We start from the raw sequence: 113174 nt of genomic DNA, 5'->3' as shown, positions 1-113174 counted from the left end.
CGCCGTGCTCGCCGGTCCCGCCGTGCTCGCCGGTCCCGCCGTGCTCGCCGGTCCCGGAAGGCTCGGCGTTCCCGCGGGGCTCGCCGTTCCCACTGTCGCCGCCCTCCCCGCCGTGCTCGTCGCTGCCGTCGCCGTCGCCGCCGTCCTCGAGCGGAGTGCCGGGCTCCGGCAGGGCGTCGACGACCAGGACCAGGTCCCGGGCCAGCTGGCCGACCACGACGACCTCGGGGACGACCGGCACGTCCATGCCGGGGATCAGTACTCCGGGTCGCCCGGGCGGGGCGGCGAGCAGTTGTTCGCCACGTTCATCTGCTCGGCCAGCTCGTCGACCCGCTCCTCGCGCGCGCGGTCGTCGTCCTCCGCGGTCGCGGTGCGGCTGTCGGTGCGGGTGTCGCGGTCCTCGCGGTCCTCACGGCCGGGGTCCTGCACGGAAGGGCCTCCCTCGTCCTGTCGCGGCGGTCCGGGTCCGGCGTACCCGATGACACCGGCGCCACACGCCGCCCGCCGCGCCGGCACGCCCACACACCGCCCGTAGCAGGTCGTCACGCCTGCAGCTCCGGCCCGTCACTCCCGTAGCCCCGTCACTCCCGTAGCCCGGTCACTCCCGTAGCCCGGTCACTCCCGCAGCCCCGTCACTCCCGCAGCCCCGTCACTCCCGCAGCACCGCCGCGACCGGCGGGGAGTGGAACGCGGTGCCCTCGCCCTCCGTCCAGCGCCGCAGGTCGGGCGTCTGCGGCCCGGAGCCGCCGAGGAGCAGCACGGCGGTCAGCACGACCGCGCCGACGCCGGTGACCGCCACGCCGATCAGGATCGTGCGGTCGATCGCACCGGGGCCGTCGGACATGGCCAGCTTCATCACCACCGGCGCCGCGAGGAACGCCGCCTCCGAGCGCAGCAGCTGGACGAGCGCGAAGGCCGGTCCGAGCCGGGGTGCGGGCACGCTGAGCGCGCCGAGGAACAGGCCAGGTCCGACGCCGGTGCCGGCGCCCAGCCCGAGCAGGAACCCCGCCACGGCGGCGGTCGGGAGCCCGCCGCCGCTCAGCAGCACACCTCCCGCCGCACACACGGTGACCAGGCCGCCGAGCACCAGCACGGGCGGCCAGCGGGTCGGCAGCACCCGCACGATCAGCAGGATCGCCAGCACCATCCCCGCCACCTCGGTCGCCAGCGTCGCGCCGACGACGACCGGGGAGTGCCCCTCGACCTGCTGGAGCCGCAGGACGGCCAGCTCGGTGAAGGCGGTGAACCCGGCCCCGGTGATCATCGCCGCGCCGACGCCGGTGATCGGCAGCGTGTGGGCGATCAGCCGGGCCGGCATCAGCGGGTGCTCCTTGCGGTACTCGCGCACCACGAGCAGGAGGAGGGCGGCGAGCCCGACGGCCGTCGGCACCACGAAGCCGGGGGAGGTGGGCGGGCTCCCGACGAGCATGCTCACCCCCACGAACGGCAGGAAGGTCGCGGCCGCGGCGAGCGGGATCCCGGACGGGTCGAACCCCATCCGGGGCGCCTCGGCCTCGCCGCGCTCGAAGCCGAGCATCCCCACCACGAACCCGGCGATTCCGATCGCGGCGGCCCCGGCGAACACCCAACGCCACGCCCCGGGCGCGGCGGCGAACCCGCCGAGCGACGTGCCGAGCACCGATCCGCCGAAGAGCCCCAGATTGATGAGCGCGACGGTGAGCGGGACCCGCCGCGGCCCGTGTCCGGTCACGGCCGGCGGCAGCGCCACCACGAGCAGCATCCCGCTGCCCAGCCCCAGCAGCACGCGACCCGCGATCAGTGCACCGTTCGACCCGGCGAGCGCCGCCACGCCGGCCCCGGCCGCGATGAGCAGGGTGCAGCCGAGGTAGATCCGGCGGGGGTCGATGCGGCGGACGAGGTCGGCGGCGACCACCACGCTGAACGCGTAGGAGGCGTTGGCCAGCCCCTGGCCGAGCTGCAGCCCGGCGCGGTCGGTGCCGAGCTCGTGCGCCTGTACCGCGGTGAACAGGAACGGCGCGGTCGAGAGCAGCACGAAGGGGGCCAGGCCGAGCAGGGCCAGGGCGACGCCCGTGGACCAGCGGCCGGCGAGGCACGGCGATGGCAACGTCATCGGGGGCACCGCGGTTCGGTCAGGCACCGCGGTGGGGTCATCGGGAGCACCGCGCTGGGCGGCACGACGGGGCCGGGAGCAGGCACATGCTCCCCGCCTTCCCGGCGGCCGGGCGCCCCAACCGGCGGGGGATCGACCGCGACCGACTGAGCTCGGCGGGCGGCCCGACCGAGGGATCGGCCCCGATGAGCTCGGCGCGCGGCCGTGCGGCCCGACCGGGGCAGACCGCGACCGGTGCAGTTCAGCGGGCGTCTGAGACGCGACCGGGGCATCGCTTGCGATCGGCGCAGTTCAGCGGGCGTGTGCGACGCGCCCGGGGCACCAATTGCGATCCGCGCATTTCAGATCCGCGCATTTCAGCGGGCGGCCGTGCAGCCCGATCGGGGCCGACCCCGACCGGCGCATCTCGGCGAGCGCCCGAGCGGCCCGACCGGGGCGTCGATCGCGACCGGCTCAGCTCAGCGGACGACCCCGCGACTCGGCGTAGAGGGGCGTGGGCGCCGCCGGAACGGTTTCGCTCGCCGGGATCCCCAGGGCCCGCAGGATCATGTGGGCCGGCCGGTGCTCGTCGCAGACCAGGTGCAGCCCGCCGCCCCGGGGCTCGAGGTCGTCGCGCAGCCGCAGCAACTCGCGCACCCCGCCGGCGCACAGGTGCTGCAGGCCGTCGAGCACCAGGACGACCACGGTGCGGTCCACCTCGGCGAGTCGCTGCAGGTCGGTGCGGAAGCACCCGAGGCTCGCGAGATCGACCTCGCCGCTGAGGTGCGCGACGAGGTAGCCCGGCTCCGGGCGGTCCTCGAGCTCGATCTCGACCATGGCCCTGTCCTGCATCGGCGGTGCGCCTCCCCGTAGGAGGAGATCGCGCGCTGCGTGGTTGAACGCCGCGACTCCGAGAAGCACCCATGCTGGCACGCCCGTACCGGTCGGCGTAACCCCCGGACGTGGCGCGCCGCCCGGTCGGGCCGTCGTTTGCCGCACCCGCGGCCGGGTATCGCACCTCGCGACCGTCGTCCGGCGAACGGGAGGCCTGGCATGCTCACCGCACTGGCCCTGAACTGCACGCTGAACCCGTCGCCGACGGGGTCGAGCACCCAGACGATGATCGACGAGGTGCTCGCCGCCCTCAAGCAGCACGACGTCGTGGGCGACTCGATCCGCGTGATCGACCACGACGTGCGCCCCGGCGTGCAGCCCGACATGGGCGACGGCGACGAGTGGCCGGCGCTGCGGTCGCGGATCCTCGACTCCGACATCCTCGTGTTCGCCACCCCGACCTGGGTCGGGCACCCGAGCAGCATCGCCCAGCGCGTGCTGGAGCGCCTCGACGCCGAGATCTCCGAGACGGACGACGAGGGCCGGCCGCTGATGGTCGGCAAGGTCGCGGTGGCCGCCGTCGTCGGCAACGAGGACGGCGCCCACAAGATCGCCGCCGACCTGTTCCAGGCGCTCAACGACACCGGGTTCACGGTGCCGGCGCAGGGGTCCGTCTACTGGAACGGCGAGGCGATGTCCGGCAACGACTACAAGGACCTCGACGACACCCCCGAGCCGGTGGTGGCCACGACCGCCACCCTCGCCGCGAACGCGGCGCACCTGGCCCGGCTGCTGAACGAGCACCAGTACCCCGCCTGAGGCCCTCACGCAGGGCAGGAAGGAGCCGTCGTGCGCGCACTCACCTGGCACGGCAAGCGCGACGTCCGCGTGGACACCCATCCGGACCCGTCGATCAAGGATCCCGACGACGTGATCGTGCAGATCACCTCGACCGGGCTGTGCGGGTCCGACCTGCACCTGTACGAGGTGCTGGGGCCGTTCCTCGGCCAGGGCGACATCCTCGGCCACGAGCCGATGGGCATCGTCGCGGAGAAGGGCCCGGGCGTGACCTCGCTCGACGTCGGCGACCGCGTCGTGGTGCCGTTCAACGTCTCCTGCGGGACCTGCTGGATGTGCGAGCGCGGGCTGCACTCGCAGTGCGAGACCACTCAGAACCGCGAGCAGGGCATGGGCGCCTCGCTGTTCGGCTACACGAAGCTCTACGGCCAGGTGCCGGGCGGGCAGGCGGAGTTCCTGCGCGTGCCGTTCGGCGACAAGCTGCCGATCAAGGTGCCGGAGGGCCCGCCGGACGACCGCTTCGTCTACCTCTCCGACGTCCTGCCCACGGCCTGGCAGGCCGTGGCCTACGCCGACCCGCCCCGCGACGGCAGCCTCGTCGTCCTCGGGCTGGGCCCGATCGGCGACATGTGCGCCCGGATCGCCAAGCACCGCGGGGTCGAGACGGTCATCGGCATCGACCTGGTGCCCGAGCGGCTCGCCCGGGCGCAGAACCGCGGTGTGACCGCCATCGACCTGCGCGAGGCCGGCAAGGACGTCGTCGACGCGGTCCGCGCCCTCACCGGCGGCCGCGGCGCCGACGCGGTGATCGACGCGGTGGGGATGGAGGCGCACGGTTCGCCGTTCGGCAAGATCGCCCACCAGCTCGCCGGCTACCTGCCCGACGCACTGGCCGCGCCGTTCATGAAGACCGCCGGCGTGGACCGGCTGGCGGCCCTGCAGATGGCGATCGAGCTCGTGCGCCGCGGCGGCACGATCTCGCTGTCCGGCGTCTACGGCGGCATGGCCGACCCGATGCCGATGCTGCAGATGTTCGACAAGCAGATCCAGCTGCGGATGGGCCAGGCGAACGTCCACCGCTGGGTGCCGGACCTGCTGCCGCTGCTCACCGACGACGACCCGCTGGGCACCGAGGACTTCGCGACACACCACGTGCCGCTCGAGTCCGCACCCGACGCCTACAAGATGTTCCAGGAGAAGCGCGACGGGGCGGTGAAGGTCCTGTTCAAGCCCGGGACCGCGGTGACGTGAGCGCGAAGGGCGACGAGGACGTCCACCGGGAGTTCGGCGAGGCGGTCAACATGACCGCCGCCGAGCTCGAGAAGTGGCTGGCGACCGAAGAGTCCGAGGACGCGGGCCAGCACGACGGCGGCGAGTCCGTCGGCCACGCGTCCGGGCGCAGGATCGTGGACATCCTGCGCAGCAAGAAGGCCGACCTCTCCTCCGACGACGAGAAGCACATGCGCACCGTGGTCGGCTACGTGCACCGGCACCTGGCGCAGAAGCCGAAGGGCGACGTCACCGAGACGAAGTGGCGGTACTCGCTGATGAACTGGGGACACGACCCCCTGAAGGACTGACGGCCGAGGGCCCCTGAAGGGTTGACACGGAAGGACGGTTGACCGGGCAGGCGCGGAGGAGTGTGCTCTCCGGCAGGAGCGAGGGGGAGCCATGCTCAGCGACGAGGACCGGCGCCGGCTACAGGACATCGAGGCGGCGATCCGGATGGAGGACCCGCGGTTCGCCGACCGTCTCGCGGAGGGGAGGGCCCCCGCGCGCGCCCGGAGGGCGGTGGCGCTCGTCCTCGTCGCGCTCGGCGTGCTGGGCCTGCTCGCCGGGATGGCGCTGCTGTCCGGGGTGATGATGTTGTTCGCCGTGCTGGTCACCGGGATGGGCGCCGCCCTCTGGTTCCGGCACGGCGGCCGGCGCCGCCCCGCCGGGTGACGGTCAGGCGACCAGGCGCGACTGCTCCACGGCGAGCGCGTCGACGAGGTCGTTCATCTCGTCCCCGGAGTGGCCCTTCACCCACCGGAAGGACACGTCGCCGCGCTCGTTGACCAGCGTGATCAGCGGCTCCCACAGGTCGCGGCTGACGACCGGCTTGCGCGCGCTCGTCGTCCAGCCGCGGGCGAGCCAGCCCTTCCACCAGCCGTCCCGGAAGCAGTTGACGACGTAGGTCGAGTCGCTGACCACCACCAGCGGGCCGTCCAGGGTCCGGACCGCCTCCAGCGCCGCCCGGATCTCCATGCGCTGGTTGGTGGTGCCCGCCTCGCCGCCGCTGTCCTGCCGGCCGTCCCGGGTGGCCCAGGCCCAGCCGCCGGGGCCCGGGTTGCCGGAGCATGCGCCGTCCGTCCACACCTCGAGGGCGCCCTCGGCGGCGGGCATGTCCGGGCGCGGGGCCGACCGCGTGGGCCGGGCGGTGAGCGTGCCGGCGCTCGTCTCACCGCTGGTCGTGGCGGCAGTGGCGCACGCCGAGTGCGCCCAGGCCTTCCCCGACTTCGCGATCTCCTCGCCGGGGCGGACAGGACTCGAGCAGACGCCGCAGGTGGTGGCGTACTTCGCGGTCATCGGCACCCGGGCAGCCTACGACCCGGCGTCCGCTCCTCCGCCCGGGCTCCCGGCATGCCCGGGCCGCCGGCCGGGTACCGCTCGCTGCGTGCCGACCCAGGTCCTGCTCGTGGTCCTCGTGCTGGCGGCGGGGGTGGTGCTGGGCCGCCTCGTCAGCCGGCGGACGGGGCTGCCCGAGGCCGCCGTCTACGTGCTGCTCGGGGTCGCGGCGGCGTTCCTCCCCGGCATGGGCGAGGTCCGGCTCTCGCCGGACCTGGTGCTGCTGGTGTTCCTGCCGCCCCTGATCTACTACGCCGCCTTCTTCAGCGACCCGCGGGAGACCGCGAACAACCTGGTCCCCGTCGTCGGACAGTCCGTCGGGCTCGTCGTGGCGACGGCCGCCGCCGTGGGCGGATCGCTCCTGCTGGTCTTCCCCGACGTCGGCTGGGCGGCCGCGATCGCGTTCGGCGCCGCCGTCGCGCCGCCCGACCCCGTGGCCGCGGGCTCGGTGCTGCAACGGCTGGGGGCGCCGCGCCGGCTGGTCACCGTGCTGGAGTCCGAGGGGCTGGTCAACGACGGCGTCGCGCTCACCCTGTTCGCCGTCGCGATCGCCGCGGTCGGCGCCACGACCTCGGTAGGGCAGGTCGGCCTCCAGCTGCTGATCGAGGTCGGCGGGGGCATCGGGTTCGGGCTCGTCGTGGGGATCATCAGTGCGACGCTGCGCCGGTTCGTCCGGGACACGGCGAGCCACGTGATCCTCTCCCTGGTCACGCCGTACCTGGCGTTCGTGCCGGCACAGGAGCTGCACTCCTCCGGCGTGCTCGCGACGGTCACCGCTGCCGTCTGGCTCGGGGTCCGTGGCCGCGGGCTGGTCGAGCCGACGGTCCGGCTGCATTCCGAGACCTTCTGGACCGTGTTGAACTCGCTGCTCGTCGCGGTGCTGTTCGTGCTGCTGGGGATCCAGGTGCCGGCCGTGGTGCGTGAGGTCGGGGCCTACCCGTGGTCCGGCCTCGCGGTCGCGGCGGCGGCGGTCGTCGCGGCCGCGATCCTCGTCCGGCTGGCGTGGGTGATGCTGGTGGCCCCGCTGGGGGCCCTGCTGCCGGTTCGGGAGGAGCTGGCCGCGCAGATGCCCTGGCAGGAACGGGTGGTGCTCGGCTGGTGCGGCCCCCGCGGCGCCGTGTCGCTGGCGGTGGCGCTGTCGATCCCGCTCACGGCCGCGAACGGGGCGCCGTTCCCGCGCCGGGACCTGCTGCTGTTCCTCACCGTCGTGGTGGTCCTGGCGACCCTGGTCGGGCAGACCGTCCCCCTGCCCTGGCTGTTGCGGGTGCTGCGGCTGCGGCCCGACGAGCGGGAGCGCACCGAGGGCGTCCGGGCCCGCCGGGCGGCGGTCGACGCCGCACTGCGCGAGCTCGACGAGGTCGCCGAGCGCGACGAGCCCCCGCCGGCCGGGGTGGAGGAGCTGCGCCAGATCCTGGAGCTGCGGCGCGACCACCTCCGGGACCAGCTGGAGGCGACCCGGCACGCGCACCGCCACGGCGACGACGCGGCGGATCCCGCCCGGTCCGGCCCGTCCGGGGACGGGGGCGCGGTCTCCGACACCGGCGCCGACGTGAGCGCGCTGCGGCTGCGCCTGGTGGAGGTCGAGCGCGAGACGTTGCGCCGGATGCAGGCCCGGGGGGAGATCAGCCGCCCGACGATGGTGGCGATCAGCCAGGAGCTCGACCTCGACGAGACGCAGCTGCGCCGGCGGCGGTGAGGGCCTACTGGTGCAGGTAGGTGACCGTGAAGCTGCCGCCCTGCACCGGCCCGGTCCGGGTCTGCTGCACGCCGCTCGTGCCGGACTCGAAGCCCACCGGGTTGTAGGAGGCCAGCGACTTGCCGTCCACGGTGGCGCCGGAGACCGTGAGGCTGCCGAACGAGGGGAACGCACCCGTGGGCGACTCGAGGACGACCTCGGCCGACGAGTGGTCGTCCTGGAGGAGGGCCGTGTGCGCGGTCCGCGTCCAGCCCTGCGTCGTGTCGGCGACGGTGTAGCTGTAGCCCGTCGCGGTCCGCTGCACGCTCGCGGTCATCCGGTCGCCCGCGGCGACCGCGTCGGGGTGGTAGACCGGCGCCTGCGGCGCCGCCTCGTACCAGGCGCGGTAGACCGGCTTCCCGGAGGCGCAGGTGATCTCGAGCCCGGTCTGCTGCACGGTCCCGGTCACGACGCCGCCCAGGCCCACCCACTGCCCGGCGATCTGGGTGGGCGCACCACAGCGCACGGCCGGCGCCGACCACGCCGCGGACACCCTGCTGAAGCCGGTCCCGACCGCCGCCCAGCCGGACCAGTTGGACCCGGTGACCCGCTGGTAGCCGGCGGTGCTCGCGGTCGTTGCCGGTCCGGTGGTCCCCGTTGCCGGCGGCGCCGCGGCCGCAACACCCGGCAGGCCGAGCAGCAGCGCGACCGCGCCCGCCACCGCTGCCGCGGCGCCGACCCTCCGGCGCCCGTACCGTCCCCCTGCTCCCGTCATGACGCACCCCCACCTTGCGGCCCACAGGTGCGTCAGCCAAGCACGCCGCACCGCCCGGAGGACAGGCCGACCGGCCCTTGTCCCGGGGTGGGCCGAAGGCTCAGCACAGCTGCGGCAGCACCGTGTCGGCCCAGCCCCGGGAGAAGCCGTCGTGGTCCGCGCAGCGCGCGAACCGGCTGTACCCCCGGCGTCGCTGGGCCGGTCGGGGGAACATCCAGCCGCCCGCTCGTCGGCTCCGCTGCGACGGACGGGCGGATTCGGCACCGGGTGCCCCGCGGGGCGAGTGGCGCGGGTCCGATTCGGGGTAGACGGCGCGGGAGTGCCGCACGCCCCGGGCGGCGCCAGGCGGGGAGGACGACATGCTGCCCATGACGGCGCTGGAGATCGACGACCGGGCCCCGCGGTCGAGCAACGGGACCCGACCGGCAGCCCCCGGCCCCGTCGAGCGCCGGAACGCCGCGGTCGCCGACCTGAAGGAGAGCCTGCGCGAGCTGCTGCGGACGCTGCTGCGCAAGTCCGTCGGGCTCGTGCTGGAGCATGTCGAGGACCTCGGCGCGATGTTCCAGAAGATGACCACCTCCGGCGGGCTCGCCATGGGCGCGGTGCTGGGCGGCGTCCGTGCCGGGATGGCCGGGAAGAACCCGATCTGGGGCGCGCTGAAAGGCGCGGTCGGGGCCATGAGCACGGGAATGCGGGTTGCGATCATTCTCGCCCTGGTGCTCGCGATCGTGTTGTTGCCGATCACCGTGGTGTTGCTGCTGGTCGCGCTGATCGTGCTGATCGTCGTGGCCGCCGCCAAAGCGGGATCCTGACGATCCGGTGGCCTCGGGGGAAGTGTCCACTCCGGAATCTTTCGGCTGCGGTAGATCTCCGCCCCGAACCGTGCGCACACGCCTGCTCTCGGGCTGTGACCTGCTGCTGCTCCGACCGGGCGGTAGTCGCTCGTTCGGCCCAACGTGCTCACGAAGACGCTCCAACTCGAGTCACCCAGGTGTTTCACGATCATTTCCGGGAAATGGACCGGGCGGGTGGGCCGAACGGCGCAAAAATGGCCGATGTCGGCGCTCGGCGTGTGGCGCCAGATCCGTTCGGGTAGAAGCTCCTGACCCCGGTTCGGAGCCCGGGCGCGAGCGGTCCGGTGACATCCGTCCTTTCGCGTGGGTGCGAACCGGCCACCACAACATGGAGGCACGATGAAATGCGGCGCACGGGTGGCCCTCGGGGTAGCCGGCGGCTACTTCCTGGGACGCACCAAGAAGATGAAGCTCGCCCTGATGCTCGGCGGGATGGCCGCGGGGCGTCGTGCGGGCAGCCCGGCTGAGCTCCTGGCCCAGGGCACCAAGCTGCTCAACAGCTCCCCGGAGCTCTCGGCGCTGACCGACGTGGTCCGGGGGCGCCTGCTGGAGGCGGGCAAGGGCGCCGCCATGGCCGTGGCGGCGCGCCAGGTCGCCGCGCTCACCGACCGCGTCGGCCAGAAGGTCGAGTCGCTCGCGGACGCCGGGTCGGGCGCGAAGGACAAGGCCGGCAAGGCGAAGGGCAAGGCGAAGGACACCGCGTCGGACGCCGCGGACGCCGGGGAGTCCGCCGGCGGGGCGAGCGCGGACGCCACCGAGAGCGCCGTGGAGAGCGCTCGCGACGTCGCCGGCGGCGGGAGCGACGACGAGGCCGACCGGGGCGCCGAGCAGGAGCCGGAGCAGGAGTCGGAGCAGGAGTCGGAGCAGGAGTCGGACCAGGAACCCGAGCAGGAGCCCGAGGAGCAGCCGAAGCCGCGCCGGCGCACCGCCAAGGCGCAGGGCGCGGCGCGTGGGACGGGGTCCCGGGCCGCCGGCTCCGGTCGTCGCACCGCGGCCGCGGGCACCGCCACAGCGCGGACCGGGGCGCGGGCCGCCGCCGGCGGCGCCAAGGCCGCCTCGGGCCGCGGCAAGGCCGCCGCCAAGCGGAGGAGCAGCGATGCCTGACACCTCCAAACTCGCCGAGGCGCTGCCGTCCGATGCGTTGAAGGATGCCGGCTCCAAGCTCCTGTCGATGCTGGTGCAGCGGGCCGCCGAGGCCGCGACGGATCGGGTGACGAGCCTGACCGACCGCCTCGACACCGTCACCGAGAACGGCGGCTCCGGGCTGCGTGAAGCGCTGGGCCGCGGGCGCGACGACGACGCCGACGACGACGCCGACTCTGACGAGGACGGCGACGGTGGTGGCAAGAAGGGCGGCGGGTTCTTCTCCGGGCTCAAGGAGAAGGTCGGCGGCCTGTTCGGCGGGGGTGGCGACGACTCCGAGGGCGGAGGCGGCGGCAGCGGCGGCGGCAAGAAGGTCAAGCTGATCAACATCGTCGAGGAGCAGGACGTCGGCCTGCCCGTGCGGACCACGTACAACCTGTGGACGCAGTACGCCGACTTCCCGGGCTTCATGAAGAAGGTCGAGAGCGTCGACCAGATCGCCGACGAGAAGACCCACTGGAAGGCGCAGATCTTCCTGTCCCACCGCGAGTGGGAGGCGACGACCATGGAGCAGGTCGCCGACTCGCACGTCATGTGGCGGTCCAAGGGCGTCAAGGGACACGTCGACGGCGCGGTGAGCTTCACCGAGCTGGGGCCGAACCTCACCCGGATCCTGCTGGTGCTCGAGTACCACCCGCAGGGCCTGTTCGAGCGCACCGGCAACATCTGGCGCGCGCAGGGCCGCCGGGCGCGGCTGGAGTTCAAGCACTTCCGCCGGCACGCCATGACCACCGCGATGCTGCACCAGGACGAGATCGAGGGCTGGCGCGGCGAGATCCGCGACGGCGAGGTCGTCCGGACCCACGAGGAGGCGCTGGAGGACGAGCGGCGCGCCCGCGAGGAGGAGGGCGAGCCCGAGGAGCGCGACGAGTACGCCGAGGACTACGGCGACGAGGGCGACGAGGGCGACGAGGGCGAGCCCGCCGCCGAGTACGACGAGGACTACGACGAGGAGGAGGCCCCCGAGGGCGAGACCGAGGAGGCCCCCGCCGACGAGGCCGACGAGTACGACGAGGAGGAGCCCGAGGACTACGACGAGGCCGACGAGGCCGACGAGTACTCCGACGAGGAACCGGACGAGGAGTACGAGGAGTCCGACGAGGCGGACACCGCCGGCGAGGAGGACCGCGACCGGGACACCGGCCGGGACACCGACGAGGACACCGAACCCGACGAGGAGCCGCGCCCGGCCCGCCGCCGCACCGCACGACGGCAGCCCGCAGGCGCCGGCGGAAGGAGTCGATGAGCGATGACGGTGGCGACCCAGACGGGCGGCGGAGGGCACGTCGACCGCGGCGGCGGGGGCGGTTCGAGCGGCCTCGCCGACGTCGTCGAGCTGATCCTCGACAAGGGCCTGGTCATCGACGTGTTCGTGCGGGTGTCGCTGGTGGGGATCGAGATCCTCACCATCGACGCGCGCGTGGTCGTGGCGAGCGTGGACACCTTCCTCCGCTTCGCGGAGGCCACGAACCGTCTCGACCTCTACGGCAAGGGCAAGGGCGGCAAGGACCTCACCGAGCTCACCCAGGGGATGATGGAGGGCGGCGCCAAGGGCAAGACCGCCGGCGCCCTCGACGCGGCCGTCGACAAGGTCGGGGAGCTCCTGGGCGGCAACAACCGCGAGGAGGAGCAGGAGGAGGCGCCGCGCCGCCGGCGGCCGCAGCGGACCCGGGAGCGTGAGGCGTGAGCCCGACGTACGTCTATGGACTGGTCCGCTCCGACGCCGAGCTGCCCGAGGACCTCGTGGGGCTCGGTCCGTCGGGCACGGTCTCCACAGTGGTGCACGAGAAGGTCGCGGCGATCGTCGGCGACGTCCCGCTCGACCGGCCGCTCGGCACCCGGGACGACCTGGTGGCCCACGAGGCCGTGGTGGACTCGGTGGCCGCGCACACGACGGTGCTCCCGATGCGGTTCCCGGCCGTGATCGAGGAGGAGGGCGTGCTCGAGGAGCTCCTCGAGCCGCACCACGACCGGTTCGTCCGGGCGCTGGACCAGCTCGAGGGCACGGTCCAGTACACCCTCAAGGGGCGCTACGACCAGGACGTCCTGCTCCGCGAGGTCGTCGAGGAGGACTCGGGGGTGCGCGAGCTGCAGGAGCGCATCCGCGGGGTCCCCGAGGACGCGGCCTACTACGACCGCGTCAAGCTCGGCGAGCTGATCGTCAAGGCGCTCGAGGAGCGCCGCGACGTCGACGCCAAGGACATCCTGGACCGCATCGGGCCGTTCGCCGAGGCGGTCTCGGCCACCACGCCGACCCAGCCCGAGGACGTCGTCAACGCGGCGTTCCTGGTACGACGGGACGGGGCGGAGGAGTTCGAGGCGGCCGTGGAGGAGCTCGGTGGGGACACCCACGAGTGGCTGAAGCTGCGGTTGCTCGGGCCGCTCGCCCCGTACGATTTCGTCCCGGAGGAGTGATCACGGATGGGTATCGTGTCGGGTTTGTTGGGGCTGCCGCTGGCACCGATGCGCGGCGTCCTGTGGCTGGCGCAGCAGATCCAGGACCAGGCCGAGCAGCAGTACTACGACCCGGCGCGGATCCGTTCCGAGCTGGAGTGGGTCGACGAGGCCCGCCGCACCGGCGAGCTGTCCGAGTCCGAGGCCGCCGAGCGCGAGAACGAGTTGCTCCAGCGGCTGATGGTGCGTCGCGCCTGACCCGGGGGGGCGGATGACGGACGAACACTCCGACGCCGGGCGGGAGCGCCCCGCTCGCCGCGCTGCTCCCCGGCGCGGCGAGCGGGCCGGCGCGCCCGCGAAGCGGCAGGCGAGGAAACCGGCCGGGGAGCCGACGGGGGACGGGGGGACCGGGTCCGGGGGAGCCACGCGCGACGGGGGCGCGCGCAACGGCCGGGTGCTGCCGGCCGAGGCCGCCCGCCGGGCGGCCGAGCAGATCGTGTCGCTGACCGGCCGCGAGCTGGAGTCGGTGGTGTCGATCGAGCGGCGCGACGAGGGCTGGCTGATCGGTGTGGAGGTCGTCGAGACCCGCCGGATCCCGGACTCGGCCGACATCCTGGCCGTCTTCGAGGCGGAGGTCGACGAGGACGGCGACCTCTACGGGTACCGCCGCACCGGCCGCTACAGCCGGGGACAGATGCACAGAGGAGGACGATGACGAGCGGAGGCCTTCCGGTACCCGGACGCACTGCGCGACCGCCGGAACACCGCGTGGAGTCGACGAACCTCGCCGACATCCTCGAGCGCGTGCTGGACAAGGGCATCGTGATCGCGGGCGACATCCGGGTGAACCTGCTCGACATCGAGCTGCTCACCATCAAGATCAGGCTGCTCGTCGCCTCGGTCGACAAGGCCCGCGAGATGGGTATCGACTGGTGGGAGCACGACCCGAGCCTCAGCTCCGGCCAGCGGGACCTGAACGAGGAGAACCGCCGGCTGCGGCAGCGGATCGGTGACCTCGAGGCGGCCCGCACGCCGGAGCTGGAGAACGGCGCGGCCCCGGAGCCGGAGCCCTCGCGCGCGCGGACGGCCCGCGCCCGGGGGGAGCGCGAATGAGCCTGGTCTGGTTGTACGCGGTGCGCCTCGGCGGGGCCGACCGGCCGCCCGCCGGCCCCGGCGTCGACGGCGAGCGTCCCCGGTTCGTCGCCGAGGGCCCGCTCGTCGCGGTCGTCGGCACGGTGCGCGAGGAGGAGTTCGACGAGGCCGCGCTCGCCCGCGCGATGGAGGACCTGGGCCGCATCGAGCGGCTCGCCCGCGCGCACCATGCGGTGATCGTGGAGACGGCGGCCGAGGAGCCGACCGCGCCGCTGCGGCTCGCCACCCTCTACCGGGACGACGAGGCCGTCGCCCGGACGCTGCGCGAGCGTGCGGACGAGTTCGGGCGGGTGCTCGAGCGGGTCCGCGACCGGCAGGAGTGGGGCGTCAAGGTCTACGTCGACGCGAAGCCCGAGGCGGCCGCCGAGGAGCCCGCGTCGTCCGGGAAGCCGGGCACGGCCTACCTGCTGCGCCGGCGTGCCGATCGGGACCGCGGAGCCCAGGCCCGCGAGCGCGCCCGCGCCGTCGCCGACCGCATCGACGAGACGCTCGCCCGGGTCGCGGCGGCGGCGCACCGGATGAAGCCGCAGGACGCCCGGCTCAGCGGCCGCGCGCAGGAGATGGTGCTCAACGCGACGTACCTGGTCGACGCGGCCGCCGAGGAGGACTTCCGCGCGGCGCTCGCCGCGGTGGAGGCGGAGGGGGCGACGGTCGAGCTCACCGGCCCCTGGCCGCCCTTCTCCTTCGCCACGCTGGGGGAGTCGTGACGCTCGCTCGATCCGATGGTCGGGGTCGCGAGCTCCCCCTCCACGCCGACGACGAGATCACCCTGGTCGACCTGCTCGACCGGCTGCTCGCCGGGGGCGTGATGCTGACCGGCGACATCACGATCTCGTTGGCCGACGTCGACCTCGTCCACGTCTCGCTCCGCGCGTTGATCAGCTCGGTGGCCACGCTGATGGAGGGCCGCGAGCCCACCGCGCTCCCCGACGCCGCGCTGGAGGGGGCCGACCCGACCGGCGTCGAGGTCAGGGAGGTGCGGCGTGCCTGAGCTGCCCCGCCGCATCGACGCCCAGCCGGACACCGTCGGGCGCGACCTCGGCCGGCTGGTGCTCACGATCGTCGAGCTGCTGCGCCAGCTGATGGAACGGCAGGCGCTGCGCCGGGTCGACGCCGGCGACCTGCCCGACGAGAAGATCGAGCAGCTCGGCCTGGGGCTGATGCGGCTCGAGGAGGCGATGGTCGAGCTGCGCGAGCACTTCGGGCTGGAGCCGGGCGACCTGAACATCGACCTGGGCCCGCTCGGCAACCTGCTGGGGCCGGAGGCCGGCTCGCGCTGACGGACACCGACCCGGTACCGACCGGCCTCGACCGGCCCTGACGAGCGGCTGACCGGCGCCGACGGGTGACCGGCCCCGACGGGTGACCGGCGCCGACGGGTGACCGGCCGCGGCTGCGGGTACCCGGTCGCCGAACCGGAGCGACCGGGCGGGACGAAGGAGGCGGCGTGGCACGCGCGATCTGGACGGGCTCGATCACCTTCGGGCTGGTGTCGATCCCGGTGGGGCTCTTCACCGCCACGGACGACCACACCGTGCACTTCCACCAGTTCGAGCGCGGCACCTCGGACCGCATCCGCAACCAGCGGGTCAACGAGCGCACCGGCGAGGAGGTCGACTACGGCGACATCGTCAAGGGCGCGGAGGTCGGCGACGGCGAGTACGTCGTCGTCGAGCAGGAGGAGCTGGACCAGATCGCGCCCGGCCGCTCCCGCACCCTCGACATCTCGGACTTCGTCGACCTCGCCGACATCGACCCGGTCTACTACCAGCGCACCTACTGGCTGGCCCCGACCGGCGACGAGTACCGCAAGCCCTACGCCCTGCTCCGCGAGGCCATGATGCAGGGCGACAAGGCCGCGATCGGCACGTTCGTGATGCGCGGCAAGGAGTACCTGGCCGCGGTACGTGCCGACGGCGACGTCCTGGCCCTGCACACCCTGCACTTCGCCGACGAGGTCCGCGATCCGTCGAAGGAGCTGGAGAACGTCCCGACGCGCCGGACCAAGCCGGGGGAGAAGGAGCTGCGGATGGCCACGCAGCTGATCGAGTCGATGAGCGGGCCGTGGAAGCCCGAGCAGTACCGCGACACCTACCGCGACCGGGTCGACCAGCTGATCGAGGACAAGAAGCAGGGCCGGGAGATCGTCACCGAGTCCGAGCCGCCGGAGCCCACCGAGATGTCGGCGCTGCTGGAGGCCCTGCAGCGCAGCGTCGAGGAGGCCCGGGGGAAGAAGTCGGGGTCGGGCGGGAAGTCCGGCGGCGGGTCCAGCGGTCGATCGGGCGGGAGCAAGTCGACCGGGAGCAAGTCGGCCGGGAGCAAGTCGAGCGGGAGCAGGTCGGGCGGGAGCAAGTCGGGCGGGAAGTCCTCCTCGGGCTCGCGCCGCAAGGCCTCCTGACCCCGACCCTCCGGCCGGCGCCGCCGGTCGACGCAGTCGGTTCAGCGCAGTCGGTTCCGCGCAGTCGGTTCAGCGCAGTCGGTCCCGCGCCCTCAGTCCCGCGCCGCCAGCGCGTCGAGCACGACGGCGCGGAGGTCGCCGCCCTTCTCGAGGGCGCGGCGCTGGTGGGTGGCGCCGGGGCGGCGGGCGACCAGGGACTGCCACAGCTCGGTGACGGTGTCGTGGTCGCCGGCCGCGCGCAGGGCCGGACCGACGTGGTCGAGCAGTGCGCGCACGACGTCGGCCGCCGGGGTGGGCCGCCAGGTGTGCGGGTGCAGCAGGTCCGAGTCCAGCCCCGACCGGCTCGCCCGCCAGGCGGCCAGCCGCAGGATCTCGGTGCGCACCGGATCGGCCGGCACGCCCTCGGCCCACTCCTGGGCCGCCGTCTCGACCAGGGCGCGGGTCAGGGCGGCGACGAGGACGGCGTCGGCGGGCTCGCGGCAGACGTCCGCGACCCGCACCTCGAGGGTCGGCTGGTGGTGCGAGAGGCGGGCGTCGAAGTAGAGCATGCCCTGGTCGAGCAGGGTGTCCGTGCCGAGCAGGGCCTCGGTGAGCTCGCGGTACGCGACGGCCGAGCCGTACGGGCCGGTCGGGCCCGCGGAGGGCCAGCGCCCCCAGACCTGGGTGCGGAAGCCCGCGTAGCCGGTGTCGGTGCCCGCCCAGAACGGCGAGTTGACCGACAGCGCGAGCAGCACCGCGAGCCAGGGCCGGATCCGGTCGAGCGCGCCGACCGCCTCGTCGTCGGACTCCACCGCGACGTGCACGTGACAGGCGCAGGTCAGCTGCTCGCGCCCGATGCGCCCGAAGCGCTCCACCATTGCGCGGTAGCGGGCGTCCGGGGAGACGTGGGCGTCCGCCGGGACCGGCGGGGTACCGAGGGGGACGGCCTCCACAGCCGCGGCCCGCGCCGCCTTCGCGGCCTCCGCGCGCCGGGTGCGGATCTCGCCGAGCAGGTCGCCGAGGTCGCGGACCGGGTCGGTCGCCGTCTCCACCTGCTCGGCCTGCAGCTCGCCGGTGAGCTCGGCCTCCCCGGACCGGCGCAGCACGGTCGCGCCGACGGCGCGTGGCTCGCCCGAGTCCGGATCGACCAGCAGGAACTCCTCCTCGACGCCCAGCGTGCGCACGGCCACGCGATCAGTATCGCGGGCGGCGAGGAGGACGGCTCAGCCGCCGCGCCCGACGCGGCGCAGGGAGCGGCACCAGAACCCGCCGACGGCCCCGAGCGCCGCACCGACCAGGGCGTACACGGGCCGTCCGGCCACGAGCCCGACGAGCAGCCCGATCGCGGACATCACGGCGAGCACGGCGATCGCGGCGATCTCGGGGGCGGGGGAGGGCGGTTCCGGCTCGTCGTCCTCCTCACCGGTCTCGCCGGTGCCCTCGGCGCCGCCGGTGCTGCCGGTGCCGCCGGCGCCGCCGTCGACCGCCGGGGCGGGGGCGCCCGCTCCGGGCCCCGCGTCGGGGACCGGGGCCGCGGGCGCGGCCCGGCCCGGGCTCGGCTCGACGGCCCCGGGAACCTCCCGCGGGTCCGCCGTGAGCTGCCGGGCGAGCCGGGGGTCCTCCCGTTCGAGGAACCTGCCGATCGCCGCGAGGGCCGCCCGTTCCTTGCTGCTGAGCACCGTGTGCTCCTCTCGTCCGGGTTGCCGCACCGACTACCCGGGACCGGTGGACCGAACCGCCGCGCGGGCCACCGGTCGGACCGGATCGCCCGGGGCAGCCTGGCGGGATGGGTCGCCGGGGCAGGGGTCGCCGGAGCAGGGGTCGCCGGAGCAGGGTGGCCGGGCAGGGTGGTCCGGGGCAGGGTGGTCGAGGGCTGGTTGTCGGGGTCAGGGTTGTCGGGGTCTGGGCGGGTACCCGGCCGGCATGACCTCCTTCGGCTACACCCTGATGACCGAGCAGCGCGGGCCGCGGGAGCTCGTCGCCGACGCCGTCGCCGCCGAGCGGGCCGGCTTCGACTTCGAGGTGATGAGCGACCACTACTTCCCGTGGCTCGACGAGATGGGCCACGCCCCGTACGCCTGGAGCGTGCTCGGCGCCGTCGCCACCGCGACCGAGCGGGTCGGCCTGATGACCTACGTGACCTGCCCGATCATGCGGTACCACCCGGCGGTCGTCGCGCAGAAGGCGGCGACGGTCGCGCTGTTGTCCGACGGCCGATTCACGCTGGGCCTGGGGTCGGGCGAGAACCTCAACGAGCACGTCGTGGGGCGGGGCTGGCCGACGGCCGACGTCCGCCAGGAGATGCTCGACGAGGCGGTCACGATCATCCGGGCGTTGTTCGACGGCGGCTACGTGACCTTCGAGGGGAAGCACTTCCGGGTCGACTCGGCGAAGCTGTGGGACCGTCCGGAGGACGGCGTCCCGCTCGCGCTCGCGGTGTCCGGCGCCCAGTCGGTGAACCGCTACGCGCCCGTCGCCGACGCGATGGTCGCCGTCGAGCCTGAGCCCGACCTGGTCCGGGGCTGGGACCAGGCCTCGGGGGCCGACATGCCGAAGATCGGCCAGCAGCCGATCAGCTGGGGTCCGGACGCCGACGCCGCCGTGCAGCGCGCCCACTCGCTGTTCCGCTGGTTCGCCGGCGGCTGGAAGGTCAACGCCGAGCTGCCCGGCACCGCGGGCTTCGCCGCGGCCACCCAGTTCGTGCGCAAGGAGGACGTGGCCTCGGCGATCGCGTGCGGGCCCGACGTGGCGGCCCACGTCGAGGCGGTGCGGCCGTTCGTCGAGGCCGGGTTCACGCACGTCGCGCTGGTCGAGGTCGGCGGCGAGATGCAGCCCGACTTCCTCGCGTTCGCCCGCACCGAGCTGCTCCCGGCGCTGCGCGAGGAGTACGGGGAGGCGAAGGACCCCGCTATCGGCGTGCGAGCGCGCTGACGAGGTGGTCGCGGAGCTCCGGGACGGACTCGAACACGTCCCGGGCCCCCGCCTCGCGCAGCTCCTCGACGGAGAACCCGCCGGTGCGGATCGCGTAGCCGGCGTACCCGGCCCGGCCGGCCGCCTCGAAGTCCCACACCGAGTCGCCGACCACGAGGGCGTCGCGTCCGGAGACCTTCTCCACCGCCACGCCGATCAGATCGGGCTCGGGCTTGGTCTGCTCGACGTCCTCGCTGGTGGTCCACGCGTCGGCGAGCTCGCGGCCGCCGAACAGGTCGAGGTAGGCGTCGACGTGCTCGGGCTTCCCGGAGCTGGCCAGCACGACCTTGAGCCCGGCGTCGCGCAGCGCCGTCAGCAGCTCACGGACGCCGTCGAAGGGCTGCACCTCGCGCAGCAGCGGGTCGAACTCCTCCTTCCAGGCCCCGCGGACCGCGTCGCCGTGCTCGGCCTCGAACTCCTTCCCGGCGACGGCGGGGACGAGCTGGTCGCCGCCCATCCCGATGGCCCGGTGCAGCCGCCAGACCGGCAACGTCACGTCGAACCGCCGGAACGCGCGGAACCAGGCCAGGGCGTGGTGGTAGTTCGTGTCGACGAGCGTGCCGTCGACGTCGAGCACGGCGGTGTCCACGGTCGTCTCGGGAGCCATGGGGGCCGGGTACCCGTCCGGCGGCGCGTGACTCACGTCGCGTCGCTCACCGGGCTCACCGTGGCTCCTCGCGCACCACCTCGCGCGGCTCCTTGTCGTCGCGCAGCCCGAGGTAGCGCGGATGCCGCAACCGGCCGTCGCGGGTCCACTCGGTGAACCCGATCTGCGCCACCAGCTCGGGCCGCAGCCAGTGCGTGTCCTTCTCCCGCACGGGCCCGGCGAAGGGCGAGCGGTCGGCCGCGAGCCCGTCGAACCGTTCCCGCAGCCGGTGCAGCAGGTGCCCGTCGAAGCCGGTGCCGACCTTCCCCGCGTAGCGCAGCCCGTCGCCGTCGTACACCCCGACCAGCAGCGCACCGAATCCCTGCCGCGAGCCCGCCGGGTCGGTCCAGCCGCCGACCACGAACTCCTGCGCGCGCACGCACTTGAACTTCAGCCAGTCGTCGGAGCGCTTCCCGGGCCGGTAGCGGGCGTCGGCGCGCTTGGCGATCAGCCCCTCCCACCCGCGGGCGCACGCCTCGGCGAGGTAGGCCTCGCCGTCGGTGTTGCGGTGGGTGGAGAAGCGGAGCGGGTCGGTGAAGTCGACGGCCGCGCGCAGCAGGCGCTTGCGGGTGCGCAGCGGCAGGCCGGTGACGTCGTGGCCCGCGACCACCATGACGTCGAACAGGTAGACGAACACCTCGACGCCGGTGGCGCGGGCCCGGTCGGGGTCGTGCAGCCCGAGCCGGCCCTGGAGCTTCGAGAAGCTGGTCTGCGCCCCGTCGAAGGCCACGATCTCCCCGTCGGCGACCAGCGCCGGGCCGCGGCCGAGCGCCTCCGCGATCTCCGGGTAGGTGTCGGTCATGGGCTTCTCCGCGCGGGACCAGATCGTGGTGCCCCGGTCGTCGCGGACGAGCACCGCCCGCACCCCGTCGAGCTTCCGCTCGTAGATCCAGCCGGGGTCGGAGAAGTGGTCGGCGGTCAGCGTGGCGAGCATGGGATGGACGAACCGGGCCGCGGCCGACGGCAGCCCCGCCCGTTCGTCCGCGTCGAGCAGGTCGAGCGGGTCCGTGGTGGCCATGGCCGATGCCTACCGCCTTCCGCGGATCGGCGCACGTCCCCCGTCAGCGGTGCAGCATCCGCAGCAGGGCCGGTGGGCGGCCGCCGAACCCCTCCGCCTCGAGCATCGCGAGCAGCACCCGCGGCAGGTCCCGCACCGCCGGGTAGAGCAGGAAGCGCGGCTGCCAGGACGGGCGGAACTTGGCGTTGAAGCGGTACAGGCTCTCGATCTGCCACCACCGCGAGGCCCAGTGCAGGATCCGGGCCCACAGCCGCGCGACCGGACCCGCGCCCAGCCGCTGCCCGCGCTCGAGGGCGCCGCGGAACACCGCGAAGTTGAGCGAGACCCGGGTGATCCCGTGCCCGCCGGCCCACCGCACGACGTCGACGACGAGCTGCTCGGTGAGCCCGCCGTCGGCCGCCGGGTCGCGGCGCATCAGGTCGAGGGAGAGCCCGTCGCGGCCCCACGGCACGAACTGCAGCAGCGCGGCCGGGACGCCGTCGCGGTGCGCGACCGCCAGGACCGCGTCGCCGTCGGCGCCGTCGGCCGTGCGGGACAGGGCCATGGAGAAGCCGCGCTCCTCGGCGTCGCCGCGCCAGCGGCAGGCCAGCCGGGCGAGCTCGGCGCGCTCGGCCGGGTCGATCTCCCGGAGCCGTCGGACCCGGATGGTGAAGCCCGCCCGCTCGGCGCGCGCGACGGTCTGCCGCACGCCCCGCATCGCCCGGCCCTCGAGGGTGAACGTCTCCGTGTCCAGGACGGCCTCGTCGCCGAACTCCAGCACGGAGAACCCGGCCCGGGCCCAGGCCGTCGCGCCCTCCTCGGAGCACGCCAGCACGGCCGGCACCCACGCGTGCGCGACCGCCCGGTCGAGGAAGGCCGCGATCGCCGCGTTCCACTCGCCCTGCTCGCCGAGCGGGTCGCCGGAGGCCAGCGCCACCCCGGCGAGCACGCGGTAGGACACCGCGGCGCCCCCGCTCGGGGCGTAGACGACGGTGCGGTCGCGGCGCAGCGCGAAGTAGTCGAGCGAGTCCGGGTCGGACCGGTGGGCGAGCATGGCGCGCAGCCGCTCCTCGTCGGCGGGACCGAGGCGGGACTCGGGCTCCGGGGAGCGCAGCAGGAAGTACCCGGCGCCGAGCACGGCCAGCACACCGAAGGTGAGGCCGACGGTCGCGGTGAGGTCGTCGAGCCACGTCTCGTGGGGCGGGAAGGCCACCGGGCCGGACACCCCCACCAGCGAGAGCAGTGCCTGGTCCAGCTCGTCCGACGCCGTGGTGTCGGGCGCGAGCCGGTGCGGGTTGAGCGCGAGGAACAACCACACCACGGCCATGCCCGCCACGGCGAACTGCACGAGCACCTGCCCCGCGCGGGTGACCCCGCCCGGGTCGGAGCGGGCCGGGAAGGACCGTCGGGTCAGGACGAGCAGGCCGAGCAGCAGCGCGGTGACCGCGGCCGCCGTCGCGGCGTGCCCGTGCGCCGGGCCGACCACCCGCCCGAGGTTGACCGCGGTGAGCGCCGCGGTGATCACCACGGCCAGTGCCCAGGCCCGCCGTTTGCGCCGCCGTAGCCCGGCGGCGAGCAGCAGCATCCCGACGCCCGCCACCACGGTGACGACCACCTGGCCGACCCCGACGAACTCGGGCAGGCCCACCGAGGCCCGGAACGGCTCGCCGAGCATCCGGCGCGGCCCGGCGAGCAGCCCACCGGCGAGGGTGAGGATCCCGACGACGCGCGAGGACCACACGACGACGCCCACCGCGGTCGCGCCGGCCAGGCTGCGGGCCGGCACCCGCGCGAAGGCCCCGGTCGGGGCGGGGCCGCTCATCGCGCCCTCCCCGGCCTGCGGGACGCGGTCGGCGCCGGTGCCATGGGGCGCACGATACGGCCTTCCGGCGACGGGGTCCCCGTCCCCGGCCTCACCCGCGGGACGCCGCGCCGACCGGTTCCGGCGCGGGCGGTTCCGCGGTGACCGCGGGCCGGCGGGCCGACAGCAGGCCGACGCCGACGGCGGTCACCAGCAGTCCGAGGACGCCGAGGGCGAGCGTGAGTGGCGACCTGCCGAAAGGCTCGCCGAGCACGAGGACGCCCATCGCGCCCGCCGTGAGCGGGTCGAGGAGGGTGAGCACGGCGAGCGGGGCGCCCAGGCCTCCGCCACGGTAGGCGTGCTGCGCGAGCGCGGTGCCGACGAGCGCGGCCGCGGCGGTGAGGGCCACCCGCTCCGGGGTCAGGTGGCCGATCAGCATCGTCTTCGCGGTCGCGGAGGCGAGGCCGAAGCACAGCGCGGCGCCCACCGAATAGCAGACGGCGGCCCCGCGGGGCAGCCGGCGACCGCACAGCAGCCCGGTGCCGGCGGCGACCACGACCACGGCCGCCAGCACCCCGACGACGGGCCAGAACCCGAGCCCTGCGCCCGCCGCCGGAGGTGCGCCGTGCGGGCCGTGGTGCGGCACCGCCGCGAGCACCGCGGGCAGGCCGAGCGCCACGCAGAGCACTCCGGCCCACGAGCGCGGGCTGATCCGTGTGCGGTTCACGCGCGAGCCGAGCACGAGGGCGATCGCCAGGCAGGACACGCCGATCGGCTGGACGACGACGAGCGGCCCGGCCCCCAGCGCGGCCACGTGCAGGGTCGCGCCGGCCAGCGTCGCCCCCACGGCCGCCCACCAGACCCGGCGGCGGACGAGGCGGGCCATCAGGCCGAGCCCGGTGGCGGACTGCCGGGACGCCTCGCGCTCCTGCAGCACCGCGGAGATCGCGTAGAACACCGCCGAGGCGACGGCGAGCAGGATCGCGAGCGGGATCAGCACGCTCGCGAGGGTACGGGTCCCCGCCGGCGAGATCCCCCCGCCCGGCAGGCGAATCGACAGTTTCGACGACCCCGCCGCCGGGATCCTCCCGGCTCCCGCCCCGCCGTCCGGTTCCCGGCCGGCCGGATCCCGGTCAGGCGGCCACCACGGCCCGCCAGCCGAGCGCCGGCCCCAGCCGCGTCGCGATGTCGGTGAGGATCTGGACGTAGTCCTCCTGGGCGAAGCTGAACGGCAGCGCGAACACCACCTCGCGCACCGCCAGGAACCCGGCGTGCGCATAGAGCTGGGCGGCGATCTCCGCGGACGGACCGACGAGGTCGCGGGCGAAGAGCATCCCGGCCGGGCCCTGCGGGGCGGACGTCCGCGGCAGCCGGGCCGCGGCGTACGCCTCGTACTTCGCGCGCTGCTCCGCGGTGGCCGTGTCCGTGGGCACCACGACGAGCCCCTGCGAGACCCGCGCGGCCGCCCCCGCCGGGTGGGCCGTGCGGAAGGCGTCGATGTGGGAGCGCTGGATCTCGGCGAAGTCCGTCCGGCCCTCGGCGCGGACCACGCTGCTGGTGAGGAGGTTCATCGCCTGCTCGCCGGCCCGGCGGGCGGACCCGAGGCTCGCCGCGCCGTACCACATGCGGCCGCGCAGCCCGGGCGAATGCGGCTCCACCCGGTCCGAGAACACCTCGATGCCCTCGGTGCCGGAGAAGGAGCTCGCGGTCTCGCCGGCGACGAGCCGCAGGAGCCGGTCGACCCGTCCGGGGCCGAAGTCCTCCCGGTCGGCGGTGTCCGGGTAGAGCGCGTCGGCGACCGCGTCGAAGTGCATCGGCGGCCCGACGCTGACCCCCGGGTTGAGCCGGCCGCCGGACAGGACGTCGACCGTCGCCAGGTCCTCGGCCAGCCGCAGCGGGTTCTCCCAGCCCAGCGGCGTCACCGCGGTGCCCAACTCGATCCGGCGCGTGCGCTGCGAGGCCGCGGCAAGTACCGCGACGGGCGAGGAGATGCCGTACTGCAGGTGACGGTGGCGCACCCACGCGCTGTCGAACCCGAGCCGTTCGCCCAGCTCGATCATGCGCAGGGTCGTCTCGTGACCGGCGCCGGGGTCGGCGCCGTCGAACGAGCCGATGGTGAGGAAACCCAGCTTCTCCAGCGGTTCCGACGGCGCAGGCATGCGTCCATCATCATCCGCGGGGGCGTGCGGTCGGAGCGTGGGTGCCTGCGCCCCGGGTCAGGGGCAGGCCCCGGGCCGGACGAGGTCGAACGCGAACCGGTCACGCCACCGCTCCGGCCGTTCACGGGGCACGACGACCAGGCCGACCTTCGGTTCGTCGTCCCCCGGTGGGTTCGCGTCGATCAGCTCCCGCACGCGCTGTCCCGCCCGCCGGTAGAACTCCAGCTGGAGGGTGCGCCCGAACAGTGTCCAGCCGAGCCGGAGGACCGGGTTGGGCACGGGACCGCGGCGGGAGTAGGCGTGGATCCAGAAGGTGACCCGCCCGGTCTCCGGGTCCTTGGCCACCTCGTAGCTCAGCCGGCCCTGCTCGAGGTGCCCGCACAGCGTCTGGTAGGTCCAGCCCCACACGCGCTTGCCGTCGCGGACCGTGTCGTAGGCGTCCGTGACCCGGACCGGCATGAGGAAGCGGAGGAACAGGAACCGGCCCTCCAGCACCATGTCCCGGCCGAGCAGCGGGTCGTCGCGACGGTAGATGCCCCGGAGGATGCGGTCGTCGGGGAACTCGTAGTTGCGCACGATGCGGCAGGCGCGCTCCCAGATCCCGCCGGTCTCCGGTGGGCCGGGGGCCTCGGTGCCGAGCTCGGCGTAGCCGGAGTCGACGTGCCAGTGCCGGTCGTGCGTGGTGGTGGGCGCCTCGTCCTCGGGATAGTTCACCTGCAGGCCGGCGAGGTAGGCGACCTCGGCCTCCAGCGCCGCGCGGTTCAGCGGGACTCCTCGCGTCGCACCGACTCGCTGATCAACCAGAAGGTCGGCGGCCAGAGCCCGACGAACAGGGCGCGCCGCTCGGCGTTGCCCCGTTCCTCCTGGTCCACGGTCTTCGCCCGCATCCACAGCCCGATGCAGAGGGCGATGCAGCCCAGCGACACGCTCTGCAGGTGGATCGCGCGTACGCCCGCGCGCCGGAGGATCGTCCCGATGGTCACGGGGTATGGGTTCCCGCTCGCCGGGTACTCACACGCGATGCTCCGTTCCCATGCTCGTCGGCCGGTGACGGGCTCGCGCCGGTCCCGGCGGGTCGGCGCGATCGTCAGGTGGCCCGTCGGCGTCGGCCTCGTGGCCTGGCGCTATCTCTGGCGGACGACCGTCATGCACCGCAGCGAGGAGGACGGGGACGCCTCCGACCTCCCGGAGCCGCTCCCGCCCGAGGCGTGCGACGACCGCGTCCAGCACCTCGAGGACGGCCACGGGGACCTGCTGCACCGCACCTACTCCGTGCGCATCGCCGGCGGCCGCCACGGGCCGGACGAACTGCTCGCGCTGCTCGCCCGGGACCCGAACGTCTGGTCGCCCTCGGGCATGGCGGTCTTCCGCCGGACGAAGGGCAGCCACGGCGCGATGACGGTGGGCGACGAGTTCCTCATCCGGCTGCCGGGGCCGTGGGACGGGCCGGTCCGCGTCGTCGGGTCGGACCCGCGGCACTTCCGGCTCGCGACGCTGCACGGGCACCTGGAGGCCGGGCAGATCGAGTTCCGCACGGAGGAGGTGGGGGAGGACGTCCGGTTCGTCATCGAGTCCTGGGCCCGCCCGGGCGACCGGCTGTCGCACCTGCTCTACGACCAGCTGCTCGTGGCCAAGGAGGTGCAGCTGGTGATGTGGACCCACGTCTGCCTGCGCGCGGCCAAGCTGAGCGGCGGACGTCCGTGCGGCGGGCTCACCGTGCGGACGCGCCGGCTCCGGACACCCGCACACACGGACGCCGCGACACGCCCGGCCGGAACAGGTTCCGAGAAATCCCCGGAACAGGTGTAGCGAGCGCGTGGGGCGGGGACCCAGGGAGCGAGGCAGACCTCGACTGTCCGTCGTTGGGGAGCGGATCGGACAGTCCTTCGGGCCGGGGCCGCCGTGATCGGGGTGGCGGCCCCGGCCTCGCCTTCCCGACACCCTGAACTCCTGATCCGCGCCGCATTCCGCGAACGATTCCCATGACGTGCCGAGGGGCGGGGACCGACGGTCCCCGCCCCTCGTGCGTGCGGGCTCAGCCCGCCGGCATCAGCACCTTGTCGATCACGAACACGGTGGCGTTGGCGGTCGGGATGTTGCCGCAGAGCACCTTCGCGGTGGTGCCCTTGCCGTCGGTCACGGTCGGCGCCTCGGGGGTGCCGCCGATGGTCACGGTGCCGCCGGCGAGCTCGGTGGTGGTGCCGGCGGCGACGAGGCCCGCGGCGTCGTAGCGCTGCGGCACCACGTGGTACGACAGCAGCCCGCCGAGCTGCTGCTGGTTCGCCAGCAGCCCGTTGAAGGCCTGGTCGCCCAGCTGCTTCTTCACCTGGTCGAACGCGCCGTTGTAGGGCGCGAACACGGTGATCCCCTTCTGTGCGTCGAGGGTGTCGGCCAGGCCGGGAACCTTGCCGACCGCGGTCACCAGCGTGGTCAGCAGCGGGTTCGTGCTCGCGGCGCTGGCCACCGGCTGCGGTCCCATGCTGTTCAGGGAGCCGGGGGCGTCGCCCTGCGGCAGCTGGTTGCAGGCCGGACCGAACACGTCGGCGTTGGTGGTCACCCCGTCGCCCGCGGCGCCGGACATCGGCGCGGCCGACATCGGCGCGGAGGCCATCGGCGACGCCGGGGCGGCGGTGTCCGAGGAGCCGGACCCGCATGCGGCGAGACCCAGGCTCAGCGCGGCGATCGCACCGACGGCGGCGAGCCGGAAGGGCTTGTTCATCGTGTTTCTCCCGCGGTTCCCGGCCCGGCTGCTCCGGGCTCGTCGCGGACTTCTTCGACACCCCCGGGAATGCGGTTCGGCGCTTCCCGCCCTTCGTTCTCGCGGCGATTCCGGTTCACCCCGAAAGGGTGACGAGTCGGGCGGCGGGGGCGGGCGGCGCCCCTGCCCCCGGAACCTGGCCGCTCGCGACCACGTGACCCGGCGTCGCGGGCGCGACCCGACCGGGTTCGAGCGACACGGCATAGCGCGTGAACGCCCCTCCCGGCGGCAGGCTGGTGACGTCGGTACGCCCGGAGGTGGCGTCGAACGTCCCGAGCGGCACGGGCGCCCGGCCCGCGGCGCCGCCCAGGCCCCACAGGACGTAGACCGAGCCCGCCCGGTCGTTCGTCGGGAGGTCCGCGACCACCACACGGCGCGCCCGCACGCCGTTCACGACCGCGGCCACGGGCGCGCCGTGCCCGTCGGTCAGGGTGGCGTGGGTGCTGCCGGGCGCGTCGAGACCGGTCACGATCCGGCCCAGGGCGAGAGTCTGGGCGACCTCCGCGTCGCGCTGCCGGTGCAGGTCCGCGGCCTGCCCGGCGAGCCCGCCGACGGCGACCACGCACGCGGCGGCGGCCACCACACTCGGCCAGCGGCGACGCGACCGCGCCCTCGGCGGCGCCTCCGCGTCCGAGGGTCGCCGCGTTCCGGCGAGGTGCAGCGGGGCGGGGGTGCCCGTGCGCGCGGCCCGGAGGATCCGCGCGCGCAGCCCGGGCGGCGGCAGCAGCGCGGGCACCGTCCGCGCCAGGGCGGCCAGGCCCGCGTCGTGCCGGTGCAGGGCGGCGGTGCACTCGGCACAACGCCGCAGGTGGGCCCGGACCTCGAGTTCCTCGTCGGGTTCGAGGGCGTGCAGCGCGAACCCGGCGACCTGGCGGCTCATCGGGCACGGCGGGGCGGTCGTGGTCACCGGGCGTCGTCCTCCCCGAGCACCGGCCCGAGGGCCGCGCGGAGCCGGCCGAGGCCGGCGAACATCCGGGACTTCACGGTGCCGAGCGGCACGCCGGTGAGCGAGGCGACCTCGCGCTGGGTGTAGCCGCCGAAGTAGGCCAGGGCGAGGGCGTGCCGCTGGTCGGCGGGCAGCGCGTCGAGCGCGGACCGGACGGTGCCGGCGACGACCGCGCCGAGCGCGTCGACGTCGGCCCCGGCGAGCTGCGGCAGGGCGCGGTCGGTGTCGTCCTCCATCGGCACGGTGCGCCGCCGCGCGGTGTCCTCCCGCCGCACCAGGTCCACGGCCTTGTGGTGGACCAGCGTCATCAGCCACGTCGAGGCCCGGCCGCGGCGCGGGTCGAAGCGTCCGGCCTCGCGCCAGACGGCGGTGAAGGCCTCCTGCACGGCGTCCTCGGCCAGCGCGTCGTCGCCGCAGATCCGCCGGGCCAGCGACCAGGCCTGCCGGCCGTGCCGGTCGTAGAGCCGGGCCAGCGCGTCGGGACGGCCCGCCGCGACGCCGGCGAGGAGATCGGCGGAGTCGTCCGGCGCGGGCGCTCGGCGGGCGCGCGCGGCGGCCTCCCTGGGGTTCACGCCTCACGTTCGCGCCCACGGGCCCGTCCGGTTCGGGAGCGGCGGCCGCCCGACGAGCCCGGGCGACCGCCGCGCGATCCCGGGGACCTCAGCGGTGCAGGGTCAGCAGCTGCTCGAAGAACCCGCCGAACCCGCCCTGCCGGTCCACGAGGTGCACCTCGAGGATCCAGTGGCACTGCCGGCCGGAGGGGTCGGTGCGCCGCATCGGGTGGTCGCTGCCGGGGGCGATGTAGCTCTCGATCCGCTCGCCGTCGATCCACTCGTGCGGGAACTCGCCCACCAGGTGGCCGCTGTGCGCGCCGCCGAACTCCCAGCCCGCCTCCTCGGCCAGCCCCACGACGTGCGCGTACAGCTCCGCCCCGCTGATCTCCGGGTGCGCCTCGAAGTGGGCGCGGCCGGCGTCGAAGATGCGCGGCAGGTCGTCGCGCAGCCGGTGCTTGACCGGGTCGTCGCCCAGCACGAACGTGCGCCCGAAGTCCGCCTCCCACTCCGCGAAGATCGGTCCGAGGTCGAGGAAGACGATGTCGTCGTCCTCGATCAGCCGGTCCGGCGGGTTCTCCTTGTAGGGCAGCAGCGTGTTGGGGCCCGACCGGACCACCCGCTTGTGCCAGTGCCGGTCGGTGCCGAAGAGCTCCGCGCCGAGGTCGCGCACCCGGTCGCTCACCGCCCGCTCGGACGCGCCGGGCGCGATCAGCCCGCGCCGGCCGGCCTCCTCGAACAGGTGCAGGGCCTTGCGCTCCGCCTCGACGAGGTTGCGCGCACGGGCCTCCTCGTCGACGGGTGCGGTTCCGGTCGCGTCGCTCATCGATCGCCTCCTCGCGTCGCCCCGACCCTAGGTCGACTTCCGCCGGGCATCCAGCGGTCGGCCGGACCCGGCGGCGAGGAGGTCCGGGTGGCCGGCCGGAACGGGCATCCCGTCCGGGCCGGCCACCCCGGGCCGGCTACTCGGGGGTCACCTCGGCCATGTCGTTCCAGGCCTCGCCGTCGAGATCCTGGTAGTTGATCTTCGGGCGCTCGGCCACGACCGTGCCCATCCACGGGAAGAAGTTCTGGGCGTGCTCGGTCTGGACGTGCGCGGAGCCGGCGTCGCCGTCGCGGAAGGTCTCGACGATCGCGAACTCGTTCGGCGTGGTGCCGCTCTCGTAGAAGTCGAACGAGACGTTGCCCGGCTCGGACCGCACGTTCTCGGTGTACTCCTTGATGCCGGTCAACCAGTCCTCGCGCTTCGCGGGCTTGATCTTCACCTTCAGCACGATCAGGATCACGGCCACCTCCGCAGGTCGTCGTCGGCCCCGGGCACCCCACCCGGGACGGTGGGGGCAGCCTCTCACTCCCGCACCAGCGGTGGTGTCTCAATCGGCGACGACCCGCCCCTCGGGTGAGGTCGGCGCGGCGTGCCCGCAGAACGTCCCGCAGGCCGTCCCGCCGCCCGCCGCGTCGTTTCCGTTCAACGGAAGACTGCCCTGACACGCGGCGGACGGCCCGCTCATACTCCGGCGATCCGGACACCGAGGGAGGGTTCCATGACGACGGAGTCAGCGGGAACGTCGAGCGGGTCGGGCGCGCGTGCCGGATGGGTCGCGCCGCTGTGCTGGTCCGCGGTCGCCCTGGAGGGGTTCGACCTGGTGGTGCTCGGGGTGGTCCTCCCGGTGCTGCTGCGTGACCCGTCGTGGGGGCTGAACCCCGCGTCGGCCTCGCTGATCTCGGTCGTGGGCCTGGTCGGAGTGATGGTCGGCGCCCTCGCCGCGGGCCCGCTCACGGACCGTTTCGGCCGCCGCACGATGCTCCTGATCACCGTCACGTCGTTCTCGGTGCTGACGCTGCTGTGCGCCTTCGCGCCCGGGCCGGTGCTGTTCGGGGTGCTGCGCTTCCTCGCCGGTCTGGGGCTCGGCGGCGTGCTCCCGGTGGCCATCGCGATGGTCAACGAGTTCGCCCGGTCCGGCCGCGGCGGCAGCGCCACGACCGTGGTCATGACCGGCTACCACGTCGGGGCCGTGGTCACCTCGCTGCTCGGCATCGTCGTCATCCCGTCGCTGGGCTGGCGGGCGATGTTCGTGATCGGCGCCCTGCCCGCGCTGGCCCTGGTGCCGCTGGTGTGGGCCCGGCTGCCGGAGTCGATCCCGGTCGAGCGCGCGCCGGCCGCCCGCCGCAGCCCCGTCGCGACGCTCTTCCGCGGGGGTTACCTGCGGGCCACGATCGCCTTCTGGGTCACCTCGTTCATGGGCCTGCTGCTGGTCTACGGCCTGAACACCTGGTTGCCGGAGATCATGCGCACCGCCGGCTACGCGCTCGGCGCCGCGCTGGCCCTGCTGCTGGTGCTCAACGTCGGCGCGGTGCTCGGGCTGCTGCTCGCCGGCCGCGTCGCGGACCGGGTCGGCGTGCGGATCTCGACGATCGCCTGGTTCACCGCCGCCGCGCTGTTCCTCGCGCTGCTGTCGATCAAGCTGCCCGGCGTGGGCATCTACGTGAGCGTCCTGCTCGCGGGAGTGTTCACGTTCAGCTCCCAGGTGCTCGTGTACGCCTACGTCAGCCAGTACTACCCGGCCGAGGCGCGGGCGACGGCGCTCGGCAGCGCGTCCGGCGTCGGCCGCCTCGGCGGGATCTGCGGCCCGCTGCTCGGCGGTATCCTGCTGTCCGCCGGACTCGCCTACCCGTGGGGCTTCTACGCCTTCGCGATCGTCGCGGCGATCGGCGCGGCGTCGGTCGCGGTCGTCGGACGGGTTCGCAGCGCCGAGGCCGTGGACCGCCGGATGGAGGCCGCGTGAGGACGGTCCGGGACGCGACCTTCGACGTCCTGCGCCGGTACGGCCTCACCACCGTCTTCGCCAACCCCGGCTCGACCGAGATCACGCTGCTCACCGACCTGCCGGCGGACCTGGAGTTCGTCCTCGCCCTGCACGAGGGATCGGTGGTCGGCGTCGCGACGGGCTGGGCCACCGCGCACGACCGGCCCGCGCTCGTGGTCCTGCACACCACGGCGGGGCTGGGCAACGCCGTCGGCGCGCTCGCGACCGCGCGGGTCAACCGGGTGCCGCTCGTGGTCGTCGTCGGGCAGCAGGACCGGCGGCACCTGGCCTTCCGGCCGTTCCTCACCGGTGAGCTGGAGGGCCTGGCCGGCAGGTACCCCGTCTGGACGACGACGCCCGCCCGGCCCCAGGACGTCCCGTCGGCCGTGGCGCGGGCCCACCACGAGGCCGTCGCCGGGCGCGGACCCGCGCTGGTCGTGGTGTCCAGCGACGACTGGGGCGAGCCCGCCGGGGATGAGGTCGCGGCACCGGCGCAGGTGCGGCACGGCGCGCGGGCGGCGCCCGAGGACGTCGAGGAGCTGGCCGCCGCGGTGTCGGCGGCGGCGTCGCCCGCGCTCGTGGTCGGGGCCGACGCCGACGGCGAGGCCTGCTGGGCCGCGCTCGTCGCCCTCGCCGAGCGGCTCGACTGCCCGGTGTGGCAGGAGCCGTTCGCCGCGCGCGCCGGGTTCCCGCAGGACCACCGGCTGTTCGCCGGGCACCTGCCGGCCGGGCGGGTGCGGCTGCGCGACGTGCTCGCCCCGCACGACGTCGTGCTGGTCGTCGGCGCGCCCGCCTTCCGGCAGTACCCCTACGAGCCGGGCCCGTTCGTCGCCGAGGGCACACGGTTGCTGCTGGTCACCGACGACGCGGAGGACGCCCACCACAGCCCGGTCGCCCTCGCCGTCGTCGCCGATCCGGCGCCGGTGTGCCGGGCCCTCGCGGACCGGCTCCCGGCGCGGCCCAGGTCGCGGGCGTTCCCGAAGGCGACTGCGCCGGAGCCGCCGGGGGAGGGCGAGCCGCTGCGTGCGGCGCACGTCCTGGCCGCGCTGGCCGCGCGGGTGCCGGCGGAGACGGTCGTGGTGGAGGAGACGCCGTCGAGCCGGCCGGACCTGCACCGGCTGCTCCCGGCGCGGCGACCGCTGGGCTTCCTCTCCGCGGCGATGGGCGGGCTCGGCTTCGGCCTCCCCGCGGCGATCGGCGTGCGGATGGGCCGCCCGGACCGGCCCGTGGTCGCGGTGGTGGGGGACGGGTCGTCGCTGTACGGGATCCAGGCGTTGTGGACCGCGGCGCACTACGGCGTCGGCGCGCTGTTCGTCGTGCTGGCCAACGGCCGCTACGCGATCATGGACCGGCTCGCCGAGAAGCAGGGCGGCGCCGCGCCGTGGCCGGCGTTCACCGAGGTCGGTGTGGGTGGGTTGGCGCAGTCCCTCGGCTGCCCGGCCCGCGTGGTGGCGACGTGGGGCGAGCTGGTGGAGGCCCTGGACGCGGTCGTCCCGACCCTCGCGGCCCGCACCGAGCCGCTGGTGCTGGAGGTGGCGGTGGAGCCGGACCCGACCTTCGACCCCTGAGCGGCGGAGTGCGGCGCCGCAGCGGGTGTCTCGGGGGTGTGGTGGTGCAGGGCTCTGACACGCAAGGCGTCGACCGGCTGTCTCGCGCAGCCTCCAAGTGTGCGACGGGGCATGAGCGGGTGTGCTCGGACGTCAGCGGATGTGTGGGAGGCAGGGTCAGCGGGTGAACCAGGAGGGGGCGTCGAGGCGGGGGCCCGAGGTGACCCGGCCGAGCGCGTCCTCCATCGTTCGGACCGCGTCCTCCCCGAGCTCACGCACCCACCGCGTTCGCAGCTCGTCGAAGATCTCGGCGGAGCGGGCGAGCAGGTCACGGCCCCGGGCGGTGGGGCGCACGACGACCCGGCGGGCGTCGGTGGGATCGGCGGCCCGCTCGACGTAGCCGGCCGCCTCGAGCGCCGCGATCGTCTTGGCCGCCGCCTGCTTGGTCACGCCGAGCCGCCGGCCGAGCTCGGCGGCGGTCGTGCCCCCACCGACGGCCTGCAGGGCGAAGCCGTGCATCGGCCGGGCGTCCGGGTGACCGCGCTCCGCCAGCTCCTCGTGCAGCGCGTCCACCAGGGTCTGGAAACCGGCGAGCAGGAGCAGGGGCAGCGCGAAGCCGGGACGCTCAGTTGACACGGTCGACAACCAGGTTCACCATATCGACAACCATGTTGTCGAACATACCGGAGGTCGCCATGACCGTCGTCCGCCGTGCCGACCGGCGCACCCACGAGACCCCGAACGCCGTGATGACCACCCTTGCGTCGCCCACGCTCGGCGGTGCCGCGCAGTCGCTGTGGCAGGTGCGGATGCGCCCGGGCCAGGCGGGCCCGGACCACGTGATGGACGTGGAGCAGGTGTGGACCGTCGTCGACGGCGGGATGACGCTCCGCACCGCCGAGGGTGAGGCCGTGCTGACCGTGGGGGACAGCGCGGTGCTGCCGGCCGGGGCGGCCCGGCGCATCGGCGCCCACCCCGAGCGCGGGCTGTCCGCCCTGGTCACCGGCTCCGGCGCGGGGCGGGCCCTGCTCCCGGACGGGACGGACCGCGGCGTGCCGGACTGGGTCCGCTGAGCACACGCCGAGGGAGTCGAGCCCCGGTGCGATCGACGGGTTCCCGGGGCTGGAGTCCGGGCCCCTCGAGGCGGGACCGGCACCGGACGTCGCGCCGCAACGCGGACGCGCCGGGGACCCCTCGACCCCGGCGCGCCCGCGGCACCCTGCGCGGCGCGCCGGTCAGCGCCGGAACAGCGCCGCGATCTCGTGCCGGCGGACCCACGCGATCAGGGCGAACAGCACGCCCAGGACGATCGGCGTGGAGACGTACTCGGCCATGCCGATCACGAGGACCTGGAAGAGCGCCGCGCCGATCATCAGCGCCACGAAGCAGGCGGCGGCGAGCCCGGCCAGGATCGGGATCATCAGGCCGATCCCGCCCGCGACCTCCAGTGCCCCGATGACGTAGCGGAACCAGTCGCCGGCGCCGATGGCGTCGAAGGTCTGCACGGCGGTGGCCTCGCCGAACAGCTTCGGCGCGCCGGAGCCGACGACCATGAACAGGCCCAGCACGACCTGCAGGACGTAGAGGGCGATGCGGGCCCTGCTGCGGGGGCGGGTGGTGGGGGCGGCGGCGCTCATGGTTCTCGGTCCTCTCGGTCGGTGCGGCGTCCGCCGCGGTGTCTGGAGGGGAGACCGCGCCGCCGCCGGGAACTCATCGCCGTCGGCACCACCGGATCAGGTGAGCGTCCCGCCGAGGATCACCTCGGGATCCGCCCGCCGCTCCAGCAGCGTGTCGTCCGGCGGCGTGAACCCGAAGCGGGCGTAGAGGCCGTGCGCGTCCCGGGTGTGCAGCGACCACCGCATCCCCGGCCCGCCGGCGAGCATCGCGTCGACGAGCGCGACGCCCAGCCCGTGGCCCCGCACCGACGGGTCCACCCAGACGTCGGCGAGGTAGGCGAAGGACACGCCGTCCGACACCGCGCGCGCCGAGCCGAGCGTGCGGCCGTCGCGGTAGACGCCGACCACCCGCCAGGCCGCGTCGAGCTGGCGCTCCAGGTGCTCGCGCTGCCGCCAGCGACCCCAGTAGGCGTCCGTGGACAGCCAGGCCCAGACGGCGTCGCGGTCCAGCCGGGCGGGGTCGTCGTCGATCTCGAACTCACCGATCACGCGCTCACCCGGCCACCCTCGCAGGCGCGGCCACGAGGGGCAGCCGGATTCGGAGCGCCTCTCCTACGGCAGCATCCAGCCGAGCACCGGCGTGGACTGCAGGTAGATCAGGATCGCGAGCACCAGCAGCATGCCGAGGCTCCACCCGATGACCTTCCGCAGCAGCACGCCCTCCTGGCCGTCGAGCTTCACCGCGGCGACGGCGATCGTGAGGTTCTGCGGGGACAGCATCTTCCCGAGCACCCCGCCCGACGAGTTCGCGCCGGCCAGCAGCTCCGGCGGCAGCCCGGCCGTGTTGGCCGCCGTGACCTGCAGCGAACCGAACAACGCGTTGGACGACGTGTCCGAGCCGGTGACAGCGACACCGAACCACCCGAGCAGCGGGGACAGGAAGGCGAGCGCCCCGCCCGCGCCCGCGATCAGCAGGCCGATCGCGGTGGTCTGCGCCGATGCGTTCATCACGTACGCCAGCGCCAGGACCGCGGCCACGGTGAGGATCGCCCACTTCAGGTCCGCGACCGTGCGTCCCCAGATCGCCGCCGCCCGGGCCGCGCCGAGGCCGAGCACCGCCGCGACGATCACGCCGGCGATGAGCATCAGCGTCCCGGCGGTCGACAGCCAGGTCAGCGAGTACTGCGTGGTGCTGCTGGGCTTGCCGCTGGTCGCGACGACGTCGAGGCCGGGCCAGTGGAACGCCAGCTTCAGGCTGTCGACGGCCGGCTTGATCCCCGGGAGCTGCACGATCGCGAAGACCAGCACGATGATCACGTATGGGGCGTAGGCGCGGCGGACCTCGCGCGGGTCGTCGACCTGTGCCTGCGACCGGACGGCCGCGACCGCCTCGCTCTCCTCCGCCGCGCTCCCGGCGGGGACGGACCCACCGGAGGGCCGGGGCTCACCGGAGGGCCGGGGCCCGCCGCGGCGCGACCCGCCCGTGCCGCCGGAGCCGTCGCCGGGAGCGTCGGGGCCGCCCGCCCCGACGAGGCTGCCACCGCCGGGCTCGGTGTCGGGCTCCGCCTCGGGCTCGGTGCCGGGCCGGCGCGCGGCCCACAGCGCGTGCGGCATCGCCCGCGCGACCACCACGACGGCGACGGCGGACAGCAGCGAGGCGAGGATGTCGGTCAGCGGCACGGAGATGTAGTTCGACGTCGCGAACTGGACGATCGCGAAGACGACGCCGGCGACCACGGCGGGGACCCATGCCTCCCGCACGCCCCGGCGCCCGTCGACCAGGAACACCAGGACCAGCGGGACGAAGAGGGCCAGGAACGGGGTCTGCCGGCCGACCATCGAGGCGACGTCGCCCAGTGGGAGCCCGCTGACCTGCGCGAGCGTGATCACCGGAACGCCCATCGCACCGAACGCCACCGGCGCGGTGTTCGCGACGAGCGCCAGGACGGCCGCGCGCAACGGGCGGAAGCCCAGCGCGACCAGCATCACCGCACTGATCGCGACCGGGGCGCCGAAGCCGGCCAGCGCCTCGAGCAGCGCGCCGAAGCAGAACGCGACGAGGATCGCCTGTGTCCGCCGGTCCGAGGAGAACGTGCCGAAGCTGCGCCGCAGCACGTCGAAGTGCCCGGTCGCGACGGTCATGTTGAACACCCAGAGGGCGTTCACCACGATCCACATGATCGGGAACAGCCCGAAGAACGCGCCGTGCGCCGCGGCCAGCAGGGACATGCCGACGGGCATGGCGAATCCCACGATCGCGACGACCAGCGCCGCGACCAGCCCGGCCAGCGCCGCCCACTGCGCCCGTACGCGCAGCACGCCCAGCGCGAGGAGCACCACCGCCAGCGGCACCACCGACACCAGGGCCGACCACCCCAGGGAACCGCCGACGGCCTTGGGGTCCTGTTGGTAGACCGCCAGGACCGGCCCCGCCATCGGCCCGGACAACAGCGTCGCAGACGTCATGGTCGCGCAGTGTGCGTCAGATCACGTCAGTCGGCAGGATGGACTGGGCCGAACGGGTATCGGGGCGCGCCCGAGCTCATTCCTCGCGAATCGACAGGGCTCCCGAGGGGCAGGCGTCGACCGCGGAGCGCACCTTCTCGTCGACCTCGGGATTCTCGTTCAGGAGCACGACGATGCCGTCGTCGTCCTGGTCGAACACCGCATCGTCGGTCATCACGCACATCCCGGCACCGATGCAGACGGCGCGGTCGGCCCTGAGCTCGCCCATCACGCTCCTCCCCACGCCACGGGCAGGCTCTCCATCCCGTAGACGACGTTGAACGACCGGAACCTACGATCTTCCGACGCCGGCCGCAGGTCCGGGAAGCGCTGCAGCAGCGCGGGGAAGGCGATCCGCATCTCCATGCGGGCCAGCGGCGCGCCGAGGCAGTGGTGCACCCCGTGCCCGAAGGCGACGTGGCCGAGCGCGCCCCGCCGGACGTCGAGCCGCTCCGGCTCCTCGAGCAGGGCCGGGTCCCGGTTGGCGGCCGGGATCGAGAGCATGACCAGCTCGCCCTCCGCGATCGCGTGACCCGCGATCTCGGCCGGCCGGGTCGTGGTCTTGAACGTGCCGGAGTGCACGATCGACAGCCACCGCAGCAGCTCCTCGACCGCGGGCCCGATCGCGTCGGGATCGTCCCGGACCAGGGCGAGCTGGTCGGGGTGGTCCATCAGCGCCAGCGTGCCCAGGCCGAGCATGTTCGACGTGGTCTCGTGGCCGGCGATCAGCAGCAGGTTCGCGATGCCGACCAGCTCGTCCGTGGTGAGGTCCTCGCCGTGCTCGCGCACGAGCATGCCGAGCAGCCCCTCGCCCGGGTCCGCCTGTTCCCGCGCGACCAGCGACGCCATGTAGGCGCGCTGCTCGTCCCCGGCCCGCATCCGCTCGTCCATCGGCCTCGACAGGTCGAGCAGCTTGGCGCTGCGCCGCTGGAACTCCGCCCGGTCCTCGTACGGCACACCGAGCAGCTCGCAGATCACCAGCGACGGAACCGGCAGGGCGAAGTCCGCGACCAGGTCCGCGGGCGACCCGGCCCGTTCCATCGCGTCGAGGTGCTGGTCGACGATCTCGCGCACCCGGGGCTCGAGCCGCGCCATCCGCCGCCCGGTGAACTCCGGGGTGAGCATGCGGCGCAGCCGGGTGTGCGCCGGCGGGTCGAACGCCAGCAGGTTGCCGGCCCGCATCCGGGCCAGCTCCTCCGGGCTGCGCTTCGGCATCCCCGGCAGGCCCGCCATGCGCCGCTGCGGCTGCCACTCGTTGCTGAACGTGGCCGCGTCGCCGAGCACCTCGCGCACGTCCGACCAGCGCGTGACCATCCAGGCCTCGAGCCCGAAGGGCGTGCGGATCTTCCGGACGCCCTCGCCCTCGCGGATCGCCCGCAGCTCGGGCGCCGGGTCGAAGCCCGACCGCCGCATGTGCAGCGGCAGCTCCTCGACGCTCCTGCCCTCGAGACCCGGCCCCGACGGCGCCTCCGCCATCCCCTGGTCCGGACGCGTGCGCGCGGTCTCCGTCATGCGACCTCCCCGATCGGTTCGACCCCACCGGCCACTCTCACACCGCGCCGCCGGACGGGCACCCAGCGCGCTGAGAGGCCGCTGAGCAAGCCGGACGTTCCGCGCGATCCCGACGCTCGGTGCGGGACCGGGCTCACCCGTGCAGGTTCCGGTACAGGTCCCGCAGCAGCAGGATCTCGGCGCCGTGGTGGATCGCCTCGCGGTGGATGTGCAACGCGGCGTCAGCTGCGGGGGACCGGCACGTTGCGGATGCTGGCGTCGAGCAGTTGGACCGGGTGCAGCAGCGGCAGGGCGCCTCCGATGCCGTCCTTGAGGTGCTTGCCGATCTGCAGCAGGCAGCCCGGGTTCGCCGTGACGACCACGGTGGGTTCGACCGTCCGGACGTTGTCGGCCTTGCGCCGGCCCAGCTCGTCGGCCGCCTCGGGCATGATCATGTTGTAGATGCCCGCGGAGCCGCAGCACAGCGCCGCCTCGGGGATGTCGAGCACCTCGAGCTCGGGGATGCTCCGCAGCACCTCCCGGGGCTGCGCGCGCACGCCCTGGGCGTGCCCGAGGTGGCAGGCGTCGTGGTACGCGACCCGTGCGGGCACCGGCGAGCGCGGGGCGCGCGGCCCCAGCTCGGCGAGCACCTCGTGCACGTCGCGCACCCGCGCGCTGAACTCCTTCGCCCGCACCGCCCACTCCGGGTCGTCGGCGAGCAGGTGGGCGTAGTCCTTCATCGACGACCCGCAGCCGGCCACGTTGGTCACCACGTGGTCGACGTCGAGCCGTTCGAACCGCTCGATCGTGCGCTTCGCCCGGGCGAGCGCCGGGTCCTCGCGGCCGGCGTGCAGCTCCAGGGCCCCGCAGCACTGCTGGTCACGGGGGACGAGGACGTCGAGCCCCTCGGCGGAGAGCACCCGCACGGTGGCCTCGTTGACCCGGTGGAAGAACACATCCTGCACGCAGCCGGACAGCAGCGCGACCCGGCCGCGCCGCTCGCCCACGGCGGAGGTGTGCACCGGCAGCGTCGCGAACGCCTCCCGCACCGTGACGGGCGGGAGCAGCGACTCCAGCGCGGCCAGCCGGCCCGGCAGCTTCGCCGCCAGCCTCCGGACGGCGGGCACCGCGGCCAGCTTCTGGTACAGCGCCCCGGGCAGGGCCGCCAGGCGCAGCCGCCGCTTGTACGGGAACAGCGCGAAGATCGCCTCGCGGAACATCCGGTCGGCCGGGGTCCGCTTGACGTTGCGCTCGAGCTGCGGGCGCACCGACTCGAGCAGCTTGTCGTACTGCACGCCCGAGGGGCACGCCGTCACACACGCCATGCAGCCCAGGCAGGCGTCGATGTGCTGGTGCAGCGGGCCGTCGAGCCCGATCTCGCCCTTCTGGGCCAGGTCCATCAGGTAGATGCGCCCGCGCGGGGAGTCCATCTCCTCGCCCCAGAGCTGGTAGGTGGGGCAGGTCGGCAGGCAGAAGCCGCAGTGCACGCAGTCGTCGAGCAGCTCCCGCGAGGGCGGGTGGTGCGCGTCGAAGGCGCTCGGGCCGGTCTGCGGCAGGTTGGTGTCGGCGGAGCCGGCGGGTGTGGTCACGAGATCTCCCACGGGTCGAAGCGGCCCGGGCCGAACCGGCCGTCCGGGTCGAACCGCTGCTTGACGGCCTTGAGCACGGCGAGGGCGGACGGCGGCGGCCCCCACGCCGGGGCGCCGAGGTCGGCGGGGCGGCAGCGCAGCACGCTCGTCCCGCCGGCCGCGTGCACGGCGGCGTGCGCCTCGGCGACCGCCCTCCCGGGCACCGACACCGTGGCCACGCCGGTGCCCAGCCCTGCGGAGACGGTCGAGGCGGGCAGTGCCTCCAGCACGCCCGGCAGCAGCGAGGGCTTCACCCCGATCCGCACCACGGCCGCACCCCCGTCGCCCCGGGTGAGGGCGGCGTGCTCGGCCCACACGTCCGCGCCGGCCCCGGACTGCCCGGACGCCTCCGAGGACCCGGACGCCACCGACGCCCCGTCGCCCAGCAGCCGGGTCAACCGGTCCAGCCGGGCCGGCAGGGCCTCCTCGGTCGAGTCGAGGCGGACCAGCAGCCGGCCCGAGGACAGCCACTCCACGGCCGTCGGCTCCAGCTGCGAGGCCAGCACCTCGCCGGCCAGCCGGGCGGCGTCGGCGAGGCCGCACTCCACCACCACGGTGCCGATCGCCTTCGGCACCGGGTGCAGCCGCAGCACGACCTCGACCAGCACACCGAGGGTGCCGTAGGAGCCGTGCAGCAGCTTGGACAGGTCGAAACCGGCCACGTTCTTGATGACGTGCCCGCCCGAGCGGACCACCGCCCCGTCGGACAGCAGCGTGGTGGTCCCGATGACGAGATCGCGCAGCGTGCCGTGCACCAGCGCCGACGGCCCGGCGTCGGCCGTGGCCACCAGCCCGCCGACGGTCGCGCCCGCGGCCACCCGCGCGGCGTCGAAGGACAGGTGCTGGCCGTGCTCCGCCAGCTGCTCCTGCAGCGCCCGCAGCGGCGTCCCGGCGTGCACCGAGACCGTCATGTCACCCGGGTTGTGGGTGATGACGCCGCTCAGCCCGGTGGTGTCGAGCACGGCGTCGACGGGCCCGAGCCGGCCCCCCCAGTCCGCGGCCGTCCCGGCCCCGGCGATCGAGATCCGGCCGGTCGTGTCGAGGACGGCCTCGCGGGCCTCCTTCAACGACGCCGGCTTCAATGCCGTGAGTGTCATAGCCGCTCGATCACTCCCGACTCCTCCAGCGGGTGCGGCCGGTACTTCCCGGGCCGTTCCCCGCACAGCCGCGGCGTGGGCAGGACCTTGCCCGGGTTGCAGATGCCCTCGGGGTCGAAGGCGTCCCGCACCCGCTTCATCACCGCCAGGTCCTCCTCCCCGTACATCTTCGGCATCGAGCACGCCTTGTCGGTGCCGATGCCGTGCTCGCCGGACAGCGACCCGCCCAGCTCCACGCAGAGCTCGGCGATCGCCCCGGACAGCTCCTCGGCACGCTCGGTCTCGCCCGCGGCGGCGCTGTAGAGGACCAGCGGGTGGAGGTTGCCGTCACCGGCGTGGAAGACGTTGGCCACCCGCAGGCCGGCCTCGTCGCCCATGTCGGCGATGCGGCCCAGCACCTCGGCGAGCCTCGTCCGCGGGACCACGCCGTCCTGCACGAAGTAGTCCGGCGAGATCCGGCCGACCGCGGCGAAGGCCGCCTTGCGGCCGCGCCAGATCGCGGCCCGCTCCTCCGGCGAGCCCGCGATGTGCAGCCGGGTGCAGCCGTGGGCGTCGCAGATGGCCTTGACCTGCGCGAACTCGGTGTCGCACTGCTCGATCGGGCCGTCGAGCTCCACGACCAGCGCGGCCGGCACCCCCACCGTGTAGCCGGCGTGCACCGCCTCCTCGGCCGCCTCGATCGCGAGCGTGTCCATCATCTCGACGGCGGCGGGCACGATCCCGGCCGCGACGATGTCCGACACGACCTCGCCCGCCTCGGCGACCGACGGGAAGTCGGCCAGCAGCGTGCGCACCGTCTCCGGGGTGCGCAGCAGCCGCACGGTGATCTTCGTGGTGATGCCCAGCGTGCCCTCGGAGCCGAGGAACACCCCGCGCAGGTCCGGGCCCTGCTGCTCGGCGGAGTCCCCGCCGAGGGTGACCAGCTCGCCGTCCGGGAGCACGACCTCCATCGAGTACACGTGGTTCGTGGTGAACCCGTACTTGAGGCAGTGCGCGCCGCCGGAGTTCTCCGCGACGTTGCCGCCGATCGTGCACACCTGCTGCGAGGAGGGGTCGGGCGCGTAGTAGAGCCCGTGCGCCGCGACGGCCGCGGTGATCTCGAGGTTCGTGACCCCGGGCTCGACGACCGCGCGCCGGTTCACCGGGTCGACCTCCAGCACCCGCTTCAGCCGGGCCAGCGAGATCACCACGCCGTCGGCCACCGGGAGCGCGCCGCCGGACAGGCCGGTGCCGGCGCCGCGCGCCACGAACGGGACGCCGTTGCGATGGCAGGCCTTCACCGCCCGGGCGACCCCCTCGGCGTCGCGGGGGATGAGGACGATCTCGGGGCGGACCCGGTACCCGGTCAGCCCGTCGCACTCGTAGGCGCGGGTCTGCACGGGGTCGTCGACGACGTCATCGGGGCCCAGGGCCGCGACGATCGCGGCGCGGGCCACGGGATCGAGGGTCATCCGACCTCCTTGTCACGGCGCGTGGTGGGACATCGAGAAGCCTAGGGCGGCGGCCGCGGGGGTCCCAGTCCCGATGCCGTCGTACGGCCCGCGCGGTGATCGCAGGGGCTCGCCGTCGCTCGACGGCGAGCCTCTCCCCGGCGCGGCCGGGCCCGGACGAGCCCGTGGACCGGCGCGGGCCCCCGACCCGGACGCGCTCGCCGTCCGGGCGCGGCCGGCGCCGCTCGTGGCTACAGCTGCATGGCGCCCGGCAGGACGAAGTAGTAGAGCAGCCCGATGAGGATGAGGTAGACGAGGATGACGAGCGTCCAGGCCATGTTGTAGCGGATGACCTCGCCCTCCTTGCGCACCATCTTCGTGGTCGCCACCCCGACGCTCGCCGTCTGCGGCGCGACCGGTTTGCCCACCTCGGCGCCCACCGAGTTCAGCGACGGGAAGAGCAGGGGCGGCGCGCCGAGCAGCTTCGCGACCGAGAGCTGGAAGGCGCCGAAGACCGCGTTCGCCGAGGTGTTGCTCCCGGAGAGCGCCACGGCGATCCAGCCCAGGATCGGGGCCAGCACGATGAACGGCGTGCCGATCTTGGAGAAGCCGTTGGCCATCGAGCTGGCCATGCCGGAGTAGTTGAACACGTAGGCCAGCCCGAAGATGAACGGGCCTACGAGCAGTGCCCCCCACATCTGCCGGAAGGTGTCGCGGAACGTCTGGGCCAGCTGGCGCCGGGCCGGCCGAAGGTACGCACAGATCAGCAGCCAGGACACCAGGATCGCGGTGCCCGCGATGAACGGCGCCCACTTGAACGACTGGCTCGTCACCTTCCCGTCGAGCGAGCTGATCGCCTTGACCGCGGGCGCGAACGGCGCATAGTTCGGCAACGGCGACCACGGCCCGGTCCAGGCGACGACCACCACGACGAGGATCCCGAAGGGCACCAGCGCGCGGACGGCCGCGCTGCTGCCACCGGGACTGCGGCTGCCACTGCGGGCCGGTGCCGCCCCCGGGCCGTCCCCGGCGGAGGCGACCGCCACGTCCCCCGAGGGCAGCTCCTTGCCGCCGAACCCCAGCTCCACCTTCGGCCGCCAGAAGCGCAGGAACACCAACAGCACGCCGAAGCAGACGAGCGAGCCGATCACGTCGGGGAGGTACGGCCCGAGGAACTGCGAGGTGGGGTACTGGCCCGCGATGTAGGACAGCGCCCCGACGACCGCGAGCGGCCACCCGTCCCGCAGCCCGCGCCATCCGGAGACCAGGTAGATGAGCACGAAGGGCGGCAGCAACGCGAGGATCGCGACGATCTTCCCGACCGACGCCGACAGGGCCATCAGCGGCAGCCCGGTGACGGCGGCCAGGCCGATGATCGGGGCGCCCAGCGCGCCGTAGGACACCGGGGCGTTGTTCGCGATCGCCGCCACGCGGATCGCGGCGAGGTCGACGACCCCGAGCGCGATGAGGATCGGCGCCACCACGGCCCACGGATAGCCGAACCCGACCAGGCCCTCCATCAGCGCCCCGAACGCCCACGCCAGCAGGATCGTCTGCACCCGGATGTCCCGGGTGGCGTGCTGCACCAGCCAGTCCTTGAACCCGGCGAACGCACCCGTCGTGACCAGGGTGTTGTAGATGATCACGCCCCAGAACACGATCCAGTCGACCGACCACACGCCCGTCGCCGCACCGAGCCCGTAGGCGACCCCCGTGCCCGAGGCCGGTGCACCCCACACGAAGATCGCGAGCAGCACCGTGACGACCGAGCCTATGATCACCGCCTGCCAGGCCGAGAGGCGCAGCCCGGCCAGGAGGGCCAGGAGGACGACGACGGGCACCAGGGCCAGGAACGTGCTCCCTGCGACCGAGCCGACCGGGTCGAGGATCTGGGTGAAGGGTGGCATCAGAGGCCCCCTGAGGACGGTCAGAGGCGATTCGAGGCCACGGATGATCCGCCCCCCGCGGGCGTCCCGCAACTCCTGGCCGCAGCGCCCTGACCGGCGCGGATGAGGGTTCCCGGCCGTGCTTCCGGATCATGCGGTGGCCAGCAGCGTCCCGAGGCGGCGCCCCGCCGCGACGACCAGCGGCGCGATCCGCGCGACGGCGGTGTCGTCCATCCGGGAGAGCGGTCCGGAGACCGAGACCGCGGCCGAGCCGTGCGGCCCGGTGACCGGGGCGGCGACGCAGCGCACGCCGGTCTCCTGCTCGCCCTCGTCGAGCACGTAGCCGCGCTCCCGGGCGAGGGCCAGCCCGCGGGCGAACACGTCGGGATCGGTGATCGTGGTCGACGTGACGGCCGGGAGTCCGGTGCGCGCGACGATCGCGGCCGCGTCGGCCGGCGGTAGCGCGGACAGCAGCGCCTTGCCCACACCCGTGCAGTGCACCGGCACCCGGCGGCCGATCTCGGTGAACATCCGCATCTGGTGCGGCGAGGGCACCTGCGCGACGTAGACGGCGCCGTCGCCGTCGAGCACCGCGAGGTTCGCCGTCTCGCCGATCTCGGTGACGAGGTCCGCGAGCACGGGGGTGGCCCAGCGGCCGAACTGGCGCGCCGCCGTCTCGCCCAGGCCGACCAGCTTGGGGCCCAGCGTGTAGCGCCGCGAGGACAGCTGCCGCAGGTAGCCGAGATCGACGAGGGTGCGGACCAGTCGGTGGATGGTCGCCGGGGCGAGCCCGGTCCGGTCGGCGAGCTCGGACAGCCCGGCCTCGCCGCCCGTCTCCGCCAGCGTCTCGAGCAGCCCGAACGCCCGCGCCAGCGACTGGACCCCGCCCGCACGGGGTACATCGGGCCGGGACGCCTCGGTGCCGTCGCTCACAGCACCGGACCCTATATTCCATGATGCGGAATTGCCAGTCCGTCTGATAGAAAAGGCGCCGCACCAGAGTCGAGGAGAGAGGAACGCCGCGATGGCCGGCACCGCAGGACTGCAGGTCGATCCCGAGCTCCAGCGGTTCGTGGAGGGTGAGCTGCTGGCGGACCTGGACCTGGCTCCGGAGGCCTTCTGGGGTGCGCTCGCGGAGCTGCAGGGGCGCTTCGCCCCGCGGATCGCCGAGCTGCTCGCCCGGCGGGACGAGCTCCAGGCCCGGATCGACGCCTGGCACGAGGCCCACGGCCCCGGCGAGCCCGAGGCGTACCGGAACCTCCTCTCGGAGCTGGGCTACCTCCTGCCGGCGGACGAGCCGGCCCCGGTCTCGGTCGGCGCCGTCGACGCGGAGATCGCCGAGGTCCCCGGCCCGCAGCTGGTCGTCCCGGCGACGGTCCCGCGGTACGCGCTCAACGCGGCCAATGCCCGCTGGGGCTCGCTGTACGACGCCTTCTACGGCACGGACGCGCTGCCGCTCGACCACGAGCTCGCCAAGGGCTATGACGAGAAGCGCGGCGCGCAGGTCATCGCCGCGGCCGACGAGCTGCTCGACGAGCTGTTCCCGCTGGCCCAGGGCTCGCACGCGGACGTCACCGGCTACTCCGGCTCGGAGCGAGGCCTCGTCGCCTTCACCGGGAGTGGCGAGACCGGGCTGGCCGACGCCGCGCAGTTCGCCGGGTTCCGTGCGCCCGACGGCGAGGGCCGCGCCGCGGTCCTGCTGCGCCGCAACGGCCTGCACGTCGAGCTGACGATCGACCCCACGCACCGGGTCGGCCGCCAGCACCACGCCGACGTCGCCGACGTCGTGCTGGAGTCCGCGGTCACCACGATCGTCGACCTCGAGGACTCGGTCGCGACGGTCGACGGCGAGGACAAGGCCCTGGCCTACCGCACCTGGCTCGGTCTCATGACCGGCGAGCTGGTGTCGGAGTTCGAGAAGGGCGGCGAGACCGTCACCCGGCGGGTGCACCCCGACCGCGAGTACACCGGCGCCGACGGGTCCCCGCTGACCCTGCCCGGGCGGTCGCTGATGCTGGTCCGCAACGTCGGGCACCACATGACCACCAACGCGGTGCGCACGGCCGAGGGCGAGGAGATCGCCGAGGGCGTGCTCGACGCGCTGGTCACGGCCACCGCGGCGCAGTACGACCTGCAGGGCAGGGGGCGGTACTCCAACTCGCGCAGCGGGTCGATGTACATCGTCAAGCCCAAGCAGCACGGGCCGGACGAGGTGGCGCTGACCGTCGAGCTGTTCACCGCCGTCGAGGAGGCCCTCGGCCTGCCCGCGCGCACGCTCAAGATCGGCATCATGGACGAGGAGAAGCGCACCAGCGTCAACCTCGCGAGCGCGATCGCGGCCGCGGCCGACCGCGTCATCTTCGTGAACACCGGCTTCCTCGACCGCACCGGCGACGAGATCCACACCTGCTTCGCCGCCGGACCCGTGATCCGCAAGGGCGACATGAAGTCCTCGACCTGGCTCAACGCCTACGAGGACCGCAACGTCGACGTCGCGCTCGCCTCCGGGTTCGCGCACAGGGCCCAGATCGGCAAGGGCATGTGGGCCAAGCCGGCGGCGATGGCCGACATGCTGGAGCAGAAGGGGGCCCAGCCGGAGCAGGGCGCCAACTGCGCCTGGGTGCCCTCGCCGACCGCCGCCACCCTGCACGCGCTGCACTACCTGCGCACGGACGTGCACGCCGTCCAGGCGGACCTCGCGTCGCGGGCGGTCACCGACCGCGAGAAGCTCCTGGTGCTGCCGATCCTCACCGAGCAGCTCACGGACGAGCAGAAGACCCACGAGCTGGAGACGAACGCGCAGTCGATCCTCGGCTACGTCGTCCGCTGGGTGGGGCTGGGCATCGGCTGCTCCACCGTGCCGGACCTCGAGGGCGTCGGGCTGATGGAGGACCGGGCGACCCTGCGGATCTCCAGCCAGCTGATCGCGAACTGGCTGCACCACGACGTGGTCGACGAGAAGACGGTCCGGGACACCTTCGCCCGCATGGCCGCGCTCGTCGACGAGCAGAACGCCAACGAGCCCGGCTACCCGCCGATGGCGAAGGACCTGGAGGGCAGCGAGAGCTTCCAGGCCGCCCTGGAGCTGGTCTTCACCGGCCGCTCCGAGCCCAACGGCTACACCGAGCGCGTGCTCACCAGCTGGCGGCAGAAGGCCAAGCGGCGCTCGTGAGGTCTGCGTCTCCCCGGGGAACGCAGCCGGACGCCGTCGGGTTGGTGCCCACGTGGGAGCACGGATGAGGGCGTGGGCGCGCGTCGCGGCGGTGCTGTTCGTCATCGGCTACGGCGCGAACCAGTTCAGCCCGCTCATGGTCATGTACCGCGAGCAGGGGCACTACTCGGCCACGGTCGTCGCGGCGTTCTTCGGCGTGTACGTGGCCGGGCTCGCCCCGGGCCTGCTCGTCGGGGGGCCGCTGTCGGACCGGCTCGGCCGCCGGCGGGTCCTCCTGCCGGGACTGGTCGTGTCGGTGCCGGCGAGCGCGATCCTCGCCGCCGGCGCGTACTCCGAGGCGCTGCTGTACACCGGTCGCTTCCTGTTCGGCATGGTCACCGGCGTGGCCATGGCCGTCGGGACGACGTGGGTGAAGGAGCTCTCGCAGGCCCCCCACGACCCGGAGGCAGACGCGGGCTCCGGCGCCCGCCGCGCGGCGCTCGCGCTGTCCGCGGGGTTCGGCGTGGGCCCGGCCGTCGGCGGCGTGCTGGCCCAGTGGGCGCCGTTGCCGATGGAGCTGCCCTACCTGGTGCACATCGTGCTCACCCTGCCGGTGATCGCGCTGGCCCTGCGCGCGCCCGAGACCCGGACGCCCGAACGGGCACCGCGCCGCTCGCTGCTCGCGGACCTCACGGTGCCGGCGGTGGCGCACCCGCGGTTCCGTGGGCTGGTGCTCCCGCTGGCCCCGTGGGTCTTCGCCGGACCCGCACTGTCCTTCGTGGTGCAGCCGGCCGCCGTCGGGGCGGCGCGTACGCCCGGCTTCGGGCTGATCTTCGCCACCGGGCTCACCGCCGTGACGCTCTCGGCGGGCGTCGCGATCCAGGCCGCCGCCCGCCGGCTCGACGCCCGCGCCCCGCTCGCCGGCGGCCGGCTGGGCCTGGCGCTGATCGTCGTCGGGACACTGGTCGCCGCGGTCACGGCGCGGACCGGATCGCTGCCGGTGGCGTTCGTGGCCTCGGCGGTGCTCGGCGCGGCCTACGGCATCTCGCTGGTCTCCGGGCTGCTGGAGGTCCAGCGGATCGCCGGGCCGGAGCACCTCGCCGGGCTCACCGCCGTCTACTACACGCTGACCTACGGCGGGTTCCTGCTCCCGCTGATCCTCGCGCCGCTGGCCGTTCACGTGCCCTACGCGGTGCTGCTCGTCGTGGTCGCGGCGCTCGCCGCGGTCTGCCTGGGGCTCCTCGTGGCCGCCGGGCGCCGCACGCGGGTCCCCGTGCCGGCGTGACCCTCGAGACGGGCACCAGGCAGCCCGGAGCGATCGCGCCCCACCGCAGCTCCGGCTCCGCCCCGATCGCCCCGTTCGGGGTGTACCGGGACGAACCGGGCAGCCTCTGCTTCGCCGAGGTGATCAGCTGAGCGGCGGGACCCGCCGGGCCGACCAGTAGGATCGGTGTCGGCGCCGGATTCCGGCGCACTCTGTCCGAAGCTCGTCAACGACCCGACGCACCCTGAGCCGGGCCGCTCCCTTGAGCATGCGCGCCGCACGGGTGTCGCGGGACGGAGGTGTCTTGCTCGCGCTCGTCGTCGCCCATCTCGTGGTGGCCGCGCTGCTGCCCCTGGTGTCGCGGCGCAGCCGGCGGGCCGCCTTCGGGATCGCCGCGGTGCTGCCCGCCGCGACGCTGGTCTGGGGGTTCGCCCACCTCGGGGCGGCGCTCGGGCCCGGTCTCGAGGAGACGGTGACCTGGTCCTCCGCATTGGACCTGGAGCTCGGGTTCCGGCTCGACGCGCTGGGCCTGGTCATGATCGTGCTGGTGGGCGGGCTCGGGGCGCTGATCCTGGCCTACAGCGCCTGGTACTTCGGGAAGGACAGCCGCGACGCCCCGCGGAACTCCGCGCTGCTGCTCGCGTTCGCCGGCGCGATGCTCGGCCTCGTCCTGGCCGACGACCTGCTCACCCTCTACGTCTTCTGGGAGCTGACGTCGATCGCGTCGTTCCTGCTGGTCGGGCAGGGCGGCCTGCACCGGGCCAATCGGCGCGCCGCCGTGCAGGCGCTCCTGGTCACCGTGCTCGGCGGGCTCGCGATGCTGCTCGGGATCGTGTTCGTGGGCGAGTCCGCGGGCACCTACCGGATCTCGGAGATCGTCGCCGCGCCGCCGGTGGGCGGGCTCGCCGCGACCGGCATCGCGCTGATCCTGGTCGGGGCCCTCACCAAGTCGGCCCAGGCGCCGTTCCACCCCTGGCTCCCCGCCGCGATGGCCGCGCCCACGCCGGTGAGCGCGTACCTGCACGCGGCGTCGATGGTGAAGGCCGGCGTGGTGCTGGTCGGCCGGCTCTCGCCGGGCTTCGCCGACCGGGCCGAGTGGTGGGTCCCGATCGCGGTGCTGGGGCTCGTCACGATGCTGATCGGTGGCTGGCGGGCGCTGCACGAGACGGACCTGAAGCGGCTGCTGGCCTTCGGCACGGTGAGCCAGCTCGGCTTCCTGATGGTGCTCTTCGGCTCCGGGGACCGGATCGGCGAGGTCGCGGCGCTGACCATGCTGCTGGCGCACGGCCTGTTCAAGGCGCCGCTGTTCATGGTCGTCGGGATCGTCGACAAGGTCACCGGCACCCGCGAGGTCGGCGCGCTGTCCGGGCTCCGGCGCGGGCTGCCGGGCCTCGCGGTCGCCGCCGTGCTCGCCGCGGCGTCGATGGCCGGGGTGCCGTTCCTGCTGGGGTTCCTGGGCAAGGAGGCGGCCTTCGAGGCGTTCGTGCACCAGGGCCTGTACTACGACCCCGCCCGCGGCTGGGTCCTCGCGCTCGGCCTGCTCACCGGGTCGGTCCTCACCGTCGCCTACTCCGCGCGGTTCCTGTGGGGCGCCTTCGCCGACAAGCCGGGCGTGGAGCCCGTCGACCCGAAGCGGCCGGCCCGGGGCCTGCTCGTGCCGACCTGGACGGCCGCGGTCGCCGGCCTGGTGCTCGGCTGCGTCCCGCCGCTGGTGAACGCCCTGGCCCAGCCCTACGCCGACGCGTACCCGGCCACCGACGCGACCGAGGCGGACTACCACCTCGCGCTGTGGCACGGGTTCTCGCTGCCGCTGCTGTTCTCGGTGGTCGCGCTGGCCGTGGGCCTCGCGCTGCACGTCGGCCGCGACCGGATCACCGGCCTGCACCGGACGCTGGCCCACCCGCTGTCCGCCCAGCGCGGGTACGAGGTCGTGGTGGCCGGGCTGGAGCGGGCCGCCACCCAGGTCACCGGTCGCGTCCAGGTGGGTTCCCTGCCCGTCTACCTCGGCGTCCTGCTGTGCACGGTGCTCGTCCTGCCGGGCATCGCGCTGCTCACGGGCGGCGCGTGGCCGCGGGACCAGTCCCTGGTCTCGTCGTTGCTGCAGCTGCCCCTCGGGCTGATCGTGGTGGTCGCCGCGCTCGCGCTCACCCGGGTCCGCCGGCGGTTCACCGCCGTGCTGCTGGTCGGCGCGATCGGCTACGGGATCGGCGGGCTCTTCGTCGTCGACGGGGCGCCGGACCTCGCCCTGGCACAGTTCCTGGTCGAGACGCTCACCCTCGTCGCGTTCGTGTTCGTGCTGCGCCGGCTGCCCGCGCACTTCGACTCGGACGGCGGCACGGACACGGCATCGGGGAACCGCCCCCGCCGGGGCGTGGAGATGCGCAAGGCCGTGCTGGCCACCGTCGCGGGCGTGTTCGTCGCGGTCGCGGGCGTGGTCCTCAGCGGGGCGCGGCAGCAGCCGCCGGCCGCGAGCGGCGAGTTCGTGGCGCGCGCCCCGGAGGCCGGGGCGGACAACGTCATCGCGGCGATCCTCGTCGACTTCCGGGCCCTCGACACGGTCGGCGAGATCACCGTGCTGCTCATCGCCGCGGCGGGCACGGCGAGCCTCGTGCTCGCCACCCGGTTCGACCGGAGACGCAAGGCCGGCGGCGGCACCCCCGAACACGAGAAAGAGGTCCTCGGATGAGCACCCGCGAACCGGTGCCGTTCACGCAGTGGGACGAGCCGGAGGGGGAGTGGACGCTGCCCGGCGCCTGTCCCGTGCGCTCCAACCGCACCCTCATGCTGGAGGCCGCCGCCCGCTTCCTCTTCCCGACCGTGCTGGTCTTCTCGGTCTACCTGCTGATCGTGGGGCACTACGCGCCCGGGGGCGGGTTCCCCGGGGGCCTGGTCGCCGGACTGGCCTTCGTGCTGCGCTACATCGCCGGCGGAGAGTCGGAGGGCGCCGAGATCGGCTCCCGGTTCGTCGTGCGTCCGCCGGTGCTCATGGGGCTCGGCCTGCTGGTCGCCGTGGTGTCCGCGCTCGCCCCGGTGGCCTTCGGCGCACCCGTGCTGGCCAGCGCGAAGGTGACGTTCGAGATCCCGCTGGTCGGCACCGTCGACCTGGTCTCCAGCCTCGTGATCGACATCGGGGTGTACCTGCTGATCATCGGCGTGGTGCTCGACCTGCTGCGCTCCCTGGGCAGCGGCATCGAACGGGACGCGCGGGAGGCGGCCGGGGAGGAGGCGGGGCCGTGATCACGATCAACGTCGCGATGGCGGTCGTGCTGGCCGTCCTCTACTCCGTGGGCTTCTACCTGCTGCTGCAGCGGTCGCTGATGCGGATCCTGATCGGCATCGTGGTCCTCGGGCACGGGGCGAACCTGCTGCTGCAGCTCGCCGGCGGCCCGCCCGCGCGCGCCCCCGTGCTGGGCACGGCCCTGCCGGAGGAGTTCGCCGACCCGCTCCCGCAGGCCCTGGCCCTGACCGCCATCGTGATCACCTTCGCGCTCACCACCTACCTGCTGGCCCTGGGCTACCGCAGCTGGGTGCTGACCGGCCGCGACGAGGTCCAGGACGACGTCGAGGACCGCCGCGTGGCCGAGCGGGAGCGCCCCGAGGGCTCGATGGAGGAGGACGCCGAGGGCCCGGACGACGAGGAGGATCCCGGCTCCGCGGCCGCCTCCGACCGGACGGACGAGCCCGCCGAGGTCTCCGGGAGCGGGGCGGCGCGGTGAGCACGCTCGTCACGCTGCCCGTGCTGCTGCCCATCCTGGGCGCGGCCCTCACGGTGCTGGCCGCCCGTTCGGCACGGATCCAGCGGCTGATCGGGCTCATGGTGCTCGCCGCGGTCTCGGTCGTGGCCGCGGTCCTGCTGGTCGCGGCGGACCGGACCGGCCCCGTCGTCGCCGAGCTGGGCGGCTGGCCCGCGCCCGTCGGGATCGTGCTCGTGGCGGACCGGCTCTCCGCGCTGTTGCTGCTGATCTCGACGGTGGTCACGCTCGCGGTGCTGGTCTACGCGATCGGCCAGCGGATCTCCGACTACGGCCGGGAGACGGCCAGCACCACCTTCCACCCGATCTTCCTCCTGCTCTCGACGGGTGTGTCCCTGGCCTACCTGACCGGCGACCTGTTCAGCCTGTTCGTGGCCTTCGAGATCATGCTGGCCGCGTCGTACGTGCTGATCACCCGGCGGACCAACGCCTCCCGGATCCGCTCCGGGATGACGTACGTGATCATCAGCCTGACGTCGTCGCTGCTGTTCCTCACCACGATCGCGCTGGTGTACGCGGCCACCGGCACCGTCAACCTGGCCGACCTCGCGGGCCGGGTGGCGGCACTGCCGGAGGGGCTGCGGACGCTGCTGTCGATGCTCACGATCGTCACGTTCGGCATCAAGGCCGCGATGGTGCCGCTGCACTTCTGGCTGCCGGACAGCTACCCCAACGCGCCCGCCCCGGTCACCGCGCTGTTCGCGGGCCTGCTCACCAAGGTCGGCGTCTACGCGCTGCTGCGCACCCAGACGCTGGTGTTCCCGGGCACCGGCCCCTCCGCGGTGCTGCTCGTGCTGGCCGTGCTGACGATGGTCGTGGGCGCGCTCGGCGCGCTCGCCCAGGACGACCTGAACCGGCTGCTGTCCTTCCTGCTGGTCAGCCACATCGGCTTCATGCTGTTCGGGCTCGCGGTGTACGACGCCCGGGGCGCGGCCGGCACGGCCCTCTACATCGTCCACCACATCACGGTGCAGGCCACGCTGTTCCTCGTCAGCGGCCTGATCACGAGACGGACGGGCACGGTGTCGATCGACGCGATGGGCGGGCTCGCGCGGCGCGCGCCGATGCTGGCGGTGCTCTTCGCGATCCCCGCGCTCACCCTCGCCGGCATCCCGCCGACGTCGGGCTTCGTGGCGAAGCTCGCGCTGCTGCAGGCGGGGGCCACGGGCGGGGCGGCCACCGCCGTCGTCGCCGGGTTCGTGGTGCTCGCCAGCCTGCTCACGCTGTACGCGATGGTCCGGGTCTGGGTCCGGGTCTTCTGGGGCACCGAGAAGGAGCCGCTGCCCGACGACGACCCGACGGACGAGCTGGTCGTCGGCACGGCGCGGGCCTCGCGGCCCATGTACGCGGCCACCGTCGCCCTGGTCGCGGTGAGCGTCGCGATCGCCGCCGCCGCCGGGCCGCTGTCCGCGGTGACCGAGAAGGCGGGCTCCGATCTGATGGCCCGCACGCCCTACATCGAGGCGGTCCTGGGTCGGGAGGCGGTACTGGGATGAGGGGCGGTACTGGGATGAGGGCGTCGGGATGACCGTGCTGCGCCGCTGGCCCCAGGTCCTCTGGCTGACGGTCGTGTGGGTCCTGCTCTGGGGCACGATCTCGGTGAAGATCGTGCTCGGCGGGATCCTCGTCGCCGCCGCCGTGACCGCGCTGTTCCCGCTGCCGCTGCTGCCGCGGCTGCCGTTCCGGCCGTGGGCGCTGCTGCAGCTCGGCGGCTACCTGCTGGTCGACCTGGTCGTCTCCGGGGTGCAGGTCGCCTGGGAGGCGCTCCGCCACGGCCCCCGCGCGCAGGCGGGGATCGTCGCCGTGCCGCTGCTGACGGACTCGGAGCGGATCACCACCTTCGTCGCCGCCGCCACGGCACTGACCCCGGGGACCGTCGTGCTGCAGATCGACCGGGCGGGCGGCCGCCTGTACGTGTACACGCTGGGCCTGCGCCGGCCGGACGACGCCGCGCGGGTGCGCCGGCAGATGGAACGGCTGCAGGAACGCATGGTGCGAACCGTGGGGGAGGGACGATGACGATCGTGTTCGCGCTGGTCCTCGGCATGCTCGCGGCGGCGGCGGTGATCAGCGTCGCGCGCGTGCTGCGCGGGCCGGGCACGCTGGACCGGGTCGCCGCGCTCGACGTGTTCGTGGTCCTCATCGTGGCCGCGTCGGCGGTCTACATCGCGATCTACCGGGACGGGTCGACGATCCCGCTGATGGCGGCCGTCGCGCTCGTCGGGTTCGTCGGGTCGGTCACCGCGGCCCGGCTGGTCGAGCGCTGGGAGCGGCACCGGTGAACGGCGGGACGGTCACCGACGTGGTGTCGGCCGTGTTCCTGCTGCTCGGCGCGCTGTCCTGCCTGCTCGGCGCGCTCGGGCTGGTCCGGCTGCCCGACCTGCCGGCCCGGCTGCAGGCCGCGACCAAGCCGCAGACCCTCGGCCTGCTGCTGATCCTGGTGGGCACCGCGGTGCGGCTGGACTTCGAGAACGCCGCCACGCTGGTCCTGGTGATCCTCTTCCAGGCCGTCACGGCGCCCGTGATCTCGCAGATCGTGGCCCGGTCGGCCTACCGCACGGGCACGCTCGACCGGCGGGCCCTCGTCGTCGACGAGCTGGCGGAACGGATGGAGCACGAGGCCCGGGAGGGCGGCCCGGCCGGGCGAAAGTAGGCTCCGACCGTGGCTGTCTACGCGCTCGGTGACGTCGAACCCGACATCCATCCCGAGGCCTACGTCCACCCGGACGCGGTCGTGATCGGGAACGTGAAGCTGGGGGCCCAGGCGTCGGTGTGGCCGACGGCCGTGCTCCGCGGCGACGACGGCTACATCGTGGTCGGCGAGCGCACCAGCATCCAGGACGGCTCGATCATCCACACCACGGCACGGCAGCCCACGCTGATCGGCAACGACTGCACGGTGGGGCACAACGTGCACATCGAGGCGGCCGACATCGCCGACAAGGTGCTGATCTCCTCGGGCTCGGTGGTGCTCAACGGCTCGACGATCGGGGAGGGCGCGGTCGTGGCCGCGGGCGCGGTCGTCTCGCCCAACGCCGTGATCCCGCCCCGGCGCATGGCACTCGGCATCCCCGCCCGCGTACGTGAGGGCTACGAGGTGCCGGAGGACCGGTTCCGGTACGCCGTGGACTCGTACGTCCAGCGGGGCAAGCGGTTCCGCGCCGAGCTGCGCCGGCTGGACGTCTGATGGCCGCCAAGCCGCTGGCCGAGGTCGTCGAGGAGGGGTGGGCCCGGGCGCTGGAGCCCGTCGCGCCCGTCGTGGCGGAGATGGGGGAGTTCCTGCGCGCGGAGCTCGCCGCGGGCCGGAAGTACCTGCCGGCCGGCGCGAACGTGCTGCGGGCCTTCCAGCAGCCGTTCGACGAGGTCCGGGTGCTGATCGTGGGGCAGGATCCGTACCCGACGCCCGGGCACGCCGTCGGGCTGTCCTTCTCGGTGTCCGCCGACACCCGCCCGCTGCCCCGCTCCCTGATCAACATTTTCAAGGAGTACCAGGAGGACCTGGGGCTGCCGCTGCCGTCGTCGGGCGACCTCACGCCGTGGACCAAGCAGGGCGTGCTCCTGCTCAACAGGTGCCTCACCGTGGAGCCCGGCTCGCCCGGCTCGCACCGCGACAAGGGCTGGGAGGCCGTCACCGAGCAGGCGATCCGCGCGCTGGTCGAGCGGGACGCGGAGCCGCTGGTGGCGATCCTCTGGGGGCGCGACGCGCGCAACCTCGCGCCGCTGCTCGTCGACGTCCCGATCATCGAGTCCGCCCACCCGAGCCCGATGTCGGCCGACCGCGGCTTCTTCGGCTCGCGGCCCTTCAGCCGGGCCAACGACCTGCTCGAGGAGATCGGCGGCGAGCCCGTCGACTGGCGCCTGCCGTAGTGCGGCCGTGTGTGACCGGAATCGCACTCTGCCCAGGACATGCCCCAGGTGCAGGCCTGTTCGGTCGGCTCCTGTTCCTACAACCAGAACTCCGACTGCCACGCGGGGGCGATCACGGTCGGCGGCGACCACGCGCACTGCGGCACCTTCGTCGAGATCTCGTTCCGCGGCGGGACGGACCGGGGCGGGATGGTCGGCGCCTGCCACCGCTCGTCCGAGGTCGCGGTCAACTCGATCCGCGCCATGCGGTCCGCGAGCGGATCGGCCACGCGGGCCGTGAGACGCACGGCGCCGGCCTCGTGCCCGTCGGCACAGCGGGTCCGGTCCTCGTCCAGCGCGGACATCAACCGGCGCCGGGCCACGGGCGGACCCAGGATCACCGTCACCTCACCGAGCGGCAGCCGCAGCCCCACGCACGCCTCCCTCACGCCGACGTCGACTGAGGTGAGGCCAACCCTCGCACCGGCGCACGGTCGAGGCGTTCCCGGCCACAGATCATCGGCGCCCTCACCACCGGATCACCGGCGTGCTCCGCACGGCGCACGGCGACGGGGCGGCCTCCCGGAAGGGAGACCGCCCCGTTCGCGTCTCGCGGGTCGCTCGCCGTCAGGCGCGCGCGACCTTGCCCGCCTTGAGGCAGGAGGTGCACACGTTCAGGCGCCGACGGTTGCCACCGTCGACCTTCGCGCGCACGGTCTGGATGTTCGGGTTCCAGCGGCGGTTGGTACGGCGGTGCGAGTGCGAGACGGACATGCCGAAGCCCGGACCCTTGCCGCAGACGTCGCAGACGGCAGCCACGTCGGACACTCCTCGGGGTAGACAGACAACGTTGCGAGGCCCGGGTTGACCCGGGCACGTGCCGTCCAGGGTAACCGGCCGTCCGCCGGACCTCCCACCGGCCCCCGCCCGCGCCCGACCGGGCCACCGCGACACACCCCCTCGATAGGGTGGGGACGTGCCCCCGACGCTCGACGCCGCCCTGCTCCGGCGCTGGGCCGCCGCCGCCGTGGCGGGGCTCGACCGGCACCGCGGCGAGCTCGACGCGATCAACGTCTTCCCGGTCGCCGACGCGGACACCGGCACCAACATGCTCCTCACCCTGCAGGCCGGCGCCGACGCGGTCGACCCGGTCTCGACGGAGGCGGCGGAGGTCGCCGCGACACTGGCCAAGGGCGCGCTGCGCGGCGCCCGCGGGAACTCCGGGACCATCCTCTCCCAGCTGCTGCGGGGGCTCGCGGAGGCCGTCGGCGCCGGCGAGGACCTGCCCGGGGCGCTGCGCCGGGCGGCCGAGCTGGCCACCGCCGCCGTCGCCGAGCCGCGCGAGGGCACCATGCTCACGGTCATCGCCGCCGCGGCCGAGGCCGCCGCCGAGCTCGGCGGGGACCCGGCGGCCGTCGCCGACGCCGCCCACGCGGCCGTCGCCCGCACCACCGGCCAACTCGCCGAGCTGAGCCGGGCCGGGGTGGTCGACGCGGGCGGGCTCGGCGTCGCCGTGGTGCTCGACGCCCTGGTCGAGGCGTGCGCGGGCCGGGTGCCCGAGCGGTCGCGGGTCGTCGTCCGGGACCGGGCGGCGCTCACCGCGGCCCGCGAGTCCGGCTCCGAGCAGTACGACAGCGAGGTCATGTACCTGCTCGACCGCACCTCCGACGACGCGGTGACCGGCCTGCGCGCCCGGCTGACCTCGCTCGGCGACTCCGTGGTCGTCGTCGGCGACGGGTCCGGGACCTGGAACGTGCACGTCCACTGCACGGACGTCGGGGCGGCGATCGAGGCGGGGGTCGAGGCGGGCCGGCCGCACCGGATCACCGTCATGCGCTTCGACGACCGCCCGCCCGAACCCGAGCGGCCGGCCTTCCGCCGTCCGCGCGCGGTGCTGATGATCGCCACGGGACGCGGCGTGGCGGAGCTCGCCCGCGCCGCGGGGGCGGACGTGCTGGAGACGCGGCCCGGGCACACGGTGTCGGGCAAGGAGCTGACCGACGCCGTCGAGGCCACGGGCGCCGCCCACGTCGCCCTCATGACCTGCGACATCGGCCTGCTCAGCCTGGCCTCCCGGGTCGCGGGCGCGGCCCGCGACGAGGGCCGCGAGGTCGTCGTCGTGCCCACGACCTCGGTGCCGCAGGGCCTCGCCGCCCTCGCCGTGCACGACCTGTCCCGCAACCCCGCCGACGACGTCGTCGCCATGGCCGAGGCCGCCGCCGGGACCCGCACCGGCGGGCTCCTGGTGGCGGAGGCGGAGGCGCTCACGTGGGTGGGACGGTGCGCGCCGGGCGAGGTGCTCGGGATGAGCGAGGGCGAGGTCGTGCTGATCGCCCCCGACCTGACTGTCGGTGCCCTGTGGTTGGCTCATCGCATGCTGACTCCGGGTGGTGAGCTCGTCACTGCGCTGTTGGGGGCGGATGCGCCCGAGGAGCTGGGCAGCGGCCTGGCCGAGGACCTGCGCCGCACCCACCCGGAGGTCGACGTGGTGGTCTACCGCGGCGGGCAGGCGGACTTCCCGCTCGTGCTGGGGGTGGAGTAGTGGCCCTCACGACGATCGACCTCGACACCCCGCTCATCGACGTGGTGGGGAAGGCCTCGGCGAACGCCCTGGGCGGCAAGCTCGAGCTGCACACGGTCGGGGACCTGGTGCGGCACTACCCGCGCCGGTACGTCGAGCGGGGCAAGCTCACCGACATCGCCGGGCTCGAGGTGGGCGAGTACGTCACGGTGATCGCCACGGTGGCCTCGGCCACCACGCGGCAGATGCGCACCCGCCGCGGTCAGCTGATGAACTGCACGATCCGGGACGCGAAGGGCGCCACCCTGTCCTGCACCTTCTTCAACGCGCAGAAGGTCAAGGGGTTCATCCAGGTCGGGCGCACGCTGATGTTCTCCGGCACGGTCTCCGTGTTCCGCAGCGGCCGGCAGACCACGCTGCAGCTGACCCACCCGGAGTTCGAGGAGCTGGAGGAGGACGCCGAGGACCGGCCCTTCATCTCGATCTACCCGGCCACCAAGGGCGTCCGGTCGCAGGCCATCGCGCGCAGCGTCCGCCAGGTGCTCGCCCTGCTCGACGACCCGACCGACCCGCTCCCCGAGGACCTGCGCCACGAGCACGAGCTCATGCCGCTGGGCACCGCGCTGCGCAAGATCCACGTGCCGCAGTCCGAGGCGGACCGGCACGCTGCGCGGGGCCGGCTGGTGTGGGACGAGGCGTTCGGCGTCCAGCTCGCGCTGTCGTTGCAGCGGGAGCGGGCGATGCACCGGCCCGCGGCCCCGTCGCCGCGCAAGGCGGGCGGCCTGCTCGAGGCGTTCGACCGGATCCTGCCGTTCCCGCTCACCGCCGGGCAGACGTCGGTCGGCGAGGAGATCGCCGAGGACCTCGGCCGTCCGTTGCCGATGAACCGCCTCGTGCAGGGCGACGTGGGCGCCGGCAAGACCGTCGTCGCGCTGCGGGCGATGCTGCAGGTCGTCGACAACGGGCGGCAGGCCGCGATGCTGGCGCCCACGGAGGTGCTGGCCACCCAGCACGCGCGGTCGCTGCGGGCGATGCTCGGGCCGCTCGGCAACGGGGGCGAGCTCGGCTCGTCCGACGGGGCCACCCGGATCACGCTGCTCACCGGGTCGATGTCCACGGCGGAGCGGCGGCAGGCGCTGCTGGACATCCAGTCCGGGGCCGCGGGGATCGTCGTCGGGACGCACGCGATCATCGAGGACACGGTGGGCTTCGCCGAGCTCGGCCTGGTGGTGGTCGACGAGCAGCACCGGTTCGGCGTCGAGCAGCGGGACGCGCTGCGCGGCCGCGGCGAGCGCACCCCGCACCTGCTGGTCATGACGGCCACGCCGATCCCCCGGACCGTCGCCATGACGGTCTACGGCGACCTGGAGGTCTCGGCCCTCACCGAGCTGCCGAAGGGGCGCTCGCCGATCAAGACCACCGTGGTGCCGGCGGGGGAGAAGCCCTCGTGGCTCGAACGCGTGTGGGCGCGCATCCGCGAGGAGGTCGCGGAGGGCCACCAGTGCTACATCGTGTTCCCGCGGGTGGGCGGGGAGTACGCGACCAAGAAGAAGGGCCGCGACCCGGAGGACGCCGACGACCCGGACGACGCCGGCGCCGACGGAGACGACGGCGAGCGCCGGCCGCCGCTCGCGGTGCTCGACATCGGGCCGAAGCTGGCCGAGGGGCCGCTGGCCGGGCTGCGGATCGGGACCCTGCACGGCAAGCTGCCCGCCGACGAGAAGGACACCGTCATGCGGGCCTTCGACGCCGGCGAGCTCGACGTGCTCCTCGCCACCACGGTGATCGAGGTGGGCGTCGACGTCCCGAACGCCACCGGGATGATCATCATGGACGCGGACCGGTTCGGGCTCTCCCAGCTGCACCAGCTGCGCGGCCGGGTGGGCCGCGGCTCGGCGCCGGGGGTGTGCCTGCTGGTCACGGACATGCCGGGCGGCACCACGGCCCGCGAGCGGCTCGACGCGGTCGCCTCCACCACGGACGGGTTCGAGCTCGCCCGGCTGGACCTGGAGCTGCGCCGCGAGGGCGACATCCTCGGCTCCTCGCAGTCCGGGCGGCGCTCGGGGCTGAAGCTGCTGTCGCTGCTGCGGCACGAGAAGGTCATCTCGGCGGCGCGGCTCTCCGCGGCCCGGCTGGTCGCCTCCGACCCCGGCCTGGCCCACCACCCCGGGCTGCGCGCCCTCGTCGCCGAGACGGTGGGGGACGAGGAGTCCGCGGCCTACCTCGACAAGGTGTAGGCGCGGGCACGATCCCGCGAGTCGGGCTGTGGGTTTCCGCGAGTCGCGCTGTGGGCTCCCGCGAGTCGGGCTGTGGGCTTCGGCGAGTCGCGCAGCTACGCGCTGAGCTGTCCCCGGCCCTCGTTCTCCAGCGCGGCCGCGGCGGCGCGGGGCAGGTGCACCACGCCCGCCTTCTCCAGCCGGGCCAGCTCGGAACGGGCCATCGCGTAGGCGGCGAGGCGCTCCGCGTCGTTGTCCGAATCCCGGGCGGTGGTCAGCAGCTTGATGGCCCGCTCCACGGACGCACGCTCCGACGCCGACAGCGAGGAGTGCCGGATCCGCTCGGCCGCGTCGCGCGCGGCCTCCCACGCCCGCACCGCCCGGTCGACGGCGGCGACGAACAGCTCCGCGTGGTGGCGGTCGGCGGGCCGCTGGTCGGTGTCGAGGGCCTGGGCCTCGGCGAACGCCTCGACGAACCGCCCGGTGCTGGGCACCGAGACGTCCGCCAGGGCGGGCAGCCGCAGCACCGCCATCGGGTCGCACTCGTAGGCCGTGTACTCCTCGCGCAGCCGGTCGAACCGGGCGCGGGCCTGCGGCCACGGCGGCGCCGGCGGAGCCTGCGGCCGGGGGGCCGCGACCGGCGGCGGGGGCATCGGGCGGCGCCGCCCGGCCCGGTGCGCCGTGATCGCGACGACGGCGAGCAGGAACAGCGGGGAGAAGGAGACCGCGGCGAAGGCGGTCGCGGCGGCGGCACTGCCCAGCAGCCCGACGAGCAGGATGATCAGCGGGAGGGCGATCCACGGCGACGGCACGGCCATCCCGGGCCGGTACGGACCGTGGTGCCGGTGCGGCGGACCCCCCATCCGGCGCGCTCGCCGCGCCGACCGCTCACCCGGATTCTCCCAGCGGAAACCCTGCCCCCGGCCGTAGCCGCCGGGCCCGCCGAAGCCGCCCGGGTGATGCGGACGCCGTGTCATGACTCCTTGGTACCCGAACGGGTGGTGACGTGCATCGACCCTGCGGGGGAATGTCCCGGTCGGCCGCATTCGCGGGGTCGCGCGTCTCAGCGGCGTCTCAGGCGCCCCCGCCGCGGACGCGCCGTGCTCCGGCCCGCGCACCCCGTCCCGTCAGGTGGTTCTCCGGTCGACGGGTGTCCGGGCCGCGTGCCACGATTCCCCGTCCCCGCCGCCACCGCGGCGCGGACGCACGTCACGTCCGACGGACCAGGGAGCCGGATGTTCTCGAAAGTGCTGGTGGCCAACCGCGGGGAGATCGCGATCCGGGCGTTCCGGGCCGCGTTCGAGCTGGGGATCTCGACGGTGGCGGTGTTCCCCCACGAGGACCGCAACTCGCTGCACCGGGCGAAGGCCGACGAGTCGTACCTGATCGGCGAGCGCGGCCATCCCGTCCGCGCCTACCTGTCGGTCGAGGAGATCATCAAGGCCGCGAAGAAGGCGGGCGCCGACGCCGTCTACCCGGGCTACGGCTTCCTCTCCGAGAACCCCGATCTCGCCGCCGCCTGCCACGAGGCCGGCATCATCTTCGTCGGGCCGCCGTCGGAGGTCCTGCACCTGACCGGCAACAAGTCCCGCGCGGTCGCGGCCGCGCGCGAGGCCGGGGTGCCGGTGCTGAAGTCGTCGGAGCCCTCGGACGACGTGGAGACCCTGCTCGCCGCGGCGGACGAGGTCGGCTTCCCGATCTTCGTCAAGGCGGTCGCCGGCGGCGGCGGACGGGGCATGCGGCGGGTGGAGAACCCCGGCGACCTGCGCGACGCCGTCGAGGCCGCCTCCCGGGAGGCCGAGTCGGCCTTCGGCGACGGCACCGTGTTCCTCGAGCAGGCCGTCGTGAACCCCCGCCACATCGAGGTGCAGATCCTCGCCGACGGCGACGGCAACGTCGTGCACCTGTTCGAGCGGGACTGCTCCGTGCAGCGGCGCCACCAGAAGGTCGTCGAGATCGCGCCGGCGCCGAACCTGGACCCCGGGCTGCGCGACCGCATCTGCGCCGACGCCGTGAACTTCGCCCGCCACATCGGCTACCGCAACGCGGGCACGGTCGAGTTCCTGGTCGACGAGCGCGGCAACCACGTCTTCATCGAGATGAACCCGCGCATCCAGGTCGAGCACACGGTGACCGAGCAGGTCACCGACCGCGACCTGGTGATCGCCCAGCTGCGCATCGCGTCGGGCCTGACGCTGCCGGAGCTGCACCTGACCCAGGACGAGGTCACGCTCTCCGGCGCCGCTCTGCAGTGCCGCGTCACCACCGAGGACCCGGCCAACGGCTTCCGCCCCGACACCGGGGTCATCTCCGCGTACCGGTCCCCGGGCGGCCCGGGAGTGCGGCTCGACGGCGGCACCGTGCACACCGGCGCGGAGGTGTCGGCGCACTTCGACTCGATGCTGGTCAAGCTGACCTGCCACGGCCACGACTTCGCCAACGCCGTGCGCCGCGCCCGCCGCGCGATCGCGGAGTTCCGGATCCGCGGCGTCTCCACGAACCTGCCGTTCCTCGCCGCGGTGCTCGACGACCCGGACTTCGCCGCCGGACGGATCACCACGAGCTTCATCGAGGAGCGGCCGGAGCTGCTGAAGGCGCGCCCGTCGGCCGACCGCGGCTCGCGGATGCTGGCGTACCTGGCCGAGACCACGGTGAACCGGCCGAACGGTCCGCGCCCGGAGGTCGTCGAGCCCGTCGACAAGCTGCCGCCGGTGGACGTGAACGCCGAGCCGCCCGCCGGGTCCGCCCAGCTGCTGCGCGAGCTCGGCCCGGAGGGGTTCGCGCAGCGGCTGCGCGACCAGAAGGCCGTCGCGGTCACCGACACGACCTTCCGGGACGCCCACCAGTCCCTGCTGGCCACCCGCATCCGCACGCGGGACCTGCTCGCGGTGGCCCCGCACGTCGCGCGGACGGCGCCGGAGCTGCTCAGCCTGGAGTGCTGGGGCGGCGCGACCTACGACGTCGCGCTGCGGTTCCTCGCGGAGGACCCGTGGGAGCGGCTGGCGGCGCTCAAGGAGGCCGTGCCGAACATCTGCACCCAGATGCTGCTGCGCGGGCGCAACACCGTGGGTTACACGCCGTACCCGACCGAGGTGACGGACGCGTTCGTCGCCGAGGCCGCCGAGACCGGGATGGACATCTTCCGGATCTTCGACGCGCTCAACGACATCTCCCAGATGCGCCCGGCCATCGAGGCGGTCCGCAACACCGGCACGGCCGTCGCCGAGGTCGCGCTCTGCTACACGGCGGACCTGTCCGACCCGGGCGAGAAGCTCTACACCCTCGACTACTACCTGCGGCTGGCCGAGCAGATCGTCGAGGCCGGCGCGCACGTGCTGGCGATCAAGGACATGGCCGGGCTGCTGCGCCCGCCGGCCGCGCGCACCCTCGTCGAGGCCCTGCGCAGCCGGTTCGACCTGCCGGTGCACCTGCACACCCACGACACCGCGGGCGGCCAGCTGGCCACGCTGATCACCGCGATCGACGCCGGGGTCGACGCCGTCGACGGCGCGGTCGCCTCGATGGCCGGCACCACGAGCCAGCCGTCGCTGTCGGCGCTGGTCGCGGCCACCGACCACACCGAGCGGGCGTCGGGCCTCTCGCTGCAGGCGGTGAGCGACCTGGAGCCGTACTGGGAGGCGGTGCGGAAGGTCTACGCGCCGTTCGAGTCCGGGCTCGCCTCGCCGACCGGGCGCGTGTACCACCACGAGATCCCGGGTGGGCAGCTGTCCAACCTGCGCCAGCAGGCCATCGCGCTCGGCCTGGGGGACCGGTTCGAGCTGATCGAGGACTGCTACGCCGCCGCGGACCGGATGCTGGGCCGGCTGGTGAAGGTCACGCCGTCGTCGAAGGTCGTGGGCGACCTGGCGCTGCACCTCGTCGGCGCGGGCGTCACGGCCGACGACTTCGAGTCCGACCCCGGGAAGTTCGACGTCCCGGACTCGGTCATCGGGTTCCTGCGCGGCGAGCTGGGCGACCCGCCGGGCGGCTGGCCGGAGCCGTTCCGGACCCGGGCGCTGGAGGGCCGGTCGCCGGAGGCCGAGCACGCCGAGCTGAGCATCGAGGACCGGCGCGGGCTGCGCGACCATCGCCGGACGACGTTGAACCGGCTGCTGTTCCCCGCCCCGACCAAGGAGTTCGAGGCCCACCGGGAGCACTACGGGGACACCAGCGTGCTGTCGTCGAAGGACTTCTTCTACGGGCTCGAGCCGGACATCGAGCACACCGTCACCCTCGAGCAGGGCGTGACGCTGCTCATCGAGCTCGAGGCGATCTCCGAGGCCGACGAGCGCGGCTACCGGACCGTGCTGACCACGCTGAACGGTCAGCTGCGACCGGTGTCGGTGCGCGACAGGTCCATCCAGACGGACGTCAAGGCCGCGGAGAGGGCCGAGCGGGGCAACGACCACCACGTGGCCGCGCCGTTCGGCGGCGTCGTCACGCTGCAGGTGGGCGAGGGCGACCCGGTGTCCGCCGGCCAGACCGTCGCGACGATCGAGGCGATGAAGATGGAGGCCAGCATCTCCGCCCAGCGCGGCGGCACCGTCTCCCGGCTCGCCATCGGCAAGGTCCAGCAGGTGGAGGGCGGCGACCTGCTGCTGGAGATCGAGTGAGGCGCGGCCGCGTCGCCCGTGCGTGGTAGTAGTGCCCCGACACCACTTCCCACCCACGGGCGCCGGAGGCGCAGCTTGACCAGGATCATCGCGGGGCGCGCCCGCGGGCGACGGCTCGCGGTGCCCGGCGCCGGCACCCGGCCCACCTCGGACCGGGTGCGGGAGGCGCTGTTCTCCGCGCTCGACCACGACCCGGGCCTCGAGGGCGTCGCGGTGCTCGACCTCTGCGCGGGCACCGGCGCCCTCGGGCTCGAGGCCCTCTCCCGCGGGGCCGCGCACGCCCTGTTCGTCGAGTCCGACCGCAAGGCGGCGGGGGTGCTCCGCCGCAACCTCGCGACGGTCGGGCTGGGCGGGGAGGTCCGGCTCGGCGCGGCCGGGACGGTGCTCGCCGGGCCCGCACCCCGGCCGTTCGACGTCGTGCTGGTCGACCCGCCCTACGCCGTCACCGACGCGGAGGTCGCGACCTGGCTGCACGCGGCCGCCACGCACGGCTGGCTGGCCGCGGACGCCGTGGTGATCGTCGAGCGCGGCCGGTCGGGGGAGACCGGCGCCGGTGGTTTCCCCTGGCCGGAACCGCTCGAAGCCGTGCGTGAGCGTCGTTACGGGGACACGGTGATCCACGTCGGCGGCTGTTACGGTCCGGCCATGCCAGCTGAGGCGCAGCGATGAGGCGCGCGGTCTGTCCCGGCTCGTTCGACCCCGTGACGCTCGGCCACCTCGACGTCATCTCGCGGGCCGCCGGCCTGTTCGACGAGGTCGTCGTGGCCGTGCTGATCAACAAGAAGAAGCAGGGCCTGTTCTCCGTCGAGGAGCGCATCGCGATGCTCGAGGAGACCACGGCCGACCTCCCGAACGTCCGCGCCGACTCCTTCCACGGCCTGCTCGTCGACTACTGCCGGGCGCACGACATCAAGGCCATCGTGAAGGGTCTGCGAGCCGTCACCGACTTCGACTACGAGCTGCAGATGGCGCAAATGAACCAGCGGCTCTCCGGTGTGGACACGCTGTTCATGTCGACCAACCCCGAGTTCAGCTTCCTGTCCAGCTCGCTGGTCAAGGAGGTCGCGACCTACGGCGGCGACGTCGCGCACCTGCTGCCGCCCACGGTGCACCGCCAGCTCCTCGACCGGATCGCCGAGCGCAGCTGAGGTCCGTACCCGGGTGCCGCGCGGGTCAATCGTGATCACCCGGACGGAACTTGACACGCCCTGGGCGTGGCCAATCCGGGGAACCGCGCCGCGCCGGTGAGAGGATCGCGGCCGTGTACAGGGTCTTCGAGTCGCTCGACGCACTGGTGACGGTGGTGGAGGAGGCGCGGGGCGTCCCCATGACCGCCAACTGCGTGGTGCCGCGCGGTGACGTCCTCGACCTCCTCGACGACCTCCGCGAGGCGGTCCCGGGCGAGCTCGACGACGCGCAGGACGTGCTCGACCGTCGGGACGAGATCGTCGGCGAGGCGGAACGGGAGGCCGAGGAGACGCGGACCGCCGCGTCGACCGAGGCCGAGGAGATGCTCGCCGAGGCCCGCGCCGAGGCCGAACGGCTGGTGGCCGAGGCCCGCGAGGAGGCCGAGCGCACCCTGGCCGACGCCCGGCACGAGGCCGACACGATGATCGCCGACGGCCGGCAGGAGTACGAGGAGCTCACCGAACGGGCCCGGCACGACGCCGACCGCCTCGCCGAGGCGGGCCGCACCACACACGACCGGTACGTCGCCGACGGCCAGGCCGAGCAGGCGCGCCTGGTGTCCGGCACCGAGGTGGTCCGGGCGGCGCACACCGAGGCCGCGCGGATCGTCGACAGCGCCGACGGGGAGGCCGACCGGCTCCGCCGCGAGTGCGACGGCTACGTCGACGCCAAGCTCGCCGAGTTCGAGGACACCCTCACCAAGGCGCTGCGCACGGTCAGCCGGGGCCGCAGCGAGCTGTGGAAGGGCGGATCGCCCAACGGCACCCCCGCCACCGCCCTGCACGGGCGCACCGGGACGGGGATGGACCTGATCGACTGAGCGCTCGGCGCTCGTTCGGCGGGCCGGTTCGTGGGTCGGGGTCGTTGGGGGCGGGTTAGTGGCCGGGGTCGTGGGGCCGGGTTAGTGGGGGTTGGGTTCGTGGGGCCGGGTTTGGGACCGGGTTCCTCGGGTCGGGTTCCTCGGGCCGGCCTCGGTCCGGTCGAGCCGACCGGGTCCGTTGGTCGGGTCGCCCGAGCTCGCCGGCGGCGATCGTCGATTGTGTGCGCCGAGGGTTGTGTGAGGTGCCATGGGTGCATGGCATCGCTGATCATGCGGCGCGCTCGCCGGTCACGATCGCCGTTCGGGTGCGGGGAAGGCGAGCCCGGCTGCCCTGAGTGCACAATCTCATCGATCATGGGAAGACGTTGTCGTGATCGTTGTGGGGGTGCACCGAGGGTGGGCCCGGCTGCCCTACGCACACGGCATTGCCGATCATGGGGGGCGTGGTCGTGATTGCTGTCGGGGTGCACCGAGGGTGGGCCTCGCCGGCCTGAGTGCACGGCATTGCCGATCATGGGCGGCGTTGTCGGTTGTGGTCGTTCTTGTCATGCGGTGAAGGGGGGCTCTGCTGCCCTCAGCGCACGCGACCGGGGAACTTTCGAACCCGGCAGCGTGACGTTCCCGGTGCGGTGGGCGGCGCCGGATCCCGGTGACGCGGAACCGGCACGGTCGCGCTGCCGTCCGAGCGCGTATGGATCTCTCAGTACCCTTCCGCGGCTCCGAGGCGACGGCCACCGGCTCGCTCACCCGCGGCGCGCTGCGTGGGCCGCGCTTCCGTAGACTCCTGCCCGACGTCTACGTGCCCGCCGACCTGCCCGTCGATTTTGCGCTGCGGGCCCGGGCGGCCGCGGTCTGGGCGGGGGAGGGCGCCGTCCTGGCCGGCTGGGCCGCCGCCGAGCTGCTCGGCGCGTCGTGCGGGTCTCCGGACGCACCGGTCGACCTGATCGTCCGTGCCGGGACGACCAGGCCGCCGTCGGGCGTCCGGCTCCGACGGACGGAACTGTGGAGCGACGAGACCACCCATCGGGCGGGGGTACCGGTCACGACGCCCGTCCGGACGGCCTTCGACCTCGCCAGGTGGGCCCCGAGTCTCGTCGAACGGGTCGCCGGTGTGGACGCCGTGGCCCACGTCTGGCGGCTCGAGGTGGACAGGCTCCGCTCGCTGTGGCGGCGACACCTCGGAGCCCACGGCAGCGCCGACCTCGCCGAGGTCCTCCGGCTCGTCGACCCGAGGGCCGAGTCGCCGATGGAGTCGCGGATCCGCGTCGCGCTGCACCTCGCCGGGCTCCCACGTCCGCGGATCCAGCACCGGGTGGGGCCGCACCGGCTGGACCTCGCGTATCCGGAGGCGCTGCTCGGCGTCGAGCACGACGGTCCACACCACCGCGAGGCCGCGCGGGCGCGCCGGGACCTGGAGCGGGAGGCGTTCCTCGCCCGCGCAGGCTGGCGCGTGCTGCGGTTCGCCTCCTGGACCGTGCTGCACGAGCCGGACCGGATCGCGCGGGAGGTCGGGGCGCTGCTCGCGGCGTCGTGATCGGCGATCGCGTGCACTCCTGGCGTCGTCGAGGACCGCGACTGCACCGCACCGACGATCACGGCCGGCCGTCGGGCTGCACTGAGTGATCGTGGCTCCCGTGCACTGATGACGTCGTGGGGGACCGCGGCTGCACCAGTGCGGCGATCACGGCTGGTGGGGCGGGCGGGCCATAGCGCTGATCATGCGTTCCGTGCACTGGCTGATCATCGGTTAGGTGCACTCCTGGCGTCGTCGAGGACCGCGACTGCACCGAACCGACGATCACGGCCGGCCGTCGGGCTGCACTGAGTGATCGTGGCGCCCGTGCACTGATGACGTCGTGGAGGACCGCGGCTGCACAGGGGCGGCGATCACCGTTCGTGGGGCGGGCGGGCAATAGCGCCGATCATGCGTTCCGTGCACTGGCTGATCATCGGTTAGGTGCACTCCTGGCGTCGTCGAGGACCGCGACTGCACCGAACCGACGATCACGGCCGGCCGTCGGGCTGCACTGAGCGATCGTGGCGCCCGTGCACTGATGACGTCGTCGGGGACCGCGGCTGCACCCGGGCGGCGATCACTGCTGGTGGGGCGGGCGGGCCGCAGCGCTGATCACGGGTTTCGTGTACTGAGGGCGGCGTTGACAACCGCGACAGCAGTAGATCGACGATCATGGTGGTCGGCGAGGAGCCTCGCGGGTGATCACTATTCGGTCATTCTGCGCAACACCCTGTGCCGGACGGACTACGCTGCGCGCATGGTCCGCCACGACGAGCCGGATCCGGCGACCTGGTGGGAGCGGTACGGCCACCGCCTGCACGGCGTCCCGACGAGGTCCGGCGAGAGGGAGACGACGGTGGCGGACGACGGGTCGCTGCGCACGGCACACCCCGAACGGCAGGGCGACGAGTGGTTCACCGATGCCGGGCCGGGCGCCGACCGGGCCGAACCGGCAGGTCGCGGGCCGGCGCATCTGCGCGCCTTCGACCCGGACGCGCTCGTCCGGGCGCGCGGCCCGGTGCCCGACCGCGGCTGGCGCAAGATCCTGCACACCGCCTCGCTCGGCCGGATCGACCCCGGCCCGAGTACGGCCCAGCTCGCGGCGCAGGACCGGCTCGCGCGGGTGCGCAGCCACCTCGCCGGGACGCACCGGGTGGGGGTGACGTCGCTGAAGGGTGGGGTCGGCAAGACGACCGTCACCGCCTGCCTGGGGCTCGCGCTGGCCGAGCACCGCGGCGACCGCATCCTGGCGCTCGACGCCAATCCCGACGCCGGCACGCTCGCCGACCGGCTGACCGGGCACAGCGATCGCACCGTCCGCGACCTGCTCGACGACCTCGCCGCCGTCGACTCGTGGACCGCGGTCTCGCGCTACACCAGCCTGGCCGGCCGGCTGCAGGTCCTCGCCTCCGAGCAGGACCCGGCGGCGGGGGAGGCCTTCACCCGCGACGAGTACCTGCGGGCCGACGCGGCGCTCGCCCGGTACTTCAGCGTGATGCTCACCGACTCGGGCACCGGGATGGTCCACTCGGCGATGGCCGGGACGCTCGACGTCGCCGACTCGCTGGTCGTCGTCGGCGCACCGACGGTCGACGGGGCCGGGCGGGCCAGCAAGACCCTCGACTGGCTGGTGGCGCACGGGCACGGGCGGCTCGTCGCCGACGCGGTCGTGGTCCTGGTCGGGCGCGCGGGCCGGGAGATCGACGCCCCGGCGCTGCGCGAGCACTTCGCCGGTCGCTGCCGTGCCGTGGTCGAGGTGCCGCACGACCCGCACCTCGCCACGGGCGGGCGGATCGACGCGGGCCGGCTGCGGCCGCCCACGTGGGAGGCATTCCTGGAGCTCGCCGCCTCCGTCGCGGAGGGCTTCCCGGCGCACGCCCGGCGCTGAGCCCCGCCCGCCGCCCGTCTCCCGGAATCGCGATCCCGGTGCCCCCGGACTGCCGACTCGCGCTACCTGAACTGCCGACTCGCGGGGGTCGAGGGCGCGACTCGCGGAGCTCAGGGCGCGACTCGCGGGAGCTCAGGGCGCGACTCGCGGGAGCCCAGGGCCCGACTCGCGGCTGCCGGAACTGCCGACTCGCGGGGGTGGGGGCGCGGGCCGCTTCGGAGAGGGCCTTGCGAACGGCGCGTATCCTCGCGCAGGACATGAGCACGAACCGCGCCCCCGAACCCCGCCCCGAGACCAGTCCCTGGGTGTTCTCCACCCGCGAGATGGGCCGTCGACCGGGCACCATGCGCACCGTCACCCGGTCCGTCCCCGGACCGGGCGCCGAGCGTGCCGACGAGGCGATCGGCCTGGTCGGCGTCCTCGCCGTGCCGCCGGGCAGCCCCGTGGAGCTGGACCTGCGCCTGGAGTCGGTGAGCGAGGGCGTCTACGTGTCCGGGACCGCTGCCGCGCACCTGGAGGGCGAGTGCTCCCGGTGCCTCGACGAGCTCGACGAGGACATCGAGGTCCGGATCGAGGAGCTGTTCGCGTACCCGGACAGCGTCACCGAGGAGACGACGGACGAGGACGAGATCCCGCGCGTCGTCGACGAGCACGTGAACCTCGAGCAGACGGTGCGGGACGCCATCGTGCTGGAGCTCCCGCTGGCGCCGCTGTGCCGGGACGACTGCCCCGGTCTGTGCCCCGAATGCGGCGGAAGGCGGGCCGATCTCGGGCCCGACCACCGGCATGAGACACTGGATCCTCGGTGGGCCGCTCTGCGTGAGCGCCTGCCTTCCGACTGAAGACGTTTCGATGTCGTAAGACCTCTCGAGCACAACCGTAGGAGATCTGCCGTGGCCGTACCCAAGCGCCGGATGTCGCGGTCCAACACGCGCTCTCGTCGGGCGCAGTGGAAGGCCAGCGCGCCGACCCTCGTCGCCTGCAACAACCGCGCCTGTGGCGAGCTGAAGCCGCCGCACGTCGCCTGCCCCGTCTGTGGGCAGTACGACGGTCGTCAGGTCGTCCGACCGGCCTGATCCGGCGGTGGGCGACAAGAGCGTCACGGGGCCCCGCGAGGACCGCACCCCGCTGCTGGAGGCACTCGGCGTCGAGATCGGCGCCGAGTTGCTCACCCTCGCCCTCACGCACCGTTCGTACGCCTACGAGCACGGTGGCCTGCCGACCAACGAGCGCCTGGAGTTCCTGGGCGACTCGGTGCTCGGCATCATCGTGACCGAGCGGCTGTACCGGGACCACCCGGAGCTGCCGGAGGGCCAGCTGGCCAAGCTCCGGGCGAGCGTGGTCAACATGCATGCGCTCGCGGGGGTGGCCGCCGGACTGTCCGAGCACGGGCTGGGCGCCTACATCTCGCTCGGTCGCGGTGAGGAGCTCACCGGTGGCCGCGAGAAGGCGAGCATCCTGGCCGACGCCACCGAGGCCCTGATCGGCGCGGTCTACCTGGAGCACGGGCTGGAGACGGCCCGTTCCCTGGTGCACCGGCTGTTCGGCGACCTGCTGCAGGGCGCCCCGCTGCTCGGCGCCGGCCTGGACTGGAAGACCAGCCTCCAGGAGCTCACCGCGTCCGAGGGACTCGGCGTGCCGGAGTACCGGATCGCCGAGGAGGGCCCGGACCACCTCAAGACCTTCACCGCGACCGCGGTCGTCGGGGGTCGCGAGCTGGGCTCCGGGGACGGGCGCACCAAGAAGGAGGCCGAGCAGAAGGCCGCCGCTCTCGCCTGGCGCACCATCACCGACGAGACGCAGTCGGCCCAGGCCCAGAGTTGACTCCTCCGACGGGCCGGGGCTGACGTGCCGGAGCTGCCCGAGGTCGAGGTGGTCCGGCGCGGCCTCGCCGATCACGTCCTCGACCGCACCCTCGCCGAGGTCACCGTCGCGCACCCGCGCGCGGTGCGCCGGCACCTGGCCGGCGGGGAGGACTTCGCCGCCCGGCTGAAGGGCCGCACGATCACTGCGGCCCGGCGCCGCGGCAAGTACCTGTGGCTCGAGCTCGACGCGGCGGGCCCGGGCGACGACGCGATCCTCGCCCACCTCGGGATGAGCGGCCAGATGCTCGTCGCCCCCCCGGACCGGCCGGACGAGAAGCACCTCCGGATCCGGCTGCGGTTCGACGACGACGGGCCCGAGCTGCGGTTCGTCGACCAGCGGACCTTCGGCGGCCTGTCGGTCCACCCGCTCACCGAGGGGGCGGGCGGCGGGCTGCTGCCCGAGCCGATCGCGCACATCGGCCGGGATCCGATGGACCCGCTGTTCTCGCTCGACGCCGCGGTGGCCGCCATGCGCCGTCGCCGCACCGAGATCAAGCGGGCGCTGCTCGACCAGACCGTCGTCTCCGGGATCGGCAACATCTACGCCGACGAGGCGCTGTGGCGGGCCCGGCTGCACGGAACCCGGCCCACCGAGAAGCTCACGCGCGCGCAGGGCGTCGCGGTGCTCGAGGCCGCGTCCGAGGTCATGGCGGAGGCCCTCGACCAGGGCGGGACGTCCTTCGACGCGCTGTACGTCAACGTCAACGGCGCCTCCGGCTACTTCGACCGTTCCCTGAACGTCTACGGGCGCACGGACGAGCCGTGCAGACGCTGCGGTACCCCGATCCGCCGCGAGGCGTTCATGAACCGCAGCTCCTTCTCCTGCCCGCGCTGCCAGCCGCGCCCCCGCACCCCGAGGACTTGACCCGGGCTTGACCCGGCTTCGGAGAACCTCGACCGGGGCCTTGACCGGTGGGCCCGAGGGGCGCAGGGTGGGCGACCTCGCGAGCGACGAGGAGGGCGTGCCATGTCGCAGCCGGTCACCGACCCGACGTTCTACCGCTCCGCCGCCGAGGCCGCGGCCGCCCCGCCCGAGCGCCTGGCGTACGTCGCCGCCTTCGACCGGTCCGCCACCCGGCCCGACGCCATGGCCGTCGTCGACCTCGACCCGGACGCGGCGAGCTACGGGCGCGTCGTCGGCTGGACGGACATGCCCGGCACCGGTGACGAGCTGCACCACTTCGGCTGGAACGCCTGCTCCTCCGCGCTCGCGCACACCGGCCACGACGGCGACCTGAGCCGGCGGTACCTGCTGGTCCCGGGCCTGCGGTCGTCGAACGTCCACGTCCTCGACACCACTCCCGACCCGCGCGCGCCGCGCGTGGTCCGCACCGTCACGGCCAAGGACCTGTCCGAGGGGGCCGGGTACTCGCGGCCCCACACGCTGCACTGCGGGCCCGACGGCGTGTTCCTCACCTGCATCGGCGGGCCGGAGGGCGACGACGACGGACCCGGCGGCGTCGCGCTGCTCGACCACACGACGTTCGACGTGCTCCGGGCCTGGGAGACCGACCGCGGGCCGCAGCGGCTGGCCTATGACGCGTGGTGGCACCTGAACCGCAACGTCCTGATCTCCAGCGAGTGGGGCCACCCGTCGATGATCGAGGACGGCCTGGTCCCCGAGCTGTTGCTCGGCCAGGAGTACGGGCACGCCATCCACGTCTGGGACCTCGCCGAGGGCCGCCACCTGCAGCGCCTCGACCTCGGCGCGCAGCACCAGATGGCGCTGGAGGTGCGCCCCTCGCACGACCCCGAGGCGACGTGGGGTTTCGTCGGCGTGGTGATCTCGACCGAGGACTTGTCGGGCGCGATCTTCCGCTGGTTCCTCGACGGGGACGAGTGGCGGGCCGAGAAGGTGATCACGGTCCCGGCCGAGCCCGCCGATCCCGACGACCTGCCGCCCGCCCTGCAGCCGTTCTCCGCGGTACCGCCGTTGATCACCGACATCGACCTCTCCGTCGACGACCGGTTCCTGTACGTCTCGTGCTGGGGGACCGGCGAGCTGAAGCAGTACGACGTCACCGACCCGGCCCACCCCCGCGAGGCCGGCTCGATCCGGCTCGGCGGGATCGTCCGGGGAACCCCGCACCCGGCCGATCCCGACCGGCCGCTGGCCGGCGGCCCGCAGATGGTCGAGGTCAGTCGGGACGGCAGGCGCGTCTACTTCACCAACTCGCTCTACGGCGCGTGGGACGACCAGTTCTACCCGGACGGCGTGGGCGCGTGGATGGCGAAGGCCGACGTCGGCGACGGGGGCGGGATCGCCCTCGACCCGCGGTTCTTCCCCCGCGACGACGAGTTCCGGGGCCTGCGCGTGCACCAGGTCCGGTTGCAGGGCGGGGACGCCTCGTCCGACTCCTACTGCTACCGCTGAGCGGCGGTCAGCCCGAGGTCACGTGCAGGACGGCTGCACCGCCGCTCGCCTCCCGGACGTCGAGCGTCAGGTCGTTCACGGCGATCTCGGCGCCGGCTCCCGCGGTGAGCCGGACCGAGGAGCTGCCGTCGTCGGTCGTGGTGCGCATGCCTGCGCACGCGCCGGAGCAGCGGTTGCTCACGTGCCCGCCGGGCACGACCGCGACGAGCTCGACCGTGCCGGCCCCGACCGACACGACCCGGATCTCCGTGACCCCGCTGCCCGCCGCGAGCGGGATCGTCACCGGTCCGTCGACCCGGATCTCGCAGGACCCCTGCGCGCAGGCCGCCGGACCGTCCTCCGCGGGCGGGGCCGCTGTCGGTGTGGGCTGGGCCGGCTGGGCCGGCTGGGCCGGTGCTGCGGGTGGTGACGCCGTCGGCGCGGGCGCGGTGCACGCCGCGACGAGGGACAGGGCGAGGGACAGGGCGAGGGCCAGCAGCACGACGGGTGCCGTCCGGCGGCGGGTCGGGAGCGGGTGCAGCGGGCGCATGATGCCCCTCCGTTCGCGGGTCGGGCCGCAGCCGGTTCCCGGGTCACCGCCGCCGGGCCGGCACGACACCGGGCGGTCGGGCGGGACGGGAGACGGGCGCGGACCCCGAGCAGGACGCGTCGACACGGCGGGATCAGGGCCGGCGACGCCGCAGGTAGCGGCGTCGGCACCGGAGAGTAGCGGCTCCCGGGCGGCGGCGGGAGGCCCGGCGCGGCGGCGCCGCCCACCCACGGCGTCCGGCAGGGCGCAATGCGTTGTTCTACGTATAGCGGCTGCCGCGCGATCGTCGTTAACGTCGTCGCCGTCTCCCGATCCGGCAGGCCCACGGCCGCCGACGACGGAGCTCGATCCACACCGCCCCTGACTCCGGCGGGCCGACGATCTTTCCGGCCGTGCGCGAGGGGGCAGGTTCATGGAGGTCCACGGGACGGGGCGACCGCCGCTGGGATGGCGGCAGGACGTGCCCGGCGGGTTCGGGAGGCGTGGCACCGCCGTCCGGCCGCGCGTGGCCGAGTGTCCAGCCCTGGGGATGACGCGGATCGGGGGTCCCGCCGCCCGCCCGCACCCCGACCCCGCGGACCTGACCGTGCTGGTGGCGGAGCTGCTGGCGGACGCGGAGCCGGGGTGGACGCTGCACCGCGGCGACACCTGGTGTACCGCGACGCCCGCCGGGCGCCTCCCGCGCGACGCGGGCTGGAAGCTGCACCTCTCGGCGACGCCGCGCACGGCGCAGGCCGTGCTGCGCGGGATCGTCCCGTGCCTGGCCGCGCAGCGGGTCGCCTTCAAGTTCGCGCCCGACCTCGCCGCGGTGCGGCTGCTGGGCAGCCGCGAGTGCGACCGGGCGCAGGCGGGGAAGGTCATCACGGTCTACCCCCGTGACGACGAGGAGTTCGTCGCGCTGGCCGACGAGCTCGACGCCGCGACGCAGGGCCTGGCCGGCCCGCGCATCCTCTCCGACCGCGCCTACCGGACCGGCGGCGTCGTGCACTATCGCTACGGCGCCTTCGACAAGCCCGCGGAGCTGACCGTCGACGGCGTGTACCGCGGCGTGGTGCTGACGCCGGAGGGTCTGGCCGAGACCGACCGGCGCGAGCCCCGCTACACCCCGCCGCCCTGGGTCACCTGCCCGATTCCCCAGGTCGAGGAGGGAACGGCCGGCCCGCGCGCGGTGCTGCTCGGGGACCGCTTCACCGTGCGCGCCGCGCTGCGGCACTCCACCAAGGGCGGCATCTACCTGGCCGACGACGCGGTGCTCGGCGGGACCGTGGTGGTGAAGCAGGGCCGCGCGCACGCCGAGGCCGACGAGTCCGGCCGTGACGCCCGCGACGCGATCCGCCACGAGGCGGAGATGCTGCGCCTGCTCGCGCCCACCGGGCTGGTGCCTCGGCTGCTCGCCACCTTCACCCAGGACGGCGACCGGTTCCTGGTGGAGGAGCACCTCGACCGCGCGCCGCTCCGGACCTGGATAGGGGCCCACTGCCGTCCCGGCCGGGGCGTCCCGGCCGATGCAGCGCTCGAGCTGGCCCGGCGCCTGGTCCTGCTGGTGGCGGAGGTGCACCGCCGCGGGGTGGTGCTGCGCGACCTGAGCCCCACGAACGTCCTGGTCGACGCCGCGGGCCTGCCGGCCGTCGTCGACCTCGAGCTCGCCGCACTCGCCGGGGCGCGCGCCCGGCGGGGCGGCACCCCGGGCTACCGCGCCCCCGAGCACGACGGGCCCGGCCCCGAGCCGGTCGCCGCTCTCACCGAGGACCGGTACGCCCTGGGCTGCCTGTTCTTCCTGCTCGCCACCGGCAGCGACCCGCTGCTGCCCCCCGACCGCCCGGCCGGCGCCACGCCGTCGGCGCCGCGCCTGCTCGCCTGGCTCGACGCCGTCGCCCGGGACCACGAGGCCGCGCGGGCCCTGCGTCCGGCGATCGCCGCCCTCCTCGCCGACGACCCGCGTGACCGGGCCCCGCTGTCGCGGGTGCAGCGGCTGCTCGCGCCCGCGGCGGCCGCCGCACCGGCCGTTCCGGCCGTCTCACGCCCGGCACGTCCGGACCGCGCCCGGCTACTGCGCGACGGGCTCGACCACCTGCTCGCGACCATGACGCCGGACCGCACCGACCGCCTCTGGCCGGCCGGGCGTCGCGCGGCCTTCGACCCGGCGGCCGTGCAGCACGGCGCCGCAGGGGTGCTCGGCACGCTCACCGCCGCGCTCGCCGGCTCGACGGACGAGCGGCGGGGCGAGCTGCGCGACGCGGTGGCGACCGCGGCCGGCTGGCTGCGCCGGCGGGCCGCCGCGGAGCCCCGGCGGCTCCCGGGCCTGTACTTCGGCCGCTCCGGCACCGCCTGGGCGCTGCACGACGCGGGTGCCGCCCTCGGCGATCCGGATCTCGTCGCCGCCGGCGTGCAGACGGCGGCGGGGATTCCGATTCCCCGCCCGGTCAATCCCGACGTGACCCACGGGCTCGCAGGAGCCGGGTTGGCGGCCCTGCACCTGTGGTCGGTCACCGGCATCGACGCCCTACGGGACCGGGCCCGCCGCTGCGCCGACGACCTCATGGCCGCCGCCGAGCGGAACGGCGGCACGGTGCTCTGGCCGGTGCCGCCCGAGCTGGACTCCGAGCTCGCCGGGGTGCGGCACTACGGCTTCGCCCACGGCGCCGCGGGCATCGGCTACTTCCTGCTGGCGGCCGGTGCCGCGACCGGCGACGGCCGGGCCACCGAGCTCGCGCTCGCCGCAGCGGACACCCTCTGCGACGCCGCGGTCCTCGACGACGGCGCCGCCTGGTGGCCGGAGGCCCCGGGCGGGCGGGAGCGCCTGGTGCACTGGTGCAACGGCTCGTCCGGCATCGGGACCTTCCTGCTCCGGGCCTGGCGGATCTCGCGCCGGGAGCGCCACGCCGAGCTGGCCGCGGCGGCCGCGGTCGCCGTGCACCGGGCCCGCTGGTTGTCCCTGCCCTCGGCCTGCCACGGTCTCGCGGGCAACGGCGAGTTCCTGCTCGACGCGGCCGCCCTGCTCGACGACCCCCGGCTGCGGGAGTGGGCGGAGGACCTCGCCGAGGCCGCGGCGCTGCGGCACTGTCGGCGCGAGGGTCGGCTGCTCGTGGCGGACGAGAGTGGCAGCGACGTCGTCGCCGACGCCGGTACCGGCCTCGCCGGCGTGCTCCGCTTCCTGCTGCGGCTCGAGCGGGGCGGTGCCCGCGCCTGGATGGTAGACGAGGTTGTCGACCGGCCTGCATCGGCGGTCGCTCCGACGACGCCGGCCGTCCGCCCTCCGGGCCGCCTCGGCTTCCGGTTCTCCCCGTCCGGCCGGCACGGCGTGTGCCTGGTGGGCCGCGGAGGCCGGTATCAGGTGGAGGCGTGGTCTTTCGACCCGCCCCGGCACCGGCTCGTACCTGCCGAGCAACCGGAGACCCGCTGGACGCAGCCGATCCCGCTCGACGACGGGAGCCTGTTGGTCACGCGCCCGATCGACGCTCAGCACCACCTCACCCTGGTGAACCCGGACGGGACGGCCCGGCTCCTCGGCGTCGTGGACGCGCAGGGGCTGCGGCTCATCGCCGGGCCCACCGACATGGGCACGGCCGGCGGTGCGTCCGGTGACGCGCTGGGCTGGGCGCTCAGCACCGAGCGGGACGGGACCAGCCGACTGTGGCGGGTCGGCGTGGACGGTCCCGTCGAGGTCGGTCGGGTGCAAGGCATCGTCGTCGGCGGCTCCTGGCTGGACTCCGCGGGCCGCTCGCTGGCCTTCGGCTGCCTGACCGACGGGCGGATGCGGCCCCTGGTGATCGACACGCTCGACGGCACGACCCGGCCGTTGTCCGACCGGACCGACGAGGGGGTGCGGCCGCTGCTGTGCGCACCGGAGACCGGGCTGCTGATCGTCGGGCGGGGTGCGGACCGGCTCGGCTGGGCCGGCGACCACGGCCGCGGCCCGCTCGCCTTCCCCGACGTGCTGCGCAGCACCGAGAAGTGCCGGGTGTGGCCGCTCGCCCTGGACCCCCGCGGGCAGCGGGTGCTCCTGCAGCTCGACGAGCCCTGCCGGGCCCGCCTCGCGCTCTACCGGCCGGGCGCCGACGAGCTCGCGCCCGTCCCGGTGCCGCCCGGCGTGATCGGCGGCTCGGCGCACTGGGGAGAGGACGTCCTCCGGTTCCCGTTCACCGGGCCGGCCTCGCCGGCCGGGCTGGCCGAGCTGACCCCGCCGACGACCGGGCGGTTCACCCTGCACCCCGACGGCGGGGGCCACCCCCGGACGCCGGTGGAGCACACCGTCCTCGCCGGACCCGCCGGACCGATCGAGGCCGTGGTCCACGGGGACCGGGCCACCGCGCACGCGGTGCTGCTCGCCCTGCACGGGGGCCCGATCGGGGCGTGGCGGCTGACCTACGACCCGCTGATGCACGAGCTCGCCGCGGCCGGGCTGCTGGTCGTCGCGCCGAACCTGCGTGGCGGGTCGGGTGCCGGTCCCCGTGACGAGCACACCGGCCGGGGTGCCTGGGGCGGCCCGGACCTGGCCGACCTGCTCGGCCTCGCCCGCGACCTGGCCGCGGACGCCGGAGCACCGCTGCGCCTGCTCGGGGCGAGCTACGGGGCGTTCCTCGCGCTGCTGGCCGCCGGGGTCGACCCCGGTCTGTGGTCGCACGTCGTCGCGGTGGCGCCGTTCGCCTCCGCGGAGCGGCTGTACCCGGAGGCCGGACCCGCGGTCCGGGCGATGATCGACCGGCTGGACGGCCTGGCCCCGGTCGAGGACGGTCTCGGCGAGCGTGACGTGACGCGGTTCGCCCCGGCGGTCACCGCCCGCGTCCTGCTCGCCCACGGCACCGCGGACGACGTGGTCCCCGTCTCGCAGGCGCGCGCCGTCCGCGACGCGTTGCGCGCCGCCGGGGCCGCGCCGCGCTACCTCGAGTACCCCGGCGCGGGGCACGGCGTGCTCGACGACGCCGCTGCGCCCGATCTGCCGCGGACCGTGCTGGCCTTCCTGGCCGCCGGCCCGGGCGCGAGAACTTGCCGCGACCGCGGCGAGACCCGTCCCGACGGTGAGAGGGGGTGAAGGGGTGGAGGTGACCCGGGAGGTCGTGGCCCTGGAGACGTTGCCGGAGAGCATGCCGGCGGCGCTCTGTGGCGACTTCAACAACGAGATCGTCATCCAGGTGAACATCGTCGCCTGCTACTACACCTGCAACGTCACGAATATCAACGAGGCGTGACGCGAAGCCCTCGCCGTCGGAGCGGGGATGAGATCCACAAGGAGATGAAGCACATGTACACGACGCACATCGACGCCCTGCAGGAGCTGCCGGAGGGGCCGACCACCGGCCTGGACATCGACTGGACGCAGATCATCTACCAGACGAACGACGTCGACTGCAAGGTCACCTGCAACGTCACGGCCGTCAACGTCGTGGCCCCTCACTGACGCACCGGCCGCTCGCGGCCCTTGCTGAACGAGGCGTGTGCGAGGGCGCCGTTACCGCCCTCGCACACGCCTTCAGCATTCCACCCCCCGCCTCGCGGCGATCGGCCCCCGTCCGCCGCCATTCCCGACCGGGCACGGGCCCGGTCCGAGCCCGGGAGCGCCCATGCGCCGACCCTCGGCGGAGCTCAGCGAGCCCACCCAGCCCACCGGGCCCACCGCCTCCCGGTTGCTGTGGGCCGCGGCCCGCCACACCCCCGCCACCGCAGTGGTCTCGATCGCGGCCGGCGTGCTGGCCGCGGCGAGCTCCCTCCTCGCACCCGCAGCCCTGGCCGCGGCCATCGACTCCGTGCTCGCACCGCCGGCAGGTGTCGGTCCGTCCACGGCCGTGCTGCTCCTGCTCGCCGTCGTGGCCACCGGGGTGGCCTCCGCCGCCCTCGGCGCCCTGGCGACGACCACCGGGGTCGCCCGGAGCACCGCATGGCTCCGCCGCCGGGGCGTGGCGGGCCTGCTCGCCCGGGGCTTCTCCGGGTCCGCGGACGTGCCGGCCGGTGACGCGACCGCCCGCCTCACCGGGATCGCCGCGGCCGCCGGACGTGTGCCGGCGATGACCGTCGGGGTGCTGACCGGGCTGCTCGTCGCCGTGGTCGCGTTGGTCGCGCTCGCCCTCGTCGACGTATGGACCGCGGCGGCGGTGCTGACGCTGGTGCCCGTGGGCGTCCTGCTCGCCCGCCGGTTCGCCCGCCGGACGGTCGACGCCTTCACCGACTACCAGCAGACCCAGGCCGCGGTCGCGGCCCGGCTCACCGACGCGCTCGCGGGGCGACGGACCATCCGCGCCAGCGGCACCGTCGGGGCCGAGATCACCCGGGTGCTCGCCCCGCTCCCCGCCCTGCGCGCGGCGGGCGCGCGGTTCTGGGCGCAGCAGCGGGATCTCGGCTGGTCCTTCGCCCTGCTCGCCCCGGTGGTGCGGATCGTGGTGCTGGCGGTGGCCGGCCTCGGCGTGGCCCAGGGGCGGTTGACCGTCGGGGCCGCGGTCGCGGCGGTCGGCTACGCCGAGCTCGTGCTCAACGGGGTGCGGGCGGTGGACACCGTCCTGGAGATCGCGCAGTGCCGCGCCGCCGCGGCCCGGCTCGCCGCGATCGTCGACGAGCCCTCCCCGGGCCCGGCGCCCGGGCCACGGCAGCCCGGCCCGGCGAGCGGCCCCGGCCGCGCGCGTCTGTCCGGCGTGACCGTCCGGCTCGCCGGCCGCACCGTCCTGGACGACGTGAACCTGTTGCTCGTGCCGGGGGGCTGCACCGCGGTCGTCGGCGCGTCCGGCGCGGGCAAGACCGTGCTTGTCGGGCTGCTCGGCAGGCTGTACCGCCCGGACGAGGGGGTCGTGGTGGTCGACGGCCGCTCGATCGACGAGCTCGACGCCGCCACCCTCCGGCGTACCGTCGCCTACGCCTTCGAACGCCCCGCGCTGCCCGGCGCCACCCTCGCCGAGGCGATCGGGTACGGCCGCCCGGACGCCGACGACCGGACCGTCGCCGACGCGGCGCGTGCCGCCCACGCCGACCGCTTCGTGGACATGCTCCCGCTCGGGTACCGCACGCCGCCGGCCGACGCCCCGCTCTCCGGGGGCGAGCTCCAGCGGCTCGGCCTGGCCCGGGCGGTGGCCCAGGACGCCCGCATCACGGTCGTCGACGACGCCACCGCGAGCCTCGACAGCGCCACGGAGGCCGAGGTCGAGCAGGCGCTCGCGACCGTGCTGCGGGGGCGCACGCGGCTGATCGTCACCCGGAAGGCGCCGACCGCGGCGGCGGCGGACCGGGTCGTCTGGCTGCACGAGGGCCGGATCCGCGCCCATGCCCCGCACGCCGAGCTGTGGGGGAACCCGGAGTACCGGGCGCTGTTCGTGACGGCCGGCGCCGCGATGGCGGTGACGCCGTGAGCGGCCGGACGGCGCTCTCCACCGGGCCGACCACCCCGGTCGCGCTGCTGCGGGCCGGGATGCGCGGAACCCGCCCGGCCTGGGTCGGACTCCTCTGGTTCAGCGTGTGCGAGGGGGTGCCGGCCGTGGTGACCGGGCGGCTGGTGGCCACCGCGCTCGACGACGGCTTCCTCGCCGACCGGCCCGGGCTCGGGGTGGCCCTGCTGGGGGCGCTCCTCGTCCTGGCGCTGTGCGGGGCCCTGGCCACCCGGCAGATCGTGCCGCGGGTGGCCCGCATCGCGGAGGCCCTCCGCGACCACCTCGTCCGCCACGTGGTGGCGGCGACCCTGCGCAGCGCCGTCGCCGGCACCGCCCCGGGCCACGACGGCGGCGACGCGGCGGCCGTCGCCCGGCTCACCGGGCAGGTGGAGAGCGTGCGGCTCACCGGCGCCGCCCTGCTGCGCACGGCCCGGGGGGTCGCCGTCGGGCTCGTGGCGGGCGTGGCCGGCCTCGCCCTGCTGTCCCCGGTGCTGCTCGCCCTCGTGGTCCCGCCGCTGGTCGCGGCGCTGCTCCTGTTCGGCCTGCTGCTGCGGCCGCTGGCCCGCCGCCAGCGGCGCACCGTCCTGGCCGAGGAGGCGATCGCCACCGAGACCGCCGGGGTCCTCTTCGGCCTGCGCGACGTGCTGGCCTGCCAGGCCGGGGACCGCGCCGCGGACGTCCTGCACGAGCGCATCGACGAGCAGGTCGCCGCCACCCGCGCCCTCGGGCGCGCCACCGTGGTACGGATCCTGATCGTCGCGCTCGGTGCCCAGGTGCCGCTGGCGGCCCTGCTGCTGGCCGGACCCCTGCTGGTCGGCAACGGGGTGCTGACGGCCGGCGAGCTCGTCGGTGCGACGAGCTACCTGCTGGTGTCGCTCGGCCCGGCGCTCTCGTCGCTCGTGCACGTCGTGGGGAGCATGGCGCTGCAGCTGTTCGTGACCGTGCGGCGGCTGGCGGAGATCGACGCCACGACGGACGGCGCCAGAACGGACGGAACCGCCGCGGCGGGTTCGGAGCGGGGCACCGTGCCGGCGCCGCGCCCGCCCGCGCGCCCGAGCACGGAGCCCGCATGGGCGCGCCGCCGGCACGTACCCGTGCGGCGGCTGATCCCGGTCCCGCCCGTGCAGGCCGGCGTCCGGGCCCGCGGGCTGACCTTCGCGTACGGACCGCACTCCGCGCCCGTCGTCGAGGACCTCGACCTGGACCTCGCCGACGGCGAGCACCTGGCCGTGGTGGGGCCGAGCGGGGGCGGCAAGTCCACGCTCACCCTGCTCCTCGCGGGGCTGCTGCCGCCGGCCGCCGGCGAGGTGTGGCTCGGCGGGATGCCCGTGGCCGCCCTGCACCCGCGGGTCCGGCACGCCGCGATCACGCTGGTGCCGCAGCAGGCCTACCTGTTCCAGGGCAGCGTCGAGGAGAATCTCGGCTACCTCACCCCGTTCGCCGATCCGGCCGCGATGCACCGGAGCGTCCGGGCGGTGGGCGCCGAGGAGCTGGTCGAAGGCCTGGGCGGCTACCGGGGGACGGTCGTCCCGGCGACGCTGTCGTCGGGGCAGCGCCAGCTCCTCGCGCTGGCCAGGGCCCACCTGTCCCGGGCCCGGTTCTGCATCCTCGACGAGGCCTGCTGCCATCTCGACCCCGCCGCGGAGCAGGTCGCCGAGCAGGCCTTCCGGGAGCGGGGCGGAACGTTGCTGGTCGTGGCCCACCGGACGGGCTCGGCCGCCCGGGCCGACCGGGTCCTGGTGCTCGACGGCGCCCGCGCGCGCGTCGGCACGTACGCCGATCTGGCCGGGCCGGCGCCCGTCCCCGCGAGGGTGGGGGTGCGGACCGAGCCGCGCACGCAGGTCGGCGCCAACCGAGCGGGGGAACGGCTGTCACCCCTGGTGGTGACGCACGGTCGCGACGGCGGCGGGGACCGGGTGGGTCTGGTTCACTGACCGTCGTCAGCGCAGGGTCCTCCGCGATCCGACGCGGCCTCGTGCCGCACCCGTCGTCCGACGGAGGGGGGTCCACATGGCCGGCGATGCCGGTGCCGGGGGCGGCCGCCCGTCGGGCGTGTGGTCCCTGGTCACCGCGGCCGCGCAACGACGCGGCTCACCCACCGTCGAACCTGCGGACGTGTGCCGCGCCTGCGCGGACGACCTCGGGGTGGACGGCGTGGCGCTGACGGCGGTCAGCCCGCGCGGGCGCCTGCTGCTCGCCGCCACCGACGCCCGCAGCCGCGCCGCCGAGGAGTGGCACCAGGCGACCGGCCGCGGGCCCGCGGTGGAGGCCGTGAGGGGTCGCGCGGTGGTCGTCGCGGACGGCCCGACCGGGCCGGGCACCTTCGCGGACTTCGCGGCCCGGGCGGGTGTCGCGGAGTTCGCGGCCCTCCCGGTCCGGGTCGGCACGGTCGTGGTCGGCACCCTGACCCTGGTCAGCGGCGGGCCGATCGGCTCGACACCGGAAGCCCTCGTCCGCGCCGCGGCCTTCGCCGACGCGGCGGGCGCGGTCCTCCTCGCTGCACCGGGGACGGAGGGGGACGGCTCGCCGGACGACGTGGACGCCGGCGTGGCGGACGCGGACCAGGCGGTCGTGCTGCAGGCGGCCGGCATGGTCGCGATCCAGCTCGGGGTGGGCGTCGACGAGGCCCGCCGCCGGCTGGGGGTCTACGCAGACGAGACCGGCACGCCCCTCGTCGAGGTCGCGCGCGCCGTCGTCACCCGCAGACTGCGCATGGGGCCGGATTCGGGAGGGTGAGCCCGTGCAGGTCCGGTCCGGCCGGCGTGTCGACGATCGCGGCCGCGAGGCCGTGCACCGTGCGGCGGTAGCGGCGGGCGTGCGCGCGGAGCCGTTCGAAGGCCTCCTGCGGGTCGACGCTCAGCCGCTCGGCCAGCATCCCCTTCGCCTGCTCGACGACGATGCGCCGGTCGAGCGCCTCCTGCAGCTGACGGGCGAGGACCTCGTGGTTCCGGCGTGACCGCTGCTGGAGGATGCCCACCGCCGCCGCGGCGGCCAGCGCCTCCAGCGCGCCCGCCGTCCGGGGTGTGAGGTCCGGGGCCCCGCGCAGGTACAGGCTCACCGTGCCGACGCCGACGTCGTGCCGGCGCAGCGGGACGGCGTGCACCCCGCGGAACCCGGCCCCGCCGACGGCCGCGGCGAACGCCGGCCACCGGGACGTCATCGCGGTCAGGTCGCCGACGTGCACGGTCCGCCCGGAGTGGTAGCAGGTCAGGGCCGGTCCCTGCCCGTACCGGACCTGCACAGCGTGCAGCATCCGCCCGACGGGCTCGCTCGCGGCCGCGAGCCGCAGCCCACCCTTCGGCGCCGCGAGCGCGACCCCCGTGCAGCCGACCCCGGTCAGCTCACCGCAGCGGCAGGAGAGCCGCTGCGCGAACTCGTCCTCGTCGAACCGGCTGCCGAGCGTGTCCGTGAACTCCAGCAGTGCTCTCGCCAGCCACCGTTCGTCCCACATCGGACCCCCCGACGACGAACCGCCTGGGCGCGTGGACTCCTCCGCGCGCCTAGTCCACTACTCGGTGCGAGCGTGCCGGACGTTTCGCTCTCTGTAACGGGGAAAGTACTCCTGACCTGGGGAAGATCGCATCGGGACTAGAGCCAGCCGCGGCGTTTGAAGCCCAGGTAGAGCAGAAGGCCGAGCACCAGCATCAGCCCGAAGGCGAACGGGTACCCGTAGTACCAGTCCAGCTCCGGCATGTGGGTGAAGTTCATCCCGTAGATACCGGCCACGAGGCTCGGGGCGAAGGCGATGGCCGCCCAGGACGACACCTTCTTCATCTGCTCGTTCTGCACGAACCCGGCCTCGGTCAGCCGGGTCATCTCGTCGTTCTGCCGCTGCGCGACGAGCGTGGAGTTGACCGTGAGGATGTTCGCGAGCAGGTCGCGCAGGCCCTGGGTGCGCTCGCGGGCCCGGGTGGCGTGGTCCTGGACGTCGCGCATCAGCCGGCGGAGCTCGAGGTCGGGGGTGGTGCTCTGCTTGCCGAAGCGGGTGCGCAGCTCGTCGAAGATCTCCACGAGCGGGTCGACGGCGCGCTGGAACTCGATGACCTCGCGGGTGAGCTTGTAGATGCGCCGGGAGACCGCGGGGTCGGCGTTCCACACCTGGTCCTCGATCTGGTCGACGTCGTTCTGGAGCCCGTCGAGCACGGGGCCGTAGTCGTCGACGACCTTGTCCAGCACGGCGTAGAAGACGGCGAAGGGGCCGTGGGCCAGCAGCTCGGGGTCCTCCTCGAGCCGGCGGCGGACGGCGGCGAGGTTCGGCTCCTCGGCGTGCCGCACCGTCACCACGAAGTCCGGGCCCAGGAACAGGTGGATCTCGCCGAGCTCCACCTCCTCCTCGTCGTCGGCGTAGCGGGCCGGGCGCAGCACCGCGAACTCCGTGTGGCCGTAGCGCTCCAGCTTGGGTCGCTGGTGGCCGTGCAGGGTGTCCTCGACGGCGAGCTCGTGCAGCCCGAACTCCTCCTCGACGGCCCTGATGTCGTCGGGCCCGGGGCGGAGCATGCCGATCCAGCAGAAGGTGGCCTTGCCGTCGCCGCACTTCTGCAGGGTCTCGACGGTCTGGTCCAGGGACCCGGGCTCCTCGGCCCGCCGCCCGTCGACGTACACCGCATTGTCCACGACGGACATCACGACACCTCCCACGTGCGACTTCCGGCCGGAAGCGTACGGGGGATCAGCGGCCGAAGTCCTGGGTCCAGTAGTACCCGTCGGTCGAAAGACCGACACCGATGGTGGTGAGCGAGCAGTCCTCGATGTTGCGGCGATGCCCGGGGGAGTCCAACCAGGCCTGGACGACCGCCTGCGCGGTGCGCTGGCCCATCGCGATGTTCTCGGCGCCGGGCGCGGGGTAGCCGGCGGCCGCGACGCGGTCGGCGAACGAGCGGCCTTCGGGGCTGTCGTGCTCGAAGTAGTCCCGGGCGGCCATGTCGTCGCTGTGCGCCTGGGCGGCGCGGGTGATGCGGGCGTCGGTGGTGAGGGCGGCGCAGCCGGCCTCGGCCCGGGCCCGGTTGGTCAGCGCGACGACCTCGGCGACCGGCCCGGCGGCGACCGGGTGCGGGGCGGTGGTCGGCGCGGGCCGGGTGATGGTCGGCGTCGGGCGCGGGGGCGTGGTGGTCGCCGTGGTCCTGGTGGCCGCCGGCACGGCCGTGGTGGGCGGCGGGATCGTGGTCGTGGCCGCCGGGGCCGCGAACGGCGTGCCCGCGGGCGGGGCCGGCCCGGCGGCGGGGGTGAGGGTGGCCGTGGCGGGAGCCGGGCCGGGGTCGGGGGAGACGTCCCCGGCGAGCGCGACGGACCAGGCGTCGGGCACGACGGCCGTGACGCCGAGGGCCGCGAGCAGCGCCCCGAGGGCGAGCCCGGCCAGGAGGGGGAGCGCCCGTGTGCGGGGCACCGGACCGGTCACGGCCCGGTAACGTAGCAAGGCGATGAGCAGCAACGACGATTCGACCGTTCGGCTCACCGCGTGGGTGCGGGGCCGGGTGCAGGGCGTGGGTTTCCGCTGGTGGACGCGGTCGCGTGCGCTCGAGCTCGGGCTCGTCGGGCAGGCCCGCAACCTCGCCGACGGCCGGGTCGCCGTGGTCGCGGAGGGTGAGCGGGAGCGGTGCGAGCGGCTGCTGGGCCTGCTGCGCGGCGAAGGGACGCCGGGCCGGGTCGAGGAGGTCGTCGAGCAGTGGGGCGACCCGAAGGGCGGGTTCGACGGGTTCGTCGAGGCCTGACCGCGGGCGGCGCGTCCCCTTCTCGTCGGTCCCCGGGGCTACGGTCCGATCCACACCACGACGAGGGAGCACCGCATGACCGTCCGGCTGAACCCCTACCTGAGCTTCGAGACCGAGGCCCGCGCGGCCATGGAGTTCTACCGCTCCGTCCTCGGCGGCGAGCTGCAGATCAGCACCTTCGGGGAGATGGGCGCCGAGGGGCCCGTCCCGCCGCCGGAGGGCGTCATGCACGCCATGCTCACCACGCCGGACGGGTTCGTCCTCATGGCCTCCGACGGCGACCCCGAGCGGGCGGCGGGCCGCTCGGCGGTCTCGGTCAGCCTCTCCGGGGACGAGCAGGGCAAGCTCGAGGGCTGGTTCGCCGGTCTCGCGGAGGGCGGTGTGGTCGAGGTGCCCTTCGAGAAGCAGATGTGGGGCGACCTCTTCGGCATGGTGACCGACCGGTACGGGGTGCGCTGGCTCGTGAACGCGGCGACCGCTCCCTGATCCGTCCCGCTCCCGACCCGTCCCGGGCCCGCACCTGCGCGGGCCCGGGGGCCGTCGGTGCCGGCCGGTACGCTCCGCTCACCCCCGAGACACCCCGGAGACCGCCGCCGTGCACCTCAAGAGCCTGACGCTGAAGGGCTTCAAGTCCTTCGCCTCGGCCACGACGCTGCGCCTGGAACCGGGGATCACCTGCGTGGTGGGGCCGAACGGCTCCGGCAAGTCCAACGTCGTCGACGCGATCTCCTGGGTGCTCGGCGAACAGGGGGCCAAGGCGCTGCGCGGCGGGAAGATGGAGGACGTGATCTTCGCCGGCACGTCCGGGCGGCAGCCGCTCGGGCGCGCGGAGGTCACGCTGACCATCGACAACTCCGACGGCGCCCTGCCGATCGAGTACTCCGAGGTCTCGATCACGCGCCGGATGTTCCGCGACGGGGCGGGCGAGTACGAGATCAACGGCAGCTCCTGCCGGCTGCTCGACATCCAGGAGCTGCTCTCGGACTCGGGCATCGGTCGGGAGATGCACGTCGTGGTCGGGCAGGGCCAGCTCGACGCGATCCTGCGGTCCAAGCCGGAGGAGCGGCGCGCCTACATCGAGGAGGCCGCCGGCGTCCTCAAGCACCGCAAGCGCAAGGAGAAGGCGCTCCGCAAGCTCGACGCGATGCAGGCCAACCTCACCCGGCTCACCGACCTCACCGCCGAACTGCGCCGCCAGCTCAAGCCGCTGGGCCGGCAGGCGGAGATCGCGCGCAAGGCGCAGCAGGTGCAGGCCGAGCTGCGCGACGCGCGGATCCGGCTCGCGGCGGACGACATCGTCACCCTGCGGGACGCGCTGGCCCGCGAGGAGGCCGACGAGCAGCAGGCCCGGCAGCGGCGGGCCGAGGTCGCCGAGCAGCTCGACGTCGCCCGCGCGCGGCAGGGGGAGCTGGAGGAGGCGCTGGCCGCCGACGCGCCGCGGCTGCAGCGGGCGCAGGACACCTGGTACTCCCTGTCGTCGCTGGCCGAGCGGTTGCGCGGCACCGTGCGGCTGGCCGAGGAGCGAGCCCGGCACCTGGCCTCCGACGCGGCCGAGCGCACCCCGGGCCGGGACCCGGACGAGCTCGACGCCGAGGCCGACCTCGTCGCCGAGCAGGAGGAGGAGCTGGTCGCGGCCGTGGTCGAGGCCCGGCAGCGGCTGGCCGAGGTGCTGGAGGAGCGCGCCGAGCACGAGCGCACCCTGCAGGCCGCCGAACGCGCCCACATGGCGGCCGTCCGGGCGATCGCGGACCGCAAGGCGGGCCTCGCGACGCTCGCGGGCAAGGCCGAGGCGCTGCGCAGCGGCGCGGCCGCCACGGCCGAGGAGATCGAGCGGCTGTCCGAGGCACTCGGCGAGGCCGAGGCCCGGATCGTCGCCGCGGCCGAGGAGCTGGAGGCCGCGCGCGAGGAGCTCGGCGTGCTCGACGAGGCCGACTCGGGCGAGCTGGCCGCGCGGGTGGAGTCCGCCGCCGAGGCGCAGGAGTCGGCGGCGGAGCGGGTGCGCGAGCTGGTCGCCCGGGAGCGCGAGCTGGAGCAGCAGCGGGCGCACTGGCGGGCGCGGGTCGACGCGCTGTCCGTCGGTCTCGCCCGCAAGGACGGCAGCGGTGCACTGCTGTCCGGGGAGCGGGACGGGGTCCTCGGCGCCGTCGCGGAGCTGGTGGAGGTCGAGCCCGCGGCCCGGACCGCGGTCGCCGCCGTGCTCGGCGAGCTGGCCGGGGGGGTCGCGGTGGAGTCCGCCGGCGCTGCGGTCGAGGCGCTGCGGGAGCTGCGGTCGGGCAACCACGGGTCCGCGACGCTGCTGGTGGGCGGAGGAGCGGGCGGCGCCGGCGCGGGGCTCGTCGAGGTCTCCGCGGCCCGGTCCGGCGGCGGCCACGGGGCCGCGCCCGTCGGGCGGTGGGCGGTGGATGCCGTGCGCGCCCCGGCGCCGCTGGCGCCCGCCGTCGCGTCGCTGCTCGAGCGCGTCGTGCTGGTCGGATCCCTCGACGAGGCCCGGACCGGGGCGGAGGCCGGCCTCGTTGCCGTCACGCCCGAGGGGGACGTGCTGGAGGCCTTCCGGGCGCGCGGCGGCTCGGGCGGCGGGTCCAGCGCGCTGGAGGTGCAGGCCGCCGTCGACGAGGCCGTCGCCGCCCGGGACGCGAACGACGCCGAGCTCGCCCGCCTGCGCCCCGCCCTCGACGGCGCGCGGGCGGAGGAGGCCGCCCGCAAGGCCGACGTCGACGCCGCCACCGCCGAGCGCCGGGCCGCCGAGCAGCGGCGTGCGGCCGCGGGCAACCAGCTCGGGCGGCTGGAGCAGGTCGTCCGGTCCGCCGAGCAGGAGGCCCAGCGGCTGCGCCAGCGGCGGGACGCCGTGGAGGCCCGCCGGTCGGAGTCGCTGCTCGCGCTGGAGGCGGCGGAGCAGCAGCTGCTGGTCGCCGAGGGCGAGCCGGTCGACGACGAGCCGGACACCGAGGTCCGCGACACCGCCGCCGAGCGGCTGGCCGAGGCCCGGTCCGAGGAGGTGGAGTGCCGGCTCGCGCTGCGCACCGCCGAGGAGCGGGCCCGGGCGATCGCCGGCAAGGCGGACTCGCTGCGCCGGCAGGCGTCGTCGGAACGGCAGGCCCGGGCGCGCGCGGAGGCCGCGCGACGCGAGCGGGAGCGCAGCGCCGCCGTCGCGGACCTTGTGGTCGGGGCCGGGGCCCGAGCGTTGGAACGGATCGAGGTGTCCCTGGCCTCCGCCGCCGCCGAGCGGGACGAGGTCGCCGCGGCCCGCGCCGAGCGAGAGGCCGCGCTGACCGAGGCCCGCGCCACCACCGGACGGCTGTCCGGGCTGCTCGACAAGCTGGTCGACGCGGTGCACCGGGACGAGGTGGCCCGCGCCCAGTCCCGGCTGCGGCTCGAGCAGCTCACCGAGAAGGCGCTGGCCGACCACGGCATCGCCGTCGACGACCTGATCGCCGAGTACGGGCCGTCGGTCGGGGTGCCGCCGTCGCCGGCCGAGGTCGCGGAGTACGAGGCGGCGAAGGAGCGCGGCGAGGACGTCGTCGCCCCGCCGGCCATGCCCTACGACCGCGCCGCGCAGGAACGCCGCGCGAAGCGCGCCGAGAAGGACCTGGCCCTGCTCGGCAAGGTCAACCCGCTCGCGCTGGAGGAGTTCGCGGCGCTGGAGGAGCGCTACACCTTCCTCTCCACCCAGCTGGAGGACCTCAAGAACACCCGCCGCGACCTGCTCACCGTGGTCCGTGAGGTCGACGACAAGATCCTCGAGGTCTTCACGCAGGCGTACGAGGACGTGGCGCGGGAGTTCGAGACCGTCTTCGCCACGCTCTTCCCCGGCGGCGACGGTCGACTGGTGCTCACCGACCCCTCGGACATGCTGACCACCGGCATCGAGGTGGAGGCCCGCCCGCCGGGCAAGAAGGTCAAGCGGCTGTCGCTGCTCTCCGGCGGGGAGCGCTCGCTGACCGCGATGGCGCTGCTGGTCGCGATCTTCCGGGCCCGGCCGTCGCCCTTCTACGTGCTCGACGAGATCGAGGCCGCCCTCGACGACGCCAACCTCCGCCGGCTCATCTCGCTGATGGAGGAGCTGCGGGCCACCTCGCAGCTCATCGTCATCACGCACCAGAAGCCGACCATGGAGGTCGCCGACGCCCTCTACGGCGTCTCGATGCGCGGCGACGGCATCACGACGGTCATCTCGCAGCGGCTGCGGCCGGCCTCCTGAGCGCCCCCTGAGCGGCGCCGCCGGGCGGTTCGCCGACCGCGGCCGGTGGGGTCGGGCGGCTCGTGACAGGCTGGGGGTGTGACGACGCAGACCCTCTGGATCATCGTGGTCGTGATCGCGGTGGTCGTGCTGATCGCCCTGGTCGCCGGCCTCACGATCAGCCGCAGACGCAGGATCAGCCTGCGCGAGCCCGAGGAGCTAGAGACCCCGCCCGGCGAGGAGAAGCCCAGGCAGGGCAACACCTACAAGGCCAGCGGGGGCTTCGACTTCTCCGCCGGCAGCGGGGCCGGGACCGGCACGCCGACGCTGCCCCCGCGCGCGGAGCCCGGACCCGACCTGCTGCCCCCCGCGCGGGAGCGGGAGCCCGAGCCGCGGCGCCGAGGCGGTGCCGCGGCGGCAGCTGGGGGAGCCGCGCTGGCCGGAGGGGCTGCCGCCGCAGCCGCCGCCTCGGCGCCTGCGAAGGAGAAGGAGAAGGCGCCCGAGGAGGCGCCGGAGCGCCCGTCCGCGGACGGGGGCGCTGCGACCGCGGCGCCGACCGCTCCGTCCGCCCCGGCGGCGCCGACCGCCCCGTCCGTCCCGGCGGCGCCGACCGCCCCGTCTGCCCCGGCGGCGCCGACCGCCCCGTCTGCCCCGGCTGCGCCGACCGCCCCGGCTGCGCCGACCGCCCCGGCTGCGCCGACCGCGCCGACTGCGCCGACTGCACCGACCGCACCCGACGAGGCGCAGCAGGAGGCACCCGAGACCGCGGCCCCGGACACGGCTGCGGGGACCGCCGCGCCGCCCGCACCGCCTGCGCCGACCACGCCGACCGAGGCCGCGCCGACCACCCCGCCAGCGCCGACCATCCCGACCGAGGCCGCGCCGACCACCCCACCTGCGTCGACCGTGCCGACCGGGACCGCGCCGACGGACACCGCCCCGCCCGTCGCGCCGCCGGCCGCCCCGGCCGAGGAGGAGGCGCCGGCCGACCGCGCCGCGACCGCGGAGCCCGCTGCCGCGACCGCGGAGCCCGCTGCGCCGTCCGCGCCCACACCGCCCACGGAGCGGCCGCCCGGCGACGAGCTCACCGGCACCGCCGACGACGTCCGCACGCCGCCCCGCGGCCTCCCCACGGGAGGCACCGCGACCGAGGCGCGCACCCCGCCGGACGGCATCCCCGCCGTCACGGCCCCGGACACCGCCACCCCGCCGAAGGGCATCCCGACCGCCGCGGCGCCCACCGCCCCGGCACCCGAGGCCCCGACCCCTGGGGCTCCGGCGACGGAGGCCCCGACGACCGAGGCGCCGCTCGAGGTCCGCGCCCCCGAGGCTCCGACCCCCGAGGCCCCCGCGACCGAGAGCCCGACTTCTCCGGCCGCCACCGGCGCCGCAGCCGCGGCCGCCGCCGCAGCCGCCGCTTCGGCCGCTGCTCCGACGGCCCCACCCGCGGAGCGCCCCACCGAGGCCCCACCCGCGGAGCGCACCACCGAGGCCCCGCCCGCGGAGCGCACCACGGAAGCCCCGCCCGCGCAGCGCACCACTGAGGCCCCGCCCGCGAAGCGCACCGCGCCCACCACGGCGCCGACCACTGCGCCCACCGCCGACGCCCCGCCGGCTCCGCCCGCCGCGACCGCGCCGGCACCCACGGCCCCGTCCACCACGCCGTCGACCGCACCGTCGACCGCGCCGCCCACCCCCACCGAGGAGATCGCCCCCGCGGAGGGCCGCCTCGAGCGGCTGCGCGGCAACCTCTCCCGCTCCCGCTCCGCGTTCGGCCAGAGCCTGCTCGGCCTGCTCGGCGGCGGCGAGCTCGACGAGGAGTCGTGGGAGGACGTCGAGGCCACCCTCCTGCAGGCCGACCTGGGCCCGGAGATGACCGTCGAGCTCGTCGAGACCCTGCGCGACGAGCTCGCCCGCCGCGCCGTCCGCACCCCGGACCAGGCCCGCCAGCTGCTCCGCGACGTCCTCACCGAGGCCCTCGAGACCGACGCGAACCGCTCGATCCGCGCGCTGCCGCACGACGGGCGCCCGGGCGTCCTGCTCGTCGTCGGCGTCAACGGCACGGGCAAGACGACCACCACCGGCAAGCTGGCCCGCGTTCTGGTCGCGGGCGGCCGGCACGTCGTCCTGGGCGCGGCGGACACCTTCCGCGCCGCCGCCGCCGAGCAGCTGACGACGTGGGGCGAGCGGGCCGGTGCCGCCGTCGTCCGCGGTCCCGAGGGGGCCGACCCGGCCGCGGTCGCGTTCGACGCGGTCAAGCGCGGCACCGCGGACGGCGCCGACGCCGTCATCCTCGACACCGCGGGCCGGCTGCACACCAAGACCGGCCTGATGGACGAGCTGGGCAAGGTCAAGCGCGTCGTCGAGCGGCAGGCCGAGGTGGACGAGGTGATCCTCGTCCTCGACGCCACGACCGGCCAGAACGGCCTGATCCAGGCCCGCGTGTTCGGCGAGGTCGTCAAGGTCACCGGCATCGCGCTGACCAAGCTCGACGGCACGGCGAAGGGCGGCATCGTCTTCCGCGTGCAGCGCGAGCTCGGCGTGCCGGTGAAGCTCGTGGGCCTCGGCGAGGGCCCGGACGACCTGGCCCCGTTCGAGCCGAAGGCCTTCGTCGACGCCCTCCTGGGCTGATCCCCCGGCTCCCGGCGACCCGGGCGACCCGCGCCGGGGATGATCACGATCGGTGACGTCCCCGGCGCGAAGGGCACGCGAGGGCCCCGTCGTCGTCACGCTGCGCGTACGAACCGCCACGGCCAGGATCAGAAACCTGGATGTAACCCGCACCGGCCCGGGGTTCATCCCCCGGAAACACAGTGCGATCTCCCCGGAAACATCCCGCTCCGATTATTCCGGCATCTGCCGCACCGAGGGTGCGGACACGAACGGGAGGGAGATCCGTGGACGCGTTCAACAGCGGCGATACCGCGTGGATGCTCGCCAGCACCGCGCTGGTGCTGTTCATGACGCCTGGGCTCGCGTTCTTCTACGGCGGCATGGTCCGTAGCAAGAGCGTCCTCAACATGATGATGATGAGCCTGTCCTCGATGGGCCTCATCGGCGTCCTGTGGGTGCTCTACGGCTACTCGACGGCGTTCGGCAACGACGTCGGCGGCGGGCTGCTCGGCAACCCGACCGAGGCCTGGGGCCTCAAGGGCCTGTTCGTGGGGTCGTACTCCTCGAGCGTCGCCGACTCCTCGTACGTCCTCTCCGGGTCGATCCCGGCGCTGGCGTTCGTCGGCTTCCAGGCCACGTTCGCGATCATCACCGTCGCCCTGATCTCCGGCGCGGTGGCCGACCGCATGAAGTTCGGCGCGTGGCTGCTCTTCGCCGGCATCTGGGCCACCATCGTCTACTTCCCGGTCGCACACTGGGTCTTCGCGTTCGACTCCAGCAACGGCTCGGTCCTCGGTGGCTGGATCGCCAACTCCCTCAAGGCGATCGACTTCGCCGGTGGCACCGCGGTCCACATCAACGCCGGTATCGCGGCCCTGGCGCTCGCGATCGTCGTCGGCAAGCGCCGCGGCTGGCCGCGCGAGCCCATGCGCCCGCACAACCTGACGCTGGTCATGCTCGGCGCCGGCATCCTGTGGTTCGGCTGGTTCGGCTTCAACGCCGGTTCGGCCCTCGGCGCCAACGGCACCGCCGCGTTCGCCATGGTCAACACGATCGTCGCCACCTGTGCCGCGATGCTCGCCTGGCTGCTCGTCGAGCGGATCCGCGACGGCAAGGCCACCAGCCTCGGCGCCGCCTCCGGTGTCGTCGCCGGCCTGGTCGCGATCACCCCGGCCTGCTCGTCGGTCTCGCCGATGGGCGCGATCGCGCTGGGCGCCATCACCTCGGCCCTGTGCGCCCTGGCCGTCGGCCTGAAGTTCCGCTTCGGCTACGACGACTCGCTCGACGTCGTCGGCGTCCACCTCGTCGGTGGTCTGGCCGGCACCATCCTGATCGGCTTCTTCGCCGACCCGGGTTCCCCGGCGGGCGTCGCGGGCCTGTTCTACGGCGGCGGGTTCGACCAGCTGTGGCGCCAGATCGTCGGCGCCCTCGCGGTGCTCGTCTACTCGGGCGTCCTGACCTTCGTCATCGCGCTGGTCGTCAAGGCGGTCTTCCGCGGCAGGATCCGGATCAGCCCCGAGGACGAGGCGACCGGCATCGACGAGACCGAGCACGCCGAGACCGCCTACGACTTCTCCAGCCACCGACTGGCCGGGGTCGTCGCGGGCACCCCGCGTCCGGACGCCGCCACCCCGCAGGCGGTCGCGCACGTCGCCGCAGGCAAGGAGAGCTGAGCCGTGAAGCTGATCACCGCCATCGTCAAGCCGTTCGTGCTGGAGGACGTCAAGGCCGCCCTCGAGCAGATCGGGGTCCTCGGGATGACCGTCTCCGAGGTCCAGGGCTACGGCCGGCAGAAGGGCCACACCGAGGTCTACCGGGGTGCGGAGTACTCCGTGGACTTCGTGCCGAAGGTCCGGGTGGAGGTCGTCGCGGACGACGCCCTCGCGGACAAGGTGGTCGACGCGGTCGTCGAGGCCGCGCGCACCGGCAAGATCGGCGACGGCAAGGTCTGGGTCGCCCCGGTCGACACCGTGATCCGGGTCCGCACCGGCGAGCGCGGGAACGACGCGGTCTGACGGAGCGCCGACGGCACTCGCCCGATCGGGCGGGGCCCGTCGTGCCAGGGGGCACGGCGGGCCTCCGGCGTCTCGCGACGAGGTCTGGTTCCTCCCGTCCCGTCCCCTTCGTGGGCCCGGGCGGGTGCCGTCGGTCCGACCGACCCACCACCGATCGGAGAACCGGGATGATGCGCGTGCGCGCGAACGCCACCCCCTTCACGCCCGACGACGTGCGGGCCCGCCCCGACCGGCTGGCCGTGGCCGGGACGACCGTCGTCGAGGCGACCGGCCCGCAGCGGGGACGGACCGGGGCCCACCGCGGCGCCGACCGCCGGAGGGAGTTCGTGCCGACGGTGCGGACCGGGGAGCGGGGCCCGGACGCGCGGTGAGGCTCGTGGCGGTGGCACCGGGGGTCGGGGACGCCCCAGGCAGGGTGGAACGGAGCCGGCCGCACGCCGGCGAGAACGAGGGCGAGTCGGTGACGGCAGTGGGATCAGGTCGGGGATCGAGTCCGGGATCAGGGGCGGGACCGGCCGCCGGCTCGGCGGAGGACCTCGTCCGCGCGAAGGCCGTGCTGCTGGACCGCCAGAACGGGCGGCGGCGGCTGGCCCCCGACGCATTGCGGACGGCGCTGGTCGACCTGCACGACTTCTGGCTGTCGTCGCGGTCTGCGGCGATCGGCATCACGGACCGCGCGGCGCTGGTCGCGGTCGGGGCGCTCGGGCGGCGCGAGCTCGCCCCGTACTCCGACCTCGACCTCGTGCTGCTGCACGACGGGCGCAAGGACGTCGACCGGCTCGCCGAGCAGCTCTGGTACCCGCTGTGGGACGCCGGCATCGGGCTCGACCACTCCGTCCGCACGCCGGGCCAGGCGGTCCAAGTGGCGGCGACCGACCTGCGGGCCGCCTACGGGCTGCTCGAGCTGCGGCACATCGCCGGCGACGCGGCGCTGTCGGAGAAGGTCAAGCAGGCGGTCCGGCAGGCGTGGCGGGCCGGCATGCGCAACCGCTTCGACGAGATCGCCGACTCCGCCCGGGAGCGCTGGGCCAAGGTCGGCGACGTCGCGCACCGCATCGAGCCCGACCTCAAGTCCGGGCACGGCGGGCTGCGCGACGTCCAGCTCCTCGACCATCTGGCCGCCGCCCAGCTGGTCGACCGGCCCTCCGGCGAGGTCACCGAGGCCCGGATGCTGCTGCTCGACGTGCGCACCGAGCTGCACCGGATCGCCGGCCGCACGCGCGACGTGCTGCGCGCCCAGGACGCCGACGAGATCGCCGCGACCCTCGAGCTCGGCGACCGCTTCGACCTGGCCCGGGCGGTCTCCGGGGCGGCGCGGGCCGTCGCCTTCTCCGCCGAGGTCGGGCTGCGGGCCGCCAGGGCCGCGCTGCCGCGTCGCGGGCTCGCCGCGCTGCGCCGCGCGCCCGTGCGGCGCCCGCTCGACTCCGGGGTCGTCGAGCACGCGGGAGAGGTCACCCTCGCCCGCGACGCCGCCGCCCACCGCGATCCCGCCCTCGTGCTGCGTGTCGCCGCCACGGCCGCGCGCACCGGGCTGCCGATCGCCGCCGGCACCCTGCACCGGCTGGCCGAGACGGCCCCCGAGCTGCGCGAACCCTGGCCCCGGGCCGCCCTCGGCGAGCTGCTGTCCCTGCTCGGCACGGGCGAGGGCATGATCGACGTGATCGAGGCGCTGGACCGGACCGGGCTGTGGGGCCGGCTGTTCCCCGAGTGGGGCGCGGTGCGCGACCTGCCGCCGCGGGACCGGGCGCACATGTGGACCGTCGACCGGCACCTCGTGGAGACCTGCGCGCAGGCCGCCACGCTGACCACTCGCGTCTCGCGCCCGGACCTGTTGCTGGTCGGGGCCCTGCTGCACGACATCGGCAAGGGCCGCGGCGGCGATCACTCCGAGGTGGGGGAGTCGCTCGCGCTGCAGATCGGGCGACGGCTCGGCTTCGGCGAACACGACGTCGAGACGCTCGGCGCGATGGTCCGCCACCACCTGCTCCTGCCGCACACCGCGACCCGCCGCGACCTCGACGACGCGGCCACGCTCGCCCGGATCGTCGAGACGCTCGGCGGGAACCCGCTGCTGCTCGACCTGCTCGACGCCCTGGCCGAGGCCGACTCGCTGGCCACCGGGCCCGGGGTGTGGAGCCCGTGGAAACGCGCGCTCGTCCGGGACCTCAGCGGGCGGGTCCGCGCGCTGATGATCGGCGAGCCGCCGCCGGAGCCGGTCCGGATCGCCGACACCGCTGAGCAGGCCGCGGCCGAGGTGGTCGCCGGCGTCGAGAAGGAGGGGAAGCCGCAGCTGCGGCTGATCTCCGAGCACGACCTGGCCACCGTCGTGATCGGGGCCCCGGACCGCCCGGGGGTGTTGTCCGCCGCCGCCGGTGTGCTGGCGCTGCACTCGCTGGTGGTGCACGCGGCCTCGGTCACGACCGAGGGCCCGGTCGCCGTGTCGAGCTTCGCGGTGTCGCCGCGCTTCGGCGGCCTGCCCGACCCGGCCGTCGTGCGGCACGACCTCGGCCGGGTCCTCGACGGCAGCCTCGGGCTCGCCGAGGCGCTGGCCCGCAAGGAGCGCGACTACGCCCCGACCACCGAGGCCGTCGAGCGGACCGTCCCGCCCCGCGTGCTGTGGTTCGACGACGAGGCGACCGGCGCCGTCGTCGTCGAGCTGCGGGGGCAGGACCGGATCGGGCTGCTGCACCGCGTCGCCGGCGCGCTGGAGGAGTCCGGGCTCGACATCCGGTGGGCCCGGGTGGCGACGCTCGGCGCGTCGGTCGTCGACTCGTTCGGGGTGTCCGGCCACGGCCCCGACGGGCAGGTGCCCCGGACCGACCGGCGGCGCATCGAGCAGGCGGTGCTCGCCGCGGCGGGAAAGGCGCGCGCAACCTCCCCGAAACGCTGAGCCGCGGTCCCTTCATGCCCTCGTAACGCCACGAAACCTCGCGGAAACACGGGGTGCAGATCATGCACCGGGCCGACGGCGAGGAGCGTGATGGACACCGGGAACACGGCGTACGTGCTGGGCTGCGCGGCGCTGGTCATGTTGATGACGCCGGGTCTGGCGTTCTTCTACGGCGGCATGGTCCGCGCCAGCAGCGTGCTCAACATGATGATGATGTCGCTGGTCAGCCTGGGCGTGATCGGGCTGGTGTGGGTGCTGTTCGGGTTCTCGCTGGTGTTCGGCGACTCGCACGCCGGGCTGATCGGCGGGTTCGAGTTCGCGGGGCTGCGCCAGGTCCACGTCGTGGTCGGCGGGGTGCCGGTGCAGGCCTTCGCGATGTTCGAGCTGATGTTCGCGGTGATCACCGGGGCGCTGCTGTCCGGAGCCATCGCCGACCGGGCGCGCTTCTGGCCGTGGACGCTCTTCGTGGCCGGCTGGACCCTCGTCGTCTACGTGCCGCTCGCGCACTGGATCTTCGCCGTGAACGGCGCGGTCTCCGAGAAGGGCGGCTGGCTCGCCAACACCCTGCACGCCCTGGACTTCGCCGGCGGGACCGCCGTGGAGGTCAACTCGGGGGCCTCGGCACTGGCCCTCGCGCTGGTGCTGGGGAAGCGGCGGGGCTGGCCGCACGAGCCGATGCGCCCGCACAACCTGCCGTTCGTGCTGCTGGGCGCGGGCCTGCTGTGGTTCGGCTGGTTCGGCTTCAACGCCGGGTCCGCCCTGGCCGCCGGGGCGGTGGCGAGCAACGCCTTCGTCACGACCATGACCGCGGCCGCCGCCGCGGTCGTCGCGTGGCTGGCGCTCGAGCACCGGCTCGACGGCCGGCCCACCAGCCTCGGCGGCGCGTCCGCCGCCGTCGCGGGGCTGGTGGGCATCACGCCGGCCTGCGGGTACGTCGACACCTTCGGCGCGCTGCTGATCGGGGTCGCGGCGGGCGTGGTCTGCCAGCTGGCGATCCGGCTCAAGTACCGGCTGGGCTACGACGACTCGCTCGACGTCGTCGCCATCCACGGGGTCGGCGGCATGGTCGGGCTCTTCCTCACCGGCCTCGTCGCGACCGACGCGGTGAACCCGGCCGGCCGGAACGGGTTGTTCTACGGCGGGGGGTTCGGTCTGCTCGGCTCGCAGGTGGTCGCGATCATGGTCGCGGCAGGATGGGCCTTCGTCGGCAGCGCGGTGCTCGCCTGGCTGGTCCGGCGGACCGTCGGGTTCCGGGTGCCGGAGCACGTCGAGACCGCCGGGATCGACGAGGCCGAGCACGCCGAGAGCGCCTACGAGTACTCGCCGCTGCGCACCCGCGGCTCGGGACCGGAGAGGAACTGGACATGAAGCTGGTGACGGGGATCGTCAAGCCGTTCGCGCTCGGCGACGTCAAGGAGGCGCTCGAGCAGCTCGGGGTCCTGGGCATGACCGTGACCGAGGTGCAGGGCTTCGGCCGGCAGAAGGGCCACACCGAGGTCTACCGGGGCGCGGAGTACGCCGTCGACTTCGTGCCCAAGATCCGGGTCGAGGTCGTGGTCGACGACGCGATCGCCGACCGGGTCGTCGACGCCCTGGTCGGCGCCGCCCGCACCGGCAAGATCGGCGACGGCAAGGTGTGGGTCACCCCGGTCGAGACGATCGTCCGCGTCCGCACCGGCGAGCGCGGCGTCGACGCCCTGTAACCACCCCCTCCCGCGAGTCCGCGAGTCGCGCTGTGGGTTTCCGCGAGTCGCGCTGTGGGCTTCTGCGAGTCGGGAGCGTGTGCAGCGGGAGTCGCGAGTTCTGTCCCTGCGAGTCGGCGGTTCCGGGCGGCCGAACGTGTGCGATCCCCGGCGGGCCGTGGGCCGGGAACCTGTGGTGTGGCTGTGGAGAACCGGGCGGGCGGAACGAACCGGCGGAACCGGACGTTGGGTGCCCATGACCCTCGCGACCGTGCCTGGCGACACCCCGCCCCGCCCGCTGCCGCTCCCGTCGGGCCCCGGGCTCGCCGCGGGAGGTGCCCCCGCGCCGACGCGACTGGTGGTGCCGGGCCGCGCGTTGGTGCTGGTCGCGGGCGTGCCGGGAGCCGGCAAGAGCACGCTCCTGCGGCGCCTGCCGCGGCGGCCGGGGGTGCGGGTGCTCGACTCCGAGACCCACCGTGACCTGCTGACCCGCGTCCTGCCCGGCGTGCCGTATCCCCGGATCCGCGCCCTGGTGCACCTCCTGCACCGCGCCGCCGCGGTGCTCGTGGCGACGGGGCCTGCGCGCGTCGTCGTCGTCCATCTGCCGGCGACCTCGCCCCGGCTCCGGCGTCTGGTCCGCGGGCTGGCCCGGCTCACCGGCCGTGCGGCGTACCTCGTCTGGATCGACGCGGCGCCCGAGGAGGCGCTGCGCGGGCAGACCGACCGCGGTCGCGTCATCCAGAGCCGGTCCTTCGCCCGGCACGTCCGCCGGGCCGACGGCGTCGCCGCCGGGATCCGTGCGGGCACCTTGGGGGAGCCGTGGGCGCGGACGATCTCGCTCGACCGGCCCACCGCGGCCCGCGGGCTCGCCGTGACTCCCTGAATCGCACATTCGCCGCTCGGGACTGCCGAGTCACGGGGATGGAACTCGCGACTCGCGTTACCGAAGCTCCCGACTCGCGTTACCGAAGCTCCCGACTCGCGTTACCGAAGGTTCCGACTCGCGATACCGGAACTCGCGACTCGCGTTGCCGAAGCTCGCGACTCGCGGGGGGCCAGGGCCCGACTCGCGGGGGTCAGGGCCCGACTCGCGGGGGTCAGGGCCCGACTCGAGGGTCCCGGGCGCGACTCGCGGGAACCGGGGCCGGAGCAGGGGTCTGCGTTCACCACCGGCGGCCACGTAGACTCGCTGGGGTGTTCGACACCCTGAGCGACCGCCTCTCCGGAGCGCTGCGCGACCTGCGCGGCAAGGGCCGGTTGTCCGACGCCGACATCGACACCACGGCGCGCGAGATCCGCATCGCGCTGCTCGAGGCCGACGTCGCGCTGCCGGTCGTGCGGTCCTTCATCGCCCGGATCAAGGAGCGGGCGAAGGGCGTCGAGGTCTCCCAGGCGCTGAACCCGGCGCAGCAGGTCGTCAAGATCGTCAACGAGGAGCTCATCGGGATCCTCGGCGGCGAGACCCGCCGCATCGCGCTGGCCAAGGAGCCGCCGAGCGTCGTCATGCTCGCCGGTCTCCAGGGTTCCGGTAAGACGACCCTCGCCGGCAAGCTGGCCCGCCACCTCAAGGACCAGGGCCACACCCCGCTGCTGGTCGCCTGCGACCTCCAGCGGCCCAACGCCGTGAACCAGCTGCAGATCGTCGGCGAGCGCGCCGGGGTGCCGACCTTCGCGCCGCATCCGGGCGCGTCAGCGACCGGTGATCAGACACAGCCGGGCGGCGCGCAGCGCGACGGCGTCGGCGACCCCGTCGACGTCGCGCGCCGCGGTGTGGCCTTCGCCCGCGAGAAGCAGTACGACATCGTCATCGTCGACACCGCGGGCCGCCTGGGTGTCGACGCCGAGCTGATGCAGCAGGCCAGCGACATCAAGGCCGCGGTGCAGCCGAACGAGACCCTGTTCGTGGTCGACGCGATGATCGGTCAGGACGCGGTGGCCACGGCCGAGGCGTTCCGGGACGGCGTGGGCTTCTCCGGGGTCGTGCTCACCAAGCTCGACGGCGACGCCCGCGGTGGTGCCGCGCTGTCGGTCCGCGAGGTCACCGGCCAGCCGATCCTGTTCGCGTCGAACGGCGAGAAGCTCGAGGACTTCGACGTCTTCCACCCGGACCGGATGGCCAGCCGGATCCTGGGCATGGGTGACCTGCTCACCCTGATCGAGCAGGCCGAGCGGGTCTTCGACGAGGAGCAGTCGCAGAAGGCCGCCCAGAAGATCTCCACGGGTGAGCTCACCCTGGAGGACTTCCTCGAGCAGATGCTCGCCATCCGCAAGATGGGCCCGATCGGGAACATCCTGAACATGCTCCCCGGCGCCAACTCGGCGCAGATGAAGGAAGCGCTCGCCCAGGTCGACGACCGGCAGCTGGACAAACTGCAGGCGATCATCCGCGGCATGACGCCGGCCGAGCGGGCCGACCCGAAGATCATCAACGGTTCGCGGCGGCTGCGCATCGCGAACGGCTCGGGCGTCACCGTCTCGGACGTGAACGACCTGGTCAACCGCTTCTTCGAGGCCCGCAAGCAGATGAAGATGATGGCGGGCCAGTTCGGGTTCGGGGGCGGCCGCTCGGCCACCCGCAAGCAGGCGAAGAACAAGCGCAAGGCCAAGCAGGCCAAGAAGAGCAACCGGCCGAACCGCCAGCCCGCCGGGGCGAACCCGTTCGGCGCCGACCTCTCGCAGCTGCCGCCCAGCCTGCAGCAGATGCCGCCCGGCCTCGACCAGCTCCCGCCCGGCTTCGACCCCTCGAAGCTGAACTTCGGGAACAAGAAGGGCAAGTAGTGCTGCACCTGCGCGGCACCGTCCTGCCGGACGGTGGCACGGACCTGTACGTCGACGACGCCGGCCGGGTCAGCGCGGAGCCCCTGCCCGGCGCCGAGACGGTCGACGCGCCGTTCATCCTCCCCGGGCTGGTCGACGCCCACTGCCACGTCGGCATCGCCACCGGTGGCGCACCCGCCGACCTCGCGGAGTGCGAGCAGCAGGCGATCACCGAGCGCGGGGCGGGCGCACTGCTGCTGCGGGACTGCGGCTCGCCCACGGACACCACGCCGCTGCGCGGTCGCGAGGACCTCCCGGAGATCATCCGCGCCGCGCGGCACCTCGCCCGGCCCAAGCGGTACATCCCCGGCCTGTCGATCGACCTCGACGATCCGGCCCTGCTGCCCGAGGTCGTCGCCGAGCAGGCCGCCGCGGGCGACGGCTGGGTGAAGCTCGTCGGGGACTGGATCGACCGGGGGATGGGCGCCGACGCCGACCTCGCCCCGCTCTGGTCCGACGAGGTGCTGAAGGCCGCGATCGACGCCGCGCACGCCGCCGGCGCCCGCGTCACCGCGCACGTCTTCGGCACCGAGGCCCTGCACGGGCTGATCGGCGCCGGGATCGACTGCATCGAGCACGGCACCGGCCTCACGGACGAGCTCATCGCCGAGATGACCGCCCGCGGGACCGCGCTGGTGCCCACACTGATCAACGTCGACACCTTCCCCGGGATCGCCGACAAGGCCGCCAAGTACCCCGCCTACGCCGAGCACATGCGCGAGCTGCACCGCACCGCCCGGGACACGATCGGGCGGGCGATCGACGCCGGCGTCCCCGTCTTCGCCGGGACCGACGCCGGGGGCGGCATCCGGCACGGCCGGATCGCCGACGAGGTCGAGGCGCTCCGGCAGGCCGGCCACCCCGACCCCGTGGGCGCCGCGTCCTGGACCGCCCGCCGCTGGCTGGGACGGCCGGGGCTCGAGCCGGGCGCACCGGCGGACCTGGTCGTGTACCGGGAGGACCCGCGGCGGAACCCGGCGGTCCTGCGTGACCCGGCGCTGGTCCTGCTCCGCGGGCAGCGGTACTGACCGGGGGATCCCGCACCCGGTGGGCGGCCGCGCGCGGTCCCGGCGGGTAGCGTCGTGATCGTGGGCCAGCCCGACTCGACCCCGGACCCGCCGTCCGCCCCGCCGCCGACCGGCCCGTTCCCGTCCGCGCCGCCGCAGGAGCTGCCCCAGTACGCGCAGCCGCAGGGCCCGGCGGGGGCGCCGGAGCCGCCGGTCGTCCTGGACCCGCCCCCGCACCGCTGGGGGATCGGGGCGTACGTCCTGGTCGAGGTCCTGTTCCTCGGCTCGTCGTTCCTCATCGCCGCCCTGCTGGCCGGTCGTGGGGGCCCGTCGGTCGCCGCGGTGATCCTCGGGTTGTCGGTGCCGACCCTGCTGGCCGCCGGGACGGCGCTGCTCGTCACCCGGGTGCGCGGCAACGGCCCGCGGATCGACCTGGGGCTGCGCGGGAGCGCCCGGGACATCGGCGCCGGCCTGCTGTGGGGCCTCGGCGGCCTCGTCGTGAGCGTGCCGGCCTCGCTGGTCTACGTGGCGATCGTCGGGCCGGACAACGCGACCACGGCCGTCGGTCAGGCGTTCGACGGCATCCGGGTCGGCTGGCCGGTCGCGCTCGGGGTGTTCGTGCTGGTCGCGTTCGTGGCACCGGTGTGCGAGGAGATCGTCTACCGCGGGCTGCTCTGGGGCGCGGTCACCAAGCACGGGGCGAACCGCTGGGTGGCCTTCGCCATCACCACGCTGCTGTTCGCGATGGCCCACTTCGAGCTGACCCGCACGCCGTTGCTGCTGGTCGTGGCGCTGCCGATCGGGCTGGCCCGGGCCTTCACCGGGCGGCTGCCGGCGAGCATCGTGGCGCACCAGGTCAACAACCTGCTGCCGGCGCTCGGACTGGCCCTCGCGCTGACCGGAGGGGTGCCCGCGTCGCTGTAGGCGTCTGGCAGAATAGTGCGTCAGGTCCGTGGCCGGCCCTCTACCGATGCCGCGGCCGGGAGCAGTCGAGTGAGCGAGCCGTACCCCCACGCGGTCCTGCGCTGACTCACGAGCAGCACACACGATCCGCGAGGAGCACCGAGAAGCGTGGCCGTCAAGATCAAGCTGATGCGTCTGGGCAAGATCCGTCAGCCGTACTACCGCGTCGTCGTCGCCGACTCGCGCACCCGCCGCAGCGGGCGCGCCATCGAGACGATCGGCAAGTACCACCCGAAGAACGAGCCGAGCCTCATCGAGATCGACTCGGAGCGCGCGCAGTACTGGCTGGGTGTCGGCGCGCTGCCGACCGAGCCGGTGCAGCACCTGCTCGAGATCACCGGTGACTGGCAGAAGTTCAACGGTCTGCCGGGCGCCGAGGGCACCCTGAAGCCGCAGCCGGAGAAGGTGGACAAGCTGGCGCGCTTCAACGCCGCGCTCGCCGCCGCCGGCGAGGAGCCCACCACCGAGGCCACCACGCCGAAGAAGAAGGCCGCCAAGGCCGAGAAGGCCGACGAGGCCCCCAAGGCCGACGAGGCTGAGTCGACCGAGTCGTGAGCGTGCTGGCGGACGCCCTGGAGCACCTGGTCCGGGGCATCGTCGACCACCCGGACGAGGTCCGGGTGGACCTCGTCACGAACCGCCGGGGCCGGACCCTGGAGGTCCGGGTGCACCCCGAGGACCTGGGCAAGGTCATCGGTCGCGGCGGGCGTACCGCCACCGCGCTGCGCACCGTGATGGGGGGCATCGGCGGACGGGGTGTGCGGGTCGATGTCGTCGACACCGACCGGTAGGACACCTGCGGGGGTCCCGCGGCGGGCGTCGGCGGGCATCCGTAGACCGGCCGCGCCGGCCCCTCGGGCCACGGCCGGTCCCGGGGGCGGGGACGTCCTCGTCGGGATCGTCGCGAAGGTCCACGGCCTGCGCGGTGAGCTGGCCGTCGAGGTGCGCACGGACTCACCGGAGGAGCGCTTCGCCGCGGGCTCCGTGCTGCGGGCCCGGCGGCGGGACGCCCCGGACGCGACGCTGACCGTGGAGAGCAGCCGACCCCACTCCGGGCGGCTGCTCGTCCGCTTCCGCGAGGCGCCGGACCGCACGGGGGCGGAGGAGCTGCGCGGCGCGCAGCTACTGGTGCCGACCGCCGAGCTGGCCCCGCCGGAGGACCCGGAGGAGTTCCACGTCCACCAGCTCGAGGGTCTGCGCGCCGAGCTGTCCGACGGCACCGTGATCGGGACCGTCCGCGAGGTCGTCCTCGGTCCGGGTGGCGACCTGCTGGCCGTCGCCCGCGAGGGCCGGCCCGACGCGCTGGTCCCCTTCGTCGCCGAGATCGTCCCGACGATCGACCTCGAGGGCGGACGCGTGGTCGTCGCGCCGCCCGAGGGCCTGTTGGACCTCGACACCCCCTGACCTGCGCCTGATCCGACCCGAGAGGCCCCGTCGCACCGCGGCGGGGCCCTTCTCGCCCCGCTATCGTCAACCAAAGTTGACGAAGTGCGCGCCGTCAACGTAGGTTGACGGCATGACAGATGCGACGGCGGTGGCCGCGGCGGCGTCCAGCAAGGACCCGCACGTCGGCCTGGCGGCGGTGGCGGCGCTCCGGGCGCTGCAGGAGTCGCTCGAGGAGCTGCAGGTGGGCAACGCGCGGGCCCAGGGCTGGTCCTGGGCGCAGATCGCGGGGGTGCTGCAGGTGAGCAAGCAGGCGGTGCACAAGAAGTACCGGCGGCTCGGGTACTAGGACGCTGGAGGGAGACGACGATGTTCGAACGGTTCACGCAGGCGGCCCGGCGCGCGGTGGTGCTGGCCCAGGAGGACGCGCGCGAGCGCAGGCAGGCGCAGATCCGCACCGAGAATTTGCTCCTCGGCCTCTACGACGCGCCCGCGACGCCGGAGTCGACGGCCGCGGAGCTGCTGCGCCGGGCGGGTGTGGAGCGGGCCGACCTGGCTGGGGAGATCACGCGGCTCCCGCGTGCGGAGAGGACCCTCGACGCGGAGAAGCTGGCCCTGCTGGGCATCGACCTCGACGAGGTGCGTCGGCAGGCGGAGGAGACCTTCGGGCCGGGCGCGCTCGACCGGACCCGGGCCGGCAAGCAGCGGCGGATGTTCGGCCACATCCCGTTCGACGACGCCTCGAAGAAGGCGCTGGAGCTGTCGCTGCGCGAGGCGCTGCGGCTGAAGCACAAGGAGATCGGCAGCGAGCACGTGCTCCTCGGCCTGCTCCACGCCGAGGGCGGGGCGCGGGAGCTGCTCGCGGCCCGTGGCGTCACGCTCGACGACATGCGTACGGCGGTCGAGGAGCTCGGCCGCGGCGAGGCGAGTGGCTGATCACTCCTCCTCGTCGAAGGTGTCCTCGTAGCCGGTGCGGGCCGAGCGGACGCCCTCGACCTCGGCGAGCGCGGTGGCCAGTCCGGCGAGATCGCCCCGGCCCGTGAGCTGCAGGGTCACGGCGGCGAGCCGGTCGCCGTCGTCGCTCACGGTCTCCCGCTCGATCGCGAGGTCCTGCACGGCCCAGCCCTGCTGCGTGCACTGGTGCAGGACCGTGCGGAGGATGCCGTGGCCGTCGGCGTATCGGAGCCGCAGCACCGGGGGGTCGCGGCGGTGCCGCTGGGTCGCCCGCGCCAGGGGCAGCAGGCCGCGGGTGACCACGAAGTGCCCGGCGGTGGCGGCCACGGCCAGCACCGGCAGGCCGGCGCCGCAGGCCATGCCGATGCCGGCGGCGAGCCAGACGGTGGCCGCCGTCGTCAGGCCGCGGACGACGTCCTGCCGGACGAAGATCAGCCCACCGCCGATGAACCCGATGCCGGACACGATCTGGGCGCCGATCCGGGACGGGTCGAGGGCGACGTGCGAGGTGTTCAGCAGGTCGGCGAACCCGTACTTGGAGACCAGCATGAACACCGCCGCGCCGACCCCGACCAGGGTGTGCGTGCGCAGGCCCGCGCTCTTCGCGCCGGCCTCGCGTTCCAGTCCGATCACCGTGGTGAGGATCAGCGCGAGCAGCACCGGCAGGACCAGCGACCACTGCCCGCCGGAGGACCACAGCGAGGACAGGCCGGTGGGCACCTCGCCACCTCCCCTTTGGCAGGATCCGCCCGGTGCGGATCGACGTCGTGACCATCTTCCCGGGCTACCTTGCCCCGCTGCGCGAGGCGCTGCTGGGTCGGGCGGTGGAGAAGGGCCTGATGGACGTCCGGGTGCACGATCTGCGGCACTGGACGCACGACGTCCACCAGGCCGTCGACGACGCTCCCTACGGCGGCGGGCCCGGCATGGTGATGAAGCCGCAGGTCTGGGGCGAGGCGCTCGACGAGGTGCTGGGCGACGGGTCCGCGCGGCTGGTGGTGCCGACGCCCGCCGGCCGGCCGTTCACGCAGGCGACCGCCCGGGCCTGGGCGGGGGAGGAGCGGCTGGTGTTCGCCTGCGGCCGCTACGAGGGTATCGACCAGCGCGTCGTCGACCACTACGCGGCCCGGATGCCCGTCGACGAGGTCAGCATCGGCGACTACGTGCTGGTCGGCGGCGAGGCGGCGGTCCTGGTGATGGTCGAGGCCGTCGCCCGGCTGCTGCCGGGAGTGCTGGGCAACCCGCGCTCGGCGGCCGAGGACTCCTTCTCCGACGGCCTGCTCGAGGGCCCCTCCTACACCCGGCCCGAGGTGTGGCGGGACCTGCCGGTCCCGGCCGTGCTGCGCAGCGGCAACCACGCCGCCGTCGACCGGTGGCGGCGCGACCGCGCCCTCGAGCGGACGGCCGGGCGGCGGCCCGACCTGCTGGCCGCGCTGCCCGAGGGGGCCCTGGACGCGGCCGACCGCACGGTGCTCGATACCCTGGACGCAGCGGAGCGGGGCTGACCGGCCCCACCGGTGTCACCCGCCCGGAACCCGTCTGGCACTATGGACGGGTTGCCACGGGCCGACGCACGTGTGTCGGCGCCTCCCATCGGGGACTGGTGCCCCTGCCCGAGCCCTGGCACGCACGCTTGCACGACGAACATTGGACGAGGACGGACCCCGCGATGAACACCCTGGACGACCTGGACGCACAGATCCTGCGCTCCGACATCCCCAGCTTCCGGCCGGGTGACACGCTCAAGGTGCACGTGAAGGTCATCGAGGGCAGCCGCTCCCGGGTCCAGGTGTTCCAGGGCGTCGTCATCCGTCGCCAGGGCGCCGGGGCCCGCGAGACCTTCACGGTCCGCAAGGTGTCGTTCGGCGTGGGCGTCGAGCGCACCTTCCCGGTGCACACCCCGAACATCGAGAAGATCGAGGTCGCGACGCGGGGTGACGTGCGTCGCGCCAAGCTCTACTACCTCCGTGACCTGCGCGGCAAGGCCGCCAAGATCAAGGAGAAGCGCGAGACCCCGACCGCGTCCTGAGCCCGTCACCCCTTCGAGACGCGGCCCTGACGTAGCCTCATCACGTGGCGTCACCCGAGCTCCCCGACGACCGCCGCGCCCCGTCGCGGCGGTACGGGCCCACGGATCCGTCCGACCCCCGGTCGGGCGGAGGTGCCCCCGTCGGTGAGGTCCCCGCGCGCCACGTGCCCGGCACCGGGCCCGCCGGCGGCCCGTTCCCGGGGCCGCAGGGTGGGTTCGACGGGCGCGGGCCGGGCGGCCACGCGGAGCCGAACGGGCACGGTCCCGCCGGCACCGGCTCCGGTCCTCCCGGGCAGGTCAACGGGCACGGCCCGGGCTCTCCGAACGGGTACGGCCCGCAGCAGGTGAGCCCGCAGGCCCCGCAGAACGGGCACGCGCCGCGCGCCGCGCAGGCGCCCCCGAACGGGCACGGACCGCAGTTCCCGGGCACAGGGCCGCACGGCGGCCCGCCGAACGGCCGGTCGGGCCCGCCCTCGCACGGCACCAACGGGGAGCGGCCCTTCCGCCCCACCGGCCCGCCGCCCGGGCC

General features: G+C 74.6%; 112 protein-coding genes and 4 pseudogenes. 76 read left to right on the top strand and 40 right to left on the bottom strand.

What is annotated here, in order from left to right; genetic code table 11:
- From LWC33_RS16840 to LWC33_RS16825, 4 genes and pseudogenes are all read right to left on the bottom strand, one after another.
- A pseudogene (locus tag LWC33_RS16840) lies at positions 1–247 on the bottom strand (hypothetical protein); the annotation flags it as partial.
- Between the two features lie 8 nt (positions 248–255).
- Entirely contained in the window at positions 256–429 is a 174-nt protein-coding gene (locus LWC33_RS16835) for a hypothetical protein (RefSeq protein ID WP_233305333.1), read from the bottom strand.
- Between the two features lie 220 nt (positions 430–649).
- Complete coding sequence (locus LWC33_RS16830; RefSeq protein WP_233305332.1) at positions 650–2092, bottom strand: MFS transporter; 1443 nt, start codon at positions 2090–2092, stop codon at positions 650–652.
- A 453-nt stretch (positions 2093–2545) separates the two neighbouring features.
- The gene (locus tag LWC33_RS16825; RefSeq protein WP_233305331.1) at positions 2546–2908 is read right to left on the bottom strand and encodes an STAS domain-containing protein; all 363 of its coding nucleotides are present in this window, start codon (positions 2906–2908) and stop codon (positions 2546–2548) included.
- 216 nt (positions 2909–3124) lie between these two features.
- Here LWC33_RS16825 and LWC33_RS16820 point away from each other — a divergent pair, with 216 nt between their 5' ends.
- The 4 genes from LWC33_RS16820 to LWC33_RS16805 all read left to right on the top strand — a co-directional run bounded on the left by LWC33_RS16820 (position 3125) and on the right by LWC33_RS16805 (position 5647).
- Positions 3125–3724 carry a flavodoxin family protein gene (locus tag LWC33_RS16820; protein WP_233305330.1) on the top strand — a complete coding sequence of 200 codons (600 nt, stop codon included), beginning with the start codon at positions 3125–3127 and terminating at the stop codon, positions 3722–3724.
- Between the two features lie 30 nt (positions 3725–3754).
- Positions 3755–4954 carry an alcohol dehydrogenase catalytic domain-containing protein gene (locus tag LWC33_RS16815; protein ID WP_233305329.1) on the top strand — a complete coding sequence of 400 codons (1200 nt, stop codon included), beginning with the start codon at positions 3755–3757 and terminating at the stop codon, positions 4952–4954.
- A complete protein-coding gene (locus LWC33_RS16810; protein WP_233305328.1) occupies positions 4951–5283 on the top strand; it encodes a DUF3140 domain-containing protein in 333 nt (110 codons plus the stop codon). Before LWC33_RS16815 ends, LWC33_RS16810 begins: the two co-directional genes overlap by 4 nt.
- A gap of 91 nt (positions 5284–5374) precedes the next feature.
- A complete protein-coding gene (locus tag LWC33_RS16805) occupies positions 5375–5647 on the top strand; it encodes a DUF3040 domain-containing protein (protein WP_233305327.1) in 273 nt (90 codons plus the stop codon).
- Between the two features lie 3 nt (positions 5648–5650).
- On the opposite strand, the gene LWC33_RS16800 is transcribed toward LWC33_RS16805, so the two are convergent.
- The gene (locus LWC33_RS16800) at positions 5651–6271 is read right to left on the bottom strand and encodes a ribonuclease H family protein (RefSeq protein WP_233305343.1); all 621 of its coding nucleotides are present in this window, start codon (positions 6269–6271) and stop codon (positions 5651–5653) included.
- 88 nt (positions 6272–6359) lie between these two features.
- Between LWC33_RS16800 and LWC33_RS16795 the strand changes: the two genes are divergently transcribed.
- Positions 6360–8006, top strand: coding sequence for a cation:proton antiporter (locus LWC33_RS16795; protein WP_233305326.1), 1647 nt, complete (start codon positions 6360–6362; stop codon positions 8004–8006).
- A 4-nt stretch (positions 8007–8010) separates the two neighbouring features.
- Here LWC33_RS16795 and LWC33_RS16790 read toward each other — a convergent pair whose 3' ends face one another.
- Entirely contained in the window at positions 8011–8760 is a 750-nt protein-coding gene (locus LWC33_RS16790; RefSeq protein ID WP_233305325.1) for a G1 family glutamic endopeptidase, read from the bottom strand.
- A 359-nt stretch (positions 8761–9119) separates the two neighbouring features.
- On the opposite strand from LWC33_RS16790, the gene LWC33_RS16785 reads away from it, so the two are divergent.
- The 12 genes from LWC33_RS16785 (at position 9120) to ku (ending at position 16701) form a co-directional block, all read left to right on the top strand.
- The gene (locus tag LWC33_RS16785) at positions 9120–9572 is read left to right on the top strand and encodes a hypothetical protein (protein ID WP_233305324.1); all 453 of its coding nucleotides are present in this window, start codon (positions 9120–9122) and stop codon (positions 9570–9572) included.
- 381 nt (positions 9573–9953) lie between these two features.
- The gene (locus tag LWC33_RS16780) at positions 9954–10718 is read left to right on the top strand and encodes a hypothetical protein (protein ID WP_233305323.1); all 765 of its coding nucleotides are present in this window, start codon (positions 9954–9956) and stop codon (positions 10716–10718) included.
- Complete coding sequence (locus LWC33_RS16775; RefSeq protein ID WP_233305322.1) at positions 10711–12003, top strand: SRPBCC family protein; 1293 nt, start codon at positions 10711–10713, stop codon at positions 12001–12003. Before LWC33_RS16780 ends, LWC33_RS16775 begins: the two co-directional genes overlap by 8 nt.
- A gap of 3 nt (positions 12004–12006) precedes the next feature.
- Positions 12007–12444 (top strand): gas vesicle protein GvpJ, encoded by a 438-nt coding sequence (gene gvpJ, locus LWC33_RS16770; protein ID WP_233305321.1) that lies wholly within the window; start codon positions 12007–12009, stop codon positions 12442–12444.
- Positions 12441–13172, top strand: coding sequence for a GvpL/GvpF family gas vesicle protein (locus tag LWC33_RS16765; RefSeq protein ID WP_233305320.1), 732 nt, complete (start codon positions 12441–12443; stop codon positions 13170–13172). The genes gvpJ and LWC33_RS16765 overlap by 4 nt, the downstream gene beginning before the upstream one ends.
- Positions 13173–13178: 6 nt before the next feature.
- Positions 13179–13409 carry a gas vesicle protein GvpG gene (locus tag LWC33_RS16760; protein WP_233305319.1) on the top strand — a complete coding sequence of 77 codons (231 nt, stop codon included), beginning with the start codon at positions 13179–13181 and terminating at the stop codon, positions 13407–13409.
- Between the two features lie 13 nt (positions 13410–13422).
- Entirely contained in the window at positions 13423–13866 is a 444-nt protein-coding gene (gene gvpO / locus LWC33_RS16755; RefSeq protein ID WP_233305318.1) for a gas vesicle protein GvpO, read from the top strand.
- Positions 13863–14264 (top strand): gas vesicle protein, encoded by a 402-nt coding sequence (locus tag LWC33_RS16750; RefSeq protein WP_233305317.1) that lies wholly within the window; start codon positions 13863–13865, stop codon positions 14262–14264. Before gvpO ends, LWC33_RS16750 begins: the two co-directional genes overlap by 4 nt.
- Complete coding sequence (locus tag LWC33_RS16745; protein ID WP_233305316.1) at positions 14261–15010, top strand: GvpL/GvpF family gas vesicle protein; 750 nt, start codon at positions 14261–14263, stop codon at positions 15008–15010. The genes LWC33_RS16750 and LWC33_RS16745 overlap by 4 nt, the downstream gene beginning before the upstream one ends.
- Positions 15007–15294: a gas vesicle protein gene (locus tag LWC33_RS16740; protein ID WP_233305315.1), complete on the top strand. Its 288-nt coding sequence runs from the start codon at positions 15007–15009 to the stop codon at positions 15292–15294. Before LWC33_RS16745 ends, LWC33_RS16740 begins: the two co-directional genes overlap by 4 nt.
- Positions 15287–15583: a gas vesicle protein K gene (locus LWC33_RS16735; RefSeq protein WP_233305314.1), complete on the top strand. Its 297-nt coding sequence runs from the start codon at positions 15287–15289 to the stop codon at positions 15581–15583. Before LWC33_RS16740 ends, LWC33_RS16735 begins: the two co-directional genes overlap by 8 nt.
- A gap of 167 nt (positions 15584–15750) precedes the next feature.
- Positions 15751–16701, top strand: a complete 951-nt coding sequence (ku, locus tag LWC33_RS16730) for a non-homologous end joining protein Ku (RefSeq protein WP_233305313.1) — start codon at positions 15751–15753, stop codon at positions 16699–16701.
- Positions 16702–16793: 92 nt separating this feature from the next.
- Here the strand turns inward: ku and LWC33_RS16725 are convergent, their stop codons facing one another.
- Together LWC33_RS16725 and LWC33_RS16720 are read right to left on the bottom strand one after the other, a co-directional pair.
- Positions 16794–17870 carry a glutamate--cysteine ligase gene (locus LWC33_RS16725; protein WP_233305312.1) on the bottom strand — a complete coding sequence of 359 codons (1077 nt, stop codon included), beginning with the start codon at positions 17868–17870 and terminating at the stop codon, positions 16794–16796.
- 33 nt (positions 17871–17903) lie between these two features.
- On the bottom strand, positions 17904–18359 hold the full coding sequence (locus LWC33_RS16720; protein ID WP_233305311.1) for a DUF3040 domain-containing protein: 456 nt from the start codon (positions 18357–18359) through the stop codon (positions 17904–17906).
- Between the two features lie 244 nt (positions 18360–18603).
- Here LWC33_RS16720 and LWC33_RS16715 point away from each other — a divergent pair, with 244 nt between their 5' ends.
- The gene (locus LWC33_RS16715) at positions 18604–19611 is read left to right on the top strand and encodes a TIGR03557 family F420-dependent LLM class oxidoreductase (protein WP_233305310.1); all 1008 of its coding nucleotides are present in this window, start codon (positions 18604–18606) and stop codon (positions 19609–19611) included.
- Here LWC33_RS16715 and LWC33_RS16710 read toward each other — a convergent pair.
- The 7 genes from LWC33_RS16710 to LWC33_RS16680 all read right to left on the bottom strand — a co-directional run bounded on the left by LWC33_RS16710 (position 19589) and on the right by LWC33_RS16680 (position 26236).
- Positions 19589–20257, bottom strand: a complete 669-nt coding sequence (locus tag LWC33_RS16710; protein WP_233305309.1) for an HAD family hydrolase — start codon at positions 20255–20257, stop codon at positions 19589–19591. The two genes, LWC33_RS16715 and LWC33_RS16710, sit on opposite strands and share 23 nt — an antisense overlap.
- A gap of 55 nt (positions 20258–20312) precedes the next feature.
- On the bottom strand, positions 20313–21314 hold the full coding sequence (gene ligD / locus LWC33_RS16705) for a non-homologous end-joining DNA ligase (protein WP_372476617.1): 1002 nt from the start codon (positions 21312–21314) through the stop codon (positions 20313–20315).
- 43 nt (positions 21315–21357) lie between these two features.
- Positions 21358–23115 carry a phosphatidylglycerol lysyltransferase domain-containing protein gene (locus tag LWC33_RS16700; protein WP_233305308.1) on the bottom strand — a complete coding sequence of 586 codons (1758 nt, stop codon included), beginning with the start codon at positions 23113–23115 and terminating at the stop codon, positions 21358–21360.
- 91 nt (positions 23116–23206) lie between these two features.
- Positions 23207–24094: a DMT family transporter gene (locus LWC33_RS16695; RefSeq protein ID WP_233305307.1), complete on the bottom strand. Its 888-nt coding sequence runs from the start codon at positions 24092–24094 to the stop codon at positions 23207–23209.
- Between the two features lie 133 nt (positions 24095–24227).
- Entirely contained in the window at positions 24228–25253 is a 1026-nt protein-coding gene (locus LWC33_RS16690; RefSeq protein ID WP_233305306.1) for an LLM class flavin-dependent oxidoreductase, read from the bottom strand.
- Between the two features lie 57 nt (positions 25254–25310).
- Entirely contained in the window at positions 25311–25967 is a 657-nt protein-coding gene (locus LWC33_RS16685; protein WP_233305305.1) for a DUF1990 family protein, read from the bottom strand.
- A gap of 47 nt (positions 25968–26014) precedes the next feature.
- Positions 26015–26236 (bottom strand): hypothetical protein, encoded by a 222-nt coding sequence (locus LWC33_RS16680; protein ID WP_232870421.1) that lies wholly within the window; start codon positions 26234–26236, stop codon positions 26015–26017.
- 64 nt (positions 26237–26300) lie between these two features.
- Between LWC33_RS16680 and LWC33_RS16675 the strand changes: the two genes are divergently transcribed.
- A complete protein-coding gene (locus tag LWC33_RS16675) occupies positions 26301–27062 on the top strand; it encodes a DUF1990 family protein (RefSeq protein WP_233305304.1) in 762 nt (253 codons plus the stop codon).
- Positions 27063–27288: 226 nt separating this feature from the next.
- On the opposite strand, the gene LWC33_RS16670 is transcribed toward LWC33_RS16675, so the two are convergent.
- The 5 genes from LWC33_RS16670 to LWC33_RS16650 form a co-directional block, all read right to left on the bottom strand.
- Complete coding sequence (locus LWC33_RS16670; RefSeq protein WP_233305303.1) at positions 27289–27972, bottom strand: fasciclin domain-containing protein; 684 nt, start codon at positions 27970–27972, stop codon at positions 27289–27291.
- Positions 27973–28087: 115 nt separating this feature from the next.
- Positions 28088–28918, bottom strand: a complete 831-nt coding sequence (locus LWC33_RS16665) for an anti-sigma factor (protein ID WP_233305302.1) — start codon at positions 28916–28918, stop codon at positions 28088–28090.
- Positions 28915–29529, bottom strand: coding sequence for an RNA polymerase sigma factor (locus LWC33_RS16660; RefSeq protein ID WP_233305301.1), 615 nt, complete (start codon positions 29527–29529; stop codon positions 28915–28917). The genes LWC33_RS16665 and LWC33_RS16660 overlap by 4 nt, the downstream gene beginning before the upstream one ends.
- A gap of 88 nt (positions 29530–29617) precedes the next feature.
- Positions 29618–30334, bottom strand: a complete 717-nt coding sequence (locus LWC33_RS16655) for a M24 family metallopeptidase (protein ID WP_233305300.1) — start codon at positions 30332–30334, stop codon at positions 29618–29620.
- A 136-nt stretch (positions 30335–30470) separates the two neighbouring features.
- Entirely contained in the window at positions 30471–30794 is a 324-nt protein-coding gene (locus LWC33_RS16650) for a putative quinol monooxygenase (protein WP_233305299.1), read from the bottom strand.
- A 258-nt stretch (positions 30795–31052) separates the two neighbouring features.
- Here LWC33_RS16650 and LWC33_RS16645 point away from each other — a divergent pair, with 258 nt between their 5' ends.
- Together LWC33_RS16645 and mdlC are read left to right on the top strand one after the other, a co-directional pair.
- Positions 31053–32294, top strand: a complete 1242-nt coding sequence (locus tag LWC33_RS16645) for an MFS transporter (protein ID WP_233305298.1) — start codon at positions 31053–31055, stop codon at positions 32292–32294.
- Positions 32291–33883 (top strand): benzoylformate decarboxylase, encoded by a 1593-nt coding sequence (gene mdlC / locus LWC33_RS36070; protein ID WP_233305297.1) that lies wholly within the window; start codon positions 32291–32293, stop codon positions 33881–33883. Before LWC33_RS16645 ends, mdlC begins: the two co-directional genes overlap by 4 nt.
- 156 nt (positions 33884–34039) lie before the next feature.
- Here the strand turns inward: mdlC and LWC33_RS16635 are convergent, their stop codons facing one another.
- On the bottom strand, positions 34040–34498 hold the full coding sequence (locus LWC33_RS16635; protein WP_233305296.1) for a MarR family winged helix-turn-helix transcriptional regulator: 459 nt from the start codon (positions 34496–34498) through the stop codon (positions 34040–34042).
- Positions 34499–34557: 59 nt separating this feature from the next.
- On the opposite strand from LWC33_RS16635, the gene LWC33_RS16630 reads away from it, so the two are divergent.
- On the top strand, positions 34558–34935 hold the full coding sequence (locus tag LWC33_RS16630) for a cupin domain-containing protein (protein WP_233305295.1): 378 nt from the start codon (positions 34558–34560) through the stop codon (positions 34933–34935).
- 162 nt (positions 34936–35097) lie between these two features.
- Here the strand turns inward: LWC33_RS16630 and LWC33_RS16625 are convergent, their stop codons facing one another.
- From LWC33_RS16625 to LWC33_RS16580, 11 genes and pseudogenes are all read right to left on the bottom strand, one after another.
- Entirely contained in the window at positions 35098–35499 is a 402-nt protein-coding gene (locus LWC33_RS16625; protein WP_233305294.1) for a DoxX family protein, read from the bottom strand.
- Positions 35500–35595: 96 nt separating this feature from the next.
- Positions 35596–36024: a GNAT family N-acetyltransferase gene (locus LWC33_RS16620; protein WP_233305341.1), complete on the bottom strand. Its 429-nt coding sequence runs from the start codon at positions 36022–36024 to the stop codon at positions 35596–35598.
- A 66-nt stretch (positions 36025–36090) separates the two neighbouring features.
- On the bottom strand, positions 36091–37944 hold the full coding sequence (locus LWC33_RS16615) for an L-lactate permease (RefSeq protein ID WP_305080871.1): 1854 nt from the start codon (positions 37942–37944) through the stop codon (positions 36091–36093).
- A gap of 76 nt (positions 37945–38020) precedes the next feature.
- The gene (locus LWC33_RS16610; protein WP_233305293.1) at positions 38021–38212 is read right to left on the bottom strand and encodes a ferredoxin; all 192 of its coding nucleotides are present in this window, start codon (positions 38210–38212) and stop codon (positions 38021–38023) included.
- On the bottom strand, positions 38212–39459 hold the full coding sequence (locus LWC33_RS16605) for a cytochrome P450 (protein WP_233305339.1): 1248 nt from the start codon (positions 39457–39459) through the stop codon (positions 38212–38214). Before LWC33_RS16605 ends, LWC33_RS16610 begins: the two co-directional genes overlap by 1 nt.
- Before the next feature lie 169 nt (positions 39460–39628).
- A pseudogene (locus LWC33_RS36565) lies at positions 39629–39721 on the bottom strand (DinB family protein); the annotation flags it as partial.
- A complete protein-coding gene (locus tag LWC33_RS16600) occupies positions 39717–41063 on the bottom strand; it encodes a (Fe-S)-binding protein (protein ID WP_233305292.1) in 1347 nt (448 codons plus the stop codon). The gene LWC33_RS16600 and the pseudogene LWC33_RS36565, both read right to left, overlap by 5 nt.
- On the bottom strand, positions 41060–42199 hold the full coding sequence (locus LWC33_RS16595) for an FAD-binding oxidoreductase (RefSeq protein WP_233305291.1): 1140 nt from the start codon (positions 42197–42199) through the stop codon (positions 41060–41062). The genes LWC33_RS16600 and LWC33_RS16595 overlap by 4 nt, the downstream gene beginning before the upstream one ends.
- Positions 42196–43650 carry an FAD-linked oxidase C-terminal domain-containing protein gene (locus LWC33_RS16590; protein WP_233305290.1) on the bottom strand — a complete coding sequence of 485 codons (1455 nt, stop codon included), beginning with the start codon at positions 43648–43650 and terminating at the stop codon, positions 42196–42198. Before LWC33_RS16590 ends, LWC33_RS16595 begins: the two co-directional genes overlap by 4 nt.
- A 230-nt stretch (positions 43651–43880) precedes the next feature.
- A complete protein-coding gene (locus tag LWC33_RS16585; RefSeq protein ID WP_233305289.1) occupies positions 43881–45536 on the bottom strand; it encodes an L-lactate permease in 1656 nt (551 codons plus the stop codon).
- A gap of 129 nt (positions 45537–45665) precedes the next feature.
- A complete protein-coding gene (locus tag LWC33_RS16580; RefSeq protein WP_233305288.1) occupies positions 45666–46448 on the bottom strand; it encodes an IclR family transcriptional regulator in 783 nt (260 codons plus the stop codon).
- A 91-nt stretch (positions 46449–46539) separates the two neighbouring features.
- On the opposite strand from LWC33_RS16580, the gene LWC33_RS16575 reads away from it, so the two are divergent.
- The 13 genes and pseudogenes from LWC33_RS16575 to LWC33_RS16520 all read left to right on the top strand — a co-directional run.
- Positions 46540–48687 carry a malate synthase G gene (locus LWC33_RS16575; RefSeq protein WP_233305287.1) on the top strand — a complete coding sequence of 716 codons (2148 nt, stop codon included), beginning with the start codon at positions 46540–46542 and terminating at the stop codon, positions 48685–48687.
- A 64-nt stretch (positions 48688–48751) separates the two neighbouring features.
- Positions 48752–49951 (top strand): MFS transporter, encoded by a 1200-nt coding sequence (locus LWC33_RS16570; RefSeq protein ID WP_233305286.1) that lies wholly within the window; start codon positions 48752–48754, stop codon positions 49949–49951.
- Positions 49948–50082: a hypothetical protein gene (locus LWC33_RS35190; protein ID WP_255692054.1), complete on the top strand. Its 135-nt coding sequence runs from the start codon at positions 49948–49950 to the stop codon at positions 50080–50082. The genes LWC33_RS16570 and LWC33_RS35190 overlap by 4 nt, the downstream gene beginning before the upstream one ends.
- A gap of 152 nt (positions 50083–50234) precedes the next feature.
- Positions 50235–52616, top strand: coding sequence for a hydrogen gas-evolving membrane-bound hydrogenase subunit E (gene mbhE / locus LWC33_RS16565; protein ID WP_233305285.1), 2382 nt, complete (start codon positions 50235–50237; stop codon positions 52614–52616).
- A complete protein-coding gene (locus tag LWC33_RS16560) occupies positions 52613–53167 on the top strand; it encodes an MnhB domain-containing protein (protein ID WP_233305284.1) in 555 nt (184 codons plus the stop codon). Before mbhE ends, LWC33_RS16560 begins: the two co-directional genes overlap by 4 nt.
- On the top strand, positions 53167–53646 hold the full coding sequence (locus LWC33_RS16555) for a Na(+)/H(+) antiporter subunit C (RefSeq protein WP_233305338.1): 480 nt from the start codon (positions 53167–53169) through the stop codon (positions 53644–53646). Before LWC33_RS16560 ends, LWC33_RS16555 begins: the two co-directional genes overlap by 1 nt.
- Positions 53643–55178 carry a Na+/H+ antiporter subunit D gene (locus LWC33_RS16550; RefSeq protein ID WP_233305283.1) on the top strand — a complete coding sequence of 512 codons (1536 nt, stop codon included), beginning with the start codon at positions 53643–53645 and terminating at the stop codon, positions 55176–55178. The genes LWC33_RS16555 and LWC33_RS16550 overlap by 4 nt, the downstream gene beginning before the upstream one ends.
- 28 nt (positions 55179–55206) lie before the next feature.
- The gene (locus LWC33_RS16545; RefSeq protein WP_233305282.1) at positions 55207–55701 is read left to right on the top strand and encodes a Na+/H+ antiporter subunit E; all 495 of its coding nucleotides are present in this window, start codon (positions 55207–55209) and stop codon (positions 55699–55701) included.
- Complete coding sequence (locus tag LWC33_RS16540) at positions 55698–55964, top strand: MrpF/PhaF family protein (RefSeq protein WP_233305281.1); 267 nt, start codon at positions 55698–55700, stop codon at positions 55962–55964. The genes LWC33_RS16545 and LWC33_RS16540 overlap by 4 nt, the downstream gene beginning before the upstream one ends.
- Positions 55961–56335, top strand: coding sequence for a monovalent cation/H(+) antiporter subunit G (gene mnhG, locus LWC33_RS16535; protein WP_233305280.1), 375 nt, complete (start codon positions 55961–55963; stop codon positions 56333–56335). Before LWC33_RS16540 ends, mnhG begins: the two co-directional genes overlap by 4 nt.
- Positions 56336–56344: 9 nt before the next feature.
- Positions 56345–56869: a gamma carbonic anhydrase family protein gene (locus LWC33_RS16530; protein ID WP_233305279.1), complete on the top strand. Its 525-nt coding sequence runs from the start codon at positions 56345–56347 to the stop codon at positions 56867–56869.
- Positions 56869–57549, top strand: coding sequence for a uracil-DNA glycosylase (locus LWC33_RS16525; protein ID WP_233305278.1), 681 nt, complete (start codon positions 56869–56871; stop codon positions 57547–57549). The genes LWC33_RS16530 and LWC33_RS16525 overlap by 1 nt, the downstream gene beginning before the upstream one ends.
- Before the next feature lie 39 nt (positions 57550–57588).
- A pseudogene (locus LWC33_RS16520) lies at positions 57589–57657 on the top strand (DUF1540 domain-containing protein); the annotation flags it as partial.
- Here the strand turns inward: LWC33_RS16520 and LWC33_RS16515 are convergent.
- Both LWC33_RS16515 and rpmB read right to left on the bottom strand, forming a co-directional pair.
- Positions 57627–57962, bottom strand: a complete 336-nt coding sequence (locus LWC33_RS16515) for a hypothetical protein (RefSeq protein WP_233305277.1) — start codon at positions 57960–57962, stop codon at positions 57627–57629. The pseudogene LWC33_RS16520 and the gene LWC33_RS16515 overlap by 31 nt on opposite strands.
- A 193-nt stretch (positions 57963–58155) precedes the next feature.
- Positions 58156–58347, bottom strand: a complete 192-nt coding sequence (gene rpmB / locus LWC33_RS16510) for a 50S ribosomal protein L28 (RefSeq protein WP_233305276.1) — start codon at positions 58345–58347, stop codon at positions 58156–58158.
- A gap of 157 nt (positions 58348–58504) precedes the next feature.
- Between rpmB and LWC33_RS16505 the strand changes: the two genes are divergently transcribed.
- Together LWC33_RS16505 and recG are read left to right on the top strand one after the other, a co-directional pair.
- Entirely contained in the window at positions 58505–60070 is a 1566-nt protein-coding gene (locus LWC33_RS16505; protein WP_233305275.1) for a DAK2 domain-containing protein, read from the top strand.
- Positions 60070–62286 carry an ATP-dependent DNA helicase RecG gene (gene recG, locus LWC33_RS16500; RefSeq protein ID WP_233305274.1) on the top strand — a complete coding sequence of 739 codons (2217 nt, stop codon included), beginning with the start codon at positions 60070–60072 and terminating at the stop codon, positions 62284–62286. The genes LWC33_RS16505 and recG overlap by 1 nt, the downstream gene beginning before the upstream one ends.
- Positions 62287–62381: 95 nt before the next feature.
- Here the strand turns inward: recG and LWC33_RS16495 are convergent, their stop codons facing one another.
- Positions 62382–63242, bottom strand: a complete 861-nt coding sequence (locus LWC33_RS16495) for a hypothetical protein (RefSeq protein WP_233305273.1) — start codon at positions 63240–63242, stop codon at positions 62382–62384.
- Positions 63243–63500: 258 nt separating this feature from the next.
- On the opposite strand from LWC33_RS16495, the gene LWC33_RS16490 reads away from it, so the two are divergent.
- From LWC33_RS16490 to LWC33_RS16440, 11 genes are all read left to right on the top strand, one after another.
- A complete protein-coding gene (locus LWC33_RS16490; RefSeq protein ID WP_233305272.1) occupies positions 63501–66878 on the top strand; it encodes a pyruvate carboxylase in 3378 nt (1125 codons plus the stop codon).
- 75 nt (positions 66879–66953) lie between these two features.
- Complete coding sequence (rsmD, locus tag LWC33_RS16485; protein WP_233305271.1) at positions 66954–67547, top strand: 16S rRNA (guanine(966)-N(2))-methyltransferase RsmD; 594 nt, start codon at positions 66954–66956, stop codon at positions 67545–67547.
- Positions 67544–68026, top strand: a complete 483-nt coding sequence (gene coaD / locus LWC33_RS16480) for a pantetheine-phosphate adenylyltransferase (RefSeq protein ID WP_233305270.1) — start codon at positions 67544–67546, stop codon at positions 68024–68026. The genes rsmD and coaD overlap by 4 nt, the downstream gene beginning before the upstream one ends.
- Positions 68027–68139: 113 nt before the next feature.
- Complete coding sequence (locus LWC33_RS16475) at positions 68140–68886, top strand: DivIVA domain-containing protein (RefSeq protein ID WP_233305269.1); 747 nt, start codon at positions 68140–68142, stop codon at positions 68884–68886.
- Positions 68887–69577: 691 nt separating this feature from the next.
- Positions 69578–70420, top strand: a complete 843-nt coding sequence (locus tag LWC33_RS16470; protein WP_233305268.1) for a DUF559 domain-containing protein — start codon at positions 69578–69580, stop codon at positions 70418–70420.
- A gap of 739 nt (positions 70421–71159) precedes the next feature.
- Positions 71160–72290, top strand: coding sequence for a MinD/ParA family ATP-binding protein (locus tag LWC33_RS16465; RefSeq protein WP_233305267.1), 1131 nt, complete (start codon positions 71160–71162; stop codon positions 72288–72290).
- 257 nt (positions 72291–72547) lie between these two features.
- Entirely contained in the window at positions 72548–73132 is a 585-nt protein-coding gene (locus LWC33_RS16460) for a YceD family protein (protein WP_233305266.1), read from the top strand.
- 51 nt (positions 73133–73183) lie between these two features.
- Positions 73184–73366 carry a 50S ribosomal protein L32 gene (gene rpmF, locus LWC33_RS16455; protein WP_233305265.1) on the top strand — a complete coding sequence of 61 codons (183 nt, stop codon included), beginning with the start codon at positions 73184–73186 and terminating at the stop codon, positions 73364–73366.
- 7 nt (positions 73367–73373) lie between these two features.
- Positions 73374–74114 carry a ribonuclease III gene (rnc, locus tag LWC33_RS16450; RefSeq protein ID WP_233305264.1) on the top strand — a complete coding sequence of 247 codons (741 nt, stop codon included), beginning with the start codon at positions 73374–73376 and terminating at the stop codon, positions 74112–74114.
- Between the two features lie 24 nt (positions 74115–74138).
- Entirely contained in the window at positions 74139–75020 is an 882-nt protein-coding gene (gene mutM / locus LWC33_RS16445) for a bifunctional DNA-formamidopyrimidine glycosylase/DNA-(apurinic or apyrimidinic site) lyase (RefSeq protein WP_233305263.1), read from the top strand.
- 102 nt (positions 75021–75122) lie between these two features.
- On the top strand, positions 75123–76529 hold the full coding sequence (locus tag LWC33_RS16440) for a selenium-binding protein SBP56-related protein (RefSeq protein WP_233305262.1): 1407 nt from the start codon (positions 75123–75125) through the stop codon (positions 76527–76529).
- 7 nt (positions 76530–76536) lie between these two features.
- Here the strand turns inward: LWC33_RS16440 and LWC33_RS16435 are convergent, their stop codons facing one another.
- Positions 76537–77058, bottom strand: coding sequence for a hypothetical protein (locus LWC33_RS16435; RefSeq protein ID WP_233305261.1), 522 nt, complete (start codon positions 77056–77058; stop codon positions 76537–76539).
- A gap of 529 nt (positions 77059–77587) precedes the next feature.
- Here LWC33_RS16435 and lanL point away from each other — a divergent pair.
- The 6 genes from lanL to LWC33_RS16405 all read left to right on the top strand — a co-directional run bounded on the left by lanL (position 77588) and on the right by LWC33_RS16405 (position 87143).
- Positions 77588–82090 (top strand): class IV lanthionine synthetase LanL, encoded by a 4503-nt coding sequence (gene lanL, locus LWC33_RS16430; protein ID WP_233305260.1) that lies wholly within the window; start codon positions 77588–77590, stop codon positions 82088–82090.
- 10 nt (positions 82091–82100) lie between these two features.
- The gene (locus LWC33_RS16425) at positions 82101–82247 is read left to right on the top strand and encodes a hypothetical protein (protein WP_233305259.1); all 147 of its coding nucleotides are present in this window, start codon (positions 82101–82103) and stop codon (positions 82245–82247) included.
- 53 nt (positions 82248–82300) lie between these two features.
- A complete protein-coding gene (locus LWC33_RS16420; RefSeq protein WP_233305258.1) occupies positions 82301–82456 on the top strand; it encodes a hypothetical protein in 156 nt (51 codons plus the stop codon).
- 163 nt (positions 82457–82619) lie between these two features.
- Positions 82620–84389, top strand: coding sequence for an ATP-binding cassette domain-containing protein (locus LWC33_RS16415; protein ID WP_233305257.1), 1770 nt, complete (start codon positions 82620–82622; stop codon positions 84387–84389).
- On the top strand, positions 84386–86341 hold the full coding sequence (locus LWC33_RS36065) for an ATP-binding cassette domain-containing protein (RefSeq protein ID WP_233305256.1): 1956 nt from the start codon (positions 84386–84388) through the stop codon (positions 86339–86341). The genes LWC33_RS16415 and LWC33_RS36065 overlap by 4 nt, the downstream gene beginning before the upstream one ends.
- A gap of 76 nt (positions 86342–86417) precedes the next feature.
- The gene (locus LWC33_RS16405) at positions 86418–87143 is read left to right on the top strand and encodes an ANTAR domain-containing protein (RefSeq protein ID WP_233305255.1); all 726 of its coding nucleotides are present in this window, start codon (positions 86418–86420) and stop codon (positions 87141–87143) included.
- Here the strand turns inward: LWC33_RS16405 and LWC33_RS16400 are convergent.
- From LWC33_RS16400 to LWC33_RS16390, 3 genes are all read right to left on the bottom strand, one after another.
- Positions 87103–87858 (bottom strand): GAF and ANTAR domain-containing protein, encoded by a 756-nt coding sequence (locus LWC33_RS16400; protein WP_233305254.1) that lies wholly within the window; start codon positions 87856–87858, stop codon positions 87103–87105. The two genes, LWC33_RS16405 and LWC33_RS16400, sit on opposite strands and share 41 nt — an antisense overlap.
- A gap of 137 nt (positions 87859–87995) precedes the next feature.
- The gene (locus tag LWC33_RS16395; protein ID WP_233305253.1) at positions 87996–89030 is read right to left on the bottom strand and encodes a magnesium and cobalt transport protein CorA; all 1035 of its coding nucleotides are present in this window, start codon (positions 89028–89030) and stop codon (positions 87996–87998) included.
- Between the two features lie 46 nt (positions 89031–89076).
- Positions 89077–89802 carry a CAP domain-containing protein gene (locus LWC33_RS16390; protein ID WP_233305252.1) on the bottom strand — a complete coding sequence of 242 codons (726 nt, stop codon included), beginning with the start codon at positions 89800–89802 and terminating at the stop codon, positions 89077–89079.
- Positions 89803–89824: 22 nt separating this feature from the next.
- Here LWC33_RS16390 and LWC33_RS16385 point away from each other — a divergent pair, with 22 nt between their 5' ends.
- The 19 genes from LWC33_RS16385 (at position 89825) to LWC33_RS35615 (ending at position 110598) form a co-directional block, all read left to right on the top strand.
- The gene (locus LWC33_RS16385) at positions 89825–90115 is read left to right on the top strand and encodes an acylphosphatase (protein ID WP_233305251.1); all 291 of its coding nucleotides are present in this window, start codon (positions 89825–89827) and stop codon (positions 90113–90115) included.
- A 75-nt stretch (positions 90116–90190) separates the two neighbouring features.
- The gene (locus LWC33_RS16380) at positions 90191–90601 is read left to right on the top strand and encodes a VOC family protein (RefSeq protein WP_233305250.1); all 411 of its coding nucleotides are present in this window, start codon (positions 90191–90193) and stop codon (positions 90599–90601) included.
- A gap of 109 nt (positions 90602–90710) precedes the next feature.
- Positions 90711–94313 carry a chromosome segregation protein SMC gene (gene smc, locus LWC33_RS16375; protein WP_233305249.1) on the top strand — a complete coding sequence of 1201 codons (3603 nt, stop codon included), beginning with the start codon at positions 90711–90713 and terminating at the stop codon, positions 94311–94313.
- Positions 94314–94391: 78 nt separating this feature from the next.
- Positions 94392–96923, top strand: coding sequence for a signal recognition particle-docking protein FtsY (ftsY, locus tag LWC33_RS36560; protein WP_233305248.1), 2532 nt, complete (start codon positions 94392–94394; stop codon positions 96921–96923).
- Positions 96924–97222: 299 nt separating this feature from the next.
- Positions 97223–98578 carry an ammonium transporter gene (locus LWC33_RS16365; RefSeq protein WP_233305337.1) on the top strand — a complete coding sequence of 452 codons (1356 nt, stop codon included), beginning with the start codon at positions 97223–97225 and terminating at the stop codon, positions 98576–98578.
- Between the two features lie 3 nt (positions 98579–98581).
- Positions 98582–98920, top strand: a complete 339-nt coding sequence (locus LWC33_RS16360; RefSeq protein WP_233305247.1) for a P-II family nitrogen regulator — start codon at positions 98582–98584, stop codon at positions 98918–98920.
- Positions 98921–99096: 176 nt separating this feature from the next.
- Positions 99097–99291, top strand: coding sequence for a P-II family nitrogen regulator (locus LWC33_RS16355; protein WP_233305246.1), 195 nt, complete (start codon positions 99097–99099; stop codon positions 99289–99291).
- 98 nt (positions 99292–99389) lie between these two features.
- A complete protein-coding gene (locus LWC33_RS16350) occupies positions 99390–101810 on the top strand; it encodes a [protein-PII] uridylyltransferase (RefSeq protein ID WP_233305336.1) in 2421 nt (806 codons plus the stop codon).
- A gap of 90 nt (positions 101811–101900) precedes the next feature.
- A complete protein-coding gene (locus LWC33_RS16345) occupies positions 101901–103178 on the top strand; it encodes an ammonium transporter (RefSeq protein ID WP_233305245.1) in 1278 nt (425 codons plus the stop codon).
- A complete protein-coding gene (locus tag LWC33_RS16340; protein ID WP_233305244.1) occupies positions 103175–103513 on the top strand; it encodes a P-II family nitrogen regulator in 339 nt (112 codons plus the stop codon). Before LWC33_RS16345 ends, LWC33_RS16340 begins: the two co-directional genes overlap by 4 nt.
- A 235-nt stretch (positions 103514–103748) precedes the next feature.
- The gene (locus LWC33_RS16335) at positions 103749–104375 is read left to right on the top strand and encodes a P-loop nucleotide/nucleoside kinase family protein (RefSeq protein WP_233305243.1); all 627 of its coding nucleotides are present in this window, start codon (positions 103749–103751) and stop codon (positions 104373–104375) included.
- 311 nt (positions 104376–104686) lie between these two features.
- Positions 104687–106270 carry a signal recognition particle protein gene (gene ffh, locus LWC33_RS16330; protein WP_233305242.1) on the top strand — a complete coding sequence of 528 codons (1584 nt, stop codon included), beginning with the start codon at positions 104687–104689 and terminating at the stop codon, positions 106268–106270.
- Complete coding sequence (locus LWC33_RS16325; protein ID WP_443719730.1) at positions 106270–107337, top strand: amidohydrolase family protein; 1068 nt, start codon at positions 106270–106272, stop codon at positions 107335–107337. Before ffh ends, LWC33_RS16325 begins: the two co-directional genes overlap by 1 nt.
- Before the next feature lie 60 nt (positions 107338–107397).
- Entirely contained in the window at positions 107398–108240 is an 843-nt protein-coding gene (locus LWC33_RS16320) for a CPBP family intramembrane glutamic endopeptidase (RefSeq protein WP_233305241.1), read from the top strand.
- Between the two features lie 147 nt (positions 108241–108387).
- Entirely contained in the window at positions 108388–108834 is a 447-nt protein-coding gene (gene rpsP, locus LWC33_RS16315; RefSeq protein WP_233305240.1) for a 30S ribosomal protein S16, read from the top strand.
- Positions 108831–109070, top strand: a complete 240-nt coding sequence (locus LWC33_RS16310) for an RNA-binding protein (RefSeq protein WP_037046929.1) — start codon at positions 108831–108833, stop codon at positions 109068–109070. Before rpsP ends, LWC33_RS16310 begins: the two co-directional genes overlap by 4 nt.
- Positions 109048–109683: a ribosome maturation factor RimM gene (gene rimM, locus LWC33_RS16305; protein WP_233305239.1), complete on the top strand. Its 636-nt coding sequence runs from the start codon at positions 109048–109050 to the stop codon at positions 109681–109683. Before LWC33_RS16310 ends, rimM begins: the two co-directional genes overlap by 23 nt.
- A gap of 112 nt (positions 109684–109795) precedes the next feature.
- Positions 109796–110011, top strand: a complete 216-nt coding sequence (locus LWC33_RS16300; RefSeq protein WP_037046931.1) for an Lrp/AsnC family transcriptional regulator — start codon at positions 109796–109798, stop codon at positions 110009–110011.
- Between the two features lie 20 nt (positions 110012–110031).
- Positions 110032–110598, top strand: a complete 567-nt coding sequence (locus LWC33_RS35615; RefSeq protein ID WP_305080870.1) for a Clp protease N-terminal domain-containing protein — start codon at positions 110032–110034, stop codon at positions 110596–110598.
- Here LWC33_RS35615 and LWC33_RS16285 read toward each other — a convergent pair whose 3' ends face one another.
- Positions 110599–111336, bottom strand: coding sequence for an MgtC/SapB family protein (locus LWC33_RS16285; protein WP_233305238.1), 738 nt, complete (start codon positions 111334–111336; stop codon positions 110599–110601).
- Between the two features lie 32 nt (positions 111337–111368).
- Here LWC33_RS16285 and trmD point away from each other — a divergent pair, with 32 nt between their 5' ends.
- The 3 genes and pseudogenes from trmD to LWC33_RS16270 form a co-directional block, all read left to right on the top strand.
- Positions 111369–112121, top strand: a complete 753-nt coding sequence (trmD, locus tag LWC33_RS16280) for a tRNA (guanosine(37)-N1)-methyltransferase TrmD (protein WP_233305237.1) — start codon at positions 111369–111371, stop codon at positions 112119–112121.
- A 164-nt stretch (positions 112122–112285) separates the two neighbouring features.
- The gene (rplS, locus tag LWC33_RS16275; RefSeq protein ID WP_233305236.1) at positions 112286–112645 is read left to right on the top strand and encodes a 50S ribosomal protein L19; all 360 of its coding nucleotides are present in this window, start codon (positions 112286–112288) and stop codon (positions 112643–112645) included.
- A 44-nt stretch (positions 112646–112689) separates the two neighbouring features.
- Positions 112690–113174, top strand: a pseudogene (locus tag LWC33_RS16270) (hypothetical protein); the annotation flags it as partial.

The organism is Pseudonocardia terrae (assembly GCF_021343995.1).
Classification (GTDB): domain Bacteria; phylum Actinomycetota; class Actinomycetes; order Mycobacteriales; family Pseudonocardiaceae; genus Pseudonocardia; species Pseudonocardia terrae.
Note: the sequence above shows the minus strand (reverse complement) of the source record. Positions and strands in the feature narration are given on the sequence as shown.

What these genes read in the sequence shown, in the direction of transcription:
- LWC33_RS16830 (WP_233305332.1), bottom strand. Translation starts at nt 2,092, where the DNA reads ATGACGTTGCCATCGCCGTGCCTCGCCGGCCGCTGGTCCACGGGCGTC.
- LWC33_RS16825 (WP_233305331.1), bottom strand. Translation starts at nt 2,908, where the DNA reads ATGGTCGAGATCGAGCTCGAGGACCGCCCGGAGCCGGGCTACCTCGTC.
- LWC33_RS16820 (WP_233305330.1), top strand. Translation starts at nt 3,125, where the DNA reads ATGCTCACCGCACTGGCCCTGAACTGCACGCTGAACCCGTCGCCGACG.
- LWC33_RS16805 (WP_233305327.1), top strand. Translation starts at nt 5,375, where the DNA reads ATGCTCAGCGACGAGGACCGGCGCCGGCTACAGGACATCGAGGCGGCG.
- LWC33_RS16800 (WP_233305343.1), bottom strand. Translation starts at nt 6,271, where the DNA reads ATGACCGCGAAGTACGCCACCACCTGCGGCGTCTGCTCGAGTCCTGTC.
- LWC33_RS16790 (WP_233305325.1), bottom strand. Translation starts at nt 8,760, where the DNA reads ATGACGGGAGCAGGGGGACGGTACGGGCGCCGGAGGGTCGGCGCCGCG.
- LWC33_RS16785 (WP_233305324.1), top strand. Translation starts at nt 9,120, where the DNA reads ATGCTGCCCATGACGGCGCTGGAGATCGACGACCGGGCCCCGCGGTCG.
- LWC33_RS16780 (WP_233305323.1), top strand. Translation starts at nt 9,954, where the DNA reads ATGAAATGCGGCGCACGGGTGGCCCTCGGGGTAGCCGGCGGCTACTTC.
- LWC33_RS16775 (WP_233305322.1), top strand. Translation starts at nt 10,711, where the DNA reads ATGCCTGACACCTCCAAACTCGCCGAGGCGCTGCCGTCCGATGCGTTG.
- gvpJ (WP_233305321.1), top strand. Translation starts at nt 12,007, where the DNA reads ATGACGGTGGCGACCCAGACGGGCGGCGGAGGGCACGTCGACCGCGGC.
- LWC33_RS16760 (WP_233305319.1), top strand. Translation starts at nt 13,179, where the DNA reads ATGGGTATCGTGTCGGGTTTGTTGGGGCTGCCGCTGGCACCGATGCGC.
- gvpO (WP_233305318.1), top strand. Translation starts at nt 13,423, where the DNA reads ATGACGGACGAACACTCCGACGCCGGGCGGGAGCGCCCCGCTCGCCGC.
- LWC33_RS16750 (WP_233305317.1), top strand. Translation starts at nt 13,863, where the DNA reads ATGACGAGCGGAGGCCTTCCGGTACCCGGACGCACTGCGCGACCGCCG.
- LWC33_RS16745 (WP_233305316.1), top strand. Translation starts at nt 14,261, where the DNA reads ATGAGCCTGGTCTGGTTGTACGCGGTGCGCCTCGGCGGGGCCGACCGG.
- LWC33_RS16715 (WP_233305310.1), top strand. Translation starts at nt 18,604, where the DNA reads ATGACCTCCTTCGGCTACACCCTGATGACCGAGCAGCGCGGGCCGCGG.
- LWC33_RS16710 (WP_233305309.1), bottom strand. Translation starts at nt 20,257, where the DNA reads ATGGCTCCCGAGACGACCGTGGACACCGCCGTGCTCGACGTCGACGGC.
- ligD (WP_372476617.1), bottom strand. Translation starts at nt 21,314, where the DNA reads ATGGCCACCACGGACCCGCTCGACCTGCTCGACGCGGACGAACGGGCG.
- LWC33_RS16700 (WP_233305308.1), bottom strand. Translation starts at nt 23,115, where the DNA reads ATGAGCGGCCCCGCCCCGACCGGGGCCTTCGCGCGGGTGCCGGCCCGC.
- LWC33_RS16690 (WP_233305306.1), bottom strand. Translation starts at nt 25,253, where the DNA reads ATGCCTGCGCCGTCGGAACCGCTGGAGAAGCTGGGTTTCCTCACCATC.
- LWC33_RS16670 (WP_233305303.1), bottom strand. Translation starts at nt 27,972, where the DNA reads ATGAACAAGCCCTTCCGGCTCGCCGCCGTCGGTGCGATCGCCGCGCTG.
- LWC33_RS16655 (WP_233305300.1), bottom strand. Translation starts at nt 30,334, where the DNA reads ATGAGCGACGCGACCGGAACCGCACCCGTCGACGAGGAGGCCCGTGCG.
- LWC33_RS16645 (WP_233305298.1), top strand. Translation starts at nt 31,053, where the DNA reads ATGACGACGGAGTCAGCGGGAACGTCGAGCGGGTCGGGCGCGCGTGCC.
- LWC33_RS16630 (WP_233305295.1), top strand. Translation starts at nt 34,558, where the DNA reads ATGACCGTCGTCCGCCGTGCCGACCGGCGCACCCACGAGACCCCGAAC.
- LWC33_RS16625 (WP_233305294.1), bottom strand. Translation starts at nt 35,499, where the DNA reads ATGAGCGCCGCCGCCCCCACCACCCGCCCCCGCAGCAGGGCCCGCATC.
- LWC33_RS16615 (WP_305080871.1), bottom strand. Translation starts at nt 37,944, where the DNA reads ATGACGTCTGCGACGCTGTTGTCCGGGCCGATGGCGGGGCCGGTCCTG.
- LWC33_RS16610 (WP_233305293.1), bottom strand. Translation starts at nt 38,212, where the DNA reads ATGGGCGAGCTCAGGGCCGACCGCGCCGTCTGCATCGGTGCCGGGATG.
- LWC33_RS16605 (WP_233305339.1), bottom strand. Translation starts at nt 39,459, where the DNA reads ATGGCGGAGGCGCCGTCGGGGCCGGGTCTCGAGGGCAGGAGCGTCGAG.
- LWC33_RS16595 (WP_233305291.1), bottom strand. Translation starts at nt 42,199, where the DNA reads ATGACACTCACGGCATTGAAGCCGGCGTCGTTGAAGGAGGCCCGCGAG.
- LWC33_RS16590 (WP_233305290.1), bottom strand. Translation starts at nt 43,650, where the DNA reads ATGACCCTCGATCCCGTGGCCCGCGCCGCGATCGTCGCGGCCCTGGGC.
- LWC33_RS16585 (WP_233305289.1), bottom strand. Translation starts at nt 45,536, where the DNA reads ATGCCACCCTTCACCCAGATCCTCGACCCGGTCGGCTCGGTCGCAGGG.
- LWC33_RS16575 (WP_233305287.1), top strand. Translation starts at nt 46,540, where the DNA reads ATGGCCGGCACCGCAGGACTGCAGGTCGATCCCGAGCTCCAGCGGTTC.
- LWC33_RS16570 (WP_233305286.1), top strand. Translation starts at nt 48,752, where the DNA reads ATGAGGGCGTGGGCGCGCGTCGCGGCGGTGCTGTTCGTCATCGGCTAC.
- LWC33_RS16560 (WP_233305284.1), top strand. Translation starts at nt 52,613, where the DNA reads ATGAGCACCCGCGAACCGGTGCCGTTCACGCAGTGGGACGAGCCGGAG.
- LWC33_RS16545 (WP_233305282.1), top strand. Translation starts at nt 55,207, where the DNA reads ATGACCGTGCTGCGCCGCTGGCCCCAGGTCCTCTGGCTGACGGTCGTG.
- LWC33_RS16540 (WP_233305281.1), top strand. Translation starts at nt 55,698, where the DNA reads ATGACGATCGTGTTCGCGCTGGTCCTCGGCATGCTCGCGGCGGCGGCG.
- LWC33_RS16525 (WP_233305278.1), top strand. Translation starts at nt 56,869, where the DNA reads ATGGCCGCCAAGCCGCTGGCCGAGGTCGTCGAGGAGGGGTGGGCCCGG.
- LWC33_RS16495 (WP_233305273.1), bottom strand. Translation starts at nt 63,242, where the DNA reads ATGACACGGCGTCCGCATCACCCGGGCGGCTTCGGCGGGCCCGGCGGC.
- LWC33_RS16490 (WP_233305272.1), top strand. Translation starts at nt 63,501, where the DNA reads ATGTTCTCGAAAGTGCTGGTGGCCAACCGCGGGGAGATCGCGATCCGG.
- coaD (WP_233305270.1), top strand. Translation starts at nt 67,544, where the DNA reads ATGAGGCGCGCGGTCTGTCCCGGCTCGTTCGACCCCGTGACGCTCGGC.
- LWC33_RS16470 (WP_233305268.1), top strand. Translation starts at nt 69,578, where the DNA reads ATGGATCTCTCAGTACCCTTCCGCGGCTCCGAGGCGACGGCCACCGGC.
- LWC33_RS16465 (WP_233305267.1), top strand. Translation starts at nt 71,160, where the DNA reads ATGGTCCGCCACGACGAGCCGGATCCGGCGACCTGGTGGGAGCGGTAC.
- LWC33_RS16460 (WP_233305266.1), top strand. Translation starts at nt 72,548, where the DNA reads ATGAGCACGAACCGCGCCCCCGAACCCCGCCCCGAGACCAGTCCCTGG.
- LWC33_RS16440 (WP_233305262.1), top strand. Translation starts at nt 75,123, where the DNA reads ATGTCGCAGCCGGTCACCGACCCGACGTTCTACCGCTCCGCCGCCGAG.
- LWC33_RS16435 (WP_233305261.1), bottom strand. Translation starts at nt 77,058, where the DNA reads ATGCGCCCGCTGCACCCGCTCCCGACCCGCCGCCGGACGGCACCCGTC.
- lanL (WP_233305260.1), top strand. Translation starts at nt 77,588, where the DNA reads ATGACGCGGATCGGGGGTCCCGCCGCCCGCCCGCACCCCGACCCCGCG.
- LWC33_RS16420 (WP_233305258.1), top strand. Translation starts at nt 82,301, where the DNA reads ATGTACACGACGCACATCGACGCCCTGCAGGAGCTGCCGGAGGGGCCG.
- LWC33_RS16415 (WP_233305257.1), top strand. Translation starts at nt 82,620, where the DNA reads ATGCGCCGACCCTCGGCGGAGCTCAGCGAGCCCACCCAGCCCACCGGG.
- LWC33_RS16405 (WP_233305255.1), top strand. Translation starts at nt 86,418, where the DNA reads ATGGCCGGCGATGCCGGTGCCGGGGGCGGCCGCCCGTCGGGCGTGTGG.
- LWC33_RS16400 (WP_233305254.1), bottom strand. Translation starts at nt 87,858, where the DNA reads ATGTGGGACGAACGGTGGCTGGCGAGAGCACTGCTGGAGTTCACGGAC.
- LWC33_RS16395 (WP_233305253.1), bottom strand. Translation starts at nt 89,030, where the DNA reads ATGTCCGTCGTGGACAATGCGGTGTACGTCGACGGGCGGCGGGCCGAG.
- LWC33_RS16385 (WP_233305251.1), top strand. Translation starts at nt 89,825, where the DNA reads ATGAGCAGCAACGACGATTCGACCGTTCGGCTCACCGCGTGGGTGCGG.
- LWC33_RS16380 (WP_233305250.1), top strand. Translation starts at nt 90,191, where the DNA reads ATGACCGTCCGGCTGAACCCCTACCTGAGCTTCGAGACCGAGGCCCGC.
- LWC33_RS16365 (WP_233305337.1), top strand. Translation starts at nt 97,223, where the DNA reads ATGCTCGCCAGCACCGCGCTGGTGCTGTTCATGACGCCTGGGCTCGCG.
- LWC33_RS16345 (WP_233305245.1), top strand. Translation starts at nt 101,901, where the DNA reads ATGGACACCGGGAACACGGCGTACGTGCTGGGCTGCGCGGCGCTGGTC.
- LWC33_RS16340 (WP_233305244.1), top strand. Translation starts at nt 103,175, where the DNA reads ATGAAGCTGGTGACGGGGATCGTCAAGCCGTTCGCGCTCGGCGACGTC.
- LWC33_RS16335 (WP_233305243.1), top strand. Translation starts at nt 103,749, where the DNA reads ATGACCCTCGCGACCGTGCCTGGCGACACCCCGCCCCGCCCGCTGCCG.
- rimM (WP_233305239.1), top strand. Translation starts at nt 109,048, where the DNA reads ATGTCGTCGACACCGACCGGTAGGACACCTGCGGGGGTCCCGCGGCGG.
- LWC33_RS16300 (WP_037046931.1), top strand. Translation starts at nt 109,796, where the DNA reads ATGACAGATGCGACGGCGGTGGCCGCGGCGGCGTCCAGCAAGGACCCG.
- LWC33_RS35615 (WP_305080870.1), top strand. Translation starts at nt 110,032, where the DNA reads ATGTTCGAACGGTTCACGCAGGCGGCCCGGCGCGCGGTGGTGCTGGCC.
- rplS (WP_233305236.1), top strand. Translation starts at nt 112,286, where the DNA reads ATGAACACCCTGGACGACCTGGACGCACAGATCCTGCGCTCCGACATC.